The sequence below is a fragment of the Nocardioides sp. LML1-1-1.1 genome, assembly GCF_040676175.1.
Classification (GTDB): domain Bacteria; phylum Actinomycetota; class Actinomycetes; order Propionibacteriales; family Nocardioidaceae; genus Nocardioides.
This window is the reverse complement of the sequence record NZ_JBEGHK010000002.1, coordinates 554,407-664,710: the sequence shown is the minus strand read 5'-3', so window position 1 is coordinate 664,710 and position 110,304 is coordinate 554,407. Positions and strand designations below refer to the sequence as shown.

Annotated in this window: 116 protein-coding genes, 1 tRNA gene and 1 riboswitch (2 of these 118 cut by a window edge); of the genes, 80 read left to right on the top strand and 37 right to left on the bottom strand. The window is 71.8% G+C overall.

Features of this window, described 5'->3' with window-relative positions:
• Positions 1–616, top strand: the 3' portion of a protein-coding gene (gene hemQ / locus MRBLML1_RS10000) for a hydrogen peroxide-dependent heme synthase (protein ID WP_364515023.1). The gene continues 110 nt to the left of window position 1, outside the view; only the last 616 of its 726 coding nucleotides appear in the window; its start codon lies off the left edge, out of view; the stop codon is at positions 614–616.
• Here the strand turns inward: hemQ and MRBLML1_RS09995 are convergent.
• Positions 565–1,278 carry a DUF998 domain-containing protein gene (locus tag MRBLML1_RS09995; RefSeq protein WP_364515021.1) on the bottom strand — a complete coding sequence of 238 codons (714 nt, stop codon included), beginning with the start codon at positions 1,276–1,278 and terminating at the stop codon, positions 565–567. The genes hemQ and MRBLML1_RS09995 overlap by 52 nt on opposite strands.
• Positions 1,275–4,550, bottom strand: a complete 3,276-nt coding sequence (lysX, locus tag MRBLML1_RS09990; protein ID WP_364515018.1) for a bifunctional lysylphosphatidylglycerol synthetase/lysine--tRNA ligase LysX — start codon at positions 4,548–4,550, stop codon at positions 1,275–1,277. The genes MRBLML1_RS09995 and lysX overlap by 4 nt, the downstream gene beginning before the upstream one ends.
• Positions 4,551–4,747: 197 nt before the next feature.
• Here lysX and MRBLML1_RS09985 point away from each other — a divergent pair, with 197 nt between their 5' ends.
• From MRBLML1_RS09985 to msrB, 3 genes are all read left to right on the top strand, one after another.
• Entirely contained in the window at positions 4,748–5,197 is a 450-nt protein-coding gene (locus MRBLML1_RS09985; RefSeq protein ID WP_364515015.1) for a cysteine dioxygenase, read from the top strand.
• A 23-nt stretch (positions 5,198–5,220) separates the two neighbouring features.
• On the top strand, positions 5,221–5,631 hold the full coding sequence (locus MRBLML1_RS09980; protein WP_364515013.1) for a rhodanese-like domain-containing protein: 411 nt from the start codon (positions 5,221–5,223) through the stop codon (positions 5,629–5,631).
• A 90-nt stretch (positions 5,632–5,721) separates the two neighbouring features.
• Positions 5,722–6,123: a peptide-methionine (R)-S-oxide reductase MsrB gene (gene msrB, locus MRBLML1_RS09975; RefSeq protein WP_364515010.1), complete on the top strand. Its 402-nt coding sequence runs from the start codon at positions 5,722–5,724 to the stop codon at positions 6,121–6,123.
• 3 nt (positions 6,124–6,126) lie between these two features.
• On the opposite strand, the gene MRBLML1_RS09970 is transcribed toward msrB, so the two are convergent.
• Both MRBLML1_RS09970 and MRBLML1_RS09965 read right to left on the bottom strand, forming a co-directional pair.
• A complete protein-coding gene (locus MRBLML1_RS09970) occupies positions 6,127–7,698 on the bottom strand; it encodes an acyl-CoA carboxylase subunit beta (RefSeq protein WP_364515008.1) in 1,572 nt (523 codons plus the stop codon).
• Positions 7,695–8,276 carry a TetR/AcrR family transcriptional regulator gene (locus MRBLML1_RS09965; RefSeq protein ID WP_364515005.1) on the bottom strand — a complete coding sequence of 194 codons (582 nt, stop codon included), beginning with the start codon at positions 8,274–8,276 and terminating at the stop codon, positions 7,695–7,697. The genes MRBLML1_RS09970 and MRBLML1_RS09965 overlap by 4 nt, the downstream gene beginning before the upstream one ends.
• A 71-nt stretch (positions 8,277–8,347) precedes the next feature.
• On the opposite strand from MRBLML1_RS09965, the gene MRBLML1_RS09960 reads away from it, so the two are divergent.
• Entirely contained in the window at positions 8,348–9,436 is a 1,089-nt protein-coding gene (locus tag MRBLML1_RS09960) for a DNA polymerase domain-containing protein (RefSeq protein ID WP_364515003.1), read from the top strand.
• Between the two features lie 9 nt (positions 9,437–9,445).
• Here the strand turns inward: MRBLML1_RS09960 and MRBLML1_RS09955 are convergent, their stop codons facing one another.
• From MRBLML1_RS09955 to MRBLML1_RS09945, 3 genes are read right to left on the bottom strand one after another with little or no spacing between them, the layout of a single operon-like run.
• Positions 9,446–9,706 (bottom strand): hypothetical protein, encoded by a 261-nt coding sequence (locus tag MRBLML1_RS09955; RefSeq protein WP_364515001.1) that lies wholly within the window; start codon positions 9,704–9,706, stop codon positions 9,446–9,448.
• 37 nt (positions 9,707–9,743) lie between these two features.
• Positions 9,744–10,319: a hypothetical protein gene (locus MRBLML1_RS09950; protein ID WP_364514999.1), complete on the bottom strand. Its 576-nt coding sequence runs from the start codon at positions 10,317–10,319 to the stop codon at positions 9,744–9,746.
• Positions 10,320–10,357: 38 nt separating this feature from the next.
• Positions 10,358–11,464: an ATP-dependent DNA ligase gene (locus MRBLML1_RS09945; protein WP_364514997.1), complete on the bottom strand. Its 1,107-nt coding sequence runs from the start codon at positions 11,462–11,464 to the stop codon at positions 10,358–10,360.
• A gap of 412 nt (positions 11,465–11,876) precedes the next feature.
• On the opposite strand from MRBLML1_RS09945, the gene MRBLML1_RS09940 reads away from it, so the two are divergent.
• The 3 genes from MRBLML1_RS09940 to MRBLML1_RS09930 all read left to right on the top strand — a co-directional run bounded on the left by MRBLML1_RS09940 (position 11,877) and on the right by MRBLML1_RS09930 (position 19,497).
• A complete protein-coding gene (locus MRBLML1_RS09940) occupies positions 11,877–15,254 on the top strand; it encodes a DNRLRE domain-containing protein (RefSeq protein ID WP_364514994.1) in 3,378 nt (1,125 codons plus the stop codon).
• A gap of 154 nt (positions 15,255–15,408) precedes the next feature.
• The gene (locus MRBLML1_RS09935; RefSeq protein ID WP_364514991.1) at positions 15,409–16,491 is read left to right on the top strand and encodes a hypothetical protein; all 1,083 of its coding nucleotides are present in this window, start codon (positions 15,409–15,411) and stop codon (positions 16,489–16,491) included.
• Between the two features lie 2,001 nt (positions 16,492–18,492).
• Complete coding sequence (locus tag MRBLML1_RS09930; protein ID WP_364515631.1) at positions 18,493–19,497, top strand: Ig-like domain-containing protein; 1,005 nt, start codon at positions 18,493–18,495, stop codon at positions 19,495–19,497.
• A gap of 72 nt (positions 19,498–19,569) precedes the next feature.
• On the opposite strand, the gene MRBLML1_RS09925 is transcribed toward MRBLML1_RS09930, so the two are convergent.
• Positions 19,570–19,642: transfer RNA gene (locus MRBLML1_RS09925), tRNA-Thr, on the bottom strand.
• 44 nt (positions 19,643–19,686) lie between these two features.
• On the bottom strand, positions 19,687–20,550 hold the full coding sequence (gene pdxY, locus MRBLML1_RS09920) for a pyridoxal kinase PdxY (protein ID WP_364514988.1): 864 nt from the start codon (positions 20,548–20,550) through the stop codon (positions 19,687–19,689).
• Positions 20,551–20,671: 121 nt separating this feature from the next.
• Here pdxY and MRBLML1_RS09915 point away from each other — a divergent pair, with 121 nt between their 5' ends.
• Together MRBLML1_RS09915 and MRBLML1_RS09910 are read left to right on the top strand one after the other, a co-directional pair.
• Positions 20,672–22,330, top strand: coding sequence for a GMC family oxidoreductase (locus MRBLML1_RS09915; RefSeq protein ID WP_364514986.1), 1,659 nt, complete (start codon positions 20,672–20,674; stop codon positions 22,328–22,330).
• Complete coding sequence (locus MRBLML1_RS09910) at positions 22,324–23,883, top strand: succinic semialdehyde dehydrogenase (protein WP_364514984.1); 1,560 nt, start codon at positions 22,324–22,326, stop codon at positions 23,881–23,883. Before MRBLML1_RS09915 ends, MRBLML1_RS09910 begins: the two co-directional genes overlap by 7 nt.
• A gap of 39 nt (positions 23,884–23,922) precedes the next feature.
• Here MRBLML1_RS09910 and MRBLML1_RS09905 read toward each other — a convergent pair whose 3' ends face one another.
• Entirely contained in the window at positions 23,923–24,357 is a 435-nt protein-coding gene (locus tag MRBLML1_RS09905) for an Hsp20/alpha crystallin family protein (protein ID WP_364514982.1), read from the bottom strand.
• Between the two features lie 82 nt (positions 24,358–24,439).
• On the opposite strand from MRBLML1_RS09905, the gene MRBLML1_RS09900 reads away from it, so the two are divergent.
• Positions 24,440–24,709, top strand: a complete 270-nt coding sequence (locus MRBLML1_RS09900) for a MerR family transcriptional regulator (RefSeq protein WP_364514979.1) — start codon at positions 24,440–24,442, stop codon at positions 24,707–24,709.
• 215 nt (positions 24,710–24,924) lie between these two features.
• On the opposite strand, the gene MRBLML1_RS09895 is transcribed toward MRBLML1_RS09900, so the two are convergent.
• The 6 genes from MRBLML1_RS09895 to MRBLML1_RS09870 form a co-directional block, all read right to left on the bottom strand.
• The gene (locus MRBLML1_RS09895) at positions 24,925–25,713 is read right to left on the bottom strand and encodes a dioxygenase (RefSeq protein WP_364514976.1); all 789 of its coding nucleotides are present in this window, start codon (positions 25,711–25,713) and stop codon (positions 24,925–24,927) included.
• Positions 25,714–25,756: 43 nt separating this feature from the next.
• A complete protein-coding gene (locus tag MRBLML1_RS09890) occupies positions 25,757–26,455 on the bottom strand; it encodes a uracil-DNA glycosylase (RefSeq protein ID WP_364514973.1) in 699 nt (232 codons plus the stop codon).
• A 314-nt stretch (positions 26,456–26,769) separates the two neighbouring features.
• Entirely contained in the window at positions 26,770–28,209 is a 1,440-nt protein-coding gene (locus MRBLML1_RS09885) for a pyridoxal phosphate-dependent decarboxylase family protein (protein ID WP_364514970.1), read from the bottom strand.
• Entirely contained in the window at positions 28,196–29,515 is a 1,320-nt protein-coding gene (locus MRBLML1_RS09880; protein WP_364514968.1) for an MFS transporter, read from the bottom strand. The genes MRBLML1_RS09885 and MRBLML1_RS09880 overlap by 14 nt, the downstream gene beginning before the upstream one ends.
• Positions 29,512–30,696: an alpha/beta fold hydrolase gene (locus MRBLML1_RS09875; protein WP_364514965.1), complete on the bottom strand. Its 1,185-nt coding sequence runs from the start codon at positions 30,694–30,696 to the stop codon at positions 29,512–29,514. The genes MRBLML1_RS09880 and MRBLML1_RS09875 overlap by 4 nt, the downstream gene beginning before the upstream one ends.
• A gap of 58 nt (positions 30,697–30,754) precedes the next feature.
• Positions 30,755–32,185: an alpha,alpha-trehalose-phosphate synthase (UDP-forming) gene (locus MRBLML1_RS09870; RefSeq protein ID WP_364514962.1), complete on the bottom strand. Its 1,431-nt coding sequence runs from the start codon at positions 32,183–32,185 to the stop codon at positions 30,755–30,757.
• A gap of 101 nt (positions 32,186–32,286) precedes the next feature.
• Here MRBLML1_RS09870 and MRBLML1_RS09865 point away from each other — a divergent pair, with 101 nt between their 5' ends.
• Together MRBLML1_RS09865 and MRBLML1_RS09860 are read left to right on the top strand one after the other, a co-directional pair.
• Positions 32,287–33,630: a sensor histidine kinase gene (locus MRBLML1_RS09865; RefSeq protein WP_364514960.1), complete on the top strand. Its 1,344-nt coding sequence runs from the start codon at positions 32,287–32,289 to the stop codon at positions 33,628–33,630.
• Positions 33,627–34,289 (top strand): response regulator transcription factor, encoded by a 663-nt coding sequence (locus tag MRBLML1_RS09860; protein ID WP_364514957.1) that lies wholly within the window; start codon positions 33,627–33,629, stop codon positions 34,287–34,289. Before MRBLML1_RS09865 ends, MRBLML1_RS09860 begins: the two co-directional genes overlap by 4 nt.
• On the opposite strand, the gene MRBLML1_RS09855 is transcribed toward MRBLML1_RS09860, so the two are convergent.
• Positions 34,268–35,281 carry a Gfo/Idh/MocA family protein gene (locus MRBLML1_RS09855; RefSeq protein WP_364514954.1) on the bottom strand — a complete coding sequence of 338 codons (1,014 nt, stop codon included), beginning with the start codon at positions 35,279–35,281 and terminating at the stop codon, positions 34,268–34,270. The genes MRBLML1_RS09860 and MRBLML1_RS09855 overlap by 22 nt on opposite strands.
• 105 nt (positions 35,282–35,386) lie before the next feature.
• Here MRBLML1_RS09855 and MRBLML1_RS09850 point away from each other — a divergent pair, with 105 nt between their 5' ends.
• The 5 genes from MRBLML1_RS09850 (at position 35,387) to MRBLML1_RS09830 (ending at position 39,139) form a co-directional block, all read left to right on the top strand.
• Complete coding sequence (locus tag MRBLML1_RS09850; protein WP_364514951.1) at positions 35,387–35,683, top strand: DUF3263 domain-containing protein; 297 nt, start codon at positions 35,387–35,389, stop codon at positions 35,681–35,683.
• A gap of 22 nt (positions 35,684–35,705) precedes the next feature.
• Positions 35,706–36,257, top strand: coding sequence for a LytR C-terminal domain-containing protein (locus tag MRBLML1_RS09845; RefSeq protein ID WP_364514948.1), 552 nt, complete (start codon positions 35,706–35,708; stop codon positions 36,255–36,257).
• Positions 36,258–36,452: 195 nt separating this feature from the next.
• Positions 36,453–37,295 (top strand): trehalose-phosphatase, encoded by an 843-nt coding sequence (otsB, locus tag MRBLML1_RS09840; RefSeq protein ID WP_364514946.1) that lies wholly within the window; start codon positions 36,453–36,455, stop codon positions 37,293–37,295.
• Positions 37,296–37,383: 88 nt separating this feature from the next.
• A riboswitch (SAM riboswitch) is annotated at positions 37,384–37,528 on the top strand.
• Between the two features lie 10 nt (positions 37,529–37,538).
• Positions 37,539–38,822, top strand: coding sequence for a threonine synthase (gene thrC / locus MRBLML1_RS09835; RefSeq protein ID WP_364514943.1), 1,284 nt, complete (start codon positions 37,539–37,541; stop codon positions 38,820–38,822).
• A 38-nt stretch (positions 38,823–38,860) separates the two neighbouring features.
• On the top strand, positions 38,861–39,139 hold the full coding sequence (locus MRBLML1_RS09830) for a MoaD/ThiS family protein (RefSeq protein ID WP_364514940.1): 279 nt from the start codon (positions 38,861–38,863) through the stop codon (positions 39,137–39,139).
• Positions 39,140–39,216: 77 nt separating this feature from the next.
• Here MRBLML1_RS09830 and MRBLML1_RS09825 read toward each other — a convergent pair whose 3' ends face one another.
• Both MRBLML1_RS09825 and MRBLML1_RS09820 read right to left on the bottom strand, forming a co-directional pair.
• Positions 39,217–40,410 (bottom strand): hypothetical protein, encoded by a 1,194-nt coding sequence (locus tag MRBLML1_RS09825; RefSeq protein ID WP_364514938.1) that lies wholly within the window; start codon positions 40,408–40,410, stop codon positions 39,217–39,219.
• 63 nt (positions 40,411–40,473) lie between these two features.
• Positions 40,474–42,072 carry an AMP-binding protein gene (locus MRBLML1_RS09820; RefSeq protein ID WP_364514935.1) on the bottom strand — a complete coding sequence of 533 codons (1,599 nt, stop codon included), beginning with the start codon at positions 42,070–42,072 and terminating at the stop codon, positions 40,474–40,476.
• A 49-nt stretch (positions 42,073–42,121) separates the two neighbouring features.
• Here MRBLML1_RS09820 and MRBLML1_RS09815 point away from each other — a divergent pair, with 49 nt between their 5' ends.
• From MRBLML1_RS09815 to MRBLML1_RS09765, 11 genes are all read left to right on the top strand, one after another.
• A complete protein-coding gene (locus tag MRBLML1_RS09815) occupies positions 42,122–42,592 on the top strand; it encodes an OsmC family protein (protein WP_364514932.1) in 471 nt (156 codons plus the stop codon).
• 58 nt (positions 42,593–42,650) lie between these two features.
• The gene (locus tag MRBLML1_RS09810) at positions 42,651–43,475 is read left to right on the top strand and encodes an SGNH/GDSL hydrolase family protein (RefSeq protein WP_364514929.1); all 825 of its coding nucleotides are present in this window, start codon (positions 42,651–42,653) and stop codon (positions 43,473–43,475) included.
• Positions 43,476–43,522: 47 nt separating this feature from the next.
• On the top strand, positions 43,523–45,196 hold the full coding sequence (locus tag MRBLML1_RS09805) for an alkaline phosphatase D family protein (protein WP_364514926.1): 1,674 nt from the start codon (positions 43,523–43,525) through the stop codon (positions 45,194–45,196).
• A gap of 21 nt (positions 45,197–45,217) precedes the next feature.
• Positions 45,218–46,075 (top strand): ATP-grasp domain-containing protein, encoded by an 858-nt coding sequence (locus tag MRBLML1_RS09800; RefSeq protein ID WP_364514923.1) that lies wholly within the window; start codon positions 45,218–45,220, stop codon positions 46,073–46,075.
• Between the two features lie 106 nt (positions 46,076–46,181).
• Positions 46,182–47,810, top strand: coding sequence for a chaperonin GroEL (gene groL / locus MRBLML1_RS09795; protein ID WP_364514921.1), 1,629 nt, complete (start codon positions 46,182–46,184; stop codon positions 47,808–47,810).
• 92 nt (positions 47,811–47,902) lie between these two features.
• Positions 47,903–48,292 carry a RidA family protein gene (locus MRBLML1_RS09790; RefSeq protein WP_364514918.1) on the top strand — a complete coding sequence of 130 codons (390 nt, stop codon included), beginning with the start codon at positions 47,903–47,905 and terminating at the stop codon, positions 48,290–48,292.
• Positions 48,289–48,837, top strand: a complete 549-nt coding sequence (locus MRBLML1_RS09785; RefSeq protein WP_364514916.1) for a nucleotidyltransferase family protein — start codon at positions 48,289–48,291, stop codon at positions 48,835–48,837. Before MRBLML1_RS09790 ends, MRBLML1_RS09785 begins: the two co-directional genes overlap by 4 nt.
• 53 nt (positions 48,838–48,890) lie before the next feature.
• Complete coding sequence (locus MRBLML1_RS09780) at positions 48,891–49,769, top strand: AAA family ATPase (RefSeq protein WP_364514913.1); 879 nt, start codon at positions 48,891–48,893, stop codon at positions 49,767–49,769.
• Positions 49,766–50,869: a vWA domain-containing protein gene (locus MRBLML1_RS09775; RefSeq protein WP_364514910.1), complete on the top strand. Its 1,104-nt coding sequence runs from the start codon at positions 49,766–49,768 to the stop codon at positions 50,867–50,869. The genes MRBLML1_RS09780 and MRBLML1_RS09775 overlap by 4 nt, the downstream gene beginning before the upstream one ends.
• The gene (locus MRBLML1_RS09770; RefSeq protein WP_364514907.1) at positions 50,862–51,980 is read left to right on the top strand and encodes an XdhC/CoxI family protein; all 1,119 of its coding nucleotides are present in this window, start codon (positions 50,862–50,864) and stop codon (positions 51,978–51,980) included. Before MRBLML1_RS09775 ends, MRBLML1_RS09770 begins: the two co-directional genes overlap by 8 nt.
• Before the next feature lie 33 nt (positions 51,981–52,013).
• On the top strand, positions 52,014–53,252 hold the full coding sequence (locus MRBLML1_RS09765) for a transcriptional regulator (protein WP_364514904.1): 1,239 nt from the start codon (positions 52,014–52,016) through the stop codon (positions 53,250–53,252).
• Positions 53,253–53,318: 66 nt separating this feature from the next.
• Here MRBLML1_RS09765 and MRBLML1_RS09760 read toward each other — a convergent pair whose 3' ends face one another.
• Positions 53,319–54,440 carry a hypothetical protein gene (locus MRBLML1_RS09760; RefSeq protein ID WP_364514901.1) on the bottom strand — a complete coding sequence of 374 codons (1,122 nt, stop codon included), beginning with the start codon at positions 54,438–54,440 and terminating at the stop codon, positions 53,319–53,321.
• Positions 54,441–54,546: 106 nt separating this feature from the next.
• On the opposite strand from MRBLML1_RS09760, the gene MRBLML1_RS09755 reads away from it, so the two are divergent.
• The 4 genes from MRBLML1_RS09755 to MRBLML1_RS09740 are packed head-to-tail and all read left to right on the top strand — an operon-like array spanning position 54,547 to position 59,072.
• Entirely contained in the window at positions 54,547–55,056 is a 510-nt protein-coding gene (locus MRBLML1_RS09755) for a (2Fe-2S)-binding protein (RefSeq protein WP_364514898.1), read from the top strand.
• A complete protein-coding gene (locus MRBLML1_RS09750; protein ID WP_364514895.1) occupies positions 55,053–57,497 on the top strand; it encodes a xanthine dehydrogenase family protein molybdopterin-binding subunit in 2,445 nt (814 codons plus the stop codon). Before MRBLML1_RS09755 ends, MRBLML1_RS09750 begins: the two co-directional genes overlap by 4 nt.
• Entirely contained in the window at positions 57,494–58,351 is an 858-nt protein-coding gene (locus MRBLML1_RS09745) for an FAD binding domain-containing protein (protein ID WP_364514892.1), read from the top strand. The genes MRBLML1_RS09750 and MRBLML1_RS09745 overlap by 4 nt, the downstream gene beginning before the upstream one ends.
• A 4-nt stretch (positions 58,352–58,355) precedes the next feature.
• Positions 58,356–59,072 carry an SRPBCC family protein gene (locus MRBLML1_RS09740; RefSeq protein ID WP_364514889.1) on the top strand — a complete coding sequence of 239 codons (717 nt, stop codon included), beginning with the start codon at positions 58,356–58,358 and terminating at the stop codon, positions 59,070–59,072.
• A 1-nt stretch (position 59,073) separates the two neighbouring features.
• Here the strand turns inward: MRBLML1_RS09740 and MRBLML1_RS09735 are convergent, their stop codons facing one another.
• Genes MRBLML1_RS09735 through MRBLML1_RS09705 form a run of 7 tightly spaced genes read right to left on the bottom strand, consistent with a single transcriptional unit; the run spans position 59,074 to position 65,016 of the window.
• Positions 59,074–59,793 carry a hypothetical protein gene (locus MRBLML1_RS09735; RefSeq protein ID WP_364514887.1) on the bottom strand — a complete coding sequence of 240 codons (720 nt, stop codon included), beginning with the start codon at positions 59,791–59,793 and terminating at the stop codon, positions 59,074–59,076.
• Entirely contained in the window at positions 59,790–60,710 is a 921-nt protein-coding gene (locus MRBLML1_RS09730; RefSeq protein ID WP_364514885.1) for a vWA domain-containing protein, read from the bottom strand. Before MRBLML1_RS09730 ends, MRBLML1_RS09735 begins: the two co-directional genes overlap by 4 nt.
• Positions 60,707–61,756, bottom strand: a complete 1,050-nt coding sequence (locus MRBLML1_RS09725) for a VWA domain-containing protein (protein WP_364514882.1) — start codon at positions 61,754–61,756, stop codon at positions 60,707–60,709. Before MRBLML1_RS09725 ends, MRBLML1_RS09730 begins: the two co-directional genes overlap by 4 nt.
• On the bottom strand, positions 61,747–62,241 hold the full coding sequence (locus MRBLML1_RS09720; protein ID WP_364514879.1) for a hypothetical protein: 495 nt from the start codon (positions 62,239–62,241) through the stop codon (positions 61,747–61,749). The genes MRBLML1_RS09725 and MRBLML1_RS09720 overlap by 10 nt, the downstream gene beginning before the upstream one ends.
• Positions 62,222–63,115: a DUF58 domain-containing protein gene (locus tag MRBLML1_RS09715; protein ID WP_364514876.1), complete on the bottom strand. Its 894-nt coding sequence runs from the start codon at positions 63,113–63,115 to the stop codon at positions 62,222–62,224. The genes MRBLML1_RS09720 and MRBLML1_RS09715 overlap by 20 nt, the downstream gene beginning before the upstream one ends.
• Before the next feature lie 11 nt (positions 63,116–63,126).
• Positions 63,127–64,152, bottom strand: coding sequence for an AAA family ATPase (locus MRBLML1_RS09710; RefSeq protein WP_364514873.1), 1,026 nt, complete (start codon positions 64,150–64,152; stop codon positions 63,127–63,129).
• Between the two features lie 54 nt (positions 64,153–64,206).
• A complete protein-coding gene (locus MRBLML1_RS09705; RefSeq protein ID WP_364514871.1) occupies positions 64,207–65,016 on the bottom strand; it encodes an RDD family protein in 810 nt (269 codons plus the stop codon).
• 37 nt (positions 65,017–65,053) lie between these two features.
• Here MRBLML1_RS09705 and MRBLML1_RS09700 point away from each other — a divergent pair, with 37 nt between their 5' ends.
• Positions 65,054–66,058 (top strand): stage II sporulation protein M, encoded by a 1,005-nt coding sequence (locus tag MRBLML1_RS09700; RefSeq protein ID WP_364514869.1) that lies wholly within the window; start codon positions 65,054–65,056, stop codon positions 66,056–66,058.
• Between the two features lie 119 nt (positions 66,059–66,177).
• Here MRBLML1_RS09700 and MRBLML1_RS09695 read toward each other — a convergent pair whose 3' ends face one another.
• From MRBLML1_RS09695 to MRBLML1_RS09675, 5 genes are read right to left on the bottom strand one after another with little or no spacing between them, the layout of a single operon-like run.
• Positions 66,178–67,503, bottom strand: a complete 1,326-nt coding sequence (locus tag MRBLML1_RS09695) for a DUF58 domain-containing protein (protein ID WP_364514866.1) — start codon at positions 67,501–67,503, stop codon at positions 66,178–66,180.
• 5 nt (positions 67,504–67,508) lie between these two features.
• Complete coding sequence (locus tag MRBLML1_RS09690; RefSeq protein WP_364514864.1) at positions 67,509–68,489, bottom strand: AAA family ATPase; 981 nt, start codon at positions 68,487–68,489, stop codon at positions 67,509–67,511.
• On the bottom strand, positions 68,486–69,631 hold the full coding sequence (locus tag MRBLML1_RS09685; RefSeq protein WP_364514861.1) for a DUF4350 domain-containing protein: 1,146 nt from the start codon (positions 69,629–69,631) through the stop codon (positions 68,486–68,488). Before MRBLML1_RS09685 ends, MRBLML1_RS09690 begins: the two co-directional genes overlap by 4 nt.
• Entirely contained in the window at positions 69,628–70,269 is a 642-nt protein-coding gene (locus MRBLML1_RS09680) for a DUF4129 domain-containing protein (RefSeq protein ID WP_364514859.1), read from the bottom strand. The genes MRBLML1_RS09685 and MRBLML1_RS09680 overlap by 4 nt, the downstream gene beginning before the upstream one ends.
• Positions 70,266–71,396 (bottom strand): glycerophosphoryl diester phosphodiesterase membrane domain-containing protein, encoded by a 1,131-nt coding sequence (locus tag MRBLML1_RS09675; RefSeq protein WP_364514856.1) that lies wholly within the window; start codon positions 71,394–71,396, stop codon positions 70,266–70,268. Before MRBLML1_RS09675 ends, MRBLML1_RS09680 begins: the two co-directional genes overlap by 4 nt.
• A 414-nt stretch (positions 71,397–71,810) precedes the next feature.
• Here MRBLML1_RS09675 and rpsJ point away from each other — a divergent pair, with 414 nt between their 5' ends.
• The 35 genes from rpsJ to rplQ all read left to right on the top strand — a co-directional run bounded on the left by rpsJ (position 71,811) and on the right by rplQ (position 94,629).
• The gene (rpsJ, locus tag MRBLML1_RS09670) at positions 71,811–72,119 is read left to right on the top strand and encodes a 30S ribosomal protein S10 (protein WP_007078637.1); all 309 of its coding nucleotides are present in this window, start codon (positions 71,811–71,813) and stop codon (positions 72,117–72,119) included.
• 11 nt (positions 72,120–72,130) lie between these two features.
• Positions 72,131–72,781, top strand: a complete 651-nt coding sequence (gene rplC / locus MRBLML1_RS09665) for a 50S ribosomal protein L3 (RefSeq protein WP_364514852.1) — start codon at positions 72,131–72,133, stop codon at positions 72,779–72,781.
• 7 nt (positions 72,782–72,788) lie between these two features.
• Entirely contained in the window at positions 72,789–73,649 is an 861-nt protein-coding gene (rplD, locus tag MRBLML1_RS09660) for a 50S ribosomal protein L4 (RefSeq protein WP_414691235.1), read from the top strand.
• A 2-nt stretch (positions 73,650–73,651) separates the two neighbouring features.
• The gene (rplW, locus tag MRBLML1_RS09655; RefSeq protein ID WP_364514849.1) at positions 73,652–73,957 is read left to right on the top strand and encodes a 50S ribosomal protein L23; all 306 of its coding nucleotides are present in this window, start codon (positions 73,652–73,654) and stop codon (positions 73,955–73,957) included.
• A gap of 25 nt (positions 73,958–73,982) precedes the next feature.
• Positions 73,983–74,819, top strand: coding sequence for a 50S ribosomal protein L2 (rplB, locus tag MRBLML1_RS09650; protein WP_364514846.1), 837 nt, complete (start codon positions 73,983–73,985; stop codon positions 74,817–74,819).
• 12 nt (positions 74,820–74,831) lie between these two features.
• Positions 74,832–75,113 carry a 30S ribosomal protein S19 gene (gene rpsS, locus MRBLML1_RS09645; protein ID WP_056750322.1) on the top strand — a complete coding sequence of 94 codons (282 nt, stop codon included), beginning with the start codon at positions 74,832–74,834 and terminating at the stop codon, positions 75,111–75,113.
• Positions 75,110–75,529 (top strand): 50S ribosomal protein L22, encoded by a 420-nt coding sequence (gene rplV / locus MRBLML1_RS09640; protein ID WP_364514843.1) that lies wholly within the window; start codon positions 75,110–75,112, stop codon positions 75,527–75,529. Before rpsS ends, rplV begins: the two co-directional genes overlap by 4 nt.
• Positions 75,529–76,362, top strand: a complete 834-nt coding sequence (gene rpsC / locus MRBLML1_RS09635) for a 30S ribosomal protein S3 (RefSeq protein WP_364514840.1) — start codon at positions 75,529–75,531, stop codon at positions 76,360–76,362. Before rplV ends, rpsC begins: the two co-directional genes overlap by 1 nt.
• Positions 76,363–76,365: 3 nt before the next feature.
• Entirely contained in the window at positions 76,366–76,785 is a 420-nt protein-coding gene (gene rplP, locus MRBLML1_RS09630) for a 50S ribosomal protein L16 (protein WP_038681126.1), read from the top strand.
• Positions 76,785–77,021, top strand: coding sequence for a 50S ribosomal protein L29 (gene rpmC / locus MRBLML1_RS09625; RefSeq protein WP_364514835.1), 237 nt, complete (start codon positions 76,785–76,787; stop codon positions 77,019–77,021). Before rplP ends, rpmC begins: the two co-directional genes overlap by 1 nt.
• Complete coding sequence (gene rpsQ / locus MRBLML1_RS09620) at positions 77,021–77,308, top strand: 30S ribosomal protein S17 (protein ID WP_364514832.1); 288 nt, start codon at positions 77,021–77,023, stop codon at positions 77,306–77,308. The genes rpmC and rpsQ overlap by 1 nt, the downstream gene beginning before the upstream one ends.
• Before the next feature lie 65 nt (positions 77,309–77,373).
• Positions 77,374–77,742, top strand: a complete 369-nt coding sequence (gene rplN, locus MRBLML1_RS09615; RefSeq protein ID WP_011757324.1) for a 50S ribosomal protein L14 — start codon at positions 77,374–77,376, stop codon at positions 77,740–77,742.
• Positions 77,742–78,137, top strand: coding sequence for a 50S ribosomal protein L24 (gene rplX, locus MRBLML1_RS09610; RefSeq protein ID WP_364514828.1), 396 nt, complete (start codon positions 77,742–77,744; stop codon positions 78,135–78,137). Before rplN ends, rplX begins: the two co-directional genes overlap by 1 nt.
• Positions 78,137–78,706: a 50S ribosomal protein L5 gene (rplE, locus tag MRBLML1_RS09605; protein WP_364514825.1), complete on the top strand. Its 570-nt coding sequence runs from the start codon at positions 78,137–78,139 to the stop codon at positions 78,704–78,706. The genes rplX and rplE overlap by 1 nt, the downstream gene beginning before the upstream one ends.
• A gap of 1 nt (position 78,707) precedes the next feature.
• Positions 78,708–78,893: a type Z 30S ribosomal protein S14 gene (locus tag MRBLML1_RS09600; RefSeq protein ID WP_011757321.1), complete on the top strand. Its 186-nt coding sequence runs from the start codon at positions 78,708–78,710 to the stop codon at positions 78,891–78,893.
• Positions 78,894–78,959: 66 nt separating this feature from the next.
• Complete coding sequence (gene rpsH, locus MRBLML1_RS09595) at positions 78,960–79,364, top strand: 30S ribosomal protein S8 (RefSeq protein WP_056894487.1); 405 nt, start codon at positions 78,960–78,962, stop codon at positions 79,362–79,364.
• A 22-nt stretch (positions 79,365–79,386) separates the two neighbouring features.
• Positions 79,387–79,926: a 50S ribosomal protein L6 gene (gene rplF / locus MRBLML1_RS09590; protein WP_364514820.1), complete on the top strand. Its 540-nt coding sequence runs from the start codon at positions 79,387–79,389 to the stop codon at positions 79,924–79,926.
• A 2-nt stretch (positions 79,927–79,928) separates the two neighbouring features.
• A complete protein-coding gene (gene rplR / locus MRBLML1_RS09585; RefSeq protein WP_364514817.1) occupies positions 79,929–80,312 on the top strand; it encodes a 50S ribosomal protein L18 in 384 nt (127 codons plus the stop codon).
• A gap of 25 nt (positions 80,313–80,337) precedes the next feature.
• Complete coding sequence (gene rpsE / locus MRBLML1_RS09580) at positions 80,338–80,982, top strand: 30S ribosomal protein S5 (RefSeq protein ID WP_364514814.1); 645 nt, start codon at positions 80,338–80,340, stop codon at positions 80,980–80,982.
• On the top strand, positions 80,982–81,170 hold the full coding sequence (gene rpmD / locus MRBLML1_RS09575; RefSeq protein ID WP_056894483.1) for a 50S ribosomal protein L30: 189 nt from the start codon (positions 80,982–80,984) through the stop codon (positions 81,168–81,170). Before rpsE ends, rpmD begins: the two co-directional genes overlap by 1 nt.
• Before the next feature lie 2 nt (positions 81,171–81,172).
• Positions 81,173–81,613 carry a 50S ribosomal protein L15 gene (rplO, locus tag MRBLML1_RS09570; protein ID WP_364514810.1) on the top strand — a complete coding sequence of 147 codons (441 nt, stop codon included), beginning with the start codon at positions 81,173–81,175 and terminating at the stop codon, positions 81,611–81,613.
• A 160-nt stretch (positions 81,614–81,773) separates the two neighbouring features.
• A complete protein-coding gene (secY, locus tag MRBLML1_RS09565) occupies positions 81,774–83,084 on the top strand; it encodes a preprotein translocase subunit SecY (RefSeq protein WP_364514807.1) in 1,311 nt (436 codons plus the stop codon).
• Positions 83,081–83,656: an adenylate kinase gene (locus MRBLML1_RS09560; protein WP_364514804.1), complete on the top strand. Its 576-nt coding sequence runs from the start codon at positions 83,081–83,083 to the stop codon at positions 83,654–83,656. The genes secY and MRBLML1_RS09560 overlap by 4 nt, the downstream gene beginning before the upstream one ends.
• 12 nt (positions 83,657–83,668) lie before the next feature.
• A complete protein-coding gene (gene map, locus MRBLML1_RS09555) occupies positions 83,669–84,508 on the top strand; it encodes a type I methionyl aminopeptidase (protein ID WP_364514802.1) in 840 nt (279 codons plus the stop codon).
• Positions 84,509–84,518: 10 nt separating this feature from the next.
• Entirely contained in the window at positions 84,519–85,646 is a 1,128-nt protein-coding gene (locus tag MRBLML1_RS09550; protein WP_364514799.1) for an isochorismate synthase, read from the top strand.
• Between the two features lie 223 nt (positions 85,647–85,869).
• Positions 85,870–86,919 carry a TerC family protein gene (locus tag MRBLML1_RS09545; protein WP_364514797.1) on the top strand — a complete coding sequence of 350 codons (1,050 nt, stop codon included), beginning with the start codon at positions 85,870–85,872 and terminating at the stop codon, positions 86,917–86,919.
• Between the two features lie 84 nt (positions 86,920–87,003).
• Positions 87,004–89,454: an FHA domain-containing protein gene (locus MRBLML1_RS09540; protein WP_364514794.1), complete on the top strand. Its 2,451-nt coding sequence runs from the start codon at positions 87,004–87,006 to the stop codon at positions 89,452–89,454.
• A gap of 40 nt (positions 89,455–89,494) precedes the next feature.
• Positions 89,495–90,544 carry an LLM class flavin-dependent oxidoreductase gene (locus MRBLML1_RS09535; RefSeq protein ID WP_364514791.1) on the top strand — a complete coding sequence of 350 codons (1,050 nt, stop codon included), beginning with the start codon at positions 89,495–89,497 and terminating at the stop codon, positions 90,542–90,544.
• A gap of 163 nt (positions 90,545–90,707) precedes the next feature.
• Positions 90,708–90,929, top strand: a complete 222-nt coding sequence (gene infA / locus MRBLML1_RS09530) for a translation initiation factor IF-1 (protein WP_028656368.1) — start codon at positions 90,708–90,710, stop codon at positions 90,927–90,929.
• A 42-nt stretch (positions 90,930–90,971) separates the two neighbouring features.
• Positions 90,972–91,085: a 50S ribosomal protein L36 gene (gene rpmJ / locus MRBLML1_RS09525; protein ID WP_008361054.1), complete on the top strand. Its 114-nt coding sequence runs from the start codon at positions 90,972–90,974 to the stop codon at positions 91,083–91,085.
• Between the two features lie 189 nt (positions 91,086–91,274).
• A complete protein-coding gene (gene rpsM / locus MRBLML1_RS09520) occupies positions 91,275–91,649 on the top strand; it encodes a 30S ribosomal protein S13 (RefSeq protein WP_139621500.1) in 375 nt (124 codons plus the stop codon).
• A gap of 58 nt (positions 91,650–91,707) precedes the next feature.
• The gene (gene rpsK, locus MRBLML1_RS09515) at positions 91,708–92,109 is read left to right on the top strand and encodes a 30S ribosomal protein S11 (RefSeq protein ID WP_056750442.1); all 402 of its coding nucleotides are present in this window, start codon (positions 91,708–91,710) and stop codon (positions 92,107–92,109) included.
• A gap of 31 nt (positions 92,110–92,140) precedes the next feature.
• Positions 92,141–92,749, top strand: a complete 609-nt coding sequence (rpsD, locus tag MRBLML1_RS09510) for a 30S ribosomal protein S4 (protein WP_364514784.1) — start codon at positions 92,141–92,143, stop codon at positions 92,747–92,749.
• 134 nt (positions 92,750–92,883) lie between these two features.
• Positions 92,884–93,906, top strand: coding sequence for a DNA-directed RNA polymerase subunit alpha (locus MRBLML1_RS09505; protein ID WP_364514782.1), 1,023 nt, complete (start codon positions 92,884–92,886; stop codon positions 93,904–93,906).
• 144 nt (positions 93,907–94,050) lie between these two features.
• Positions 94,051–94,629, top strand: a complete 579-nt coding sequence (rplQ, locus tag MRBLML1_RS09500) for a 50S ribosomal protein L17 (protein ID WP_364514780.1) — start codon at positions 94,051–94,053, stop codon at positions 94,627–94,629.
• A gap of 93 nt (positions 94,630–94,722) precedes the next feature.
• On the opposite strand, the gene MRBLML1_RS09495 is transcribed toward rplQ, so the two are convergent.
• Entirely contained in the window at positions 94,723–95,304 is a 582-nt protein-coding gene (locus MRBLML1_RS09495; protein ID WP_364514778.1) for a hypothetical protein, read from the bottom strand.
• A gap of 59 nt (positions 95,305–95,363) precedes the next feature.
• Here MRBLML1_RS09495 and MRBLML1_RS09490 point away from each other — a divergent pair, with 59 nt between their 5' ends.
• The 3 genes from MRBLML1_RS09490 (at position 95,364) to MRBLML1_RS09480 (ending at position 97,698) form a co-directional block, all read left to right on the top strand.
• The gene (locus MRBLML1_RS09490) at positions 95,364–96,380 is read left to right on the top strand and encodes a 4-hydroxy-3-methylbut-2-enyl diphosphate reductase (RefSeq protein ID WP_364514775.1); all 1,017 of its coding nucleotides are present in this window, start codon (positions 95,364–95,366) and stop codon (positions 96,378–96,380) included.
• An 8-nt stretch (positions 96,381–96,388) separates the two neighbouring features.
• Positions 96,389–97,009: an L-threonylcarbamoyladenylate synthase gene (locus tag MRBLML1_RS09485; RefSeq protein ID WP_364514772.1), complete on the top strand. Its 621-nt coding sequence runs from the start codon at positions 96,389–96,391 to the stop codon at positions 97,007–97,009.
• An 86-nt stretch (positions 97,010–97,095) separates the two neighbouring features.
• Entirely contained in the window at positions 97,096–97,698 is a 603-nt protein-coding gene (locus MRBLML1_RS09480) for a hypothetical protein (RefSeq protein WP_364514768.1), read from the top strand.
• Positions 97,699–97,704: 6 nt separating this feature from the next.
• On the opposite strand, the gene MRBLML1_RS09475 is transcribed toward MRBLML1_RS09480, so the two are convergent.
• Together MRBLML1_RS09475 and MRBLML1_RS09470 are read right to left on the bottom strand one after the other, a co-directional pair.
• The gene (locus tag MRBLML1_RS09475; RefSeq protein ID WP_364514765.1) at positions 97,705–98,124 is read right to left on the bottom strand and encodes a DUF6542 domain-containing protein; all 420 of its coding nucleotides are present in this window, start codon (positions 98,122–98,124) and stop codon (positions 97,705–97,707) included.
• Between the two features lie 40 nt (positions 98,125–98,164).
• Positions 98,165–99,241 (bottom strand): ABC transporter ATP-binding protein, encoded by a 1,077-nt coding sequence (locus tag MRBLML1_RS09470; RefSeq protein ID WP_364514763.1) that lies wholly within the window; start codon positions 99,239–99,241, stop codon positions 98,165–98,167.
• 91 nt (positions 99,242–99,332) lie between these two features.
• Between MRBLML1_RS09470 and MRBLML1_RS09465 the strand changes: the two genes are divergently transcribed.
• The 8 genes from MRBLML1_RS09465 to MRBLML1_RS09430 all read left to right on the top strand — a co-directional run bounded on the left by MRBLML1_RS09465 (position 99,333) and on the right by MRBLML1_RS09430 (position 107,780).
• Positions 99,333–100,457 carry an ROK family transcriptional regulator gene (locus MRBLML1_RS09465; RefSeq protein WP_364514760.1) on the top strand — a complete coding sequence of 375 codons (1,125 nt, stop codon included), beginning with the start codon at positions 99,333–99,335 and terminating at the stop codon, positions 100,455–100,457.
• A 41-nt stretch (positions 100,458–100,498) separates the two neighbouring features.
• Positions 100,499–101,776: an extracellular solute-binding protein gene (locus MRBLML1_RS09460; RefSeq protein ID WP_364514757.1), complete on the top strand. Its 1,278-nt coding sequence runs from the start codon at positions 100,499–100,501 to the stop codon at positions 101,774–101,776.
• Positions 101,777–101,852: 76 nt separating this feature from the next.
• A complete protein-coding gene (locus MRBLML1_RS09455; RefSeq protein WP_364514754.1) occupies positions 101,853–102,752 on the top strand; it encodes a carbohydrate ABC transporter permease in 900 nt (299 codons plus the stop codon).
• Between the two features lie 5 nt (positions 102,753–102,757).
• The gene (locus tag MRBLML1_RS09450) at positions 102,758–103,600 is read left to right on the top strand and encodes a carbohydrate ABC transporter permease (RefSeq protein WP_364514751.1); all 843 of its coding nucleotides are present in this window, start codon (positions 102,758–102,760) and stop codon (positions 103,598–103,600) included.
• The gene (locus tag MRBLML1_RS09445; RefSeq protein WP_364514748.1) at positions 103,597–105,003 is read left to right on the top strand and encodes a glycoside hydrolase family 3 protein; all 1,407 of its coding nucleotides are present in this window, start codon (positions 103,597–103,599) and stop codon (positions 105,001–105,003) included. The genes MRBLML1_RS09450 and MRBLML1_RS09445 overlap by 4 nt, the downstream gene beginning before the upstream one ends.
• Positions 105,000–105,905, top strand: a complete 906-nt coding sequence (locus MRBLML1_RS09440; protein WP_364514745.1) for an ROK family protein — start codon at positions 105,000–105,002, stop codon at positions 105,903–105,905. Before MRBLML1_RS09445 ends, MRBLML1_RS09440 begins: the two co-directional genes overlap by 4 nt.
• Positions 105,898–106,995 (top strand): N-acetylglucosamine-6-phosphate deacetylase, encoded by a 1,098-nt coding sequence (gene nagA / locus MRBLML1_RS09435; RefSeq protein ID WP_364514742.1) that lies wholly within the window; start codon positions 105,898–105,900, stop codon positions 106,993–106,995. The genes MRBLML1_RS09440 and nagA overlap by 8 nt, the downstream gene beginning before the upstream one ends.
• Complete coding sequence (locus MRBLML1_RS09430) at positions 106,995–107,780, top strand: glucosamine-6-phosphate deaminase (RefSeq protein ID WP_364514740.1); 786 nt, start codon at positions 106,995–106,997, stop codon at positions 107,778–107,780. The genes nagA and MRBLML1_RS09430 overlap by 1 nt, the downstream gene beginning before the upstream one ends.
• Before the next feature lie 10 nt (positions 107,781–107,790).
• Here the strand turns inward: MRBLML1_RS09430 and MRBLML1_RS09425 are convergent, their stop codons facing one another.
• Entirely contained in the window at positions 107,791–110,025 is a 2,235-nt protein-coding gene (locus tag MRBLML1_RS09425) for a bifunctional diguanylate cyclase/phosphodiesterase (protein WP_364514737.1), read from the bottom strand.
• A 98-nt stretch (positions 110,026–110,123) separates the two neighbouring features.
• On the bottom strand, positions 110,124–110,304 hold the 3' portion of the coding sequence (locus MRBLML1_RS09420; protein ID WP_364514734.1) for a hypothetical protein. 41 nt of this gene lie beyond the right edge of the window; only the last 181 of its 222 coding nucleotides appear in the window; the start codon falls outside the window, past its right edge; it ends in the stop codon at positions 110,124–110,126.

Sequence of the window (110,304 nt, the reverse complement as noted above, 5' to 3'; positions counted from 1 at the left end):
CGCCGACGAGGTGGTCCGCAAGGCCGAGCTCGCCGAGCTGGAGACGCTCGCCGCCGAGCTCGCCGAGCAGGACGTCGTGATCCGGGGCGTCTACGACGTCGCCGGGCTCCGCGCCGACGCGGACCTGATGATCTGGTGGCACGCCGCGACGAGCGACCAGCTGCAGGACGCCTACCACCGGCTGCGTCGCACCGCCTTCGGTGCGCGGCTCGCGCCGGTCTGGTCGCAGATGGCGCTGCACCGCCCCGCGGAGTTCAACCGCAGCCACCTGCCGGCGTTCCTCGCCGACGAGCGGGCGCACTCCTACGTCGCGGTCTACCCGTTCATCCGCTCCTACGAGTGGTACCTCCTCGAGGACGCCGAGCGCCGTCGCCTGCTCGCCGAGCACGGCCAGATGGCCCGCGACTACCCCGACGTGCGGGCCAACACCGTCCCCAGCTTCGCGCTCGGCGACTACGAGTGGATCCTCGCGTTCGAGGCCGACGACCTGACCCGGATCGTGGACCTGATGCGCCACCTGCGCGGCTCGGAGACCCGCCGCCACGTGCGCGAGGAGGTGCCGTTCTACACCGGGCGGCGGGTGTCGCTCGACGAGCTGGTGTCCCGGCTGCCCTGACCGGTCCGGCGCAGCAGCAGCAGCCAGGTCGGCGCCGCGGCCAGCCACAGCGCCGTCAGCGACACGCTCAGCCGCTGCACCAGGCCGAGCCCGACCGCGTCGCCGTGCAGCAGCAGGGTGGCGGTGAGGACCGCGTCCAGCGCGCCGCAGAGCGCCGCGACCACGCCGACGGTGAGCAGCGCCCGGCGCCACCGCACCGCGGCCCCGAGGCGGCGCAGCGCCAGGGAGCAGGTCAGCAGCGCGACCAGGAAGGCCACCGTCTCGACGAAGCTGGCGACGCCGTGCGGCTCGGTCACCTTGGCCCACCACGAGCCGGTGCCGGGCTCGGGCAGCTCCGCGCCGAAGGTGTACGACGCGGACAGCGGCGCCGCGGTCTCGAAGACCGCGCAGGCGGCCAGCAGCACGAGCGGCGCCCACACCCGGGCGTCGCTGCGCGCGAGGGCCCACGCCAGGGCCGCTCCCAGGCCGAACATGACCGCCGCGACGAGGTCGGAGACCCGGAACACCTCGGCGTAGGGCTGCCCGGCGGCCGAGAGCTCGCTGATGAAGCTGGTGGCGAGGTCGGCGCGCACCGGCAGCACGAGCTGGAGCACCCAATCGGCGTACCCCATCCCGCCGAGGACGAGCAGGACCACCGCGACCCAGCGCAGGTGGCGGCTCACTCGGCACACTCCGAGGTGCCGGGGCGGACCATCGGGAAGGCGATCGTGGAGCGGATCGGGTCGCCGGACAGCAGCATGAGCAGCCGGTCGACGCCCATCCCGAAGCCGCCGGTGGGCGGCATGCCGAGCTCGAGCGCCTGGAGGAACTGCTCGTCGACGACCATCGCCTCCGGGTCGCCGCCGGCGGCCAGCAGCGACTGCTGCTCCAGCCGGCGACGCTGCTCGACCGGGTCGGTCAGCTCGCTGTAGGCCGTCGCGAGCTCCATCCCGAAGGCGACCAGGTCCCACCGCTCGGCCAGGGCGGGGACGTCCTCGCGGGCCCGGGTGAGCGGGCAGACCGAGGTGGGGAAGTCGACGTAGAAGGTGGGCGCGACGGTGGCCGGCTCGACCAGCTCCTCGTAGAGCTCCAGGACCAGCTGGTCGGCGCTCAGCTCGGCGCCGGCGATCCCGTGGGCGTCGGCGATCTCGCGCAGCACCTCGCGCGGGGTGTCCCAGGCGAGAGGTACGCCGACGGCGGCCGCCACCGCGTCGTGGACCGGGACGACGGTCCACTCCCCGCCGATCGCGACCCGCTCCTCGGTGCCGTCCTCGGCCCGTCGTACGAGCGTGGGCTCGCCGTGGACGGCGGTGGCGGCGTCGACGACGAGCGCCTGGCACAGGTGCCGCATCGTGGTGTAGTCGCCGAACGCGGCGTACCCCTCCAGCGCGGTGAACTCCGGGTTGTGGGTGCGGTCGACGCCCTCGTTGCGGAAGACCCGGCCCAGCTCGTAGACCCGCTCGACGCCGCCGACGCAGAGCCGCTTGAGGTAGAGCTCGGGGGCGATCCGCAGCGAGAGCGGGAGGTCGTAGGCGTTGCTGTGGGTCGTGAAGGGCCGCGCGTTGGCGCCGCCGTGGACGGTGTGCAGCACCGGCGTCTCGACCTCGAGGAAGCCCTGGCGGTGCAGCGACTCGCGCAGCACGCGCAGCACGGTGGCCCGCCGGCGCAGGTGGTCGCGCGCAGGGTCGCTCATCGCGAGGTCGAGCTCGCGCTGGCGCACCCGCAGCTCGGGCGCGAGCGGGCCGTTGACCCGGCCGGGGAGCGGGTGCAGGCACTTGGCGAGCATCCGCCACGAGGTCGCCACCACCGAGCGCTCGCCCGTGCGGCTGTGGCCGACGGTGCCGGCGACCTCGACCAGGTCGCCGAGGTCGCACAGTGCGACGAAGTCGTCGAGGTCCGCGCCCAGGTCGTCGTCCTGCAGCAGGCACTGGACGGTGCCGTCCCAGTCGCGGAGGTCGGCGAACACGACGCCGCCGTGGTCGCGGATCGCGACCAGTCGTCCGGCGACGGTGACCGGCGCGCCGTCGGCCGCGGCGAGCGCGGCGCTGGTGCGCACCGGCGTCGCCCCGCCGCCCGGGTACGGCGCATGGCCGGCCTCGGCGAGCGCGCTCATCCGCTCCATCCGGATCCGCACCTGCTCGGGCCGCCGGCGACCGCGGGCGGCCTGCTCCTGGTGTGCGCGCACCGCGGCCACGATCTCCTCGGCGCGCTCCTCGGGCAGGTGCTCGGGGTGCAGCGGGCGGCGGGTGCGGATCCACTCGGGGATGTCGAGGTAGCCCTCGGCGATGCCGGCGGCGACCCCGATCCGGGGGACCATCCGGGCGTCGTCGTAGCACAGGTAGCGGGGGAACCAGATCGGCTCGAACTTCACGTTCGAGCGGTAGAGCGCCTCCAGCTGCCACCAGCGCGAGAGCACCAGCAGGACCCGGCGCCAGCCGCGCAGCACGGGCCCGGCGCCGATCCGGCCGCCCTCCTCGAAGACGGAGCGGAGCACCGCGAAGTTGAGCGAGATCCGCGAGATCCGGTGCTCCGCGCCGCGCTCGGCCAGCATGCTGACGATCAGCTCGATCACGCCGTTGGGCGCTGCCGGGTCGCGGCGCATCAGGTCCAGGGAGATGCCGGAGCGGCCCCACGGCACGAAGGACAGCAGGGCCAGCACGTCGCCGTCGGGACCGATCGCCTCGGCGAGCAGGCAGTCGGCGTCGGCGGGGTCGCCGAGCCGGCCCAGGGCCATGGAGAAGCCGCGCTCGGGCTCGTCGCCGCGCCACTGCTCGGCCAGGTGCTGGACCTGGGCCATGTCCGCGGCGCTGATCTGGCCGTGCCGGCGGATCCGGACGGTGATGCCCTGTCGCTGGGTGCGGCGCACGGCCCGCTGGATCGGGCGCAGCCGGGGCCGGCGGCGGTGGAAGTCGACCACGTCGATGATCGCCTCGTCGCCGAGCTGGAGCGCGCTGAGCCCGGCGCGCTCGTAGGTGTGCGCGCCGCGCTCGCTGGCACCGAGCACCGCCTGGGACCAGCCGTGCTCGTCGGCGTACGCCTGCCAGTTGGCGATCGCGCCGGCCCAGGAGCCGGGCTCGCCGATCGGGTCGCCGCTGGCCAGGCAGACGCCGGCCTCGACCCGGAACAGCAGCACCGCCCGCCCGTTGTCGGAGAACACGGCGGTCTTGTCGCGACGGGTGGCGAAGTAGCCGAGGGAGTCGTGGCGGCCGTGCTCCTCCAGCAGCGCGCGCACCGCGCGCTCCTCCGGCGCGGACAGCGCCGAGCGCAGGGCCTGGGACTGGAAGACGACTGCGAAGGAGCCGAGCAGCGAGACCGCGCCCAGGAAGCCGATCAGGTCGGTGACCCAGTCGTCGGGGCGCCCGTCGAAGGCGCGCGGGCCGATCACGCCACCCGTGGCGCGGTTGACCGACCACAGCAGCCGCTCGTTGACGGGCAGCGTGCCGTGGAAGACCTGCAGCAGGCCGAAGCCGATAGCGATGCTCACCAGCAGGCAGGGGAGCAGGATGGCGAGCGCCTTGAGCACCGAGCGGGAGCGGACCCGGGTGGTGAACCCGCCGCGGGCGAGCACCACGACCCCCAGCAGGACGACGGCGACGAGGATCGCCGCCTGGCTGCGCGGGCGGGTGGTCAGCTCGCCGGCCGCGTCGGCGAGGTTGATCAGCAAGACGATGACCAGGATCCGCCACCCGGCCCGCTTGCGGGCGCTGAGCGCCGCGGCGAGCAGGCCCAGGAAGGTGGCGTAGGCGAGGTTCGGCAGGATCAGCAGCACGTTCTCGCCGATGCCGATGAACAGCGGCGCCAGCTCGTGGCGCAGCGGTCGGATCACGGCGATGAGCGCGCACAGGGCAGCCCAGCAGCCGACGACGGTGGCCGCGACGGAGGGGACCCGGCGCTCCAGGACCTCGATCGCGCGCCGTACGCCGCCGCTCACCGGGGGGCCCGAGGGGTTCGACACCCGGGAACCCTAACCGGGCAACACTCGGCACATCGGGATTGAACGTTTGCAATCTCTATCGACTTAGTGCACTATGGGTCTCGTGACTCCTCCCGTTCCCGGCTCCCGCGGCGTCCTGCGCTCCGGTGAGCTCTGTCGTCCCTGCTGTTGATCCCCGCCCCGCCGATCCAGCCCGACCGACATCTCGAGGAATCCCGATGACCCAGCTCGCCGTCCTGCCCCTGCTCGAGGCCGTGCGCAACCACGCCACCGACCCCGACCTCCTCCACCTCCTCGACCCCGCTCCCGAGGAGCGCTCGTGGATCCGCCTGCTCCGCACCGACGACTACGAGCTCTGGCTGATCTCGTGGCCCGCCGGTGCCGCCACCGACTGGCACGACCACGGCTCGTCGTCCGGCGCCTTCACGGTGCTGCGCGGCACGCTCACCGAGCACCGCTTCGACGGCGGGCTGAAGCTCACCGACCTCGGCGTCGGCGACGGCAAGGCATTCGGCGCGGGCTACGCCCACGACGTCCGCAACCCCACCGACGAGCCGGCGCTCTCCCTGCACGCCTACTCGCCGCGGCTGTCCACCATGACCCGGTTCCGCTTCCGCGGCGACCGCCTCGAGGCGCTCGGTGTCGAGCGTGCGGGGGAGGAGTGGTGAGCGCGCTCGCTACTGTCGTCCCCATGGCCCGCCCCCGGTACGACGGCGTGGACGCCCTCCTCGACGACGCCCGCTCCCGCCTCGAGCGGATCTCGGCCCGCGCCGCCTTCCAGGAGCTGGTCGGCGAGGACGCGGTGGTCGTCGACATCCGGCCCGCCGCCCAGCGCGCCGCCGAGGGCGAGGTCGCCCCCTGGTTGCCGCTGCTCGTCATCGAGCGCAACGTGCTGGAGTGGCGCTTCGACCCGCGCAGCGAGGCCCGGGTCCCGGAGGCGTCGTACGACCGCCGGGTGATCGTGCTGTGCCAGGAGGGCTACACCTCCTCGCTGGCCGCCGACGCGCTGCAGAGCATCGGCATCTCCCGCGCCACCGACGTGGTGGGCGGGTTCGCCGCCTGGCGCGCCGCCGGCCTGCCGGTCGCCGACGGCGCCGCCTGATCCCGAGGTGACACGAACGGCAGCTGCGCCGGGGGTTCGCGGCTGTCGTTCGTGTCACTGCGATGTGGGTGGCTGAGTAGGCTCGGAGACATGGCATACGAGGTCGAGAAGACGGACGAGGAGTGGCGCGCCGAGCTCACTCCCGAGGAGTACCAGGTGCTCCGCCAGGCCGGCACCGAGCGGGCCTTCACCGGGGAGTACACCGACACCGAGACCACCGGCGTCTACCGCTGCAAGGCTTGTCAGGCCAAGCTCTTCGAGTCCGACACCAAGTTCCACTCCGGCTGCGGGTGGCCCAGCTTCTACCAGCCGATCTCGGACACCATCGAGTACCTCGAGGACGACTCGCACGGGATGAAGCGGACCGAGGTGCGCTGCGCCAGCTGCGGCTCGCACCTGGGCCACGTGTTCCCCGACGGCTACGGCACGCCGACCGGTGACCGCTACTGCATCAACTCGGTCAGCCTGACGCTGGAGCCCAAGCAGGCCTGAGCCTCAGGCGGGCGTGATCGAGCGCCGCTTGCCCGGCACTCGCGGCGCCCGCCGTGGCTGGGTCCGGCCGAAGCACTCGACCAGCAGCCGCCGGGTCTCGGACGGCAGCACGACGTCGTCGACGCCGAAGCCGTCGGCGGCCAGCACCGGGTCGATGTTGGCGCGGAACAGCTCGATCAGCTCGGCCCGCTTGGCGGCGGGGTCCTCGGCGTCCTCGTACTCCGCCCGGAACGCGATGTCGACCGCGCTCTCCACCGGGATCGCGCAGATCTCGGCGGTCGGCCAGGCCAGCGACAGGTCGGCGTCGATGCTGCGCCCGCCGCCCATCACGACGTACGCCGCCCCGTAGGCCTTGCGCGTCACGACCACCGCGCGCGGCACGCTCGCGTTGCCGAGCTCGTAGCCGATCCGGGCGCTGCGGCGCACCAACCGGCTCTCCTCGGCCGCGACCCCGACGAGGAAGCCGGGCAGGTCGATGAGCACGACCAGGGGCAGCCCGAAGGCGTCGCAGGTCGCGATGAAGACCCCGGCCTTCTCGCAGGCCGGGCCGTCGAGGGCACCGCCGAGGTGCTGCGGCTGGTTGGCGACGATGCCGACCGGACGGCCGCCGAGGCGGGCGAAGGTGCACACCACGTTCGGCGCCCACGCGGCCTTCACCTCGAAGACCGACTCGTCGTCGCAGAGCGCCTCGATCACCTCGCGCACGTCGTAGGCCACCCGCATGTTCGCGGGCACCAGGTGGTCGATCCGCACCGCGTCGGACCCGGGGAGGGCGGTGCGTTCGCCGAGGTTCTGCGCGCCGTCCTGCCAGGAGGGGAGGTAGGACAGGTAGAGCCGGACCGCGTCGAGCGCCTCGTGCTCGTCGTCGACGGCGAGGTCGACGACCCCGCGCCGGGCGCACGCGTCGGCGCCGCCGAGCTCCTCGTTGGTGGAGTCCTCGCCGGTGCCGTTCTTGACCAGGAAGTCCGAGGACAGGCCCATCGTGGCCTGCCCGCGGACGATGGTGACGAAGTCGCAGCAGGACGCGATGTTCGCGGGCGCGCCGAAGCCCGGGCCCAGCATGGCCGCGACCAGCGGCACGTAGCCGGACAGGTCGCCGAGCTTGAGCAGGAAGCCGGAGCCGGGCGCGGCCAGCCGCGAGTCCAGCGCCTCCTGCATGCGGTGCCCGCCGCCGTCCATCAGCATCACCAGCGGGATGCGGTCGTGCAGCGCGCGCTCGGCGAGCCGCTCGACCTTGGCCATCCCGACGGCGCCGTTGCTGCCGCCCAGCACCGTGAAGTCGTACGCCGCCAGCGCGACCGGCCGCCCGTCGACGTACCCGATGCCGGTGACGACGCCGTCCGCCGGCGCCACCAGCGTAGCGGCGCCGTTGTTGGAGGGCCCGGGGCCGGCGAGGCCGCCGATCTCGAAGAACTCGGTGGTGAGGATCGCGATCCGCTCGCGCGCGGTGAGCTTGCCGCGGGCGTGCTGCTTGGCGACCTTCTCCGCGCGGGCGTCGTCGAGCAGCGCCGCCTTGGCGGCGCGGACGTGCTCGACGAGGGCGTCCTCGGTGCTGGGGATGGCGTCGGTGGTCATCGGGCTCCTTCGAGAGAGGCGAGCAGGAACGGGCGGGTGGCGCGCCACTCGGCGTCGATGTCGGCGTCGGGCCACAGCAGCCGGCGCATGGCGAGCCCACGCATCGTGGCGGCGACGTACCGGCCGGCGACGAGGCCTCCGGGGCTGGCCAGCTCGGGCGCGATGGTCGCCGCCAGCGCGACGCCCTCGCGGTCGATGCGCTCCTCGACGACGAGCAGGTGGGCGCGCAGGTCGGGGTTGGTGCGGGCCTCGACCCACAGCTCCAGCGCGGCGACGAAGGTCGGGCCGGCGTAGAACTGCCAGACCACGTCGAGCGCGGCCGCGGTGCCGCGGCGCGGCTGACGCGCCAGGTCGGCGCGGGCATCGGCGATCCGGCGGGCGGCGAGCTCGTCGACGGCGGCGGCGACCAGGGCCGCCTTGGTGCCGAAGTGGTGGAGGTGGGTGCCGACCGAGCGGCCCGCGAGCCGGCAGATCTCGGCGACGGCGAGCCGGCCGTAGCCGACCTCGTCGAGCAGGGTCAGGGTCGCCTCGACCAGGGCCTGGCGGCTCGCGGCGCTGCGTTCGTCCTGGGTGGGCACGGTGCGACCGTAGCCCACTTCCGTTACGGCCGTACTGTTTCTCGCGGTGCGGGACCGGCTACGGTGACCGGGTGAGCAAGACCCCCGCGGCGATGGTCCAGGCCGGTGAGCGCGAGGTCCGGGTGTCCAGCCCCGACCGGGTGATCTACGAGGCCACCGAGCGCACCCCGGAGGTCACCAAGCTCATGGTCGCGCAGTACGTCGCGGCGGTCGGCCCCGGCCTGATGCGGGCCCTCGGCGAGCGGCCCACCGCGCTGGAGCGCTGGCCCTCGGGTGTCCGCGAGGGCTTCCGGCTCGCCACCGGGCCGCGCGACAACGACGCCGAGGGCTTCTACCAGAAGCGGGTCCCGAAGGGCGCTCCCGAGTACCTGGAGTCCGTCGCCATCACCTTCCCCTCCGGTCGCACCGCCGAGGAGGTCTGCCCGACCGAGATCGCGGTCCCGGTCTGGTGCGCGCAGATGGGGACGCTGACCTTCCACCCCTGGCCGGTACGACGCCCCGACGTCGACCACCCCGACGAGCTCCGCCTCGACTTCGACCCGCAGCCCGGCACGACGTTCACCGACGCGGTCCGGGTGGCCGGCGTCGCGCGTGAGCTGCTGGAGGAGCTCGGCCTGACGGGCTACCCGAAGACCTCGGGCAACCGCGGGGTCCACGTCTACGTGCGGATCGAGCCGCGGTGGGAGTTCACCGACGTCCGGCACGCCGCGATCGCGTTCGGCCGCGAGCTGGCGGTGCGCGACGAGCAGGTCACCACGGCGTGGTGGAAGGAGGAGCGCGGCGAGCGCATCTTCATCGACTACAACCAGAACAACCGCGACCGGACCATCGCCTCGGCGTACTCCCTCCGGCCGCAGCCGGGTGCTCCCGTCTCCACCCCGCTGACCTGGGCGGAGCTGGCCGAGGTCCGCGACCCGAGGGACTTCAACCTGTTCACCGTCCCGGACCGGGTCGCCGACGGCGACCCGTGGGCGGGCATCGACGACGAGCCGTTCTCGCTCCAGCCGCTGCTGGACCTGTGGGACCGCCAGGTCGCGGAGGGGGCGGGCGAGCTGAACTTCCCGCCGGACTACCCCAAGATGCCGGGCGAGCCGCCGCGGGTGCAGCCCAGCAAGAAGGTCGCCGAGCACTGGGACGACCAGGGCAACCGGATCGAGTAGGGGCCGGGGCTACAGGCCCTTCACGACGGCGACCTCGCACAGCCGCGCGAGGTCGCTGCGCACCCGTGGGTCGAGGCCCGGTACGACGTCGGCGAGCAGCAGGTGCGCGCCGCAGCGCGCCGCCTGGCCGGGGTGCCCGAGGTCGAGGTCCGGCACCATCGCGACGACGCTCTCGCACAGGTCGATCGCGCGGTCCCGCTCGGCCGGGGACAGCCGCGTGCCGGCGAGCGCCTCGAAGAGGCGGACGTCGAGGGTGTGCAGGGCCGACATGACCGCTCAACGAGCGGTCGGCGCCGGCTGTTACGGCTCAGACGCCGGTGACGCCCTCGCCGCCGCCGGCCGACTGCTCCTCGAGCGACTCGTGCTCCAGCAGGTGCAGCACGGGGACGCCGAGCTTGCGCCGGGCCCGCGAGGTCCAGTCGACGTGGAAGAACTCCGCCACCAGGTGCGGGCGGGTCAGGATGATGGCCTCGCGGCCGTCCACCTCGGTCACCTTGCGCGAGAGCGCGTCGACCGGCGGGTCGGTGACGACCGCGCTGCTGCCGACGTGCGCGCCGCTCGCGGTGAGCGCCTCGGCGGTGGCGTCGATGTCGCGCTGGGCCTGCTCGCGGTACTCCTCGCGCAGGCTGTCGATCTCGTCCGGCGAGGGCGTGACCGGCGGCGCGATCAGGTCGGCCCCACCGATCACCCCGAGCGAGGCCTCGACAGCCGCGGCGGCATCGGCCATCGGCAGCAGGACGTGGTAGATCACCTCGATCGTCGGGTCGTCGTCGAGCTCGACGTGCAGGGCTCGGACCTGGGCGGCATCGGCGGGGGTCAGCGCCTGCTCGACGAGGAGGACGACGTCGTACGGCTCCTCGCGAGGAGCGGGGTCGGTGCTCATGGCACCATCCTGCCCCTCCCGTCCTCACCGGTCGAGGCTCACCCCCCGAGGACGTCCGCCAGGTCGTACTTCACGGGCTGCTCCAGCTGGTCGTAGCCGCACGAGGTGGCGTCGCGGTCCTCGCGCCAGCGCTTGAAGTGCGCGGTGTGCCGGAACCGGCGGCCCTCCATCGCGTCGTACTTGACCTCGATGACGCGCTCGGGACGCAGTGGGGTGAACGAGAGGTCCTTGCCCTGGCTCCACCGGCTCTGCGTGCCCGGCTGGCGTCCGGGGTTGGCGACGAGGAACTCCTGCCACCGGCCCCACGGGTGCTCCTCGATCGGTACGACGAGCGCCTGCAGCTCGGTCCACAGCTCGGCCCGCCGGGCGGCGGTGAACGACGCGCTGACGCCGACGTGCTGGAGCTCGCCGCCGTCGTACAGGCCGAGCAGGAGGCTGCCGATCAGCGGCTTCTCCGGCGTGCTCGTCTTGTGCTCGCGGTAGCCCGCCAGCACCACGTCGGCCGTGCGCTCGTGCTTGATCTTCAACATGGTGCGGGCGTTCTCGGCGTACGGCGCGCTCAGCGGCTTCGCCACCACCCCGTCCAGGCCGGCGCCCTCGAACTGGTGGAACCACTCCTCGGCGACCGCCGGCTCGGTGCTGGTCCGGGTCAGGTGGCAGCGACCTTCGTCGGCGGACAGGCCGGCGAGCGCCTCCTCCAGGGCCGCGCGCCGCTCGCTGAACGGCCGGTCGACGTACGACTCCTCGCCCAGGGCGAGGAGGTCGAAGGCCACGAAGTCCGCCGGCGTCTGCTCGGACAGCATCTCGATCCGCGAGGCCGCCGGGTGGATCCGCTCCTGCAGCACCTCGAACTGCAGCCGGCCCTTGCCGTCGCTGCCGTCCTGCGCCACGAAGATCTCGCCGTCCAGCACGCACCGCGGCGGCAGCTCCGCGCGGGCCGCCTCGACGAGCTCGGGAAAGTAGCGGGTCAGCGGCTTGGTGTTGCGGCTCGCCAGCTCCACCTCGTCGCCGTCCTTGAACAGGATGCAGCGGAAGCCGTCCCACTTGGGTTCTATTTGTACGTCGGGGAACATTGCGAGCGCCTTCTCGAGCGAGACGGGCTTGGCCAGCATGGGCTGGATCGGCGGCATCACGGGGAGGTCCACGCTTTCACCCTAGAAGAGTGGCGGCCACGCCATCGACAGACAGACCGCTGCCTACGCCTTCGGCACCATCGAGATCTCCAACCAGACGACTGACTTCGATCCACCTCAATGTGGCACGTCGACTGTCAGATCCGTGCCGGTGATGTCTGACAGTCCCTGACGGAGACCGCCTTCAATAGCGTTCCGCCATCGTTCCGAAGGCACGGCACGCCCTGGGCCAGCGGCAGACGCCCACTGCGATTCGCTGCCGCTCGCCCGGACCGGGCTGTCCGATCCCGCATCTGGTAACAGTTGGACGAACCTTCTTGAATCGCCGGACAACTAAGGCTGGGGATGAGAGGGTCGCGTCCTCTTTACTGTCCCGGGTGACCCATGTGGCTTGCTCGGGTGTGGACCTGGGAGGGACGGGCAAGTGAAGGTTCGGCGGCAGGTAGTTGGTGCGGCGGCGTTGGTGCTCGTTGCGACGGGCGGCGGTGTTGCGGCAACACCGTGGGCGGGGGCTGACGAGGGTGCGTCGCCGGTCGCGGACGGATCCTCTGATGATCCGATCGAGACCACAGCGGACAGCATCACGTATCAGAATCCCGACGGTAGCCTGACCACCGAGCTCGAGGCCGGGCCGGTCCGCTACCTCGACGATGGCACTTGGCGAGACATCGATACGACGCTCGTTCATCGCGATGGCGCCTGGGTGCCGAAGGCGTCGCCGCTTGATCTACAGTTCTCCGACGGTGGCAGCGAACCCTTCGCCTCTCTCGAGCGTGATGGCGGCGATTCCGTAGCGCTGGGCTGGCCGCGTGACCTGCCTGAGCCGATAGTGGACGGCGCGACCCTTACCTACAAGGACGCCCTTCCGGCTGGCGATCTGGTGGTCACCGCATTGGCGACGGGGTTCAGCCACTCGGTCGTTCTTAACGAGGCGCCGGCACCGGGGCAGACATTCGAGGTGCCGATTCCTTTGGATCTCGACGGCACCAAGGTCCAGGAAACCGCGTCGGGTGGGCTCCGTGTTAGCAATCCCGACGACAAGGCGCTGACGGCGCCCCGACCGGTGATGTGGGATGCAGAGCAAGATGCTGCTGGCATGCCTGCTGAGGTCCGTCCGATCGACGTCGCGATCGAGGACGGGGTCGCACAGCGCGGCTCGGATGCTGTTTTGGTCTTGCGGCCCGATGCGGCGATCCTGAGCGATCCGTCGACGACGTATCCGGTCACCATCGATCCGACTTTCACGATCCCGTCTCCGGCGGCCGACACCTTTGTGCAGAACGCCGGGAGTTACACGAGCGGTGGAACCGTCGACGGTTGGTCCACATTGCGTGTTGGAACCCAGGACTCCGGCGACCATGTTGCTCGGACTTTCGTGCGGTTCAACGCAATCTCACAGTCTGCTCTGTCGGCGTGGGTTATCGACGACGCGGATCTGCAACTACGAGCAGTGCGGTCACTCTCATGCACCAACGGCTCCACAATCGTCCACCGAGTGACGGAATCATGGTCACCCTCGACGATCGCGTGGTCTGATCTCCCCACGGTCGCCTCGAGTTCTGCCCCACCTCAGTACTACCTACCGCATGGCGGTCCAGCGGGATCGAGTTGCGCGGCCCATGGCTGGGCGACTTGGGACGTGAAGTCGATGGTTCAGGCGTGGCAGGCCGGCGCAGGCCAATACGGGTTCCAGCTCTCGGCCGCCACGCCGAGCGCGAACGGAAGCTACCGCGAGTTCCGTTCGTCGGAACTTAGCCCCACGGACACGACCTACCACCCCAAACTGGTCATCACCTATCGGCTGCGTCCGGGCACCCCTTCGGGTTTGAGCATCTCGCCCTCACGGGGCAGTGTGACGGCAACTGGTATGCCGACGTTGCGCGCGACTCTTACTGACGGCGACTCCAGTCAGATCACTGGCGCGTTCCGCATCTTCGACGACGATGGCCAACCCCTAGGCACCCTCACATCAGCGCCTGTTGCGAGCGGCGGGTCAGCCACTGTTGAGGTGCCGGAGGACCTGCTGACGGCGAACCAAGCGTACTCTTTCGACGTTCAAGCAAGCGACGGGTCGCTGACGTCGTCAATCTCGTCCCCGACGAACTTTATGGTCAAACCGGCTCTCACTGCCATCCCTGCGCCCGCGTGCAACCTTCCGTGCATCCCGGTCTCTGATCAGGTGCTGCTCGACGAATTGCTCCCCGGCGGGTCGTCACGCAGCGTCGCGGTGCGGATTCCGGACGTGCGCCAGGGCAGCGTCGACCGCATCCAGACGACCGCTTCGTTCACTGAAGCGATCGCGACCGGCTCGGTCAGTATCGCAGACGCTGACTTCGCTGCCACCGAACCGGCGTCCTTTCAGTATGGCGAAGAATCAGTCACGGGCACAGCCGAGATCTATCCCTCGTACGACAACGACGCCATCACCGTCACCAACAAGGGCGCATCCCCGGTGCGCGTCAGGTTAGTCCTCAACGCTTGGATCCCAGTCGACACATCTAACGACGCTGCTCTTGACGAGGCGGAGGCGTTCGTTGACGATGACGCCGCGAACGCAGCGATCGAAGAGGATCCGTCCACGTACGAGGATGTGCAATCGACCACCAAGATGGTCACTACTCCATCACGTGAGTCCTTCGTTCAGGTCGACGACTCCGCCGAAGCAAGTCAAGCGCCTGCGCCCGTCCAGTCAACCTATCCTTGCCCCCAAGATGACGACCCGGATGCCCTGTGTCGCGTGGAGACGTCGAGAGTGCCGATGAATACAGACGACGTCAGCGACGCGAAGGCCAACCTGTCCGATCCGCCAACCTCCCCTGTCACCGGCCGCGTCGATCTGACAGCCGCCCGAGCGATCGGGCCGTCGTGCTTCGAGAAGAGTGCAGCCACCCTTAGATGGGCCTCGCGGTCTCGGCGGACGCTGTGCTCGTCACAGAAGGGCGTCTTGACGTTCACGAGAAGGATAAAAGGCGTCTGGGTTGTCACGGGCATGGGCTACTACGTAGAGCAGCGCCTCGTTATTACAAACTGGGAGAATCCCAAGATTACCATGTATACCCGATGGCTCCGATTGAAGCAGTCATGGGGTGAAGCGGAAAAATTCCTTTTCACCCATTCTGAGTCGTGTATTTCAGGGTGTACTAGTGAGAGCTATTCGGAAACTTGGGACGAACCGACGAACTTGCTTACTGCTGCGTCGCCGAAGACGCGGTGGTACTCGCGGCAGGTCACCGCATGGGTCACGGCTGACCGAGTCGTCCGTCCGACGTTTGTCTGGAAGGACATCGGCTGCTCACTAGAGCTGTGCCAGAAAGCGCCTATCGGCGAATACAAAATCAGCGGTCTCGTCCGGTGCGACAAGATGTGGTATCTGCGAATCGCCAACCCCGGATGCGTGAATCCATACTACATCCCCACCTTCTACATGAAACTCAGCAGCAATGCCCCCGAGACGGCGCGTCATATCGCAAAGGCGCAGGCAAAGTTGGCCACTCACCCCGGAAGGCGCAATGCCGACGGGACGGGAAATGTGCTCGTCCGCAAGGTCTGGGACACCCGGATTAAGGAAGAAAATCTCAATCGACGTGAAGCGAGACGTCAATGCGCCGCGATGCAGAAATCCGGATCTTGCGACGAATACGCGTTCGCCTCAACCTACCAGGGTTGCCATTGGATGAGATGCGATGTCGACCGCATCGATCTCGACGACAATGTCGCCGGCGGGCGCCAACTGAATAGCCTGCTTTACCGTCCGTCCCGCGTGCTCGACGGCGACGCCTATTGGGTGAAGATCGTGCCGTGATGCCAGCACTTCGTGCCAGGGAGGTGCAGCAGATGAGGCCAAAGGGCTCTGCGCGGCAATCGTTCGAAGCCGCCGCCGTCCGAATCGCCCACCAGCGACAACGTCCACCTGGCGTGACGGCTAATGCTTACCCAGATGCACGATCGCGGGTCACGTGAGCGGCGACATTAACGGTGCGGCCAGTCCGGCACATTGGCTGAGCTCACTACCCGCGCTGGTCGGTGGCGGTAGCGTTTCCTTTGTTCGGTCCAGCGCCAACGAAAGTGTGTATCGCGCCTTTGGCGCCGGCACGTGGGAAAGCGACACGGCGCGGGACGGTCAGGACGAGGATCGCGTCGCAGTTCTCCGCACGCACGGCGACGGTGCGATTGCGGTCGAGCCCGAAGGCGGATACCAGGGGATCCGGCCGGAGGTCCTGTTCGACCTCGCCCGGCTGTCCGCGAACGGACGAAGTGCCAGCGTTCATTGGAACGTCAACGGTGCAGTCTTGCTTGCCTGGGCCGAGCGACGTACGCACTCCATGGTCGACCTGAGCGGATGGGACAGCGGCGACGTCTCGCTGCTGCCGGGACCGCTGCGACGATGGGCCCGCGGTCACAACGCTGCACTCATCAACGATCCCGTCGGCTCCGCGCTCGAAATGGCCTCGAGGTTCACTGAAGTGACCCTCTCGCGCGTCGACGAGCAGCACGCTGCGGCCGATCAGGCGTACCGACCGTTAGAACCTCGACCCCCAACCGCTGGCATTGACACGCTTGACTCCACTCCACTTCGTTCACGCGACGAAGAGTTAGCGGAGGCAATCGGTCACCTCCCTACGCCCGATCAGAGGGGGTTAGCAGAATGGGTGACTACGCAGCTACTTGCCTTAGCCCGGCTGGACAACGACGACGCCTTTCGTGGTGTCTCGACCCAGTTCGGTAAGTCGCGCCATCCTGCCCTAACGCCCACAGCTCGGCAGCGAATAGGAAGGATGAAGGCCGAGCTCGACGCGGAGACCCGACGGCGCAACCGCTCAGGCCGAGGCTCATCCTCACTGCTAGACCGCCTCAGCCAGGAGCACTGGACCGGCTACGCCGTCCAATACGCCTGCCATCCGGACGCGGCGACTGCCGCGTGGCGAGTGGTCTACGCGTCCATCTTCGCGATCGCCAACGCACAGTTGCTCGACAACCATAGTGCTGAGCCCAGCCGCCTAGCGGCCGCGATTAGGGATCGAGTCGGCAACGTCGCGTAGCAAGCCAAACAGGCCTCGAAATGAGCCGGTCGCACCGGCTCAGACCTCGCGAACTATGCATGTCCAAACTCTACGCTGACCTGAGCGCCGCACTCAGTTCTCGGACGGCTCGCGAGTGGGCGGGTTCGACCGGACGCGAAATCAGCTCGGACGGAGTCGGGGAGAGAAGCGCGACGCCCCGCTGGCCCCGCCCGTCAATCCATCGTCGTATGAAGAGGTCGATTGGGACTGCACGTCATCGAACGAGGTAACGCCTGCTCGCACTCGAATCCATCGAGGATTACCAATGCATCGGCGCGCTGCCGTGACCACCAATGCAGTGCCATCGATCCGAAAGGACTTGCGAGCGCAATGGATCCGCTCACCCGTTTCGATCCTGTCAATGGATAGTGATTTGTCGCTGTTGAATGAGGTGTAGGTCAACAGGAAGGAAGCGCGAGGAGTCTTTACGGTTGCCATTGCGATCCACTTATCTGTTGGAATCGAATTCATCCGCAGGCGGATCACCACCTTGGTGCGCGTATGGCTGATAGACGCCCGAAGAACGTCCCCCTTGGTCCTGGTAGACCCGGTGGGGTTGCCCTGCCCGCTAAAGGTCACGACGTCACCTACGGCGTCGTTGTGGGACCAATTCTGGGCCGAGGATGACCCAGGCAAACTCAAAGCTAATGTGAAGGTCAGGGCTACGGCCGCCGTGCACCGAGTCAGGCTAGGCATGTAAGTGACCATACCCCCAGTGGTCCGGGGACGGGGCCTGATTGGATGACTTGCGCTCTCGGGTTCACCTGCGGTGCCGTCGTCCTCACGCAAGAGACGCGCGAACATCCGCTCTGGGCCGCGTCTGACGACTGAGCACATCCCAAGACGGCGGCTGGTCGACACTAGCTGGTGCGACGCACGAGGCAACACAGTTCAACGCCTTGATGTCACAGGCTGGCTCCGCGTCCAAGACGCGCCCGCAGCCGACAAGTTGCGCGTCGCCGCAGAGGCGTCGTCGTTCGTTGTTTACAACACCTGGGGTGGGGTGGACAAGGTCGGTACTCCGGTGGTTGACGAGTACGGCCCGGCGCGCACCGCGACCTTTGGGGGCCGGCACCCTTGGTTACTTCCGCCCTCACACGTCCTATACCTACTACGACGACCCCAGCGTCGATGCCGGGCTTGTCGCTGGCCGACCAGGGGAACGCCTACTGGCGTCGTGGTTCAGCAAATCCGCAGTGCAGCGACCGTCGACCGCGGCACCGACTTCGACGCCAGTATCACTCAATACGGCTATGGTCCCGTTGCGAGTGGTGACACCAGTGGCTGGGAGCAGAGCTCGCCCACGCGAACCTCTACTAAGGTCGTCGACGCCAGCACTTGGTCCACCGAAATCACTCGCTTCGACGCGGCCGGCGCCCTCAACGACCCGACTTGCTGATGGGGCGGCCGACAGCAGTGGTGCAGGATCTGACGCCAGATCGACCGTAACGACCTATTACACAGCGACTGGCGACGGTGACTGTGGCGGCAAACCTGCTTGGACAGGGCAGATCTGCAAGCAAGGACCCGCGGCCCAACCCGGGGGCGCCAGCGTGCCGAGTACTTACTACGCCAGCTACACCGACGAACACCAAGTAGATTCAATAGCGCAGCTCTCGGGCGGATCGGTCGTGCACTCAACCACCGCAACGTACGACCAAGTCAGCCGTGTCCAGGCGACAGTGGAAATCCCTTCGGGTCCAGGGGTGGACGGCGATACGGTCACCACAAACTACGAATACGACGCAATCACCGGCCTGCCGAGCGGCAGTGCAGTCAGGACCGAAACCATCGTCGCGAGCCACGGCGACCAGACCCAAGTGGAGAAGGTCAAGCGAATCACCGCTCGCAAAGCGACCGTCGATTTGGTAAGGGCCGGAGCCAAGGGCCAGTTCATGGTGGAGCCCACCAAGAACGGGTGGGTCGCCGTGGCAGGAACGGGGTGCGGAAAACCACGCCGCGGCGAGCGCCAGCACCACCATCGCGGTCGGCAAGGCCGCGACCACCCTGGACGTCGCCGTCAAGCCGCACGAGCTGACCGCGACGGTCGCAGTCACCGCGCCCGGTGCCGGTGACCCCGCCGGCGATGTCACCTTCTACGTCGACGGCGACCCGGTCGGCACCGCGCCGCTGACGGGCGGCACGGCGACGTTGAGCCACACCGTGCCCGGCGACGCCGACCACACCGTGTCCGCGGTCTACGGCGGCAACGGCGACCTCACCGGCTCCTCGGACTCCACCGCACGGCTCAACCCGACCATCAAGGCCACCGTGCGCAGCGCCTCGCCGCGCTCTGCCGCCGGTTGGTACCGCAGTCCGGTCACGGTGACCTTTACCTGCGCCCCTCACGGCGCGCCGCTGGCCGCCCCGTGCCCGGCGCCGGTCCGGATCGCCACCGACGGCGCAGGCCGGTCCGTGACCCGCACGATCATGGCGAGCGACGGCGGCATGGCCACCGTCGTGGTCTCCGGACTCAACCTGGACCAGCGCGCACCGTCGGTGCGGGTGACGGGTATCCGCAGCGGCGCGACGTACGCCGGCCGCGCGCCGGCCGCGCGCTGCGTCGCCTCGGACGGCCTGTCCGGCGTGGCGAGCTGCCGGATCACCCGGCGCACGGTCGGTGAGCGGGTCACCTACACCGCCACCGCGACCGACCGCGCCGGCAACCGGGCCAGCGTGCGGGGGACCTACCGGCTGCCGCGGATCTACCTCGTCGGCGCGCCGTTCCGCAACGGTGCGTGGCAGGTGCGTGCCGGCGAGGCCTACACGCTGGTCGTCAACGGAAGCCGCGTCCGTCCGTACTACGTCGACGCCGCACCGGTGCCGCGCAAGCCGCACGGTCGTGACCACGACCTGCGCCGCGTCGGCAAGCAGCGCTGGGCGATCACCGTCACCATGCAGCCGGGGATGGGTCACGACCGGCTGTGGAACCTCGGCGTGATGATCGGCAAGAAGCTGAAGGTGGTGCGGGTCCACACCCGCTGACCGGGTCGGCAGGAACGACCGCCCGTCACTGCGTGCAGTGGCGGGCGGTCGTGTGCTCCGCGGAGAGGACCGAGCCGCGTGTCGGAGTCGAACCGACGACATTCGCTTTACAAGAGCGACGCTCTGCCAGCTGAGCTAACGCGGCGCGCGCCCGTCACCGAGCGCGCGCCCATCGTAGTCAGCGCGCTCTCAGCGCAGGCGACGCACCTCGAACCGCTCGTCCGGTACGGCGATCGCCTCCTGTGCCGCGATGAGCCGCAGCTCGCGCTCGCCCGACTCCAGCGTGGCCTTCAGGACGTCGTAGACGGAGGCGACGGTGCGGCCCAGCGCGACGGCGGGAGAGCGGGTGTCGTGGAGGTGGGCGGTGAAGAGCGCTGCGGTGATGTCGCCGGAGCCGTTGGCCTTCATGGGCAGCCGGGGGGTCTGCACGATCCAGGCGCCGTCGGCGGTGACGGCGACCATCTCGATGACGTCAGCCGGGGCGTCGTCGCGCTCGACGGAGGTGACCAGGACGGTGGCGGGGCCCATCGCGCGCACCTCGTCGGCGGCGGCGAGCACGTCCGCGATCGGGGAGGGGCCGCCGAGGGCGTCGTGACCGGTGATGAAGCCGAGCTCGAACTGGTTGGGGGTGAGGATGTCGGCGACGGGGACGACCTCGCTGCGGATGATCGGCGGGATCTCCGGGTTGACGAAGCAGCCCGACTTGGCGTTGCCCATCACCGGGTCGCAGGTGTACGTCGCCGCGGGGTTCGCGGCCTTCACCTTGCGCACGGCCTCCACGATCACGGCGGCGACCGCGGGGGAGCCCTGGTAGCCCGAGAGCACCGCGTCGCAGGTCGGGAGCACGCCGCGCTCCTCGATCCCGGTGATCACCTCGGCGACGTCGGCGGGGTCGAGCAGGGGGCCGCGCCAGGCGCCGTAGCCGGTGTGGTTGGAGAAGTGCACCGTGAACACCGGCCACACCTCGTGACCGAGACGCTGGAGCGGGAAGACGGCGGCCGAGTTGCCGACGTGGCCGTAGGCGACCGAGGACTGGATGGACAGGATCCGCACGGAGCCATCCTCTCACCGACGAAACACGAAACCCTTTCGTGACGAAACTAGAACGCGTTACAGTAAGCCCGCCGGGCCGCCGTACGACCCCGGTCACTCGATCGAAGGATGGGAAGCGCGCATGGCGAAGCGTCCGGGCTACAGCAACGAAGCCGACTACGTGGTGGTGGGATCCGGCAGCTCGGGGGCGATCGTCGCCGGCCGGCTCGCCCAGTCCGGTGCGAGCGTGATCCTGCTCGAGGCGGGCAAGTCCGACGACAAGGGCATGCACCGCTACTTCACCAAGAAGCCCGGCATGATCGGCCCGATGCACTCCGAGCCCAAGCTCGAGCGGCTCTTCGACTGGGGCTACCGCTCGGTCCCGCAGCCGGGGCTCGACGGCCGGCGGATGCCGGCCCCGCGCGGCAAGGTGGGCGGCGGGTCCTCCTCGGTCAACGGCATGGTCTACGTGCGCGGCAACCGGACCAACTACGACTCCTGGGCGGCCGAGGGCAACACCGGCTGGAGCGCCGACGACGTCAACGCGGCGTTCAAGCGCTTCGAGGACTTCGAGGACGGCGAGAACGCCTACCGCGGCGCCGGCGGCCCGATCCGGATCTCCCGCAACGACAAGCCGCAGGAGGCCACCCTCCAGTTCATCCAGGCCACCGCCGACACCCTCGGCGTGAAGATCCTCGACGACTACAACGCCGCGGAGCAGGAGGGCATCGCGCGGATGCAGCAGAACGCCGCCGACGGCGTGCGCTACTCCTCCACCCGCGGCTACGTGCACAACCTGGCCCCGCGCACGCTGGAGTTCCAGACCGAGGTGCACGCCGCCAGGATCGTCATCGAGAACGGCCGCGCCACCGGCGTCGAGGTGATCGACCAGGGCAAGCGCGCCGGCGGCACCCGGCGGTTCATCAAGGCTGGCAAGGAGGTCATCGTCTCGGCCGGCTTCGCCAACAGCCCGCAGCTGCTCATGCTGTCCGGCATCGGCCATGCCGACCACCTGGCGTCGGTCGGCATCGACTGCGTCGCCGACCTCCCGGTGGGCGACAACCTGCACGACCACCTGTTCCACCCGATGTCCTTCCACGTCCCGAGCGTCACCTTCCGGGGCAACCCGTGGACCTTCTTCAAGGGCATGGCCCGCGACCTGACCTTCGGCGGCTCCTTCCTCGACCACTCGGTCTTCGAGTCCGTGGGCTTCGTCCGCACCTCGCGGGCGACCGACGCGCCCGACCTCCAGCTGCACGCCCTGCCGTGGACCTACCCCAGCCCCAACCAGGACGAGCCGATCCGGCACATGCCCGACCCGCGTCCGGGGCTGACGGTGTTCTCGACGCTGATCTACCCCAAGAGCCGCGGCACGCTGCGCCTGGCGTCGGCCGACCCGACCGCCGCGCCGCTCATCGACTACGGCTTCTTCACCGACCCGAACGACGTCGAGGTGCTCGCCGAGGGCACCGAGATGATCCGCGAGATCATGGGCTCGGCCGCGTTCGGCGGGGGCGTGAAGGCGGAGATCCACCCCGGCCCCGGCATCCCGAACGGTCCCGAGCTGCGCCACGCCCTGCGCGAGCGCTCGACCTCGGTCTACCACGGCGTCGGCACCTGCCGGATGGGCGTGGACGAGCGTGCCGTCGTCAGCCCGGACCTCAAGGTCCGCGGCATCGAGGGCCTGCGCGTCGCGGACGCCTCGATCATGCCGAGCATCACCGGCGGCAACACCAACGCACCGTGCTACATGATCGGCGAGAAGGCGGCGGAGATCATCCTGGGCGGCGTCCAGTGGTGACCACGCGGCCGGCCTCGGTCACCGACGAGCTGCTGGAGCGCCTGGTCGCCCGCGTGCCCGGGCGCACCGGCGCGACCTGGAAGCTGACCGAGGTCTACACCGGCGAGGTCCTCGTCGAGCTGCCGCAGTCGACCCCGCAGGACATCGAGCAGGCCTTCGCCGAGGCCCGTGCCGCCCAGGCGCTGTGGGCGCAGTGGCCGGTCGCCAAGCGGCTGGAGGTCTTCGAGCGCGCGCACACGCTGCTCATCGACAACGCCCACACCACCGCGGACCTGATCCAGGTCGAGAGCGGCAAGAACCGGCGGATGGCGATCGAGGAGACCTGCGACCCGCCGATGGTGATGTCGTACTACCTCAAGCGCGCCAAGAAGCTGCTCGCCCCCGCCAAGCACGGCGGCCCGATCCCGTTCCTGTCCAGCTCGACGGAGGTCCGGGTCCCCAAGGGCGTCGTCGGGATCATCGCGCCCTGGAACTTCCCCTTCGCGACCGGCCTCTCCGACGCGATCCCGGCGTTGATCGCCGGCAACGCGGTCGTGGTCAAGCCCGACAACAAGACCGCGCTGTCGCCCCTCTTCGGCATCTCGCTGCTGGAGGAGGCGGGCCTGCCCAAGGGCCTGTTCCAGGTCGTGTGCGGCGAGGGTCCGGACGTCGGGCCGACGCTGATCGACAACGCCGACTACGTCATGTTCACCGGCTCCACCGCCACCGGACGGGTGATCGGCGAGCGGGCCGGGCGCAACCTGATCGGCTGCTGCCTGGAGCTCGGCGGCAAGAACCCGATGATCGTCCTCGACGACGTGGACGCCGAGGAGTGGGTCGAGGGTGCGATGTTCGGCGTCTTCGGCAACACCGGCCAGATCTGCATGCACATCGAGCGGATCTACCTCCCCGAGAGCCGGTACGACGAGCTCAGGTCCGCCTTCGTGGAGCGCGCCGAGCGGCTGACCATCGGGGCGGCGTACGACTTCGGGCCGGAGCTGGGCTCGCTCGTCAGCGTCGAGCACCGCGACCGGGTGGCCTCCCACGTGGAGGACGCCGTCGCGAAGGGCGCGACGGTGCTCACCGGCGGCCGGGCGCGGCCCGACATCGGCCCGGCGTTCTTCGAGCCGACGGTGCTGGAGGGCGTCACCAAGGACATGCTCGCCGGAGCGACCGAGACCTTCGGGCCCGTGGTCGGGCTCTACCCGTACCGCACGGTCGACGAGGCGGTGGCGCTGGCCAACGACACCGACTACGGCCTCAACGCCTCGGTGTGGAGCGCCGACGTCGCGCGTGCCGAGGCGGTCGCGGAGCGGATCGAGTCGGGCAACGTGAACATCAACGACTCGCTCGCGACGGCGTACGCCTCGAAGGCCTCGCCCTCGGGCGGGGTCAAGCAGTCGGGCGTGGGTGCGCGGCACGGCGACCAGGGCCTGCTGAAGTACACCGACGCCAAGAACGTCGCGGTGCTGAAGAAGCAGGTGATGGGCGCGCGTCCGGGCCAGGACTACGACGCCTACGTCAAGCAGATGCTGTCGTCGCTGAAGCTGATGCGGAGGCTCCGCGTCCGCTGAGCGTGTCGGCGGACGCGGAGCCTGCCGGGCCGGCGGGCCTCAGGCCTCGATGGCCTCGGCCCGGTCGGCGCCGCCGACCTCGATCTTGCGCGGCTTGGCGCGCTCGGCGACCGGGATGACCAGCCGCAGCACGCCGTTGTCGTAGGCCGCGTCGATCCGCTCCAGGTCGAGGTTGTCGCCGAGGACCAGCTGGCGCGAGAACTGGCCGTGGGTGCGCTCGGAGGCGAGCCGCTGCCAGTCGCCGTTCTGCGGCAGGCGCTCGGCGCGGATCGTGAGCACGTTGCGCTCGACGTCGATGTCGATGCTCTCGCGGCTGACGCCGGGCAGGTCGAGCTCCAGCACGAACTCCTCGCCCTGGCGCCAGGCGTCCATGGGCATGGCGGCCGGACGGTTGGTCGTGCCCATGCCGGCCCCGAGGAGCTGGGCGGTCAGCCGGTCGAAGTCGCGGAACGGGTCGGTGGTGCGCAGCAACATGACGTGTCTCCCTTCGGATGCGCCGGCGGGGTGCCGGGCGGTTCAGTGGATCTGCAACACCTGTTATAGGTAATCTGATTCCGTGAATCAAGAGGAGCGGACCCGCGGCGTCTTCGCGATCTCGGTCGCGGCGGACCTGACGTCCCTCGCGATCCAGAACATCCGGGTCTACGAGCGGCGCGGACTGGTCGCGCCGGCGCGCAGCGAGGGCGGGACCCGGCTCTACAGCCGTGCCGACATCGAGGTCCTGCACCGCATCCGCGAGCTGCTCGCCGAGGGGCTCAACCTCGCCGGGATCGCCCGGGTGCTGGAGCTGGAGGCGGAGGTCGCGCGGCTCCGGCGCCGCCCTTAGCACATTCCTAGGCGTTATCAGGTGTGAACACAGAAAGACGGGGCATCGTCTACCTCAACCCCCAAGGGAGGAGGTCCCCATGATCCTCGACACCGTGCTCTTCGCACTGAGCGCCGTGGGTCTCCTGAGCGCGGCCCTGGCCGGCTGCTTCGTGGTGGCGGTGGCCCTGATGGGCCGGCACCACGTGGCCGACGTGTGGGTCGCCCCGCGGAGCGTCAGGCGACCTGCCATGACCGCTTCGACAGGCCCATCCAGAATCCCTCGATGACCTGCTGACCCGGCGTGCCCGGGTCGCTCGCCGCGCCGAGCGTGACGAACAACGGGCTGTAGTGCTCCACCGTCGGGTGGGCGAACGGCATCCCCGGTGCCTTGTCCCGGAACGACGCCAGCTCGTCGACGTCCCCGCGCGCCATCGCCTCGCCGGCCCAGGCGTCGAAGTCGGTGGACCAGCCCGGCGCCTCGGCGTCGATCTGCCACGAGGTGAGGAACGGCAGCCCGTGGGTGAGGAAGCCGGAGCCGACGACCAGCACGCCCTCGTCGCGCAGCGGCCGGAGCCGGCGGCCGAGCTCCATCAGCCGGCCCGGGTCGTGGGTCGGCAGGGACATCTGCAGGACCGGGACGTCCGCGTCCGGGTACATGATCTTCAACGGCACCCACGCGCCGTGGTCGAGGCCGCGCGAGACGTGCTGGTGGACCGGCTCGGTGCGCGGCATCATCGCCGCGACCCGGGCCGCGAGCGCGGTGGCGTCGGGCGTCGCGTAGGTCATCTCGTAGTACTTGGGGGCGAAGCCGCCGAAGTCGTAGACGAGGGGGGCGCCGCTCGCGGTGAGCGAGAGCGGGGCGGACTCCCAGTGCGCGCTGACGATGAGGATCGCCGTCGGCCGCGGCAGGTCGCGCGCCCAGCCGGCGAGCTGGCCGGACCAGACCGGGTCGTCGAGGAGCGGCGGGGCGCCGTGGCCGAGGTAGAGGGCCGGCATCCGTCCGGTGCTGCTGTCTGCGCTCATGTCCACCTCAACTAGTTGAGGTTTCAACTTTATTCCGGATCGGTCAGTCCGGCAAGGCCCAGTCGATCGGTGCCGCGCCGCGCTCGGCGAGCAGCTGGTTGACCCGGCTGAACGGGCGGGACCCGAAGAACCCACGCGAGGCCGACAACGGGGAGGGGTGCGGGGACTCGACCGCGGGGATCGGCCCGAGGTGCTTCTTCAGCGAGCGCGCGGCGTTGCCCCACAAGATCGCGACCACCGGCGCGCCCGCCTCCGCCCGTCGTACGACGGCCTGGATCGCGGCTGCCGTGACGTGCTCCCAGCCCTGGTTCTTGTGCGAGTCCGAGGCGCCCGGGCGCACGGTCAGCACCCGGTTGAGCAGCATCACGCCCTGGTCGGTCCAGGCGCCGAGGTCCCCGTGGGCGGGCGGCGCGACGCCGACGTCGTTCGCGAGCTCCTGGTAGATGTTGCGCAGGCTGGCCGGCAGCGGCCGCACGTCGCGCTCCACCGCGAAGCACAGGCCGATCGGGTGCCCGGGCGTGGGATAGGGGTCCTGCCCGACGATCAGCACCCGGACGTCGGCGAGCGGGCGCTGGAAGGCGCGGAAGACCTGCTCGCCGGCGGGCTGGTAGCCGCGGCCGGCGGCGACCTCCTCGCGCAGGAACCGGCCGAGCGCGGCGACCCGGTCCTCGACGGGAGCGAGGGCCTCGGCCCAGTCGGCGGCCATCAGGCCCTGGTCGACGAGACCGGCGAGAGCTCCCACGGCACGACCCTACGGCGCACCACGGCGCCTGGTCCCCCCAGACCCACCCTCCGCGGGTCGGCCGTGGTTGCTGCTCGTCCTGCCGGCGCCACCGTCCCGCGGCGCCCCTCTCCCTCCCAGGGGCGCCACGCGGTGGTGCTAGCTCCGACGCGGATCTCGAGCCTTCTGGTCCTCCAGGGGCACACCCACAAGGGGTGCCGCCCGGTGGGGCTCCCTCCAGCGGCCTCCGAGGTCCGCGTCGGTGATGGAGAATCTACGGCGGCGCGCGTCCTGGGGAATCGGGAACGCGGCCGAGGTCCGCTAGTCCTTTGGTACTAGAGGTTTCCGGCGATCGGCGCCGGAGCGGGTCGCGCCAGGCGGTCCAGGAAGGCGACGAGGACGGCCTCGCGCAGCCGCGGCGGGGCGACGTCGAGCAGGGCGTTCACCGGCGCCATCCGCTCGGGCAGGCCGAGCTCGCCGCCGTCACCGGCGAGGCCGCCAGCGGCCAGCAGCAGGTCGAACTCCGCGTCGCCCAACGTGGCCGGGTCGAGGGTCCGCAGCAGGTCGGCGACAGCGGGGTCCACCGGCACCGGGCCGGCCGCCCGGGCCGCGGCGACGGACTCCGCCAGCGCGGTGAGGAAGGCCGTCGGGTCGGTGGTGGCGCTGACCGCCAGGTGCAGCGACGGCGGCTGGCCGTCGTAGGACAGCTGGGGCTGGACGAGCCAGTCCCGCACCGCCATCTCGTCGCAGACCGTGAACACGTCGAGGCCCTCCTCCGCGGTGGCCGCGACCAGCGTCGAGTCGGGGGAGGCGACCAGGGTGAGCCCGTCGAGGGCGTCGATGCCGGATGCGATCGCGTCGGTGGCGGCGAGCGCCTTGCGGGTGAGGTCGAGGTAGCCGTCGTGCCCGATCGCCTGGACCGTCGCCCAGGCGCCGGCGACCGGGCCGCCGGAGCGGGTGGACTGGAGCGTGGCGTTGAGCATCGTGTAGCCGGGCCAGCCGGCGTGCGCGAAGTACTGCGGACGGCGCAGCTCCGGCGTGCGGTGCAGCAGCAGCGAGGCGCCCTTGGGGGCGTAGGCGTACTTGTGCAGGTCGGTGGAGATCGAGGTGACGCCCTCCACCGCGAAGGTCCACGGCGCGACGCCGCGACCCAGGCGGGCGGCGTACGGCAGCACCCAGCCACCGATGCAGGCGTCCACGTGGCAGCGCACCCCGCGTGCCGCGGCCGCCGCCGCGATCGCCGGGACCGGGTCCACCACCCCGTGCGCGTACGACGGCGCGCTGGCCACCACCAGCACGGTGGTCTCGTCGATCGCCGCCGCCATCGCCGCGGCGTCCGCGCGGTGGTCGGGACCGGCGGGGACCACGACGACGCGGACCCCGAAGTAGTGGCCGGCCTTGGGGAAGGCCGCGTGCACGGTGTCGGCCACCACGATGCTCGGGTCCGTGACGTCGGGCCGGGCATCGCGCGCGCCCTGCACGGCGAGCAGGCAGGACTCCGTGCCGCCGGAGGTGAGCGTGCCGACCATCGTGTCCGGGCCGTCGACGAGGCCGCGGGCGAAGCCGACGAGGTCGTTCTCCATCGCCAGCAGGCTCGGGAAGGCCGTCGGGTCGAGGCCGTTGCTGCCGGCGAAGGCGGCGACCGCCTCGCGGGCGAGCGCGTCGACCTCGGCCAGGCCGCCGTCGTAGACGTAGGCGAGGGTCCGGCCGCCGTGCACCGGCAGGTCGTCGGCCTGCAGCGCGCTCAACCGGGCGCGGATCTCATCGGGCGTCACGATCGACCTCCGTCTCGTCCAGGGTGTAGCCGCGCAGCCACCACAGGCTGAGCAGCACCAGCACGGCGGGCAGCAGCGAGAAGCCGAGCGTGATCGCGGTGACCGCCGAGTCCGGCTGGAGCACGTCACCGGAGTCGCTCGAACGGTAGCCGCCGAGGGCCAGCACCACCGCGAACAGGCCCGGCCCGAGCGCGAGGCCGAGCGTCTCGCCCGCCGTCCAGACGCCGGTGTAGACGCCCACCCGGGACGAGCCGGTACGACGCGCGTCCACCGCCGCCGCGTCCGGCAGCATCGCGAGCGGGAACACCTGGACGCCGGCGTACCCGACGCCGACGAGCGCGACCGCGGCGAACACCACGGCGCCGGGCGCGTGCCCGGCGAGCACCGCCAGTGCGGCGCCGAGGGCGAGCACGAGCGAGGCGGCGACGTAGCCCCGCTTCTTGCCGATCCGCCGTCCCGCCGCCGCCCACGCGGGCGTCAGCAGCAGGGCTGGGCCGACGAAGCAGACGAAGAGGATCGTGGCCGCGCCGTCGCGCTCGAGGACGTCGCCGGCGAGGTAGTCGACGCCCGCGAGCATGCAGCCGGTGGCCAGGGCCTGCACCACGAAGGTCACCAGCAGCAGGCGGAAGTCGCGGGCGCCGGCGACCAGCCGGAGCTGGTCGCGCAGGGACCCGGCGCCCGGCGCGACGTCGCCGACCGGGGCGCCGCGGGTGCCGCGGTAGGCGAGCAGCGCGCCGGCCAGGATGAGGACGGCCATCGCCAGCCCCATCACCCGGTAGCCGTCGCGCCCGCCGATCGCGTCGCGGATCGCGGGCGCGCTGGCACCGGCCAGCAGGATCGTGAACGCCAGGATCGCCACCCGCCAGGTCATCAGCCGGGTGCGCTCGGCGTAGGCGTCGGTGATCTCGGCCGGCATCGCCACGTAGGGCACCTGGAAGAAGGCGTACGCCGTCGCGCAGGCCAGGAAGGCCACCAGCACCCACGCCGCGTTCGCCGCCTGCGAGCCCAGGTCCGGCGCCGCGAAGAGCAGCGCGAAGCAGGCAGCGAGCGCGACGCCGGCGCGCAGCAGCCACGGCCGGCGCGGTCCGCGCGGGTCCACCGAGCGGTCGCTGATCCGGCCCGCGACCGGGTTGAGCACCACGTCCCACGCCTTCGGGAGGAAGACGATCGCGCCGGCCGCCAGGGCGGGGACCGCGAGGGTGTCGGTGAGGTAGGGCAGCAGCATCAGCCCCGGCACGGTGCCGAACGCGCCGGTGGCGACCGACCCGGCGCCGTACCCGGCCCGGGTGGCGGGGCTCAGGCTCACTTCGCCAGGGAGCGTGAGGCGGCCGACGACGTACGCCGCTTGCGGTTGGTGCCGATCGGCACGGCCGGCTTGTTGTCGGTGGACCACTCGGTGATCCACTCGTCCATCGCGATCCAGGTGGTGGTCCGGGCAGCGCGGCCGGTGAGCATGCCGAGGTGGCCACCGGGCACGACCTCGAAGCGGACCTCCTCGGCCTTCTCCAGCAGGGGTACGACGGCCCGCACCGACGGCACGGGCGCGATCCCGTCGGTGGCGCCGCCGAAGACCAGCACCGGCACGGTGATGTCGGCCAGGTCGATGGTCCGGTCGTCGAGCTCGAAGGTGCCGGTGGCGAGCTGGTTGCCCTTGGCGAAGCGGTGGTAGAGCTGCCCGAAGGTGCGGCCGGGGTAGGCGATCATGTTGGCGGTGAAGTGGTCGACGGCCTCGATCTGGGCCAGGAACTCGCGGTCGTCGACATGGGTCGCGAGCGCGATCGGCTTGGTGACCAGCTTCTGGAAGGCGCTGAGCTGGAAGGCCCACTTCACCAGCGGCTTCGGCGCCCCGCCGAGCACCTGGTAGCCCTTGGTGATCGGGCCCTTGCCGTTGAACAGGTTGAGCAGCGGCCGGAAGGGCGCGAGCAGCGGCACCAGCGAGATGTCGATGGGGGAGCCGACGACGGTGAGCGAGGCGACGGGCAGGTCGCCCGAGCGCTTGTCGGCGAGCGAGAGCAGGGAGAAGATCCCGCCGAGGCTCCAGCCGATCACGTGCACCGGCCGGCCGCCGGCGTGCTCGGAGACCTCCCGGATCGCGGTCGGGACGACCTCGTCGATCCAGTGCTCCATGCCGAGGTTGCGGTCGCGGAAGGAGACCTCGCCGTACTCCACGAGGTAGGTCGGGCGCCCCTCGGTCACGAAGTGCTCCACCAGGGAGCAGCCGCGGCGCAGGTCGTAGCAGCTCGACGGCGCCGCGAGCGGGGTCACCAGCAGGACCGGGTCGCCCTTCTCCTGCACGTGACCGGAGGGCCGGTAGTGGTAGACCTCGCGCAGCACGCCGTCGTCGATGAGGGTGCGCGGCATCGGGCGCAGGTCGGCGATGCCGCCGTAGAGCAGCTTCTGCGCGACGTTGCTCGCCGCGGCGACGACCTGGTCGGGCCCCGGCAGCAGCCCCGCCCCAGGGATCGAGCGCACGGGCACCAGTTCCATGGCCGCACTCTACGGCGCGGCGGGTGTGCTCGTCGGCCTCGTCCGGAGGGGGAGCAGGTCAGGAACGCTCGGCCGGACGCAGCGACTTGCGGTGGCCCTGGGCGGAGTCGTCCTCCAGCTCGGTCATGAAGCTGTCGGCCCACGCCTTCACGTCGTGCTGGGCGATCTGCTTGCGCATCGCCTTCATCCGCCGCGTCAGCTCCTTCGGCTCGGCCTGGTAGGCCTCCAGGAGCGCGGCCTTCATCCCGTTCATGTCGTAGGGATTGACCAACCAGGCCTGGCGCAGCTCGTCGGCCGCCCCGGCGAACTCCGAGAGCACCAGGGCGCCGTCGTCCTCGGTGCGGCAGGCGACGTACTCCTTGGCGACGAGGTTCATCCCGTCCCGGTACGGCGTCACGACCATCACGTCGGCGGCGCGGTAGAGGGCGGCCATCTCCTCGCGGGGGTACGACGTGTGCAGGTAGCTGATCGCGGGACGGCCGATCCGGCCGAGGTCGCCGTTGAGCCGCCCGACGAGCCGCTCGATGTCGTCGCGCAGGTTGCGGTAGTGCTCGACCCGTTCCCGGGAGGGCACCGCGACCTGGACGAAGACGGCGTCGTCGACGGTCAGCCGGCCGTCGCTGATCAGCTCGCCGAAGGCGCGCAGCCGGGCATAGATGCCCTTGGTGTAGTCGAGCCGGTCGATGCCGAGGAAGATCTTCTTCGGGTTGCCCAGGGCCTCGCGGATCGCGGCGGCGCGCTCGGCGACGGCCTCGGAGCCGGCGAGCTCCTCGAAGCCGGCGGCGTCGATGGAGATCGGGAAGGCGGCGGCGCGCACGGTGCGCCCGTCGGGCAGGTAGACCAGGTCGCGGTGGGTCTTGTGGCCGACCCGCTGGCGGACCAGGCGGATGAAGTTCTGCGCGGCGCCGGGCAGCTGGAAGCCGACCAGGTCGGCACCGAGCAGGCCCTCGAGGATCTGGCGGCGCCACGGCAGCTGCTGGAAGAGCTCGGCCGGCGGGAACGGGATGTGCAGGTAGAACCCGATCCGCAGGTCCGGGCGCAGCTCGCGCAGCATCTGCGGGACCAGCTGCAGCTGGTAGTCGTGCACCCACACGGTCGCGCCCTTGGCGGCCAGGCCGGCGGCCTTCTCCGCGAAGCGGCGGTTGACCTTGACGTAGGTGTCCCACCACTCGCGGTGGAACTCCGGCTTCGCGACGACGTCGTGGTAGAGCGGCCACAGGGTGCCGTTGGAGAAGCCCTCGTAGTGCTCCTCGATCTCCTCCGCGCTCATCGACAGCGGCACCAGCGAGAGCCCGTCGTCCTTGAACGCCCGCAGCCGCTGCTCGGTGCCACCGGGCCAGCCGACCCACACCCCGTCGTGGGCGCGCATCACCGGCTCGATCGCGGAGACGAGGCCGCCGGGGGAGCGGCGCCAGGACGTCTTCCCGTCCGGCCCGGTCACGCGGTCGACGGGCAGGCGGTTGGCGACGATCACCAGGTCGTGGGCCACGTCGTCACCCTATCGGTGGGGGTGGTGGTCGGGCTGACCCGACAACAGGTGTCCTGCTGGCAGGATTCCGGGTACGACGCCCGGCGACCAGGCTGGTCGTCATGACCGAGAGCCTGACCGAGACCCTGGTGATGAGCCCGAGCCTGCCGCCCGAGACCGACCCGGACGTCGCCGACGCCCCCGGGGCGCGGCCGGCGCGGCGCGGCCTGGTGGCCCGCACCCTGCACGACTCGGGCTACGCGCTGACCGCCTTCCCGCTGGCACTGGTTGCTCACGTCGTCGTCATTACCCTGCTCGCGCTCGGCGCAGCCCTGTCGATCGTGATCGGCGGGATCGTGGTGGTCGTGCTCGCGGCCCTGGTGGCCCGTGGGTTCGCGGTGCTGGAGCGGATCCGGCTGCGGAGCCTGCGCGGGCACGAGGTGCCGGCGCCGGCGTACCTGCGGGCCGAGGACGGGGACCGGTACTGGCGGCGCACGCTGACCGCGCTGCGCGACCCGCAGTCGTGGCTCGACGTGGTGTGGTCGCTGGTCGGCCTGCTCACCGGCACGGTCGCGTTCTCGATCGCGGTGGTCTGGTGGGGTGCGGTGCTGACCGGGGCGTCGTACTGGTTCTGGGAGCGCTTCCTGCCGCGCGACAGCGACCGCCAGGGGCTCGCCGACCTGATCGGCCTGGGCGAGGGCCGTGGCGCCGACATCGCCCTCAACACCGCCATCGGTGCCGTCGCGCTGCTGACCCTGCCGTTCGCGATGCGGCTCGCCGCGACCCTGCACGCCAGCCTGGCGTCGGTCCTGCTGACCAGCCGCGCCGAGCTGCAGGGCCGGGTGGCCCGGGTCGAGCAGAGCCGTGAGTCCGCGCACCGTGCGGAGGCGGAGTCGCTGCGCCGTCTGGAGCGTGACATCCACGACGGCCCGCAGCAGCGGCTGATCCGGCTCGGCATGGACCTCGGCCGCGCACGCATCCAGCTCGCGCAGGACCCCGACCACGCCGCGCGGACCCTGGACGCCGCGGTCGCGCAGACCCGCGCCGCCGTCGAGGAGCTGCGCGCCCTGTCCCGCGGGATCGCCCCGCCGCTGCTGGTCGACCGCGGCCTCGCCGCCGCGGTGGCCGAGATGGCGGACGGGCAGCCGGTGCCCGTGCGGGTCGTGGCCGACGTACCCCGGGGGCTGCCGCTGGCGGTCGAGACGGCGGCCTACTTCGTGGTCGCCGAGGCGCTCACCAACGTGGTCAAGCACAGCGGCGCCACCCGGGCCGATGTCACCCTGGTCGTCGTGGACGGCGCGCTGCAGGTGACGATCGACGACGACGGCCGCGGCGGTGCGTCCGCGCGGCCCGGGCACGGGCTGTCCGGCCTCCAGGAGCGGCTCGACGGCGTCGACGGCCGGCTCCTGCTCGCCTCGCCCGAGGGCGGCCCGACGCGGCTGCGCGCGGAGGTGCCGCTGCGTTGAGGATCGTGGTGGCCGACGACTCGGTGCTGCTCCGTGAGGGCCTCCAGCTGCTGCTGGCGGAGGCCGGGCACGAGGTGGTCGCCGCCGTCGGCGACGGTCCGGCGCTGGTGGAGGCGGTGCTGGAGCACCGTCCGGACCTGGCCCTGGTCGACGTACGGATGCCGCCCAGCCACACCGACGAGGGCCTGCGCGCGGCGGTCGCGGTCCGCTCGCGGTGGCCGGCGGCGCGGGTGCTGGTGCTGTCGCAGTACGTCGTGGCGTCGTACGCCGACGAGCTGCTCGCCACCGGCGAGGGCGGGGTGGGCTACCTCCTCAAGGACCGGGTGAGCGAGGTCGCGGAGTTCCTCGACGCGCTGGAGACGGTGCGCGGCGGCGGGACCGTGCTCGACCCGATGGTCGTGCGGCACCTGATGGGCCGGCGGCACGACCCGCTCCAGGAGCTGACCCCGCGCGAGCGCGAGGTGCTGGCGCTGATGGCCGAGGGCCGCTCCAACGCGGCGGTCGCCGACGCGCTGGTGGTCTCGCTGGCGGGCGTGGAGAAGCACACCCAGCGGATCTTCGCCAAGCTCGGGCTCTCGCCCGACGACGACCAGTCGCACCGGCGGGTGCTGGCGGTCGTGCGCTACCTCAGCGCAGGTCAGGCCGGGTCGTCCGGGTAGCGGATGCCCGTGCTCGCCCGGAGCGCGTCCATCTGCCGCAGCAGGGTGAGGGTCTGCTCGTGCGGCACCAGCGGGCTCTCCCGCAGCCCCGCGGCCAGGCAGCCCTGCACCTCGAGGACCTCGTTGCCGTAGCCGCGGCCGACCACCGGCTCGGCGCCGGTGAGGGTGATCGCGTCCTCGGGCCGCCCGGCCGGGGTGAAGACCGCGGCGGTGGGGTGGTGGAAGTCGCCCTGCAGCTCGATCCGGCCCTGGTCGGTGGCGATGGCGGCGCCGCGGGAGGACCACGACGTCATCGAGGCGTTCAGGGTGGCGAGCGCGCCGCCGGGGTAGCGCCCGGCGATCGCGATGTCCAGGTCGATCCCGCTCGGCGCCAGGCTCGCCGTCGCGGCCAGCTCCTCGGCCTCGCCGAGCATCAGGTGGGCGAAGGTCAGCGGGTAGATCCCCATGTCCAGCAGCGCCCCGCCGCCCAGCTCGGGGGCGAACATCCGGTCCGCCGGGCCGGCGTCCACCCGGAAGCCCAGCTCGGCGGCCACGTGCCGGGGCCGGCCGAAGCGCCCGCTCGCGAGCTCCGCGCGCAGCTCCCGGACCACCGGGTGGCAGGCCATCCACATCGCCTCCATCAGGAAGCGGTCGTGCTCGTGGGCCAGCCGGACCATCTCCTCGGCGTCCGCGGCCCGCAGCGTCAGAGCCTTCTCGCACAGCACGTGCTTGCCGGCGGCGAAGGCCGCGCGGACGTTGTCGAGGTGCAGCGCGTGCGGCGTGGCGACGTAGACGACGTCGACGTCGGGATCGGCCAGCAGGTCGTCGTAGCTGCCGTGCGCCCGGGTCTGCGGCGTGCCGTGCTCGGCGACGAAGGCCTCCGCGCCCGCGGTGGAACGGGAGCCGACCGCCGCCAGCCGTGCACCCGGCACCAGCGCCAGGTCCGCCGCGAAGGAGCGGGCGATCTTGCCGGTCGCCAGGATTCCCCAGCCGAAGGAGTCGGTGTCCGCCATGGCCCCGACCCTACGGGCGGCACGCGGGGGCGACGCGAATGACATCCGTGTGATTCGCGGGTTACAGTGGCGTCGTACACCTGTCGAGAGCGTCGAGGAGACCTCATGAGCGCCGAGCGCAGCCACCAGGACGCCACCCCGGCCGTTCCGGGTGACCTCAGCGAGCGGGACCGCGCGATCCTCGAGTTCGAGCGCCAGTGGTGGAAGTACGCCGGCGCCAAGGAGACCGCGGTGCGCGAGCAGTTCGACATGAGCGCCACCCGCTACTACCAGGTGCTCAACGCCCTCATCGACCGTCCTGACGCCCTCGCGCACGACCCGCTGCTCGTGCGGCGCCTGCGCCGGCTGCGCTCCCAGCGTCAGCGCCAGCGCTCCGCGCGGCGCCTCGGCTTCGAGATCTGACCCACGCCACAGAGAGGCGGCCATGACCTTCCCCACCTGGCCTGCTCGCCCCGCCCGTCCCCGCGACCAGCGCGGTGCCGTGCTGCCCTCGCCCGTCGTCCTGCTGAGCGTGGTGGCGGTCGTGCTGGCCGTCATCGCCTTCGTCGCGACCCGCGACGACAAGCCGGCCGAGCGCGACATCTCCGCCACGACGGCCGCGAGCACCCCGACCCCGACCGACGACGCCTCCTCGGGCAGCCCCTCCGAGTCGCCCACGCAGAAGGCGTCGGAGAAGCCCAAGCCGAAGCCGGTCGACCGCGCCAAGCAGCCCGTCGTGGTCTTCAACAACACCGCGATCAAGGGCCTCGCCGGCCGGGTCTCGGAGACGGTCAAGGAGGCCGGCTGGCCGGTCGCCGCCGCCGACAACTGGTACGGCACGGTCCCCGCGACGACGGTCTATTACCCGCAGGGCAAGAAGGCCGCCGCCCAGCTGCTCGCGCTCGACCTGGGCATCGCCCGGATCAAGCCCGCCGACACCGGCTCCGACATGTCGGACAAGAACCTGACGCTGATCCTGACGGGCGAGCTGGACTGAGCTGTCTGGGCCGAGCGCGTCGCTCCTTCGTCGCGCCGCGCTGCCGGCCTCGCCGTTGGCTTGCGTAGGTCCTGCCTCCGCCTGGCGGCAAGACTGCCGGCGCGGGCTGCTGCGACCGGGTGGCGCGAGGGTCACAGGGTTGAGTTTTCACCCGGCGGACACCGTCGTCATGTGAAGACGTGGTGGGATGGGGCAGTGAGGTTTCCGACGGCCGAGGGCGAGCAGCGGTACGACGCCGTGGTCGGTGTCGCCGCGCGGACGGTCGTCGGGCTCGACTTCGACGGCACGCTCGCCCCGATCGTGGACGACCCGGCGAGGGCGCACATCCACCCCGATGCCGCCGCCGCGCTGGTGGACCTGGCCTCGGAGGTCGCGGCGATCGCGGTGATCACCGGCCGCCCGGCCCGGCAGGCGCTGGACCTCGGTGGGCTGGAGGAGGTCGGTGACGCGCTGCAGGCGGCCGGCAAGGAGCTGTTCGTGTTCGGGCAGTACGGCAACGAGCGGTGGAGCTCGGGCCGGCGCCGGATCCTGGGAGCGCGTCCGCCGCGGGGGTTGGCGACGTTCGAGCGCGACCTGCCGCGCACGCTGCGCCAGGCCGGCGCCGACGAGGCGTTCGTGGAGGACAAGGGCCTCGCGGTCGCGGTGCACACCCGCCGGCTGCCCGATCCCGAGGCCGCCTTCGAGCGGCTGCTGCCGCCGATGCGCGAGCTCGCCCACCGGCACGGGCTCGTGCTGGAGCCGGGGCGCGCGGTGATCGAGGCCCGCTCGGCGGGCTCGCACAAGGGCCTGGTCGTCGACCGGCTGGCCGCGGTGCTCGACGCGCAGGGCTTCGTCTTCGCCGGTGACGACCTCGGCGACGTGGAGGCCTTCGAGGCGGTCGAGGAGCTCGGCAAGCAGGGCATCGCGCCGCTGCGGGTGTGCTCGGCCTCCGACGAGCAGAGCGCGCTGGTGGAGCTCTCCGACGTGGTGGTCCGGGGCCCGGAGGGCGTCATCGAGCTGCTCGGGCGGCTGGCGTCCGACGCTCGGGCGCGTCGCTGACCGTCGTACTGTCTCGCATCCCGGACAGCGGTCTCGCGATCCGGGATCTCGATTCGTGGTGGGTGACCTGTCACCCGTAATCTGGTCCTGCTCATCCAGAGGGACTGAGGGAACGGCCCGAAGAAGTCCCGGCAACCGCCGCGAACTCCCGGACGCACCAGCACGCTGGCGCGGACGTCGCGGAAAACGGTGCCAAATCCGACCCGGCGAAAGTCGCACGGGACAGATGAGAAGGAGGAATCCATGAGCGCCGTTGTGACCGAGCGGGACACCGCCACCAGCACCACCACGAGCCTGCGCCCCGGCGCCTTCGGGCACGCCACCGCGCTGTCCTGTCGCGAGTGCGGCCACCGGGTCGACCTCGGCCCGTTCTACGCGTGCCCGGAGTGCTTCGGCCCGCTGGAGATCGCCTACGACTTCCCGCAGGTGACCCGCGAGGAGATCGAGGCCGGCCCGCGCAACATCTGGCGCTACAAGGCGCTGCTGCCCGTCCCGACGGACATCGAGTCCAGCCCCAACACCGAGCCCGGCTTCACCCGGCTGCTCGACGCCAAGAACCTCGCCGCCGAGCTCGGCGTCGCGAAGATCTGGGTCAAGGACGACTCGACCAACCCGACCAACTCCTTCAAGGACCGGGTCGTCGCCTGTGCGCTCAGCGCCGCGCGCGAGCTCGGCGCCACGACCTTCGCCTGCCCCTCCACCGGCAACCTCGCCAACGCGGTCGCGGCCGCCGGCGCCCGGGCCGGCATCAAGACCGTGGTGTTCATCCCGAGCAACCTCGAGCAGCCCAAGCAGGTCAACTCCGCGATCTTCACCGAGAACCTGGTCGCCGTCGACGGCAACTACGACGACGTCAACAAGCTCGCCTCCGAGATCGCCGGCGAGGAGGAGGGCTGGGCGTTCGTCAACGTCAACGTGCGGCCCTACTACGCCGAGGGCTCGAAGACCCTGGGCTACGAGATCGCCGAGCAGCTCGGCTGGCGGCTGCCCGACCAGGTCGTCATCCCGGTCGCCTCCGGCTCGCAGCTGACCAAGGTCGACAAGGCCTTCCAGGAGCTGATCAAGCTCGGCCTCGTCGAGGACAAGGCCTACAAGATCTTCGGTGCCCAGGCCGAGGGCTGCGGCCCGGTCGCCACCGCCTGGAAGGCCGGCACGGACGCGATCCGCCCGGTCAAGCCCGACACGATCGCCAAGAGCCTGGCGATCGGCAACCCGGCGGACGGCATCTACGTGCTGGACATCGCCCGTCGTACCGGTGGTGCGGTCGAGGAGGTCACCGACGAGGAGATCCGCGCCGGCATCGTCCTGCTCGCGCGCACCGAGGGCATCTTCACCGAGACCGCCGGCGGTACGACGCTCGCCGTCACCAAGAAGCTCGTCGAGACCGGCCAGCTGGACCCCACGCTCGAGACGGTCGTCATCAACACCGGCCACGGCCTGAAGACCCTCGACGCGGTCTCCGGCCAGGTCGGCGCCGCCGCGACCATCGCCCCGACCTACGCGGCCTTCAAGGCCACGGGTCTCTGAAGCACCCCTCCCGCACTCGCAGAACCGAAGGAACTCCCATGGCAGTCAGCGTCCGGATCCCGACCATCCTCCGCACCTACACCGGCGGTGACTCCGAGGTGAGCGCCACCGGCGCGAACCTCGCGGAGATCCTCGACGACCTCGACGCGCGCTTCGCGGGGATCAAGGGCCGGATCGTCGACGAGGACGGCAAGCTGCGCCGCTTCGTCAACGTCTACGTCAACAACGACGACGTCCGCTTCGAGCAGGACCTCGCCACCCCGACGCCCGACGGCGCCGAGGTGTCGGTGATCCCGGCCGTCGCGGGCGGCTGCTGAGGCGGTCTCGCTCGTCGTACCGGACATATCTGTCGTGGTCCAGGCCGAATCACGACCGAGATGTCCGGTACGACGGATCAGGTGAGGTCGCGCCAGACCCACTTGTCGATCCGGACGCCGATGGAGTCGACCCGGCCCGTCCGGTACGTCGAGTCGTTGGTCGACCACACCACGCGGAAGCGCACGGTGCCGTCCGCGCGGAGCAGGTAGCGGGGGATCACGAAGAGCCGGTAGCCCGGCCCGCCGCCGTCGTAGGCGGAGACGAGCCGGGGCCGCCCCGTCCGCGTCAGCACCTCCAGGGCGGCGTCGGCGTCGTGCCAGCGCCCCCGGACGACGAGCGCGGGCCGCGTGCCCGGGATGCGCCCGGCGGGGATGCGGACCTGGTGCGCCGTGCGGACGAGCGACGTCTTGCGCCAGTCGTTGCCGGTGCGGCGGTAGCGCAGGCTGCCGTTCACCACGCTGAACCGGGCGTGGCGGCGGGTGAGCGTCGCGGTCCGGGTGGTGCCGGCGCGCTGGGTGACGATCTGCCGGGCGCTCACGCGGTAGCCGCGGGAGACGCCGAACGGCTGCGACAGGGGACCGCTCTTGGTCATCCCGTCGTCGCTGACGGTGAGGCGCACCCGGTAGACCCCCGGCGCGACCACGTCGTAGTCGTGGTCCTTCCCGTTCCAGCGCAGGACCGGGTCCCGGGGGTCGACGTTCCAGGGCCCGTAGGAGACTCCGCCCGGACCGACGACCTCCCACCGGACGACGCCCCGCGTGATCGTCGCCGCGTCCAGACCGTGCCGGAAGGCGATCTCGTGCGCGACACCATCGTTGTAGTCGTTGGGGAAGATCACGGTGGCGCTCCGCGTCATCGAGGCGAGCGGGCGCGCCGTGCTGACATGGATCTCGGTGGCGCCCGTCAGCGGCGCCTGGTCGGCGGCGGTGGCCGTCACGCTGAATCGGTAGGTGCCGGCGGCGAGCGGCGCACCGGTGGTCAGCGAGCTCACCGTGATCTCCGCGGGATGGCCCACGCGGGCGGCCTGGAGCTGCTCGTCGGTGACATCGCCCTCCGCGACCGTCTTGCCCAGTCCGGAGAGGACCCAGTGGGCGGCGTCGGCGTTGGTGCTCACGAAGACGGTGGCGGACTCCCAGTAGCCGTCACCGTTCTCGCTCAGCAGGGGCTCGCTGCTGACGTGGAGCCGGAGCGGTGTGGCCGAAGCCGGCCGGGCACCGAGCAACGTCAGCCCCAGCGCCGCGGCGCAGAGCAGGATCAGGAAGCGACGCACGAGTCCCCCGGGAGAGCGAAGGGCGCGGACTCCCGCCACGCCGGTCAGCGGATCTTATGTTGCCTAGACCTGCCCTGTCGACAGGAGGGTGGCCGCGAGCGCGGCGCTGGCCGGGTAGTCGACCTTGCTGACCGGTGTGCGCGGCACCTCGTCGACGAAGAGCACCGTCTTGGGGACCTTGTAGTTGGAGATCAGCGCCCGGCAGTGCTCGCGGACGCCCTCCTCGTCGAGCGCCGAGCCGTCGCGGCGCTGGACGAGGGCGGTGACCTGCTGGCCCCAGCGCTCGTGCGGCGTACCGACCACGACGGCGTCGAAGACCTCGTCGTGGCGCAGCAGCACCGCCTCGACCTCCTCGGGGTGCACCTTCTCGCCGCCGGTGTTGATGCACACCGAGCCGCGGCCGAGCACGGTGACCGAGCCGTCCTCCTCACGCCGGGCGAAGTCGCCGGGGATCGCCCAGCGCACGCCGTCGATCTCCTTGAAGGTGGCCGCGGACTTCACCGGGTCCTTGTAGTAGCCGAGCGGCACCGGGCCGCAGCGCCCGAGCATCCCGTCGACCCCGACCGGGCAGGGCTTCAGGTCCGGGCCGAACACCTCGACCTGGTCGTTGACGGTGAACCGGGGCGCCCCGGTGGCGCCCTCGGACCCGTCGTCGATGCGGGAGCCGGCGGCGCCGGACTCCGAGGCGCCGTAGGAGTCCAGGATGAAGCGGCCGGGCAGGGCCCGCCGGATCTCCTCCCGTACGCCGTCGGAGAGCGGTGCCGCGCCGTTGGACACCGCCGCGAGGCTGCTCAGGTCCCACCGGTCCGGCTCGGCGAGGATCGCCTCGGCGACCGGGCGGCCCATCGCGTCGCCCAGGAAGGTCAGCGAGACCACGCGAGCCTGCTCGACGAGGTCGAGCACGCCCTCGGCGCTGAACGTGGGCTCGGTGTACAGCGCGACGGTCTGCCCGGCGACGTGCCCGTTGCCGAGGATCCACTGGCTGCCGCCGTGCATCATCGGCCCGCAGGCGAGCAGCACCATCGGCGTCTCGACGGCGACCGCCTCCTCGACGAGCTGCTCGACGGAGTCGAGCGGGGCGCCGTAGCGGGCGGCGTTGAGGGCGGCGCGGATCAGGTCCTCGTTGCGCCAGACCACGCCCTTGGGGTTGCCGGTGGTGCCGCCGGTGTAGAGCACGTAGTGGTCGTCGGCGCTGCGCCCGTTGACCGGGCGCTCGGGGGAGGCGGCGGCGAGCGCGGCGTCGTAGTCCTCGCCGAGGACGACCATCTCCCGCAGGCTCGGTACGTCGAGCGCGCGCACCGCGTCGACGTACTCGGGGGCGATCACGGCGGCGACGCAGTCGGCGTTGTCGTAGAGGTAGGCCAGCTCGTCGTGCAGGTACTTGTAGTTGATGTTGATCGGCACCGCCCGCGCCTTGAGGCAGCCGTAGAGCGCGTCGACCCACTCGATCCGGTTGGTCGCGTGCACCGCCACGTGCTCCCCGGGCCGGATGCCGAGCCCCGCCAGGTGGTTGGCCAGGCGGGTCGAGCGGTCGTCGACCTCGGCGAAGGTCCAGGCCCGGTCGCGGGTGAAGACCGCGATCCGGTCGGGCACGGCGTCGGCCATCGCCTCGAGCACGTCGGCGAGGTTGATCGGGCGCACGGCTGCTGTGGTGGGGGTCACACCGGACAGACTGCCAAACTAGAACGCGTTCTCGCTACAGAATGGACGAGTGACCGATCACCACTACGCGCTCGACCTCGTCTGGCAGGGCAACCGCGGCAGCGGTACGACGGGCTACCGCGACTACGGCCGCGACGTCCTGCTCACGGCCGCCGGCAAGCCCGACCTCGCCGGCTCCGCCGACCCCACCTTCCGCGGCGACGCCAGCCGCTGGAACCCCGAGGAGCTGCTGCTCGCCGCGCTCGCGCAGTGCCACCTGCTGTCCTACCTGCACAGTGCCGTCACCCACGGCATCGTCGTCACGGCGTACGACGACAGCCCGGTCGGCACCATGGCCCAGGCCGGCCAGGGCGGGCACTTCACCGAGGTGGTGCTGCGGCCCCGGGTGACCGTCGCCGACCCCGCGCACGTCCAGCTCGCCCGCGAGATCCACCACGAGGCCAGCGAGAACTGCTTCATCGCGGCCTCGGTCAACTTCCCGGTGCGGCACGAGCCGGTGATCGAGGTCGCGGGCTCCTGACACCGACCCGCCACCACAGCGCCACCGTCCGTTCAGGGGGCTCTGGTTCAAAGCAACCATGAGCCGCACCCGCCGGACCCTGGTCGCCCTCGGCGTCGCCCTCGCCGGCGTCGGGGTCACCACGGGCGGCGGGCGCGAGCTGCTGCGCCGGCAGGCGGCGATCGCCCGGGCCCGGATCGGCAAGCCGCTGGGGGAGGACGCGATCCCGGCGGACAAGACGTGGAAGAAGAAGTACGCCGGCGTACCGCTCGACCTGCTGGTGCTGGGTGACTCGATCGCCGCCGGGCTGGGCGCCGAGCGGCCCAAGGACACCCTCGGCGCGCGGGTCGCGCGCGGGCTGGCGGGCGCGCTGCACCGCCCGGTCCGGCTGCGCACGGGCGCGGTGGTGGGCTCGGAGACCTCCGCGCTGGCGGGCCAGCTGGACGGGTTGCCGGCGGGCTACCGCGCGGACGTCGCGATCATCGTGGTCGGCGGCAACGACGTCACGCACCGGGTCCCGGTCGGCACCTCCGCGGCGCAGCTGGAGGAGGCGGTGGTCCGGCTGCGCGAGCAGGGGACCGAGGTCGTCGTCGGCACCTGTCCCGACCTGGGCGCCCTGCGCCCGGTCCCACAGCCGCTGCGCTCGCTGGGCTCGCGGATGTCGCGCCAGCTCGCCGGCGCCCAGGCCGAGGTGGCGGTGCGCAACGGCGCCCACGCGGTGTCGCTGGCCCGGGTGGTGGGGCCCTTCTTCATCACCAACCCCGACGAGATGTTCAGCCTCGACCGCTTCCACCCCAGCGCCCTGGGCTACAAGCGCACCGCGAAGGCGCTGCTGCCCTCGGTCCTGCTCGCGCTCGGCCACGCCGAGGACGTGCCCTTCGGCCACCACGCCCCCGCTCCCTGACCCCCTCGCTCCACCTCGCTGCTCCACCTCTCTCGGAAGGCTCCACCATGCCCCTCGCTCCTGCTTCGATCGGCCGCCGGGGATTCCTCGGCGGCGCCGGCGCCACCGCGGTCCTGCTCGGCACCGGCGCCCTCGACGCCGGTCTGTCCTCGGCGCGCGCGGACGCGCCGTCGTACCCCTTCGGGCTGGGGGTCGCCTCCGGCGACCCGCTGCCGCACTCGGTCGTGCTGTGGACCCGGCTCGCCATCGACCCGCTCGCGCCGGACGGCTCCGGCGGGATGGCGCCGCGGGCGGTGCCGGTGCGCTGGGAGGTCGCCGAGGACGAGCGCTTCCGCCGCGTCGTCCGGCGCGGTACGGCGACCGCGACCCCCGAGCTCGGCCACTCCGTGCACCCCGAGGTCTGGGGACTGCGCCCGGGACGCACCTACTGGTTCCGCTTCCGCGCCGGCCAGCACGTGAGCCCGGTGGGCCGCACCCGCACCGCGCCGTCGCACGCCGCCCACCTGCGCGAGCTGAGCTTCGCCTTCGCCAGCTGTGCCCGGTGGGACCAGGGCTTCTACACCGCCTACGGCCACCTCGCCGACGAGGACCTCGACCTCGTCGTCCACCTGGGCGACTACCTCTACGAGTACGGCATCAACGCCACCGGTGGTGCCCGCCAGCAGCCGATGGCCGAGGCCTTCCGCGGCGAGACGACGGACCTGGCGCGCTACCGGTTGCAGTACGGGCTCTACAAGTCCGACCCGCACCTGATGGCCGCGCACGCCGCGCACCCGTTCGTGGTGACCCCCGACGACCACGAGGTCGAGAACAACTGGGCGAGCGACACCCCCGAGGAGTCCAGCCAGAGCAAGGGCCCGCTGTGGCTGCCGCGTCGTACGGCGGCCTTCCAGGCCTACTACGAGAACCTGCCCTTCCGCGCCGCCTCGGTGCCGCAGGGCGCGGACATGCGGATCTACCGCCGCCTGGCCTACGGCGACCTGGTGGACTTCAACGTCATCGACACCCGGCAGTTCCGCGACGACCAGCCCTACGGCGACGGCAGCCACGTGCCCGGCCCGGAGTCGACGGACCCGGCCCGCACGATGATGGGTGCGGCGCAGGAGAAGTGGCTGCTCGACAACCTGGCCCGCAACCGGCCGCGCTGGCAGGTGATCGCCAACCAGGCGCCGATGGCCGAGACCGACCAGGACCCGGGGCCGGGCAAGCTGCTGTTCATGGACCCCTGGGACGGCTACGTCGCCAACCGGGAGCGGATCCTCGGCGGCGCCCAGGACCGCGGCGTCGACAACCTGGTGGTGATCACCGGGGACCGGCACCAGAACTACGCCAGCGACCTGCACCGCGACTACGCCCGCCCGGACACCCCGGTCGTGGGCAGCGAGTTCGTCGGCACCTCGATCACCAGCGGCGGGGACGGCGCCGACATGACCACCGCCGGGCAGAACCTGCTCGCGGCCAACCCGCACCTGCGCTTCTTCAACTCCCAGCGCGGCTACGTGCGCTGCCGGGTGACCCGCAAGGAGTGGTCTTCCGACTTCCGGGTGGTCCCGTACGTCACCCGCCCGGACGCGCCCGTCTCGACCCGGGCGACGTACGTCGTCGAGGCGGGTGTGCCGGGCGTCCAGCTCGACGTCGCGGGCAAGGTCGTCGGCCGTGCCCACAGCGCGCAGGCGCCGTCCGAGGCCGACCAGGACACCCGGCGGCGGGCGGCCGGCTGATGCCCTCCTAGTCTCGGGATCGTGACCACCGTGCTGCTCGCGACCTTCGACCTGATGCCCGACGGTGAGCCGGGCGGCGACCTGCTCGTCGCGGCCTTCGCCGAGCGCGGGGTGGAGGCGCGGTGGGCACGCTGGGACGACCCGTCGGTGGACTGGGCGGCGGCCGACCTGGTCGCGGCCCGGTCCACCTGGGACTACCACCGCCGGCTGCGCCCCTTCCTCGAGTGGGCGGCCCGGGTCGAGGAGACGACCCCGCTGCTCAACGGGGCCGAGGTGTTCGGCTGGAACGCCGACAAGATCTACCTCGCCGAGCTCGCCGACGTCGTCCCGATGGTCCCGACGGCACCGCTCGACGACACCGAGCTCGCCGTCGGCCTGCGGGCGGGCCTGGAGCGCTGGGGGAGCGTGGTCGTCAAGCCGCGCACCGGCGCCGGTGGCAACGGCGTGGTCGTCGTGGAGAGCCTCGCCGACCCGCGGCTCGAGGGCCTGGCGCCGGGCCCGTGGATCGTCCAGCCGGTGGTGGAGTCGGTGCGCACGGTCGGGGAGTCCTCGGTCTACGTGCTCGGCGGCGCGGCGGTGAGCCAGGTCGACAAGCTGCCGGCGGGTGGCGAGGTCCGTGTCCACGAGCTCTACGGCGGCAGCACCCGCCCCGTCCCGCTCGACCCGATCCGGGCCGGGGTCGCGGTGGAGGCGGTGCGCGCGGTGGAGCGCCGTACCGGCGCCGACCTCGCGTACGCGCGGATCGACCTGATGGCCTGGCGCGACGCCTGGGTGGTCAGCGAGCTGGAGCTGATCGAGCCGGGGCTCTACCTCGACGTGGAGCCGGCGAACGCCGCGCACTTCGCCGAGGCCGTCGTACGACGGCTGAGCCGGGGCTGAGAAGAGCACCCCTCTCCTTGCACTCGCCATGGTCGAGTGCTAAACATGATGCTGGCACTCTCGCCTTGAGAGTGATAACGGACATCGCGAAGGAATCGCAGGAGTTATGTCGAAGCTGATTGCTTTCAACGAGGAGGCCCGGCGCGGCCTCGAGCGTGGCATGAACACGCTCGCCGACGCCGTCAAGGTCACCCTTGGCCCCAAGGGCCGCAACGTCGTCCTGGAGAAGAAGTGGGGCGCCCCCACGATCACCAACGACGGTGTCTCCATCGCCAAGGAGATCGAGCTCGAGGACCCCTACGAGAAGATCGGCGCCGAGCTGGTCAAGGAGGTCGCCAAGAAGACCGACGACGTCGCCGGTGACGGTACGACGACCGCGACGGTCCTCGCCCAGGCGCTCGTCAAGGAGGGCCTGCGCAACGTGGCCGCCGGCGCGAACCCGATGGGTCTCAAGCGCGGCATCGAGGCGGCCGTGAGCGCCGTCTCCGAGCAGCTGCTCGGCCTGGCCAAGGACGTCGAGACCCGCGAGCAGATCGCCGCCACCGCCACCATCTCCGCCGGCGGCGACGCCACCGTCGGTGACGCCATCGCCGAGGCGATGGACAAGGTCGGCAAGGAGGGCGTCATCACGGTCGAGGAGTCGAACACGTTCGGCATCGACCTGGAGCTCACCGAGGGCATGCGGTTCGACAAGGGCTACATCTCGGCCTACTTCGTCACCGACCCCGAGCGCATGGAGACCGTCCTCGAGGACGCCTACGTGCTGATCGCCAACTCCAAGATCAGCAACGTCAAGGACCTGCTGCCGCTGCTGGAGAAGGTCATGCAGTCGGGCAAGCCGCTCGTCATCCTCGCCGAGGACGTCGACGGCGAGGCGCTGTCGACCCTGGTCGTCAACAAGATCCGCGGCACCTTCAAGTCGGTCGCCGTCAAGGCCCCCGGCTTCGGCGACCGCCGCAAGGCCATGCTGCAGGACATCGCGATCCTGACCGGTGGCCAGGTCATCTCCGAGGAGGTCGGTCTCAAGCTGGAGTCGGCCGGCATCGAGCTGCTCGGCCAGGCCCGCAAGGTCGTCATCACCAAGGACGAGACCACCATCGTCGAGGGTGCCGGCGACCAGGCCCAGATCGAGGGCCGGGTCAACCAGATCCGTGCCGAGATCGAGAACAGCGACTCCGACTACGACCGCGAGAAGCTCCAGGAGCGCCTCGCCAAGCTGGCCGGCGGCGTGGCCGTCATCAAGGTCGGCGCGGCCACCGAGGTCGAGCTCAAGGAGCGCAAGCACCGCATCGAGGACGCCGTCCGCAACGCGAAGGCCGCCGTCGAGGAGGGCATCCTGCCCGGTGGTGGTGTCGCGCTGGTCCAGGCCGCTGCCGCCGCGTTCGAGAAGCTCGAGCTCGAGGGCGACGAGGCCACCGGTGCCGCGATCGTCAAGGCGTCGGTCTCCGCGCCGCTGAAGCAGATCGCCGTCAACGCCGGCCTCGAGGGCGGCGTCGTGGCGGAGAAGGTCGCCAACCTTCCCGCCGGCCAGGGCCTCAACGCCGCGACCGGTGAGTACGTCGACCTGCTCGCCGCCGGCATCATCGACCCGGCCAAGGTGACCCGCTCGGCGCTGCAGAACGCCGCGTCGATCGCCGCGCTGTTCCTCACCACCGAGGCCGTCGTGGCCGACAAGCCGGAGAAGGCCGCCCCCGCGGGCGACCCGACCGGCGGCATGGGCGGCATGGACTTCTGAGTCCACCGCTCACGAAGCACCCCACCTCAGGGCCACCGCGCAAGCGGTGGCCCTGAGGCCATTTCCGACCGGCGCCGCGTCAGGATGGACCCATGCCCGTCGAGCTGCTCCGCGTGCCCACCCTCGCCCCCACCGTGCCCTACGCCTACGCCGCCCGTGTGGACGACCTCGTCCTCACCGCGGGTGCCTGCCCGCTCGACGCGGCCGGGGAGGTGGCGCACCCGGGGGACGTCTCCGGCCAGGCGCGGGTCGTGATGGCCAACCTGGCGGCCACCCTGGAGGCATCCGGGTGCTCCCTGGCCGACGTCGCGAAGTCCACCGTCTACGTCGCCTCGGCGGACCGGGCCGACCTGGTCGCGGCGTGGGAGGTCGTGCGCGCGGCGTTCGGAGAGCACGACGCCCCGAGCACGCTGCTCGGTGTCACCGTGCTCGGCTACCCCGGCCAGCTGGTCGAGGTCGAGGCGATCGCGGCGCGTCGGTGAGCGTCACCGGGCTCCTGCTCGCCGCAGGCGCGGGCTCCCGGATGGGGATGCCCAAGGCGCTGGTGCACGACGAGCACGGCTCCTGGCTGGTCCGCGCGGTCCGGGTCCTGCGCGAGGGCGGCTGCCCGCGAGTGGTGGTCGTGCTCGGCGCGGGTGCCGACGAGGCGGAGCCGCTGGTGTCCGGCCTGTCCGGCGTGCGGGTGGTCCGCTGCGAGGACTGGGCGAGCGGGATGGGCGCCTCGCTCGCCACCGGTCTCGCCGCGACCGACGGCGAGGCCGCGCTGGTGCACCTCGTCGACCTGCCCGACGTCACCTCGGCGGTGGTGGCCCGGGTCCTGGCGACCGGAGCCGGGACCGCGACGCTCGCCCGGGCGTCGTACGACGGGCGGCCGGGGCATCCCGTGCTGCTCGGCCGGGACCACTGGGCCGGGGTCGCGGACAGTGCCACCGGGGACCGCGGGGCGCGGGACTACCTCGCCCGGCACGCCACCGCGCTGGTCGAGTGCGGCGACCTGGCGCAGGGTCACGACGTCGACACCCGGTGATTCGGCAACTGTTGCCAACCTCGGGCCAACGGCCGCGGCCTAGCCTGGGTGTCATGGACACCCGCGTCGCCGACCTCGCCCGCCGGCTGGGGGAGACCGGGTACCTCTGCGACGACGACCTCGCGACGGTCCTCTTCCTCTCCCTTCAGATGGGCCGCCCGCTGCTGCTGGAGGGCGAGCCCGGCACCGGCAAGACCGCGTTGGCCGAGGCGGTCTCGGTGGCGCTGGAGCGGCCGTTGATCCGGTTGCAGTGCTACGAGGGGATCGACGCGACGCAGGCCCTCTACGACTGGGACTTCCCGCGCCAGATCCTGCACCTGCGGGCGTTGGAGGCGCTGTCCGGCGGCGACCGCGGCGACCTGGCCGAGGCCGAGAAGAGCCTGTACGACGAGCGCTTCCTGCTCGCCCGGCCGGTGCTCGCCGCGCTGCAGCAGTCCCCGGTGGTGCTGCTGATCGACGAGGTCGACCGCGCGGACGACGAGTTCGAGGCGTTCCTGCTGGAGGTGCTGTCCACCTTCCAGGTGACGATCCCCGAGCTCGGCACCATCCAGGCCAGCACCCCGCCGACCGTCGTCCTCACCTCCAACCGCACGCGTGAGCTGCACGACGCGCTCAAGCGGCGCTGCCTCTACCACTGGATCGACCACCCCGGCCTGGACCGCGAGGTCGCTGTGGTGCGTTCGCGCGCCCCCGAGGTCAGCGAGGCGCTCGCCCGCCAGGTGGTGGGCGTCGTCCAGCAGCTGCGCGCCGGCAACGACCTGCTCAAGCCGCCGGGAGTGGCGGAGACCCTGGACTGGGCGCGCGCCCTGCACCACCTCGGCACCGTCGAGCTCGACGTGGAGACCGCGGCGCGCACGCTCGGTGCGCTGGTGAAGTACCGCGACGACGCCGAGCGGGTGCGCGCCGCCCTCGACCGGATGCTGGACCGATGAGCGTGCACGCCGCCGACGAGATCCTGCTCGGTTTCGCCACGGCACTCCGCGCCGCCGGGGTCGGGGTGACCCCCGATCGCGCGCAGGCCTACCTCGACGCCGTCTGCCTGGTCGGGTTCGGCGACCGCGCGGCCACCCGCACCGCCGGGCGGGCCACGCTGTGCGCGACGCGCGACGACCTGGAGCGGCACGACCGGGTGTTCGAGGAGTGGTTCAGCCGCGACCTCGCGGCCCCGGTCCGGCGCCAGCGCGTCGAGCAGCCCCGCCCCGCGGCCAGCCTGCTCCCCGACGAGGCCGGCAGCGGTGCGGGCGAGGCGGAGGAGGACCCGGTCCGCGCGGCGGCCAGCGCCGCGGAGGTGCTGCGCCATCGCGATGTCGCCGCGCTCGACCCGGCCGAGCGGGCCCGGCTCGCGGGGATGTTCGCCGGGCTCCCGGTCCGGCTGCCGACCCGGACCGCCGCGCGTCGTACGCCGCACCGGCGGGGGGAGGTCGACGCCTCCCGCACCCTGCGCGCCAGCCTGCGCCGGATGGGGGAGCCGGCCCGGATCCATCGCCGCCACCGCACCACGCGCAACCGGCGGGTGGTGCTGCTCGTCGATGTCTCCGGCTCGATGAGCGGTTACGCCGACGCGCTGCTCCGCCTAGCGCACCGGATCACCGCGGCGGGCGGCGACGTGGAGACCTTCACCCTCGGCACCCGGCTGACCCGGGTCACCCGCCCGCTGCGGCTGCGCGACGCGGAGCGGGCGATCGCGGCGGCGGGCGAGGCCGTGCCGGACTGGTCGGGCGGGACCCGGCTCGGCGAGACCCTGCGCGCCTTCCTCGACCGCCACGGCCAGCGCGGGATGGCCCGCGGTGCCGTCGTGGTCGTGCTCAGCGACGGCTGGGAGCGCGGCGACACCACCCTGCTCGGCGAGCAGGTCGCGCGGCTGCACCGGCTCGCGCACCGGGTGGTCTGGGTCAACCCGCACCGCGGCAAGGACGGCTACGCCCCGGTCCAGCAGGGGATCGTCGCGGTGCTGCCGCACGTCGACGCCTTCCTCGCGGGCCACTCGCTGGCGACCTTCGCCGAGCTCACGGAGGTGCTCGCCGATGCGTGAGGTGCTGCCCCAGCTGCTCGCCTGGTGGGAGGCCGGCGAGAGCGTCGGCATGGGCACGGTCGTCGCGACCTTCCGCTCCGCGCCGCGCCCACCGGGCGCATCGATGCTCGTCGGCCCGGACGCCTCCGCGGTCGGCTCGGTCTCCGGCGGCTGCGTCGAGGGCGCCGTCTACGACCTCGCGCAGGCGGTCGTCTCGACCGGCACGCCCACCCTCCAGCGCTACGGCGTCTCCGACGACGACGCCTTCGCGGTCGGGCTGACCTGCGGCGGCATCCTCGACGTGTACGTCGAGAACGTCAGCAAGCAGACCTTCCCCGAGCTCGGCGAGATCGCCGCCGACATCGACGCGGGCCGCCCGGTCGCGGTCGCGACCGTCGTGGACCACCCCGACCCCGCCTACGTCGGCCGCCGGGTCGTGATCCGCCCCGACGTCCCCGCGAGCGCCAGCCTCGGCAGCGAGCGGATCGACGACGCGGTGCGCGACGACGCGCTCGGACTGCTCGCGGCGGGCCACCACGGCACGCTCTCCTACGGTCCCGACGGCGAGCGCCGCGGCGAGGGGATGCGGGTGTTCGTGTGGGCCTTCGCCCCCGCCGCGCGGCTGCTGGTCTTCGGCGCGATCGACTTCGCCGCCGCGGTCGCCCGGGTCGGCGGCTTCCTCGGCTACCGGGTCACCGTGTGCGACGCCCGCCCGGTCTTCGCCACGACGAGCCGGTTCCCCGGCGCCGACGAGGTCGTCGTCGACTGGCCGCACCGCTACCTCACCGCCGAGGCGGAGGCCGGCCGGGTCGACCGCCGCACGGTGATCTGCGTGCTGACGCACGACCCGAAGTTCGACGTACCGCTGCTGGAGGTGGCGCTGCGCCTGCCCGAGGTCGGCTACGTCGGCGCGATGGGCTCGCGTCGCACCCACGACGACCGGCTGGCCCGCCTGCGGGAGGCGGGGGTGACCGAGGAGGAGCTGGCCCGGCTGCGCAGCCCGATCGGCCTCGACCTCGGCGCGCGGACGCCGGAGGAGACCGCGATCAGCATCGCCGCCGAGATCGTCGCCGGCCGGTGGGGCGGCTCGGGCGAACCGTTGGCCGCGCGGGAGGGCCGCATCCACGCGTGACGGCCGTCACACCCTCGGGAGTAGGGTGCGGACATGGGTGAGCTCGCCGAGCGCCGCCGCGCCGCGCTGTCCGCATGGACGACCTTCGTCGAGGAGGGCGACCGCGCAGCCTCGCTGGTGCGCCCCGAGATCCTCGACAGCTGGACCCGCTCCGGCGCCTCGCTGAGCCACGACGTGGTGGAGGCGCCGCTGGCCGACGAGTCCGAGACCCGGTCGTACTGGAAGGGCTCGGCCCTCCAGGTCGCGGTCGAGCGGGTCGAGGAGGAGCTGCGTCGTACGGCCGAGGACGGGGACCTCGTGCTCGCCGTCACCGACCCCGACACCCGCGTGCTGTGGACCTACGGCGGCCGGGTGATGCGGCGCAAGGCCGAGACCGTCAACTTCGTGCCCGGCGGGCGGTGGGACGACGCCTCGGTCGGCACCAACGCGCTCGACCTCGCCAACCGGCTGGACCGGCCCTCGATGGTGTTCAGCGCCGAGCACTACGCGCCGTTCGTGCACAGCTGGGTGTGCTGGGCCGCGCCGCTGCACGACCCGGTCAGCGGCGCCAAGCTCGGGGTCCTCGACATCTCCACCACCTGGGAGCGCACGCACCCGATCGGCCTCGCCACGGCGCGGGTGCTGGCCCGCCTGGTCGAGCAGGCGCTGCCGCGCACCGCCGAGCACGCCCCGCCCGTCACCGCGGAGGACCTCGTCGAGCCCGGCCTCGTGCTCAGCCTGCTCGGCACCGCCGAGGCCCGCGTCGACGGCCAGCGCCTCCTGCTCAACCGCCGCCAGACCGAGATCCTCGCCCTGCTCGCGCTGCACCCCGACGGGCTCTCCCTCGACCAGCTGCACGCGCTGCTCTACGGCGACCACGCCGTCACCTTCTCCACCCTCAAGGCCGAGGTCTCCCACCTGCGCCACGCCCTCGCCGGCCAGCTCGCCTCGCGGCCCTACCGCCTGCTCATGCCGATCGCCACCGACGTCGACCACGTCATCGGCCTGCTGCGCCGGGGCGAGGTCGCGGCCGCCGTCGACGCCTACGGCGGCGACCTGCTCCCCGGCACCGAGAGCCCGGCGCTCGTCGAGATGGGGGAGTACGTCGCCGTCGCCGTCCGCGAGGCCCTGCTCGCCGACCCGCAGCCGGACGCCGTCCTGCGCTACGTCGAGCTCGCCCCCTACGACACCGCGGTCGTGGAGGCCTGCCTGCTCCGGCTGGGCCGGGAGGGGCGGGTCGGGCACCCCGCCGTACCGCTGCTGAAGGCGCGGCTGGCCGTCGCGGACGACTGAGGCTGCCGGCTCCCGCCCAGTGACACGAACGGCAGGTTCCAGTGCTCTCGAGCGCTGCCGCAGGTGTCACTCAGCGTTCAGCACGAAGCCGGGATGCTCCTCGTCGAGCAGCCAGTCCTGGGTGATCTCGATGCCGGTCAGTCGCTCGAGCAGGGTCCACGACGCCGGGCCGGTGTCGTGCTCCAGGTCGAGCCCCTTCTCCTGGGGCAGGGGAGCGGTGTTCCTGTAGTCCTGGCCGAGGAACGGGTCGAAGTCGCGCACGACCTCGCCCTTGCGCACGACGAGGATGCGATCGTCTCCCTCCACCGTGTTCCCGTACGTCGCAGCAAGACCCTTGACCCGGCTCAGCGCTGCGACCTGCTGGTCGGAGACGCCGGACCAGGTGAAGAGGACGACGCCGTCGCCGTGGTCGGCCACCACCACGCGGTCGAAGTCGTCGGGCTCCGGTGCGCCCCGCAGCGGGTGGAGCACTCGGATCGCCTGCTCGGCGGTGATGCCCGGCACGACCACGACTTGGTAGCCCGAGGAGAACGCGCCGTCGCCGTCGACCCAGGCGTAGGGACGGCCGGGGTCCTTGGGCTCGCCGCCGGGCCGGGTGAAGGGGAGCCGGGCGTTGAGGGCGTGGAGCGTGTCCGCGTCGAGGCGCCAGCCGTCGGACTCGGACATCGTGTAGTCGGGCTGGCCCGACGACACCGTCACCGAGATCGAGGCCCGGCCCTCGCAGGGGCCGATGGGGTCGTAGTACTCGTCCTCCTCCTCGTCGCTCCGGCTGACGAGGAGGGACGTCTCGACCTCGGTCGAGCGACCGGGGCGGACCGAGGTGGCGTTGCCGACCATGTACCCATCGGTCCTCGACCCGGAGCAGTGGAGCCCCAGCATCGGCAGCGCGAGCGGCTTGCCGGCCCGGTTCTCCACGCGCATCGTCACGTCCAGCCAGGGCCCGTCCTTGTCGCCGCCGACTCCCTTGGCTCGCACCGTCACCCGCAGGCCGCCGACGTCGATCGGCTCACCGAGGGCGCGCAGGGCGCTGCCGGACGCACTGCCGGACGGGCTGCCGGATGCGCTCGGCGTCGCCTCGCCGGACCTGTTGCCGTCGTACGCGCTCGCCGTCGTCGGGTCGTTCGTCTCGCCGCATCCTGTGAGCACGCCCAGCGTGAGCGCGAGCAGCAGGACCCACCGAGACGTCATGGGGCGAGACGGTAGTCGCCGGAGCCGGTCGGCGGGCGACAACCACCGACCAACCTTCCCTGCCTAGCGTGAGCCAGGTCACAGCCACCTCGTCCCAGGGAGTGTCATGGCCCGGATCAGCCTCACCGTCGACGGACAGCGGGTGTCCGACGACGTCGAACCCCGGATGCTGCTGGTGCAGTACCTCCGCGAGAAGCTCGGCAAGACCGGCACCGTCGTCGGCTGCGACACCAGCAGCTGCGGGGCGTGCACGGTCCACCTCGACGGCCGCAGCGTGAAGTCGTGCAACGTACTGGCGATCCAGGCCGACGGCGGCGAGGTCACCACGATCGAGGGACTGGCCGGCGAGGGTGGTGCGCTGCACCCGGTCCAGGAGGCGTTCCGCGAGTGCCACGGCCTGCAGTGCGGGTTCTGCACCCCGGGGATGATCATGCAGACCGTCGACCTGCTCGCGGAGAACCCGAGCCCGTCGGAGGAGGCCATCCGGCTCGGCCTCGAGGGCAACCTGTGCCGCTGCACCGGCTACCACAACATCGTCCGGGCGGTGCAGCACGCCGCCGGGGTCTCGACAGGTTCGACCAACGGGGGCTCGAGCACCGAGGGGGCGTCGGCATGACCGCGACCCAGGAGCCCACGACCGCCGCCGAGATCGGCCGCGACCGCCGGCGCAAGGAGGACCAGCGCCTGATCACCGGGCGCACCCGCTGGACCGACAACATCACCCTCCCGGGGATGCTGCACCTGGCGATGGTGCGCAGCCCGTTCCCGCACGCCCGGATCACCTCGATCAGCACGGAGGAGGCCGAGAACGCGCCCAACGTGGTCGCCGTCCTCACCGGCGCCGACCTCGGCGAGGGCCAGGGCGCCTGCATCAACGCGTGGCCGATCGTCGAGGACCAGGTCACCCCGGCCCACCTGCCGATGCCGACGGACCGGGTCGCCTTCGCGGGCGAGACCGTCGCAGTGGTGGTCGCCCGCAGCGCGGCCGAGGCGCGCGACGCCGCCGAGCTCGTCGAGGTCGACTACGACGAGCTGCCGGCCGCGCTCGACCTCAAGGAGGCGGCGGAGGACACCGTCCTTGCCCACCCCGACCTCGGCACCAACGTCAGCGCGGTGTGGAAGTTCGACTCCGCGGAGGCCGGCACCGGCGGCGACGTCGAGGCCGCGATCACGGAGGCACGCAGCAGCGGCATCGTGATCGAGCGGGAGTACCGCCAGCAGCGGCTGATCCCGGCCTTCATGGAGCCGCGCAGCGTGGTCGTCGACCCGACGGGGGAGCAGATCACGATGTGGTCGGCGACCCAGGTGCCGCACATCCTGCGCTTCGCGCTGGCGGCCACGACCGGCGTACCCGAGTCGAAGATCCGGGTGATCGCCCCCGACGTCGGCGGCGGCTTCGGCGGCAAGCTGCAGCAGACGCCGGAGGAGATGATCGCCTTCGCGGTGGCCCGCCGGCTGGGCAAGCCGGTGAAGTTCACCGAGACCCGCAGCGAGTCCCTGCTCACCGCCCACCACGGCCGCGACCAGTGGCAGCGGCTCACCCTCGCCGCGACCAAGGACGGCACGGTCACCGGCCTCAAGGTGGACCTGATCGCCGACCTCGGGGCCTACGTCGCGATCGTCGGTGGCGGCGTGCCGGTGCTCGGGGCGTTCATGTTCAACGCGATCTACAAGTTCCCGGCGTACCAGTTCCAGACCACCAACATCCTCACCAACAAGGCCTGGACCGACGCCTACCGCGGCGCCGGCCGGCCGGAGGCGACCTTCGCGATCGAGCGGCTGATGGACGAGCTGGCGGTCGAGGTCGGTGTCGACCCGCTGGCGATCCGGGAGAAGAACTGGATCACCCACGAGGAGTTCCCGTTCACCACGGTCGCCGGGCTGGAGTACGACTCCGGCAACTACGAGGCCGCCACGGCGCGGGCCAAGGAGATGTTCGGGTACGACGAGCTGCGCGCCGAGCAGGCCGAGCGCCGCGCCCGCGGCGACAAGGTCCAGCTCGGGCTGGGTGTCTCCACCTTCACCGAGATGTGCGGGCTGGCGCCGAGCCGGGTGCTCGGGTCCCTCAACTACGGCGCCGGCGGGTGGGAGCACGCCGAGGTCCGGATGCTCGCGACCGGCAAGGTCGAGGTCGTCACCGGGGCCTCGGCCCACGGGCAGGGGCACGAGACGGCGTTCAGCCAGATCGTGGCCGACCGGCTCGGCGTCGCGTTCGAGGACGTCGAGGTGCTGCACGGCGACACCCAGATCTCCCACAAGGGCCTGGACACCTACGGGTCCCGCAGTCTGGTCGTCGGCGGGGAGGCCCTGGTGCGGGCCGTCGACAAGGTCATCGAGAAGGCCAAGCCGATCGCGGCCCACCTGCTCGAGGCCTCCGCCGACGACCTCGAGTTCTCCGCCGGCCGGTTCGCGGTCAAGGGGACCGACCAGGGGATGGCGATCGGTGAGATCGCGACCGCCGTCTTCGCCGCCCACAACCTGCCCGACGGGGTGGAGCCCTCGCTGGACTCCGAGGCGACGTACGACCCGGTGAACTTCAACTACCCCCACGGCACCCACCTGTGCGCCGTCGAGGTGGACACCGAGACCGGGCAGGTGAAGCTGCGCAAGTACGTCTGCTGCGACGACATCGGTGTCGTCATCAACCCGCTCATCGTCGCCGGGCAGGTGCACGGCGGGCTCGTGCAGGGCATCGCGCAGGCGTTGTGGGAGGAGGCGGTCTACGACGAGAACGGCACCCTGGTGACCGGCTCGTTCGTGGACTACCTGCTGCCGACCGCGGCCGACACGATCAGCTTCGAGATCGACCACACCACCTCGCCCGCCACGACCAACTCGCTGGGCACCAAGGGCGTCGGCGAGGCCGGCACCATCGCCTCGACCCCGGCCGTCGTGAACGCGGTCGTCGACGCCGTCCGCCACCTCGGGGTCGACGACATCACCATGCCCTGCACGCCCGAGCGGGTCTGGCGGGCGATCAACGAGGGCACCTCCGGCGGCGCGACCACGGAGGCCGCCATGCCCCACTTCGACGAGACGGAAGGAGGGGACCGGTGATCCCCGCAGCCTTCGAGTACGTCGCCCCGGCCTCGGTCGAGGAGGCCCTGGCCGCGCTCGCCGAGCACGGCGACGACGCCAAGATCATCGCCGGTGGGCAGAGCCTGCTCCCGGTGCTCCGGATGCGCCTCAACGCGCCCGAGTGGGTGATCGACCTGGGCCGGATCGAGAGCCTGCGCGGCGTGCGGGACGGCGGCGACCACCTCGTCATCGGCGCGATGACCACGCACCACGACGTCGGCCAGGACCCGCTCGTGCACGAGCACGCCCTGCTGATCAGCAAGGCGATCACCCACCTGGCCGACGCGCAGGTGCGGCACCGCGGCACCTTCGGCGGGGCGCTCGCCCATGCCGACCCGGCCGGCGACCTGGGGGCGCCGGTCCGGGCGCTGGGCGCGACCTTCGTCGTCCAGGGGCCCGGTGGCACCCGGGAGGTGCCGGCGGAGGAGTTCTTCGTCGACCTCTTCGAGACGGCGATCTCCGACGACGAGATCCTGCTGGAGGTGCACGTGCCGAAGCACGGCGGCTGGGGGGCGTCGTACGAGAAGTTCGTGCGGATCGCCCACCAGTGGCCGATCGTGGCGGTCGCCGCGAGCGTGCGGATGGAGGGCGACACGATCGCCGAGGCGCGGGTCGGGCTGACCAACATGGGCTCGACGCCGCTGCGCGCGCACTCCGTGGAGGAGGCGCTCGCCGGCCGGCCGGCGACGGAGGAGGCGGTGGCCGGTGCGGCCGCCCTCGTCTCCGACGGCACCAACCCGCCGAGCGACCTCAACGGCGACGCCGACTACCGCCGCCACCTCGCGACCGTGCTCACCCGTCGTGCCGTGCTCGCGGCGGCCGGCCGGAGCTGAGCCCGTGGACCTGACCCACTCCTTCACCGTCCCGCTCGGCATCGAGGCGACCTGGGAGCACTTCCAGGACATCGGTGCGCTCGCCGAGTGCTTCCCCGGCGCGCAGGTCACCGCCGTCGGCGAGGACGCCGCGGGCAACCCGACCTTCGAGGGCACCTGCAAGGTCAAGCTCGGCCCGATCGCCCTGGTGTACGCCGGGGCCGGCGCGTTCGTCGAGAACGACCCCGCCGTCCACCGCTTCGTCGTCGACGCCAAGGGCCGCGACAAGCGGGGCAACGGCACCGCCGGCGCGAAGGTGACGGTCACCATGACGGCCGCCGGCGAGGCGACGTCGGTGGAGGTGGTCACGGACCTCGCCATCACCGGCAAGCCGGCGCAGTTCGGGCGCGGGGTGATGCAGGACGTCTCGGACAAGCTGCTCGGCCAGTTCGTCACCTGCCTGGAGCAGCGGCTGGCGGCACAGGCGCCGACTCCGGGGGACGCGTCGTCACCAGCGGATTCGTCGCCGGACGACCCGATCAGTGACGACAAGGCTGGTGACGACGCGCGCCCGGAGCCCCCGAGAGCGGCACCGCCGCCTCCGGCACCCCCGGCGGACGACGCGCTCGACCTCGGCTCGGCGGTGCTGCCGGTCCTGCTCAAGTCCTACGGCAAGCAGGTGGCGCTCGTGCTGGGTGTCCTGGCCGGGGTGGTCCTGCTGCGGCGACGGCGCCGCCGCTGACTCACCAGGTCTCGGGGTTGGTGTAGTCGTCGCCGCCGAGCAGGTCCTGGTCCTCGCCCCGCTGCTGGGAGCCGCGGTCGTTGTTGCGCTCGAGCCGCTCCTTGCGCGGGTCGTCGCCGTCCGGCTCCTGGTCGGGCTGCTGGTCCGGCGGCGGCTGCTGCGGGGGCTGGTCCTGGGGGTCCTGCTGCTGTTGCTGCTGCTCGGACTGCGCCATCTTCTCCCGCAGCCGCTTCTCCACCCCGCCGGCGTCCTCGCGCTGCTCCTGGCCGCGGGCGGCATCGGTCGGGCACTTGCCGGCCTCCAGCACGTCGATCCCCTGCTGCCACGCCTCCTTCGCGCCCTCGGGGTCGTTCGCCGCCTGCTGCCGGTCGCCGACCGCCTCGTGCGCGAGCGAGAGGTCGATCCGCACGGTGCACTCCTCCTGCCGGGGTACGACGCGCAGCGCGGCCTCGTAGGCCGCGATCGCCTCCTCCAGCGAGCCCTCCGCGTGCAGCGCGGTGCCGTGGTCGAAGGGCGCGATCCAGCGCTCGAACCAGTTCAGCGAGCGGGTGTCGAAGAACTCCGCGGCCGCGCCGTCGTAGTCGCCGCGCTCGAAGGCGTCCCGGCCGCCGGCGTTGTGGTGGAGCATCAGCCCGACCTTGACGGTGAGGGCCACCACCAGCAGGGCCGGCAGCAGGCCGCCGACCATGAGGGCGAGACGGAGCCGGGCGCGGGGGTTCACCGGGCACCTCCCTTGCGGGGCAGCAGGACGTCGGGCGTGCGCCACAGCGCCCGCCAGCCCTCGCGCAGCTCCAGCAGGAGGAGCCCGAGCAGGAGGAGGCCGAAGACCCAGGTGAGGTCGTGCTTGGCGGGCGGGCCGTCGCCGCGCTCCCCGTCGACGTAGGAGGCGTCGAAGGAGTCGACCACCTCGTCCAGCCCGCCGCTGCGGGTGCGGTGCAGGAAGTCGACGTCGAGGTCGCCGGCGATCTCGCGCAGGCGGTCGAGGTCGGCACGGGAGACCGCGCTCTCGCCGCTGTCGGGATCCTCGACGTAGCCCGCGTCGAGGGACAGGTCGTCGGCGGCCGGCATCTTCGCCCCGTCCTCGGTGCCGTAGCCGAGGACCGCGCCGCCCACGACGTGCTCGGCCACGTCGCCGAAGTCGGAGTCCGAGCCGCCGGAGGTGGTGTCCTCGCCGTCGCCGACGTAGACGACGACCCGGCGGCGCTCGGGACGCTGCTCCTGCGCGCGCTCCAGGACCTGGACGATCTCCGCGACCGGGCGGTCCGCGCGGGACCCGTCGCCCTGCCGGGGCCGCTCCAGGTCGAGGGTCTCGACGGCGGAGCGGAAAGCTGCGACGTCGGTGGTGAACGGCAGCACCAGCCGGGCCTCCGCGCCGAAGCCGAGCATCGCGAACCGCGCCCCCGGCAGCTCGTCGGCGAGCGCGGACAGGTCGTTGCGCACGCCCTCGATCCGCGGCTTGGAGCCGGCGTAGTCGAGCGCCGCCATCGACCGGGTGCGGTCGACGACGACGAGCACGTCGACGTCGTTGAGCTGGGTGGAGACGTCGGCCTGGCCCACGCCGGGGCGCAGCAGGACGATCACGAAGGTGAGCGCGATCGCCACCCTTCGTACGACGACCAGCGTGCTCCGGCGGCTCATCGACCCGCCTCCTGCCGGCCGCGCACGGCGAGCACGCCCTGGACCAGCCAGACCGCGGCGAGCCCGGTGAGGCCGACGGCGGTGAGGACCGTGCCGAGGTGCGGCCGGTCCCAGACCTGGACCACCGGCGGCCGGTCGAGCTTCTTCGCCTCCAGCGCGCCGATCGCGTCGACGACCTTGCCGGCGCTGCCGTCGGCGCCGAGGACGGCGAAGGTCCCGCCGGTGCTGGTCACCGCGTCCCGGAACTGCTGGGCGGCACGCGGCCGGTCCGCCGTGGCCGGGGCGGCGATGCCGTGCACGACCACGCGGTCCTGGCGAGCCAGGTCGGCGGCGCTGGGCAGGTCGTAGATCCCGGTGCCGATGGGCTCGTTGTCGGAGGCCAGCACGATGGCCCGGCTGCGGTCCTGGTCCTTGTGGTCGAAGCGCTGCACGCACGACGCCAGGCCGTCGCCCAGCTGGGACTGGACGTCCCAGTCGATGACGGTGCCGGCGGTGTAGATGGCGTAGTCGTCGGTGAGCACGCCGCCGGAGGCGAAGGCGTCCTCGGCCTCGCCCAGCCGCTCCAGGATGAAGTCGTAGTCGTCGGTCAGCGGGAAGATCGTGATCGCCACCCCGCTCCAGATGGTCAGCCCGACCCGCTCGCCGCGCAGCCCGCCGACGATGGTGCGGAACTCGCGGACCACCGCGGCGTCCACCTCCGCCATCGAGCCGGACGCGTCGAGGCAGAGCACGATGTCGCGGCTGCGGTCGTTGGCGGTGAGGGTCTGCCGCTCCTGGACCCGTCCGCCGAGCACGATCGCGCCCGAGCACGCGACGAGCGCGGCCAGGCTCAGGCAGGCGCCGATCGCGACCTGGCGGCGGACCAGGGCGCGGTAGCGGGGCAGGGCGCGCAGCCGGGCCGCGTGCGCGACCAGGGCGCCGCCCGAGGCGGCCCGCGCGCGGGTCAGCGCCCACAGCATCAGCAGCGCCAGCACGCCCAGCGCCAGCAGCAGCACCAGCCACGGCCAGTGGAATCCGGTGGCGCCGCCGTTCCAGGTCAGGTCCACGAGCCCACCAGCCTCCGCGAGGCCGCGAGCGCCTCGTCGAACCGGTCGGCGGTGTCGCTCTCCGGCGCGAACTCCGGCGGGTACATCAACGCGATCGCCGCCACCAGCTCCGCCGGCGCGCGGTGCTGCAGGTCGGTCAGCGTCATCGTGCGCGCCGGCAGCGTGGTCACCGCGGCGACGTAGGAGCGGACCAGGTCGCTGAGCTGCTGGTGGCCCTCGCGCGGGCTGGTCTCGCCGCGGTGGACCCGCTCGGCCAGGGCATCGATCCGGGCCAGGTGCGCCTGCCGGACGTCCGGTACGTCGACCACCGCCGCCTTCACGACCGGCGGCTTCGGCGTGCGGGTGAACCACCACGCGGCCAGGTAGTAGAGCACCACCACGACGAGGAGCGCGACCGCGATCCACAGCCAGCGGTCGGCGTAGCCCACCGGGCCGGTGAACTCCTCGGGCATGCCCGGGACCGGCTCACCCGCGGCGGCGAGCATGACGCTGCCTCTCCAGGAGCCGGAACACCGCGGTGATCGCGGAGTCGGTGTCGCGCACCCGCTCGTGCACCACCCCGAGCTGGTCGAGCCGGCGACGCATCCGCTGCTCCTCCTCGCCGACCAGCGCGGCCAGCTCGGCGCGCAGCTGCCGGTCGTTGCGCAGCCAGCCGGGCACCTCGGCGGCGGAGTCGACGTCGACCAGGTCGCGGTCGGCCACCTCCGGCCGGGTCGGGTCGAGGTCGCCGATGCCGAGCAGCAGCACCTCGTGCTGGACCGTCAGCCGGCGCAGCAGGTCGGCGCTCTCCTCGGAGATGAAGGTGTCGTCGCACACCACGACGAGCAAGGTGCGCCGGCGGACCGTGCGCACCACGTGGCGCAGCAGCGCGGTGAGGTCGGCCGGGGCGCCGCCGGGGGTGGTCGCGTCGTGGATCGTCGCGAGCAGCCGCTCCAGGTGCAGCTCACCGCCGCGGGGGCGCTCGCCGTGCTGGGCGGCCGCGTCGCCGTGGACCAGGCTCACCAGGTCGCCGTGCTGCACGGCGAGCAGGCCCACCAGCCCGCTGACGAGGACCGCCAGCTCGCGCTTGGAGACGGCCGCGTCGTTGAGCGCGGCCATGCTGCGCCCGGTCGAGACGCAGAGCAGGACGGTGTGCTTGCGCTCGGCGACGTACCTCTTGACGAGGAGCTGGCGGCTGCGGGCCGAGGCCTTCCAGTCGATGTCCTTCACGTCGTCGCCGCGGACGTACTCCCGCAGGTCGTTGAAGTCGATGCCGCGCCCGACGTGGACGGCGGCGTACTCGCCCTCGAGCAGCCCGCGCACCTTGCGGTGGGCATGGATCGACAGGCGGGCCTTGATCCGGGGGAGGTGGGCGGGCATCGGGAGTCCCGTCAGGGCGTGGGGACGGCGCGGAAGACGGCGTCGATCACCGTCTCGGGGCGGACCCGGTCGGCGAGCGCCTCGAAGCTGAGGTGGATCCGGTGCCGCAGCACGCTGTGCCGCAGCTCGCGCACGTCCTCGGGGATGACGTAGTGCCGGCCCTGCACGACCGCCATCGCGCGGGCGGCCTGGAAGAAGGCGATCGAGCCGCGCGGGCTGGCGCCGATCTCGACGTACCCGCCGAGCTCGGGGCCGAGCAGCTCGGTGGCGTGGCGGGTGGCACGGACCAGGGCGACGACGTAGCGGCGGATTGCCGGGTCGACGTACACCCGCCGGACGATGCCCTGCAGCTGGACCACGTCGGCGGTGCTGGCGACCGCGGACACCTCGGCCATGTGCTGGCCGAGGGTGCCGTCGTCGATCCGCTCCAGCACCATCAGCTCGTCGTCCTCGGTGGGGTAGTCGACGACCTCCTTGAGCAGGAAGCGGTCCATCTGGGCATGGGGGAGGACGTAGGTGCCCTCCTCCTCGATGGGGTTCTGCGTGGCGAGCACCATGAACGGGTCGGGCAGCGGGTGGACCGTCCCGGCGATCGAGGTCTGCCGCTCCTGCATCGCCTCCAGCAGCGCGGACTGGGTCTTGGCGCTGGCGCGGTTGATCTCGTCGAGGAGGACGAAGTTCGCGTGCACCGGGCCGAGCTGGGTCTCGAACTCGTGCCGGCGCGGGTCGTAGACCTGGGTGCCGATGATGTCGCTGGGCAGCAGGTCGGGCGTGCACTGGATCCGCGCGAAGCGGGCGTCGACCGCCTGCGCCAGCGTCGAGGAGGCCAGCGTCTTCGCCAGGCCGGGCACGCTCTCCAGCAGCACGTGCCCCTCGGCCAGCAGGGTGACCAGCAGCGCCGTCCGGACCCGGTGCTGGCCCACGACCCGGGTGGAGAAGGCCGCCGAGATCCGCTCGATGCGCTCGCGCGCGGCAGCCAGCTCGTCCTCGGTCAGCGGGACCGTCGAGTCGACGGGCGCGCGGCGCAGCTCGGTCATGCGGGCCAACCTACCCAGCGGGCGGGTGGGCTATCCCTGCGTCCGGCACCCGGCTCAGCGGTCGAGCAGACGGGTGCGCAGCGCGTCGTCGCGCCGCAGCCGCTCCAGGTCCCGGCGGCGCCGCTCGGCGACGATCGCCACCAGCACCATCTCGGGGGGAGCGCCGGCCGGGGGAGCCGGCGCCACGTGGGGCAGCACGTCACCCAGCAGCTGGCGCGCCACCAGGTCCCGCGCTACCGGGTCCAGCGTGGGCAGCCGTGCGAGGAACTGCCGGACCGCGAGCGCGGTCCCCGTCGGCAGCGCGGCCAGGTCGGTGCGCCGCGCCCACCCCGCCAGCGGGCCGGGCACCTCCGGCGGCATCGGGAGCCGCAGCGTGACCCGGGCGCGGACGACGTACGTGCCGGCGGCGTAGTCACCGAGCCGCTTGCCCTTGCTGCTCAGCAGGATCGAGAAGAACGCCGGCGCCCCGCTGAACGCGTAGATCTCCACGACCCCGATCAGCGAGCGGACCAGCGCGTGGTGGAAGGAGATCGGCCCGCCGTCGTCGCGCACCGTGCGCAGGCCGAGCGCGAGCTTGCCGAGCGAGCGACCGCGCGAGAGCGTCTCGACCGTGGTCGGGATCGCCACGAACGCCAGGATCGACGCCAGCACGACCGCCGCCCCGACCGCGGCTTCGTCGCCGATGAGCAGGCCGGAGACGACGAACAGGATGTAGAGCACGATCATCGTCACGATCGTCACGATCACGTCGATCAGCCCGCTCGCCAGACGCAGTCCGAACGACGCCGCGGGCAGGTCGAGCGCGACGCCCTCGCCGGTGACGAGGTCGTCGGCCGTGACGGTGGCGAAGTCGGGCGTGGACATCGGGGACAGCCTAGAGGCACGACGTAGGGTGAGCCGCGTGCCGCGCATCGACCTCGACGCCTACGTGGCGGCCCACGCGCACTCGTGGGCCCGCCTCGAGCAGCTGGTGCGCCAGCGGCGTCGTACCGGGGTGGAGGCGGACGAGCTCGTCGACCGCTACCAGCAGGTCGCGACCCACCTCTCGGTGGTGCGGACCTCGGCGCCCGACGCCGAGCTCGTCGCCTACCTCTCCTCGCTGCTCGGCCGGGCCCGGATCTCGATGCTCTCGGCGCGGGTCCCGAGCTGGCGGGGCGTCGCGCACTTCTTCACCGACCGCTTCCCGGCCGCGCTCTACCGCCTGCGCTGGTGGTGGCTGGGCTGCCTGGCCGGCAACGTCGTCGTCACCGGCGTGATGATGTGGTGGCTCTCCACCCACCCGGAGGTCGAGCAGAACCTGCTCGACCCGCAGGCGGTCGACCAGCTCGTCAACAGCGACTTCGAGAGCTACTACAGCGAGAACGCCGCCAGCGCCTTCGCCACCCACGTCTGGCTCAACAACACCTGGGTCTCCGGGCTGTGCATCGCCCTCGGCATCCTCGGCCTGCCGGTGCTCTGGCTGCTCTTCAACAACATCGCCAACCTCGCCATCATCGGCTCGATCATGATGCGCCACGACCGCGGTGAGGTCTTCTGGGGCCTCATCCTCCCGCACGGTCTCCTGGAGCTGACCTGCGTCTTCGTCGCCGGCGGGGTCGGGCTGCGGCTGTTCTGGTCCTGGATCGAGCCCGGGTCCCTGACCCGCGCCTCCTCGCTCGCCCAGGCCGGCCGGACCGCGGCCACCGTCGCCCTCGGGCTCGGCGTGGTGCTGGCGATCAGCGGCGTGATCGAGGCCTTCGTGACGCCGTCACCGCTGCCCACCTGGGCGCGGATCGCGATCGGGATCCTGGCCGAGGTGACCTTCCTGGCCTATGTCTTCGTGCTCGGCCGCAACGCCGTCGCCCGGGGCGCGACCGGCGACATCGGCGCGGAGCTTCTCGAGGATCGCGTCGCAACCCAGGCTTGAGCCTGATCGCGCGAGCGCGTCGCCGACGGCCTTGCCGCCAGGCGGAGGCCGGACCTACGCCACGCGACCGCGTGCGCGGCAGCGCGGCGCGACGAAGGAGCGACGGGCTCGCGCCATCATCACAGCAGGCCTTGGGCCTTGAGGTGGAGGTAGTGGTCCGCCAGCGCGGGCGGCAGCTGGGCGGCGTCCGCGTCGACAACGTCCACGCCCAGCTTCGCCAGCACCTCCCGCATCCGGGTACGACGGTCGAGCTCGTGCTCGGCCGCGGCGGCGTCGTAGACGGTGTCGGCGGTCGGGCGCGGCGCGCTGCCGGCGTCGGCGAGGCGGCCCAGCTCGGGGTCGCGGACCGAGGCGAGCACCACCCGGTGGTGGCGCGTCAGCGCGGGGAGCACGGGGAGCAGGCCGTCGGCGATCGCAGAGGGCTCGAGCGCGGTGAGCAGCACGACGAGCGCGCGCTGGCGGCCGAAGCCCTGGACGGCGCCGGCGAGGGCGTCCCAGTCGGCCTCGACGAGGGTCGGGTCGAGGTCGGCCATCTGCTCCTGCAGGCGGGCGGCGACGTCGCGCACGCCGTGGATCCGCTGGCGGGCGCGGACCCGGCGGTCGCCGGCGAGGAAGTCGATCCGGTCGCCGGCCCGCGCGGCCAGCGAGCCGAGCAGGAGCGCGGCGTCCATGGCGGGGTCGAGCCGCGGCATGCCGTCGGTGGCGTCCTCGTCGGGGGTCCGGGCGACCCGCCCGGCCGAGGTGCGGGAGGTGTCGAGGACCAGTACGACGCGGCGGTCGCGCTCGGGCTGCCAGGTGCGGACCACGACGTGCGGGGTGCGGGCCGAGGCGCGCCAGTCGATGGAGCGGACGTCGTCACCGCGGACGTACTCCCGCAGGGAGTCGAACTCGGTGCCCTGCCCGCGCACCCGGACCGCGGCGCGTCCGTCGAGGTCGCGCAGCCGCGCCAACCGGGACGGCAGGTGCTTGCGGGACTCGAAGGGCGGCAGCGCGCGGACCGTGCCGGGGACGTCGTAGGTGCGCTGGCGGGCGGCGAAGCCGAGCGGGCCCCAGGTGCGCACGGTCGCCCCGGCGGCGCGCAGGTCGCCGCGGCGGCGGGGGAGGAGCGGCGTGGCCAGCACCCGGGCCTCCTCGGCGCGCAGCCGGAGCCGGTGGCGGTTGTCGCTGGCGCCGGCCGAGGGCTGCCAGGCGTCACGGACCTGCAGGGTCACGCCGCGGGTGGCCTCCACCCGCAGCCCGGTGGTGGCCGGGTCGCCGAGGCGGACCGTGCCCGGCTCGCGACGGGTGATCCGGACGGTGCCGGGGGCGGGCGCGAGCGCCAGGTCGATGCCGACCAGGACCGCCACCCCGAGCAGCCACAGCAGCACCGTGCTGGCCTCGGGGCGCAGCACGACGCCCACGAGACCCAGCAGGAGCAGCAGCGGTACCCGCCCGGAGATCGCCACGAGGACTACCGCGGGACCGGGACCGAGGCGATGGCCGACTGCAGCACCTGCGCCACGTCCACGCCCTCCAGCTCCGCCTCGGGCCGCAGGCCCAGCCGGTGCACCAGGGCGGCCTGGGCCAGCGCCTTGACGTCGTCGGGCGTCACGAAGTCGCGCCCCGAGAGCCACGCCCACGCGCGGGCGGCGCGCAGCAGTGCGGTGGCGCCACGCGGGCTGACGCCCAGCGACAGGCTCGGCGACTGACGCGTGGCGCGCGCGACGTCGACGATGTACGCCGCGACCTCGGGCGCCACCTGCACCCGCTTCACCGCCGCCTGGCCGGCCTCGATGTCGGCGCCGGTCGCGACCGCGGAGACTCCCGCCGCGGCCACGTCGCGCGGGTCGAAGCCCGCCGCGTGCCGGGACAGGATGGTCACCTCGTCCTCGCGCGGCGGCACCGGCAGCACCACCTTGAGCAGGAAGCGGTCGAGCTGGGCCTCGGGCAGCGGGTAGGTGCCCTCGAACTCGACCGGGTTCTGCGTCGCCGCGACCAGGAACGGCCGGGGGAGCGGCCGGGTCACGCCGTCGGCGGAGACCTGGCCCTCCTCCATCGCCTCCAGGAGCGCGGACTGCGTCTTCGGGGGCGTCCGGTTGATCTCGTCGGCCAGGAGCAGGTTGGTGAAGATCGGGCCCTCGCGGAAGGACAGCTGGCCGGCGCTGGAGTCGATCACCATCGAGCCGGTGATGTCGCCCGGCATCAGGTCGGGCGTGAACTGCACCCGCCGGGTCTCCACCGACAGGCTGGAGGCCAGGGTGCGCACCAGCAGCGTCTTCGCGGTGCCGGGCACGCCCTCCATCAGCACGTGGCCGCCGCACAGCAGCGCGACGAGCAGGCCGGACACGGCGGCGTCCTGGCCGACCACGGCCTTCGCCACCTCCTGGCGTACGGCGAGCAGCCGCTCGCGCAGCGCGGCGTCGTCCGGTGCGGGTGGGGTTGTCTGGGTCATCCTCGTCGTACCTCTCTCCTGAGACGGGCGAGCTCCTGGGCGAGCCGGACCAGGTCCTGGTCGGTCGCCGGCGGGTGGGTGTCGTCGAGCAGCGGGCCGACCTGCTCGACGGGCGCGCCGAGGTGGCGCGCGGTGGCCTCGACGACCTCGGGGGTGGCGGCGCGACGGTCGAGGCCGAGCCGCCCGGCGAGGTCGGTGCGCGCGGCCCGGCGCAGCGCCCGCGCCGCGTGCACCCGGTCGCCGCTCTTGCGGTACATCCGGCCCCGGCTGCGCGCGGTCTCCACCGCCCGGACCACCACCGGCAGCGGCTCGGTCGACAGCGGCCCGAGCCGCCGGGCCCGCCAGAACGCCAGGGCGACCAGGGCGAGCAGCGTGAGCCACAGGCCGGGCTTGATCCAGCGGGGCAGCAGCGAGGACAGGCTGACCGCCTCGTCGGCGGTGGCGTCGGCCGGGTCCGGCACGTACCAGACCAGCCGCTTGCCGGCGCCCGCCAGCCGCAGCGCCACGGCGGCGTTGTCGCCGCGCAGCACCTGGTCGTTGGTCAGTGCCTGGCCGGCGCCGAAGAGCACGACGTCGGCGGTGGCCGACTCCGCCAGCACCGAGCCGCCGCTGTCGGCGAAGCAGGTCGCGCCGTCGAGGGTGTCGTCGGTGGCGCTGAAGACGGTGACCTGGTCGGCCTCGAGGCGCAGGCCGTCGAGGTCGATGCCCGCCGGACCCTTGCCGCGCTCGCAGGAGGCGACGACCTCGTCGGGGAACACGGTGGTCGCGCGCAGGTTGCTGTCCACCTGCCGCACCAGGGCGTACGACGGCTCGACCAGCACCAGCCGGCCGGGCCGCGCGTGCCGGCGCAGCCGGTCGAGCGTCTTGGGGGAGAGGGCGTCGGTCCGGGTGACCAGCACGGTCGTGCCGGCATCGACCTCCGCCTCCTCCAGCGCGTCGGCCGAGCGGACGACGTCCACACCGACGCCCTGGTCGTCGAGCACCTCGGCCAGCGCCTGGGCGCCGTCGGGACCGGGGTTGCGGGGGTCGAGCGGGTCGGGGTACTTCTCGTTGCCGGCGGTCGCCCACACCGACACCGCGAGCGCGGCCACCAGGGCGAGGCCGATCACCAGCCAGGTCCGGCTGGGGCGGGTCCGGCTCATCGGCGGGCCGCCCGTCCGGCCAGGAGGTCGTCGAGCGCCAGCAGCTCACGGGCCTGCTCGGGCGTGGCCACGCGCTCGCCGTACAGGGTCTGGTCGAAGAGGTCCGCACCGCGGTGGATCGCGGTGGTGTGCGGGAGGAAGGCGGCCGCGAGCGCGCGGGCGAGCTCGTGGGCGGTCGCCTGCGGCACGTCCTCGATCCGCGCCCGCTCGACCTGGCGCACGGCCGCGGCGCGGAAGGCGTCGACGAGGGCCGAGGAGGCGTCACCCGCCGCCAGCGCCGCCTCGGCCCGGGCACGCAGCTCGTCGGCGCTGATCACCTCGTCGGTCAGCGCCGCGACCCCGGGCCGCTCCGCCCGGGCGGTACGACGGGCCCGGGAGACCACCAGCGCCAGCGCCACCACCAGCCCGAGCACCACGACGACCAGCACCAGCGTGCCCAGCGGCCCCGAGCCGGACGCGCCCTCGACCGTCTTGTCGATCATCCGGCCCAGCCAGTCCATGATCCGGCCGAGCAGGTCGTCCTGGTAGTACTTCGGGTCGGTCAGCTCGCTCCGCATCATCCGGCGCGCCTCGTCGCCGCTGGGGTCCAGCGGTGGGTCGAGACGTCCGAGGAGCGGGACGACGGCCGAGAGCGTCATTCGCTGATGATCCCCGCCTCACGCAGCAGCTCGACGTCGTAGGCCTCCTTGCGCATGCGCAGGTCGAGGTACTGCATCGACGCGACGGCGCCGGTGAAGGGCGCGGTGAAGGCGTTCTGGACGACCGAGACCACCGCCTGGGTGAGCACCAGCGCGAGCAGGGCGTACTCGGGGGTGAACACGGTCGCGAGCTGGCCCACCAGGGAGAACGGGAAGCCCAGCATGCTGCCGGCGACGTTGGCGATGACGACGGTCAGCAGGGCGATGCCGAAGGTGCGCCAGAAGGCACGGCGGGTCAGCACCCAGCCGCGGCCGATCGCGCCGAAGACGCCGGCGCTCTCGATCATCAGTGCCGGCACGGCGAGGTAGTAGACCCGCACCCACATCCAGCAGGTCAGGGCGAGGTACGCCGGCACGCTCACCAGGCCCCACACGACCACCGGCCACGGTCCGTCCGCGAGCGCCACCACGAGCACCCACAGCAGGACGTAGACGACCAGCACCACCACGAAGGCGACGTAGAGGAAGGTGACCAACCCGATCAACCGCCAGCGGTTGCCCCGGGTGGCCGCCCACGCCTCGCCGAGGCTGAGGCGGCGCCCCACCGCGGCGGCGCGGGTCACGTGCACGATCATCCCGGTCACCAGGGTGATGCCGATCTGGGCCAGGACCAGCGAGAGCAGCAGCGAGCCGTAGGCGGCGAGGAACGCCAGCACCTCCGAGGTGCTCGCGCTGGTCTCGATCTCGCCGGACTCGTCGAGGGCCAGCCCGACGGTGAAGCTGAGGACCGCGGTCACGAGCAGGGGGAGCACCATCGCGGCGGCGGTCACCAGCACGGCGGCCCCGACGGTGGCCTTCGGGTTGAACCGGATGATCCGGAAGGCGCCGTCGTACATGTCGCCGAGGCCGAGCGGGCGCAGCGCGAAGGCGCCGGGCTTGTGGGCCGCGCCGAGCGCGAGCCCGGGCCGGGGGCCACCCGCTGCCCCCGGGTACGGCGCCCAGCCGGCCGGCGGCGGCGTCGTACCGGGCGCGGGGTAGGCGGGGTGGGCGGGCTGGGCGGGCGGGCCGGCCGCCGGCTCCTCCGGCGTCGGCGCACCCGGAGGCGGGTACAGCGGCCCCTCGCTCATCGGTTCCCCCTGGTCGGTCGCGCTCGGTCGGTCGCGGGTGCGCACATCCTTGCATCCGGGGCCGAGCCCTCCCGGATTTGGCGGGCCGCCCGATCTCTGCGAAGATCGTCCGGTTGCCCCGAGAAGGTTCGTCGGGGTGCGCCACACCTTGACTACTGAATCGTGTCTCCCACGCGGAGCAGGCACACCGGATCTCCGGGGCGCCCGCCAGCCGCGGTGAGCGTGCCGGTGGTCGACGTTGGTCGCACCGCGCCGAGACCCGATGCAGCCGAGAACAACAGCTCCACTTCCCCTGTGGGAGACGTGTGTGCCTGGAACCAGGTGCGACACGCCCGACCTCGGGGGTCGGGGAGCTGGCCCAGAGAACGAGCCAACACGGCACGGTCGTACGACGAGTAAGGACGAGAGAGACCTATGGCGGGACAGAAGATCCGCATCAGGCTCAAGGCCTATGACCACGAGGTGATCGACACCTCGGCGCGCAAGATCGTGGACACGGTCACCCGCACGGGTGCGAAGGTCGCCGGCCCGGTGCCGCTGCCGACCGAGAAGAACGTCTTCTGTGTCATCCGCTCGCCGCACAAGTACAAGGACTCGCGCGAGCACTTCGAGATGCGCACCCACAAGCGACTCATCGACATCATCGACCCCACGCCGAAGACCGTCGACAGCCTCATGCGCCTCGACCTGCCGGCCGGTGTCGACATCGAGATCAAGCTCTGAGGTTTGCCGACATGACTATTGAGCGCAACGTGAAGGGCCTGCTGGGCACCAAGCTCGGCATGACCCAGCTGTGGGACGAGAACAACCGCGTCGTCCCGGTGACCGTGGTCGCCGCTGGCACCAATGTCGTCACCCAGGTCCGCCAGCCCGAGCCGGACGGCTACAACGCCATCCAGATCGGCTTCGGCGAGATCGAGGGCCGCAAGGTCAACAAGCCGCAGGCGGGCCACTTCGCCAAGGCCGGCACGACGCCGCGCCGCCACGTGGTCGAGATCCGCACCGCGGACGCCTCCGAGTACACCGTGGGCCAGGAGCTGGCCGTCGACACGTTCGAGGCCGGTCAGGCCATCGACGTGACCGGCACCAGCAAGGGCAAGGGCTTCGCCGGTGTCATGAAGCGTCACGGCTTCGCCGGTGTGAGCGCCTCGCACGGTGCCCACCGCAACCACCGCAAGCCCGGCTCGATCGGCGCCTGCGCCACCCCGGGCCGCGTCTTCAAGGGTCTGCGGATGGCCGGCCGGATGGGTTCCGACACCGTCACCACGCAGAACGTCACCGTCCACGCCGTCGACGTCGAGAAGGGCCTGGTCCTGATCAAGGGCGCCGTTCCCGGCCCCAAGGGCGGCCTCGTCGTCCTGCGCACGGCTGCGAAGAAGGGCTGATTCCGCCATGGCCAAGACTGTTTCCGTTGAGTTCCCCGCCGCGATCTTCGACGTGGAGGTCAGCATCCCGCTGATCCACCAGGTCGTCGTCGCGCAGCAGGCGGCCGCTCGCCAGGGCACGCACGCGACCAAGCGTCGCGGCGAGGTCCGCGGTGGCGGCAAGAAGCCCTACAAGCAGAAGGGCACCGGTCGCGCCCGCCAGGGCTCGACCCGCGCGCCGCAGTTCGCCGGCGGTGGCATCGTCCACGGCCCGCAGCCGCGTGACTACTCGCAGCGCACCCCCAAGAAGATGAAGGCCGCCGCCCTGCGCGGTGCCCTCACCGACCGGGCGCGCAACGAGCGGGTCCACGTCGTCGAGGGCCTGGTCTCCGGTGACAAGCCGTCGACCAAGGCCGCGCTGGCCTCGCTCTTCGAGCTGACCACCCGCCGCAAGTTCCTCGTCGTGCTCGAGCGCGCCGACAGCCTCACCTGGCTCTCGCTGCGCAACGCGCCCGAGGTGCACATCGTGGCCGTCGACCAGCTCAACACCTACGACGTGCTCGCGAGCGACGACGTGGTGTTCAGCAAGGCCGCGTTCGACGCGCTCGTCGCGGGCGGCGCCACCGAGGCCACCGAGGCCACCGAGGCCCCGGCCCCGGCTGCCCTCGCCGACGTGCCGGCGGCCGCCGAGCTGCCCCAGGGCGCGAAGGCACCGCTGAAGAGCGGTGGCGCGCCGAAGGGCTACGAGGTCAAGGGCAACGCCGACTCCGGCCTCTACCACGAGCCCGACGGCCAGTGGTACGACGCCACGGTCGCCGAGTTCTACTTCAAGTCCGCCGAGGACGCCGAGGCCGCTGGCTTCAAGCGTGCCGGCTCGAAGGAGGCCTGAGCATGAGCACCCTGCACAAGGACCACCGCGACATCCTGATCGCGCCGGTCGTGTCGGAGAAGAGCTACAGCCTTCTCGACAACAACAAGTACACGTTCCTGGTGCGCCCCGACGCCAACAAGACCGAGATCAAGATCGCGGTCGAGAAGGTCTTCGGCGTGAAGGTCACCTCGGTCAACACCCTCAACCGGCCCGGCAAGGTCCGCCGCACCCGCAACGGGCTCGGCAAGCGCAAGGACACCAAGCGCGCGATCGTCAGCCTGGCCGAGGGTCACCGCATCGACATCTTCGGAGGTCCGGTCTCCTGACCGGGCTAGGTAGAGGAATCTGACTATGGCTATCCGCAAGTACAAGCCGACCACCCCGGGCCGTCGTGGCTCCTCGGTGGCCGACTTCGCCGAGATCACCCGCACCACGCCGGAGAAGTCGCTGACCCGTCCGCTCCCGAAGAAGGGCGGCCGCAACAACCAGGGCCGGATCACCACCCGGCACCAGGGTGGCGGTCACAAGCGGGCTTACCGGATCATCGACTTCCGTCGCTACGACAAGGACGGCGTGCCGGCCAAGGTCGCGCACATCGAGTACGACCCCAACCGCACCGCGCGCATCGCGCTGCTGCACTACGCCGACGGCGAGAAGCGCTACATCGTGGCGCCGAAGGACCTGAAGCAGGGCACGCGGGTGGAGTCGGGCGTCGGCGCCGACATCAAGCCGGGCAACAACCTGCCGCTGCGCAACATCCCCGTCGGTACGACGATCCACTGCGTCGAGCTCCGCCCCGGCGGTGGCGCCAAGCTGGCCCGCTCGGCCGGCAACAGCGCCCAGCTGGTCGCCCGTGAGGGAAGCCGCGCCACGCTGCGCCTGCCCTCCGGCGAGATGCGCTACGTCGACGTGCGCTGCCGCGCCACCGTCGGCGAGGTGGGCAACGCCGAGCAGTCCAACATCAACTGGGGCAAGGCCGGCCGCATGCGCTGGAAGGGCAAGCGCCCGACCGTCCGTGGTGTCGTCATGAACCCGGTCGACCACCCGCACGGTGGTGGAGAGGGCAAGACCTCCGGTGGACGCCACCCGGTCTCGCCGTGGGGCAAGCCCGAGGGCCGTACGCGCAAGCGCAAGGCCAGCGACTCCCAGATCATCCGTCGCCGCAAGTCCGGCAAGAACAAGCGCTGAAGGAACTGAGAGATGCCTCGCAGCCTGAAGAAGGGCCCCTTCATCGACGGCCACCTTCTCAAGAAGGTGGACGCCGAGAACGACAAGGGCACCCACAACGTCATCAAGACCTGGTCGCGCCGGTCGATGATCATCCCCTCGATGATCGGTCACACCATCGCCGTCCACGACGGGCGCAAGCACGTCCCGGTCTTCATCTCCGACTCCATGGTCGGCCACAAGCTCGGTGAGTTCGCCCCCACGCGCACCTACCGCGGCCACGTCAAGGAAGACCGGAAGGGACGCCGTCGATGAGCACCACTGAGCGTCACCGCACCAGCGCGCGCCGCGAGTCGCTCCTGGGCGACCAGCCCGGCGCCTTCGCCAGCGCCCGCTTCGTGCGGATCACCCCGATGAAGGCGCGCCGCGTCGTCGACTTGGTCCGTGGCCTGCCCGCGGACGAGGCGCTGACGCTGCTGCAGTTCGCGCCGCAGTCGGCCTCCGAGACCGTCGCGAAGGTGCTCGCCAGCGCCGTCGCGAACGCCGAGAGCACCGAGGGCCTGCCCACCGGTGACCTCGTCGTGTCGGTCGCGCGGGTCGACGAGGGCCCGACGATGAAGCGCTGGCGTCCGCGTGCGCAGGGCCGGGCCACCCGGATCAACAAGCGCACCAGCCACATCACCATCGCGGTCCAGCCGGCCGACGTCGTCGCGAAGAAGGGCAAGAAGTAATGGGTCAGAAGATCAACCCGAACGGCTTCCGCCTCGGCATCTCGACCGACCACAAGTCGCGTTGGTACGCCGACAAGCTGTACAAGTCCTACGTCGGTGAGGACGTCGCGATCCGCAAGCTGCTCAGCAAGGGCATGGAGCGCGCCGGCATCGCCAAGGTGGAGATCGAGCGCACCCGGGACCGGGTCCGCGTCGACATCCACACCGCGCGTCCGGGCATCGTCATCGGTCGCCGTGGCGCCGAGGCCGACCGGATCCGTGGCGAGCTCGAGAAGCTCACCGGCAAGCAGGTCCAGCTGAACATCCTCGAGGTCAAGAACCCCGAGATCGACGCTCAGCTCGTCGCGCAGGGTGTGGCCGAGCAGCTGTCCGGCCGTGTCCAGTTCCGCCGCGCGATGCGCAAGGCCATGCAGACCTCGATGCGTTCCGGTGCCAAGGGCATCCGGATCCAGTGCTCGGGCCGCCTCAACGGCGCCGAGATGTCGCGCACCGAGTTCTACCGCGAGGGCCGCGTCCCGCTGCACACGCTGCGTGCCGACATCGACTACGGCTTCTACGAGGCCCGCACGACCTTCGGCCGCATCGGCGTGAAGGTCTGGATCTACAAGGGCGAGGTCGCCGGCTCCCGTGCCGAGCGCCAGGCCCAGGCCGCTGCCCGCGCCGGTGTCCCCGGCCGCGGTGGCCGCCCCAGCCGTGGTGGCGACCGTCCGACCCGTGGGTCGCGCGGCGACCGCCCGAACCGCTCGGACCGCAACGCCGAGGCTGCTGCTCCCGCCGTGGAGAGCAACCCCGAGGCCGTCGCGGCGGAGCCGACCACCGGATCGGAGTCCTGACCCATGTTGATGCCGCGTCGCGTCAAGCACCGCAAGCAGCACCACCCGAAGCGTCGGGGTGCTGCCAAGGGCGGTACGTCGCTCGCGTTCGGTGACTTCGGGATCCAGGCGGTCGAGGGTCACTACGTGACCAACCGTCAGATCGAGTCCGCTCGTATCGCGATGACCCGTCACATCAAGCGTGGCGGAAAGGTCTGGATCAACATCTACCCGGACCGCCCGCTGACCAAGAAGCCCGCCGAGACCCGCATGGGTTCCGGTAAGGGCTCCCCGGAGTGGTGGGTCGCCAACGTCAAGCCCGGCCGCGTCATGTTCGAGCTGTCGGGTGTGCCGGAGGACGTGGCCCGCGAGGCCATGCGCCGTGCGATCCACAAGCTCCCCATGAAGTGCCGTTTCATCACGCGAGAGGCGGGTGAGTTCTGATGGCGAACGTCATCCACGCCCACGAGCTGGACGAGCTCAACGACGTCGACCTCGAGGCCAAGCTGCGCGAGGCCAAGGAGGAGCTGTTCAACCTGCGCTTCCAGGCGGCCACCGGCCAGCTGGAGAGCCACGGTCGGCTCCGCACGGTCAAGAAGGACATCGCCCGGATCTACACCGTGGTGCGCGAGCGCGAGCTCGGCATTCGCACGGCTCCGGGTGCCGAGGAGGAGAACTGATGAGCACTGAGTCCAACAGCTCGGGCACCGACGTCCAGCGCAACGCGCGCAAGACCCGCGAGGGTCTCGTGGTCAGCGACAAGATGGACAAGACCGTGGTCGTGTCCGTCGAGGACCGCGTCAAGCACGCGCTCTACGGCAAGGTCCTGCGCCGCAACACGCGGCTCAAGGCCCACGACGAGCAGAACGACTGCGGCGTCGGCGACCGTGTCCTCATCATGGAGACCCGCCCGCTGTCGGCCACCAAGCGCTGGCGCGTGGTGGAGATCCTCGAGCGCGCGAAGTAAATCCGTTCGGCCAGGCTCACCGCCCGTGAGGCGATGAGAACCGGCACGACAACCAGGAGAAATCGATGATTCAGCAGGAGTCGCGACTCAAGGTCGCCGACAACACCGGTGCCAAGGAGATCCTTTGCATCCGCGTGCTCGGCGGCTCCGGTCGCCGCTACGCGGGGATCGGCGACGTCATCGTCGCCACCGTCAAGGACGCCATCCCCGGCGGCAACGTGAAGAAGGGTGACGTCGTCAAGGCGGTCGTCGTGCGCACCGTCAAGGAGCGCCGTCGTCCCGACGGTTCCTACATCCGCTTCGACGAGAACGCCGCCGTGATCCTCAAGAACGACGGCGAGCCTCGTGGCACGCGCATCTTCGGCCCCGTGGGCCGCGAGCTGCGCGAGAAGAAGTTCATGAAGATCATCTCGCTCGCCCCGGAGGTGCTGTGATGGCTGCCCGCAAGAAGTCCGAGCAGGACCGCCAGAAGCCCAACCTGCACGTCAAGAAGGGCGACACCGTCAAGGTCATCGCCGGCAAGGACAAGGGTGCCGAGGGCAAGATCATCAAGGTCCTCCGCGAGGAGCACCGGGTGATCGTCGAGGGCGTCAACCGGATCAAGAAGCACACCAAGGTCGTGGACCAGGGTGGGCGCGCCGGCAACACCGGCGGCATCATCACCACCGAGGCGCCGATCCACGTGTCCAACGTGATGCTGGTCGAGGGTGACGGCGTCACCCGCGTCGGCCACAAGCGGGTCGAGGTCACCAAGCGCCGTCGTGACGGCTCCGAGTACTCCTCGACGCGCAGCGTCCGCATCTCCCGCAAGACCGGGAAGGAAATCTGATGACCGAGAGCACCATCGAGAAGGTCACGCCCCGGCTCAAGACCAAGTACCGCGAGGACATCCTCCCGGCGCTGAAGTCCGAGTTCGAGATCGCCAACGTCATGCAGGTCCCCGGCCTCGTGAAGATCGTGGTCAACATGGGCGTCGGCGAGGCCGCTCGCGACTCCAAGCTGATCGAGGGCGCGATCCGCGACCTCACCGCGATCACCGGCCAGAAGCCGGCCGTCACCAAGGCCCGCAAGTCCATCGCGCAGTTCAAGCTGCGCGAGGGCATGCCGATCGGCACGCACGTCACGCTGCGCGGCGACCGGATGTGGGAGTTCCTGGACCGCCTGCTGTCCCTCGCCCTGCCGCGCATCCGCGACTTCCGCGGCCTGTCGCCGAAGCAGTTCGACGGCCGCGGCAACTACACCTTCGGCCTGACCGAGCAGGTCATGTTCCACGAGATCGACCAGGACAAGGTCGACCGCCAGCGGGGCATGGACATCACCATCGTCACCACGGCGACCAACGACGAGCAGGGGCGCGCGCTGCTGAAGCAGCTCGGCTTCCCGTTCAAGGAGAACTGACATGGCGAAGACCGCGCTGAAGGTCAAGGCTGCTCGCAAGCCGAAGTTCGCGGTGCGGGGCTACACCCGCTGCCAGCGCTGCGGCCGCCCGAAGGCCGTCTACCGCAAGTTCGGCCTGTGCCGCATCTGCCTGCGCGAGATGGCGCACCGGGGCGAGCTGCCCGGCGTGACCAAGTCGAGCTGGTAACACCCAACCGTTGCAGGTCCGCGCGCCGGTGAGCGAGCGGAAACCACAGCAGAAAGAACACACATCATGACGATGACTGACCCGATCGCAGACATGCTCACGCGTCTGCGCAACGCCAACCAGGCGTACCACGACGCGGTGACCATGCCGTACAGCAAGCTCAAGGAGGGTGTGGCCGAGATCCTCAAGCAGGAGGGCTACATCACCTCCTACGGGGTCGCGGACAACGAGAACGGCGTCGGCAAGCTGCTGACCGTCACCCTCAAGTACGGCCGCAACCGCGAGCGTTCCATCGCCGGCGTTCGCCGGATCAGCAAGCCGGGCCTCCGCGTGTACGCCAAGCACACCGGTCTCCCGAAGGTGCTCGGCGGCCTCGGCGTCGCGATCATCTCGACCAGCCAGGGTCTGCTGACCGACCGCCAGGCCAACCAGAAGGGCGTGGGTGGGGAAGTCCTCGCCTACGTCTGGTGACAAGGGAAGGAGAGAGAAGAACATGTCGCGCATCGGCAAGCTCCCCGTCCCGGTCCCCGCGGGCGTCGACGTCCAGGTGGACGGCCCCGTCGTCACGGTGAAGGGCCCCAAGGGCACCCTGAGCCACACCGTGGTCGCTCCGATCACGGTCGAGAAGGGCGAGGGCGTCCTGGACGTCAAGCGTCCCGACGACGAGCGCCTCTCGAAGGCCTACCACGGCCTTTCGCGCACCCTGATCAACAACATGGTCGTGGGTGTGACCGAGGGCTACGAGAAGAAGCTCGAGATCGTGGGCGTGGGTTACCGCGTCCTGTCCAAGGGCCCGACCCAGCTGGAGTTCCAGCTCGGTTACTCCCACCCGATCATCTTCGACGCCCCCGAGGGCATCACCTTCACGGTGGAGGGCCCCACCAAGCTGGGCGTCGTCGGGATCGACAAGCAGCTGGTCGGCGAGGTCGCCGCCAACATCCGCAAGCTTCGCAAGCCCGAGCCCTACAAGGGCAAGGGTGTGCGGTACTCCGGCGAGCACGTCCGCCGCAAGGTCGGAAAGGCTGGTAAGTGACCATGGCGATCACCCTCAAGCACCAGCGGAACCTCTCGGCTCGCGCCAGCTCCAAGCTGCGCCGCCAGATCCGCGGTCGCAAGAAGATCTCCGGTACCGCCGCGCGTCCGCGCCTGGTGGTCACCCGGTCGACGAAGCACATCACCGCCCAGGTCGTCGACGACCTGGTCGGCAAGACCCTGGTGTCGGCCTCGACCCTCGAGGGCGACCTGCGCGCCTTCGACGGCGACAAGACCGCCAAGGCCAAGAAGGTCGGCGAGCTGGTCGCCGCCCGCGCCAAGGAGCAGGGCGTGGAGTCGGTCGTCTTCGACCGGTCCGGCAACAAGTATCACGGTCGCATCGCGGCCCTGGCAGATGGCGCCCGCGAGGGCGGCCTGACCTTCTGACCGCGAACAGGACTGAGGAGAAATCATGAGCGGACCCCAGCGCGGACAGCGTTCGGGCGGCGACCGTGGTGGCCGTGGCGGTCGCGACGGCGGCCGTGGCGGCGCCGAGAAGAGCCAGTACGTCGAGCGCGTCGTTGCCATCAACCGCGTCGCCAAGGTCGTGAAGGGTGGTCGTCGCTTCAGCTTCACCGCCCTTGTGATCGTCGGTGACGGTGACGGTCTGGTCGGCGTCGGCTACGGCAAGGCCAAGGAAGTTCCCGCGGCGATCGCCAAGGGTGTCGAGGAGGCGAAGAAGAACTTCTTCCGCGTCCCCCGCATCCAGGGCACGATCCCGCACCCGGTCCAGGGCGAGAAGGCCGCCGGCGTGGTGTTCCTGCGCCCGGCCGCTCCCGGTACCGGTGTCATCGCCGGTGGTCCGGTGCGCGCCGTCCTGGAGTGCGCCGGCATCCACGACGTCCTCAGCAAGTCGCTGGGCTCGTCGAACCAGATCAACATCGTGCACGCGACCGTCGAGGCCCTCCGCATGCTGGAGATGCCCGAGACGGTGGCCGCGCGTCGTGGTCTGCCGGTCGAGCACGTCGCCCCGGCGGCGCTGCTGAAGGCCAAGGCCGAGGGCGAGGCCGCTGCGGCCTCCGCCAAGTCGGCGTCGCCCGAGGCGGTGAACGCCTGATGGCTCAGCTCAAGGTCCAGCAGACCAAGTCGAAGATCGGCACGAAGGCCAACCAGCGCGAGACGCTGCGCACCCTTGGCCTCAAGCGGATCGGCGATGTCGTTATCAAGGAGGACCGTCCCGAGATCCGGGGCATGGTCCACACCGTCCGTCACCTGGTGACGGTCGAGGTTGTCGGAGGCGAGTGACGATGACGCTCAAGCTGCACCACCTGCGCCCGGCCCCGGGCGCCAAGACCGCCAAGACCCGTGTGGGTCGTGGTGAGGGCTCCAAGGGCAAGACCGCCGGTCGTGGTACGAAGGGCACCAAGGCCCGCTACCAGGTCCCGGTCGCGTTCGAGGGTGGCCAGATGCCGCTGCACATGCGGCTCCCGAAGCTCAAGGGCTTCAAGAACCCCTTCAAGGTGACCTTCCAGGTCGTCAACCTCGACCGGATCAGCGCGCTGTTCCCCGAGGGCGGCGACGTCACCCCGGAGTCGCTGGTCGCCAAGGGCGCCGTCCGCAAGGGCGAGCCCGTCAAGGTGCTCGGCCAGGGTGAGCTGACGGTCAAGGTGGCGGTGAGCGCGCAGGCGTTCTCCACCTCGGCCAAGGAGAAGATCGAGAGCGCCGGCGGGACCGTCACGGTCCTGTGAGTGCGCTGCAGGGGGCGCGTCGGACCTGGACCCCGTCCAGGGCTCGCCGCGCCCCTTGCGCGTCTCCGCAGGCTCCCCGGCGTACGCCGTCGGGAGGCTGTGACCTCCCTGTTAGGCTTCCCGCTGGCCACAAGGCCAGTGATGAGAGAAGAGGAACCGAGTGCTCAGCGCGTTCGTGAACGCCTTCCGGACCCCGGACCTGCGGCGCAAGCTGCTCTTCGTCCTGGGGATCATCGTGATCTTCCGGGCCGGCTCCCAGATCCCCGCACCTGGCGTGCACGTCTCCAACGTCGAGACCTGCCTCAACATCGCCAAGGAAGGCGAGAACGCCGGGCTCTACAGCCTGGTCAACCTCTTCTCCGGCGGTGCGCTGCTGCAGCTCACCATCTTCGCGCTGGGCATCATGCCCTACATCACGGCGAGCATCATCCTGCAGCTGCTGGTGGTCGTGATCCCGCGCCTGGAGGCCCTCAAGAAGGAGGGCCAGGCCGGTCAGACGAAGATCACGCAGTACACCCGCTACCTCACGCTCGGCCTCGCCGTGCTCCAGGCGACCGGCATCGTGGCCCTGGCCCGCTCCGGCAACCTGCTGCAGGGCTGTGACAAGCAGCTGCTGCACCACGACGACACCAAGACCTTCCTGGTCATGGTCGTGACCATGACCGCGGGCACCGCGGTGATCATGTGGCTCGGTGAGCTGATCACCGAGCGCGGCGTCGGCAACGGCATGTCGATCCTCATCTTCACCCAGGTCGTGGCGACCTTCCCGATCTCGCTGTGGCAGGTCAAGATCACCCAGGGCTGGTGGACCTTCGGTGTCGTGATCGTCATCGGCATGGCGCTGATCGCCGCGGTCATCTTCATCGAGCAGGCCCAGCGCCGGATCCCGGTGCAGTACGCCCGCCGGATGGTCGGGCGCAAGATGTTCGGCGGCAGCTCGACCTACATCCCGCTCAAGGTCAACCAGGCCGGCATCATCCCGGTCATCTTCGCCTCCTCGCTGCTCTACCTGCCGGCGATGGCGGTCCAGTTCAACCAGAACGCCGAGAACCCCAACCAGATCATCCGGTGGCTCAACGAGTACCTCGTCGACCAGAGCCACCCGATCCACATGGCGGCGTACTTCCTGCTGATCATCTTCTTCACCTACTTCTACGTGTCGATCACCTTCAACCCTCAAGAGGTGGCCGACAACATGAAGAAGTACGGCGGCTTCATCCCCGGGATCCGGGCGGGCAAGCCGACCCAGGACTACCTGTCCTACGTCCTGTCCCGCATCACGCTGCCGGGCGCTCTCTACCTGGGTCTGATCTCGCTCGTTCCGCTGATCGCGTTCGTGTTGATCGATGCCAACCAGAACTTCCCGTTCGGCGGTACGTCCATCCTGATCATGGTCGGCGTCGCACTCGACACGGTGAAGCAGATCGAGAGCCAGCTCCAGCAGCGCAACTATGAAGGATTCCTGCGTTGAGGCTTCTCATCATGGGCCCCCCGGGCGCCGGCAAGGGCACCCAGGCGGCTGCGGTCGCCGCCCACTTCGGGGTGCCGGCCATCTCCACCGGTGACATCTTCCGGGCCAACGTCGGCCAGGGCACCCCGCTCGGCATCGAGGCCAAGCGCTACATGGACGCCGGCGAGTACGTCCCCGACGAGGTCACCAACAACATGGTGCGCAGCCGGATCGCCGAGTCCGACGCGGGCCAGGGCTTCCTGCTCGACGGCTACCCGCGCACGCTCGCGCAGGTCACCGAGCTGGACGCCATGATCGAGGAGACCGGCCACAAGCTCGACGCCGTGCTCGTGCTCACCGTCGACCAGGAGGCCCTGCTGGGCCGTCTGCTCAAGCGGGCCGAGATCGAGGGCCGCCCCGACGACACCGAGGACGTCATCCGGCGCCGCCTCGAGGTGTACGCCGAGGAGACCGAGCCCCTCATCTCCGTCTACGACGGCCGTGGGCTCGTGGTCGCGGTCGACGGGATGGGCGAGATCGCCGACGTCCAGCAGCGCATCTTCGACGCGCTCGACACCGTCGCGCAGAGCTGACGCGCGGCGCGCGTGCTGTTCAGCTCCCGGATCGAGGTCAAGGACGCCGACCAGGTCCGCTCCATGCGGGTGGCCGGCCTCGTGGTCGGCCGCACGCTGGAGCGGCTCCGCGCCGCGGTGCGCCCCGGCGTCAGCACGGCTGACCTGGACGCCCTGGCCGAGCAGAGCATCCGCGAGCAGGGCGGCGTCCCCTCCTTCCTCGGCTACGGCGAGCCGCCGTTCCCGGCGAGCATCTGCGCCTCGGTCAACGACGAGGTCGTCCACGGCATCCCCGGCGCCCGGGTGCTCGCCGAGGGTGACGTCATCTCGATCGACTGCGGCGCGATCGTCCCGGACGCGAGCGGCCAGGGCTGGCACGGCGACGCGGCGATCACGGTCGCGGTCGGCGACGTGCCGGACGACGTCGCCGCGCTGATGCAGGTCACCGAGGACGCGCTGTGGCGCGGCCTCGCGGCGGCGCGCGTCGGCGGCCGGGTCGGCGACATCTCGCACGCGGTCGAGACCTTCGTCCGTGGTGCGGGCGCCTACGGCATCGTCGACGGCTACACCGGCCACGGCATCGGCACCTCGATGCACATGGAGCCCGACGTCCCCAACGCCGGCCGGGCCGGCCGCGGCCCGCGGCTGCACCGCGGGATGGCCCTGGCCGTGGAGCCGATGATCACCCTCGGCTCCGAGGACACGGTGCTCGCCGACGACGAGTGGACCGTGCTCACGGCCGACCGCACCTGGGCGGCGCACTTCGAGCACACCTTCGCGCTGACCGAGGCCGGCGTGTGGGTGCTCACCGCCGAGGACGGCGGCCGCGAGCGGCTGGCGGCGCTCGGCGTACCGTGCGGGGCCGAGGACTAGGCTGAGAGCCATGGCGCGGCAACCGATCACCCCGGCCGCACTGGCCGCGCGGCCGCTGCTGTTCGCCTCCGGCGAGCAGGCCTACGTCGCCGCCCAGGTCATCGACACGCTGCAGACCCCCGACGGTGCCGACCCGGCGTGGGCCGACGAGGTCGTGGCGGCGCTGGAGCCGGGGGAGCGGGCCCTGTGCGCGCTCTCCTTCGCCGCCGGCGCCCCGGGCCTGGCGCACCGGGTGACCGGCTCGGAGCACGCCCTCCAGCGCCCGGAGCACGACGCGGACGTGGAGCGGACCTACCGGGTCACCGAGTTCCCCACCCCCGACGAGTACGCCGGCATGGTGGAGGCCGCACTCGCGAAGATCGCCGACGGCTCGCTCCACAAGGTCGTGCTCGGCCGCTGCCTGGACGTGCTGAGCGAGCCGCCCCTGGTGCCCGCGGAGATCATCGACCGGCTGCTGACCACGCGACCGGGCCGCTACGTGTTCAGCGTCCCGCTCGTCCCCGGGCCGGGGGAGGGCCCGATCCTGGTCGGTGCGAGCCCCGAGCTGCTGGTGCGCCGCGAGGGCCTGGAGATCTCCTGCACGCCGCTGGCCGGCTCCGTGCCGCGCTCGGCGGACCCGGCGGAGGACGCCCGCCGCGCGGCCGGCCTGCAGCAGTCCGGCAAGGACCTGGCCGAGCACGCCTTCGTCGTCGAGGCGATCGTGCACGCGCTCAAGGAGGTGTGCGAGGAGATCGAGTACCCCGCCACCCCCGAGCTGCTCTCCACCGACACGGTCTGGCACCTCGCCACCCCGATCTCGGCCCGGCTCGCCGCCGGGGCCGACGGCCCGAGCGCGCTGCGCCTGGCCCAGCTGCTGCACCCGACCCCCGCGGTCGGTGGCGTGCCGACGGCGGCCGCCAACGCGGTCATCGCCGACCTCGAGGGCGACCTGCGCGACTGGTTCGCCGGCTGCGTGGGTTGGGTCGACGCGGCGGGCGACGGCGAGTTCGCGATCACGATCCGGGCCGCGGTGATGGACGGTCCGCGGCTGCGGCTGTTCGCCGGCGCCGGGATCGTGGCCGGGTCCGACCCCGCCTCCGAGGTGCGCGAGACCGGGGCCAAGCTGGCGACCATGGCCCGGGTGACCGGACTGCCGTGAGGCCGGCCGGCAGCGTCGTACCGGGCGGGTCGATTGGCCCGCCGCTGGCGGCGCGTGCAAGGATGACGCCCACCAGGGGGGAGTATTCCTTCGCCGCGGGCTCGTCATCACGACCGGACATCGCTGTCCGGTCCGGTCCCGCAGGTCGCCCGGACGGGCGGCGGAAGAGACCTCGGGCTGTTATCCGACCGCTCAGCACCCACCTTGGAAGAGGTTCGTGTCCATGGACGTGACCACCCTCGAATGGACCATCACGATCGGCGCCACGCTGGCCGTGCTGCTCTTCGACGTCGTCGTGATCGCACGCGACCCGCACGAGCCGACGATGAAGGAGTGCGCGATCGCGCTCGCCTTCTACATCGGCGCCGCGGTCGCGTTCGGCGCCTTCATCTGGATCCACCACGGCCATGACTACGGCATCGAGTTCTACACCGGCTGGTTGACCGAGTACTCCCTCTCGATCGACAACCTGTTCGTCTTCATCATCTTGATGTCGGCGCTCAAGGTGCCCCGCAAGTACCAGCAGGAGGCGCTGCTCGTCGGCATCGTGCTGGCGCTCGTCTTCCGCGGCATCTTCATCGCCCTCGGCTACGCGCTCATCCAGAACTTCAGCTGGATCTTCTACATCTTCGGCGCCTTCCTGGTCTACACCGCCGTCAAGCTGGTGCAGTCCTACGGCAGCCACGACGACGAGCACCCCGAGGAGAACGGCGTCGTCACCTTCGCCCGCAAGCACATGCGGGTCGGCGAGACCTACCACGGCCTCAAGCTCTGGTACCACGAGAACGGCGTGCGCTTCGCGTCGCCGATCGTCATCGTGATCATCGCCCTCGGTGTCACCGACATCCTGTTCGCGCTCGACTCGATCCCGGCGATCTTCGGCATCACCCAGGAGCCGTACCTGGTCTTCACGGCCAACGTGTTCGCGCTGATGGGCCTGCGCCAGCTCTACTTCCTGCTCGGTGGCCTGCTGCAGAAGCTCGTCTACCTCTCGCTCGGCCTGGCCTTCATCCTCGCCTTCATCGGCGTCAAGCTGGTCCTGCACGCGCTGCACGAGAACGAGCTGCCGTTCATCAACGGCGGCGAGCACCTCAAGGTCTGGGACATGCCGTCGCTGTTCAGCCTCGGCGTCATCATCCTGACCCTGGTCATCACCGCGGTCGCCAGCCTCTGGAAGTCCGGCCGCGAGGGCGACGACCACGTCCCGGACCACGCCACGGCGGCCCGGGAGCCCGGTGACGTCGACGACACGCAGGGTCCCGACTGGCGCTGACGCCGCTGTCCGCGGGTTTGCGGAGCGGCTGATCGGTTAGGGTCTCTGACCGTCAGCCTGCTCCGCACCCCCGAAGGATCGCCCGTGGACCGACTCCAGGTGCAGTGGTCGGGAACGACCCGGATCTTCGACGGGCCGCAGGTCGTGGTCGGGCGCGAGCTCGACTGCGACGTACCGGTCTCCGACGGGCGGGCCTCCCGGCACCACCTCACCCTGCTGCGCGAGGGCGGTGCCTGGGTGGCGGTCGACTCCAGCAGCAACGGCACCTACGTCGCCGGCCAGCGGATCACGCGCACGCCGCTCCCGGCCGGCCCGCTCAGCCTGCACCTCGGCGGCCCGGACGGCGAGCCGGTCGTGGTGACGGTCCTGGCGAGCCAGCCGGCGCCGCCGGCCGCGCCGCAGCGGCCCGTGCCGCCGGCCTCCTCGCGCCCGGTGCCGACGCCGACACCCGCGCCCGCCCCGGCGACCCCGCAGCAGCAACCGCTCGGCGGTGAGTTCTGGAAGAACCTGCCGCCGCCGCAGCTGCCGTCGCAGGACGCGCCGGCGGACGCGTGGCGCCCGGTCGGCGTCCTGCCGCCGGGGCAGCTGCCGCACGGCCACTCCGTCGTCCTGCCCCAGCAGCTCCAGGCCGGCCGCTCGCTGTCGATCGGGCGCGAGCACACCAACGACATCGTGCTCGACGACCCGCTCGTCAGCCGCCACCACGCCCGCCTCGACCCGCCGACCGCACAGGTGCTCGCGGTGCTGCACGACCTCGGCTCGTTCAACGGCACCTTCGTCAACGGCCACCGGGTGCAGGGCGCGGTCCAGCTGCCGGTCGGCGCCGAGGTGATCTTCGGCAACCAGACCTTCCGGTGGGACGGCCAGCAGCTCGTCGCCTCGGCGACCGCCCACGAGTTCACCCTGTACGCCGACGGCCTCACCCAGGTCGTCGGCGGCGGCAAGCGGCTGATCGAGAACATCTCCTTCAAGCTGGAGCCGAAGAGCCTCACCGCCGTCATCGGTCCCTCGGGCGCCGGCAAGTCCACCCTGCTCGGCGCGCTGACCGGCCTCAAGCCCGCGAGCCACGGCCGGGTGATCTGGCAGGGCCACGACCTCTACCAGCACTACGACCAGCTCCGCTTCCAGATCGGCCTGGTGCCGCAGCAGGACATCCTGCACCCGCAGCTGAAGGTCAAGCAGGGCCTGCGCTTCGCCGCCCAGCTCCGGCTGCCGCCCGACACCACGGCGCAGGAGTGGGACGCCCGGGTCAACCACGTGGCGAACCAGCTCCAGCTCGTGCAGCGGATGGACAACCGGATCGGCACCCAGCTCTCCGGCGGCCAGCGCAAGCGGGTCTCGATCGCCACCGAGCTGCTCACCGCGCCACCGCTGCTCTTCCTCGACGAGCCCACCTCCGGCCTCGACCCGGGCCTCGACCTGGAGGTGATGCGCCAGCTGCGCAGCCTCGCCGACGACGGCCGCGTGGTCATGGTGGTCACCCACTCGGTGCTCGCCCTCGACGTGTGCGACAACGTGCTGGTCCTCGCCCCTGGCGGCCGGATCGCCTACTTCGGGCCGCCCGACGGCGTCCTCGCCCACTTCGGCAAGACCAACTACCCCGAGGTCTTCGACCTGCTCGACGACGCCGACCTGTGGCAGCGGATCCCGGCCTCGCGGCACGCCGTGGACACCTCGCAGCTCGCCCGGCAGGGGTACGCCGCCGTGCCGGCCCCGCCGCGCCAGTCCACCGCGCGCCAGCTCTCCACGCTGGTCAAGCGCAACCTGGCCGTCGTCTTCGCCGACCGGCTCCTGCTGGGGATGCTGGTGCTGCTGCCCCTCATCCTGGGTGGGCTCAGCCGCGTCGTGCCGGGCAGCGACGGGATCTCCATCGCCGAGGCCGGCGGCAAGATCGGCGAGGCGCAGCAACGGGTGACCGTGCTCATCGTCGCCGCCTGCCTGATGGGCACGGCGCTGGCGATCCGCGAGCTGGTGGGGGAGAGACCCATCTTCCAGCGGGAGTACGCCGTCGGGCTGTCCCCAGGCGTCTACTTCACCAGCAAGGTGCTGGTCCTCGGCACCGCCGCCTTCGTGCAGGGCCTGGTCGTCACCTTCCTCGCCACGGTCGGGCTGCCCGGCGCCGACGGCGGCGCGGGCACCTTCCGGGTGGCGATCGCGATCGCCCTGCTGTCGTGGACGATGGTGGTGATCGGGCTCGCCCTGTCGGCGCTGGTGACCAGCTCGGAGCAGACCATGCCGGCGCTGGTCGGCCTGGTCATGCTGCAGCTCGTCCTCTCCGGCGCGCTCTTCCAGATCGCGGGCCGGGTCGGCCTGGAGCAGATCGCCTGGCTCTCGCCGTCGCGCTGGGGCTATGCCGCCTCCGCCTCCGCGATCCAGCTCGCCGACGGCTTCTCCGGCACCGACAAGGAGGACTGGATCGCCGAGAGCGGCGCCGCGCACTACCTGATGGACCTGATGGTGCTCGGGCTGCTCGGGGTGGTCGCCTACGGCGTCGGGCTGCTGCTGGTGCGGCGCAGCGCCACCGCCGACAGCTGACGCCGGGAATGCGGGAGGCCGGCGCGGCCTTGGGTCTTCGATGACCGCGCTCGCCCTCTCCGTCCTGGACCTCGTCCCCGTCCGCAGCGACCAGACCACCGGCGACGCCATCGCCGCGTCCGTCGGCCTGGCGCGTGCCGCCGACCGGCTCGGCTACCGCCGCTACTGGGTCGCCGAGCACCACAACATGCCGGCCGTGGCCGCGACCAACCCGCCGGTGCTGATCGGCATGCTCGCCGGTGCCACCGAGCGGATCCGGGTCGGCTCCGGCGGGGTGATGCTGCCCAACCACGCCCCGCTGGTGGTGGCCGAGCAGTTCGCGCTCCTGGAGGCGGCGTACCCGGGCCGGATCGACCTGGGCATCGGCCGCGCCCCGGGCAGCGACCCGGTCACGAGCTGGGCGCTGCGGCACGGCGGCGGGGGAGTGGAGGAGGACGCGGTCGCCCGCTTCCCCGAGTACGTCGACAACGTGCTCGCCATGATGGAGCCGGCCGGTGTCGGCCTGGCCCTGCGCGGCGGCCAGCACGTCCTGCGCGCCACCCCGTCGGCGACGTCTGTGCCGGCGGTGTGGCTGCTGGGCTCCTCGGACTACTCCGCGCGGCTCGCCGCGGCCAAGGGCCTGCCCTACGTCTTCGCCCACCACTTCTCCGGTGCCGGGACCGCCGAGGCGCTCGAGCTCTACCGCTCCACCTTCCAGCCCTCCCCGGAGGCGGACGCCCCGCGGACCTTCCTCACCGTCAACGCCTCCGTGGCCGACACCGCCGAGGAGGCGCACCGCCAGGCGTTGCCGCAGCTGCTGCAGATGCTCGCCCTGCGCACCGGCCAGCCGCTGGTCGCCCAGCGCACGGTCGAGGACGCCGAGACCATCGTCGCCGCCGGGCTGACCGAGGCCCAGGAGGGCCTGATCGACGCCATGCGCGCGAAGTGGGTCATCGGCGACGCGAGCACGGCCCGCGAGCAGCTCGCGGCCCTCGCCGCGTCGTACGGCGTGGACGAGGTGATGGTCCACCCCGTCGGCGGCGCGCTCGGCGGCACCGACCCGCGCACCGCCCCCGCACGGGTGCGCACCCTGGAGCTGCTGGCCGGCTGAGCCCGGCGATCGCCGATTGGGAGTTCCTTGCGGGCTGCCCATAGACTGGCGTGTCGGTCCAACGTGGGTTGCGTGTGTGGTGCACCAACGTACGAGGTCCACTCGCTCCGCGAGAGGTTCCCGGGCCGGACGGTAGACATCATCCCCGAGCAGATTGTGAGACATGGCGAAGAAAGAAGGCGTCATCGAGATGGAGGGCTCCGTCGTGGAGGCCCTTCCGAACGCCATGTTCCGCGTGGAGCTGAGCAACGGCCACAAGGTCCTTGCCCACATCAGCGGCAAGATGCGCCAGCACTACATCCGGATCCTCCCCGAGGACCGCGTGGTGGTGGAGCTCTCGCCGTACGACCTCTCTCGCGGACGGATCGTCTACCGCTACAAGTGAGGCCCATCGGCTCACTTCCGCCACTAGCAAGAAAGGGCTGACATGAAGGTCAACCCGAGCGTGAAGAAGATCTGTGACAAGTGCAAGGTGATCCGTCGCCACGGCCGCGTCATGGTGATCTGCGAGAACCCTCGCCACAAGCAGCGCCAGGGCTGAGTCCTGACGCCGGCCCCCGGGCCGCACAACTGAACACCTCATCAACGTGATCGCTTAGGTCTCGACAAGCTCGACCAACGAGTGGGACCGAACCACCTCCGGAGCGGATGGCCGGAGCTGGGCAGCACAGGAACAACGCCCGGACGCATCACGACCAGACCACCGTGATCCATCGAAAGGAAGCCATCCATGGCTCGCCTCGTCGGAGTCGACCTGCCGCGCGACAAGCGCATCGAGGTCGCTCTCACCTACATCTACGGCATCGGCCGTACCCGCGCCCAGCAGCTGCTGAAGGCCACCGGCGTCAGCCCGGACCTTCGCGTCCACGAGCTGGGTGACGAGGAGCTGGTCAAGCTCCGTGACGAGATCGAAGCGAACTTCAAGATCGAGGGTGACCTCCGTCGCGAGGTCCAGGCCGACATCCGTCGCAAGATCGAGATCGGCAGCTACCAGGGTCGCCGTCACCGCATGGGCCTTCCGGTCCGCGGTCAGCGCACCAAGACCAACGCGCGCACCCGCAAGGGCCCGAAGCGCACGGTTGCCGGCAAGAAGAAGGCCAAGTGATCGATCGCCTCGGCGATCTCACTGAGCCTCACGACCAGTTCCTGTAAGGAGATAGCGAATGCCTCCCAAGGCTCGCGCGGGCGCCAAGAAGGTGCGCCGCAAGGAGAAGAAGAACGTCGCTCAGGGCGAGGCCCACATCAAGAGCACGTTCAACAACACGATCGTCACGATCACCGACCCGACCGGTGCGGTGATCTCGTGGGCCTCTGCCGGCACCGTCGGCTTCAAGGGCTCCCGCAAGTCCACCCCGTACGCCGCTCAGATGGCCGCCGAGGCCGCGGGCCGTCGGGCGATGGATCACGGCATGAAGAAGATCGACGTCTTCGTCAAGGGCCCGGGCTCGGGCCGCGAGACGGCGATCCGCTCGCTGGGTGCGATCGGCCTCGAGGTCGGCACCATCCAGGACGTGACCCCCGCCCCGCACAACGGCTGCCGCCCGCCGAAGCGCCGCCGCGTCTGACGCGCACGACAAGACTTAGAGGAGAACCGACATGGCCCGTTACACCGGACCCCTGACCAAGAAGTCGCGCCGTCTCGGCGTCGACCTCGTGGGCGGCGACGCCGCCTTCGAGAAGCGCCCCTACCCGCCGGGCCAGCACGGCCGCGCGCGGATCAAGGAGAGCGAGTACCGCAACCAGCTCCAGGAGAAGCAGAAGGCGCGCTACACCTACGGCGTCCTGGAGAAGCAGTTCCACAAGTACTACGTGGAGGCCGCCCGTCGCCAGGGCAAGACCGGCGACAACCTGGTCCAGCTGCTCGAGTGCCGCCTCGACAACGTGGTCTACCGTGCCGGCTTCGCCCGCACCCGCCGCCACGCCCGCCAGCTGGTGACCCACGGTCACTTCTTGGTCAACGGCAAGAAGGTCGACATCCCGTCCTTCCAGGTCACCCAGTACGACATCATCGACGTGCGCGAGAAGTCGCTCGAGATGACGCCGTTCATCGTGGCCCGCGAGACGCACGGCGAGCGGATCGTCCCGGCCTGGCTCGAGGCGCTCCCGACCCGCATGCGGATCCTGGTGCACTCGGTGCCCGTGCGCGAGCAGATCGACCTGCCCATCCAGGAGCAGCTCATCGTGGAGTACTACTCCAAGAAGTGATCGCAGCCCCGTCCCGGCCGCCCTCCACGAGAGGATGCCGGGGCGGGCACGCGGCACCCCCGCAGTCCCTCTTCTCCTGTTCGCAACAGCTCTGGGTCCTCATATAGCGGTCGACCCGGAAAGGAAAGAAACCAGTGCTCATCGCACAGCGCCCCAGCCTCTCGGAGGAGAGCGTCGACCAGTTCCGGTCGCGCTTCGTCATCGAGCCGCTCGAGCCCGGCTTCGGCTACACGCTCGGCAACTCGCTGCGTCGTACGCTCCTCTCCTCGATCCCCGGTGCCTCGGTCACGAGCATCAAGATCGATGGCGTCCTCCACGAGTTCTCCACGATCGACGGTGTCAAGGAAGACGTCACCGAGATCATCCTCAACCTCAAGGGCCTCGTCGTCTCCTCCGAGCACGACGAGCCGGTCACCATGTACCTGCGCAAGTCGGGTGCCGGTGACGTCACCGCGGCGGACATCGCGCCGCCGGCCGGTGTCGAGGTGCACAACCCCGACCTGAAGATCGCCACCCTCTCCGACAACGGCAAGCTCGAGCTCGAGCTCGTCGTCGAGCGCGGCCGCGGCTACGTCTCCGCCGTGCAGAACAAGGGTGCCGACAACGAGATCGGCCGGATCCCGGTCGACTCCATCTACAGCCCCGTGCTGAAGGTGACCTACAAGGTCGAGGCCACCCGTGTCGAGCAGCGCACCGACTTCGACAAGCTCGTCATCGACGTCGAGACCAAGCCGTCCATCCTGCCCCGCGACGCGATCGCGTCGGCCGGAAAGACGCTGGTCGAGCTCTTCGGCCTGGCCCGTGAGCTCAACGTCGAGGCCGAGGGCATCGACATCGGCCCCTCGCCCGTCGACGAGCAGCTCGCCGCCGACCTCGCCCTCCCGGTCGAGGACCTGCAGCTGACCGTCCGGTCCTACAACTGCCTCAAGCGCGAGGGCATCCACACCGTGGGTGAGCTCATCAGCCGCTCGGAGCAGGACCTGCTGGACATCCGCAACTTCGGTGCGAAGTCCATCGACGAGGTCAAGGCCAAGCTGCACGAGATGGGTCTGTCCCTCAAGGACAGCGCCCCGGGCTTCGACCCGTCGGCCGCCCTCGCCAACTACAGCGACGACGAGGACGACGACGAGAGCTTCGTCGAGGACGAGCAGTTCTAGTCGGTCCGAGCGTGTCTCCGGCGAGTGGGGCGGCAGCAAGCTGCAGCTCGCTCGCCTCCCGACACGCTGCCGGACTTTGATCCGTCCCCACCTGGGACACACCTACCCCGGTACCTGACACGGCCGGGGAGAAACGAGAGAGCAATGCCCAAGCCCAAGAAGGGCCCCCGCCTCGGCGGTGGCGCCGCGCACCAGCGCCTCATCCTGTCGAACCTGGCCACCGCGCTCTTCGAGCACGGCCGGATCACGACGACCGAGGCCAAGGCGCGCACCCTGCGTCCGTACGCCGAGAAGCTGATCACCAAGGCGAAGAAGGCCCACGCTGGCGAGAACCCGCTGCACCAGCGCCGCGAGGTCCTCAAGGTCATCCGGGACAAGGGTGTCGTGCACACCCTCTTCACCGAGATCGCGCCGACCTTCTCCGAGCGCCCGGGCGGCTACACCCGGATCACCAAGATCGGTCCGCGCCAGGGCGACAACGCCCCCATGGCCGTCATCGAGCTGGTGACCGAGGAGTTCACGCCGTCCGCGCCGAAGGCCGAGAAGGCTGCTCCGGCGGCTGAGGTCAGCAAGCCGGCCGAGGACGCCCCGGCCGAGGTCGAGGCGCCCGTCGAGACCGAGGAGACCGAGGTCGTCGACACGTCCTCGACCGACGTCGAGACCGCCGAGGCCGAGACCGAGGCGGAGGCTCCCGCCGAGGAGTCCGACGAGGACAAGGCCTGAGCGACAGCTCTCATCGACGGCCCGTCACCCGCGAGGGTGGCGGGCCGTCGTGCATCTGCGGTGAGTGACACGCACGGCAGTCCGGGCGCGGGTTCAGGATGCCGGGGGTGTCACCGGTGCCGGCCGCCCCGCCGCCCACCGGCACGCGAGGCCGCCGAGGAGCACCGGCAGCAGCTCCCAGGCCCACCACAGCACGCCGGGCAGCACCGGCGGCCCGCCGTCCGGCCCCGGGTAGGCCGCCTCCCAGACCGGTGTCGCCACCGCGCGGTTGAGCACCATCTGCACCATCACCGTCGCCGGTACGGCGAGCAACCCCACCTGCCAGCGGCCGCCGAGCCGGGCCGCGCCCCACGCGGCCACCAGGGGGAGACCCACCAGGAGCGCGTCGAGGCGCAGCAGCGGCGACTCCACCTCGACCCACGAGTCGCCCGCGGCGACCTCGATCGCGAGGTCGCTCACGGCGATCATCGGTAGCGAGAGCAGCGCCAGGCCCGCGGCGAGCAGCCGCCGGTCGGCGTCGCGGGCGACGGCGGTGACCACGGCGACGTACAGCAGCTGGGGGAGCAGCAGCACGAACCGGGTGCCCGGCTCGGGCGGGCCGCCGTTCTGGCTCCAGCACCACAGCGTGGCCGCGAGGTCCGCGGCGAGCACGCCGAGCAGCAGCAGGAGAGGCACCCGCGCAGGGTGCCACACGCGGACTCGGCCGCAGCGGCGCCGGTCCGTAGACTGGAGCCATGACGATCGACCTGGGTACGCCGCGCCTGCTCGAGGACAGCGAGCGTGAGGTGCTGCTCGCCGCCCCCCGCGGCTACTGCGCCGGGGTCGACCGTGCGGTCGTGACGGTGGAGCAGGCGCTGGACCTCTACGGCGCGCCGGTCTACGTCCGCAAGCAGATCGTCCACAACAAGCACGTGGTGGCCAACCTGGAGTCGCGCGGCGCGATCTTCGTCGAGGAGCTCACCGAGGTCCCGCCGGGCGCGACCGTCGTCTTCTCCGCGCACGGGGTGTCCCCGGCCGTCGTCAACGAGGCCGCGGAGCGCGAGCTCAAGACCATCGACGCCACCTGCCCGCTGGTCACCAAGGTGCACCGCGAGGCCGTCCGCTTCGCCGCCGACGGCTACACCATCCTGCTGATCGGGCACGCCGGTCACGAGGAGGTCGAGGGCACCGCGGGCGAGGCGCCCGAGCAGACCGTCCTCGTCGAGCACCCCGACGACGTCGCGCGGCTGGAGTTCCCGCCGGACGCCAAGCTCGCCTGGCTCTCGCAGACGACGCTGAGCGTCGACGAGACGATGGAGACCGTACGCCGCCTGCGGGCCAAGTTCCCCCAGCTGGAGGACCCGCCGAGCGACGACATCTGCTACGCCACCCAGAACCGCCAGGTCGCGGTCAAGGAGATCGGTGCGGCGGCGGACCTGGTGATCGTCGTCGGCAGCGCCAACTCCTCCAACTCGGTGCGCCTGGTCGAGGTCGCCCTGGAGGCGGGCGCCAAGGCGTCCTACCGCATCGACGACGTGTCCGAGCTCGACGAGTCGTGGCTCGACGGCGCCGCGACCGTCAGCGTCACCTCGGGCGCCTCGGTCCCCGACCACCTGGTCACCGAGGTGCTGGCCTACCTCGCCGAGCGTGGCTACCCGGACGCGCGGGCCGTCCAGACGGCCGAGGAGACCCTCGCGTTCTCGCTGCCCAAGGAGCTGCACCGCGACCTGAAGGCCGCCGGTCGCAGCACCAAGACCGCGGTCCGGCTCTAGGGGCAGTGGTGGCCCGCTACCTCGACGTCCACCCGGACAACCCGCAGCCCCGGCTGCTCCAGCAGATCGTCACCGCGCTGCGCGACGACGACGCGCTGATCGCCTACCCGACCGACTCCGGCTACGCGCTGGGCTGCCGGGTCGGCAACCGCGACGGCCGGGACCGGATCCTGAAGATCCGCGGCCTCGACGACAAGCACCACTTCACCCTGGTCTGCCGCGACTTCTCCCAGCTCGGCCAGCTGGTGCACGTCGACAACGCGGCCTTCCGCGCGATCCGGGCGGCGACGCCCGGGCCCTACACGTTCATCCTGCCCGGCATGCCGGAGGTGCCGCGGCGGCTGCTGCACCCGAAGAAGAAGACCGTCGGTGTGCGCATCCCCGACCACACCTTCGTCCAGGCGCTGCTCGCCGAGCTCGGCGAGCCGCTGCTGACCTCCACCCTGATCCTCCCGGGCGAGACCGAGCCGCGCACGATGGGCTGGGAGATCAAGGAGGACCTCGACCACGAGGTCGACATCGTCGTCGAGGCGGGGGAGACGCCCGCCGAGCCGACGACGGTGGTCGACTGGTCCGAGGGAGTGCCGGAGGTGCTGCGCCGCGGCGCGGGGGACCCGGACCGCTTCTAGGTCGTTCTCCGGACGCCCGTCCGGTTCTCGGTCAAGAGATCGGCGTCGCCCTGGGCCGTCGGCCGCGGCGGTGTGAGTCTGCCGGCATGACCCCCACCCTGCCCCGGGCACTCGCCGCCGCCGCGCTCGCGGCCGCCGTCGTCGCCACCGCCGTCCCCGCCTCCGCGACCAACCCGTACAAGCCGGGCGGAGGTCCGTCGCTGCGCCTCGTCGCGGACAGCCCCGGCGTGACGTTCTCCACCGTCAGCATCAGCACCACCTGTACGACGTTCACGCTCGCCGGCGTCGTGGAGAACCCCGGTACGGCGCGCGCCCACTCCGTCCGCGCGGGCTACCTGAGCACGTTGACCTCCGGCGGGTGCGGCACCACGACGATCACCCCCACGGGGTCCTGGAACGTGGTGGTGCCCGGAGACCCCACCGGCACGGTGTGGCCGATGAGGTTGACCAACGCGGCCGCGCAGGCGGCGTCGCCGGGGTGCACCTTCAGCATCTCCGGCACGGTCGTCGGGACGTTCGACACCGCGACGCAGAAGTTCACCGCGACCTCGTCCACCCTGACGACCAGCAACGTGACGGGCGTGATGTGCCCGATCATCGACGTCCTCCCGGGCGACGACGTCGCGGTCGCCGGCACCTGGACCAACAGCCCGCCGACCGGGTCCGGCCCGCTCACCCTGGGCCACTGACGGCGCTCAGCGGGGGTGCGTCGCCACCCACTGCCGTCGTACGGCGAGCAGGCCCAGGCACGCGGCGTACCCCAGCGCCAGGCCGATCGCGTGCCCGGACAGCCCCGAGACGGTGGCCTGCACGGCGCCGTCGTCGGCGCGGGCGACCGCCTCGGGACGGCTGATCGCGAGCAGCAGCACGACCCCGAACATGGCCAGCGGCGGGAAGACGCCGACCGGGAAGAAGTCGCTGGGCCGGACGGCGAGCGCGAGCCCGACGCTGAGGGTCACGAAGACCAGGTCGAAGAACAGCCCGAGCCGGCCGGACAGCAGCAGGTCCAGCACGGCGGCGGTGACCAGCAGCGCGGACGCGAGCCGCAGCACCGCCGGGGCGCGGCGGTTGCCGGCCTCCCAGAGGGTGGCGGGCCGGGCCTGCACGGTGCTCACACGTCCACGCTAGGTCGTCACCGGCCCGGTCCCGGGGATTTCAGCCCAGGCGGCGCCCGGTCGTGCTGTCGAAGACGTGGGCCCCGCCCGCCGGGACGGCGAGGTGCAGCAGGTCGTCGGGGGCCACCTGTCCCCGCGTGGGCACCCGGACGGCGACCGCCGCCTCGCGCCCGCCGAGGTCGGCCGTGCCGTGCGCGAAGCCCTCGGAGCCGAGCTCCTCGACGAGGTGCACCCGCATCGGGAGGCCCGCGCCGGGACCGACGAGCCGCCACGCCTCGGGGCGTACGCCGACGGTGACCTCGCGGGTCAGCGCGGCGGCGGTCGCGGCGTCCAGCGGCACCTCGTGGCCGCCGAGGTGGAGCCGGGAGCCGTCGACGCGACCGGGCAGCAGGTTCATCTGAGGGGAGCCGATGAAGCCGGCGACGAAGAGGTTGGCGGGCCGGTCGTAGAGGGCGAGCGGGCTGTCGACCTGCTGGATCTCGCCGCGGTCCATCACCGCGACCCGGTCGCCCATCGTCATCGCCTCGACCTGGTCGTGGGTGACGTAGACCGTGGTGACGCCGAGGCTGCGCTGGAGCCGGGCGATGTCGCTGCGGGTCTGCACCCGCATCTTGGCGTCGAGGTTCGACAGCGGCTCGTCCATGCAGAAGACCTGCGGCTCGCGCACGATCGCCCGGCCCATCGCCACCCGCTGCCGCTGGCCGCCGGACAGTGCCCGCGGCTTGCGGTCGAGCAGGTCGGTGAGACCGAGCAGGCCGGCGGCCTCCTCGACCCGGCGCTCGCGCTCCTCGCGCGCGGTGCCGGCGATCTTGAGCGCGAAGCCGAGGTTGTCGCGCACGCTCTTGTGCGGGTAGAGCGCATAGCTCTGGAAGACCATCGCGATGTCGCGGTCCTTGGGGGCGAGCCGGGTGACGTCGCGCTCGCCGATCAGGATCCGGCCGGCGTCGACCTCCTCCAGGCCCGCGAGCATGCGCAGCGTGGTCGTCTTGCCGCAGCCGGACGGCCCGACCAGCACGAGCAGCTCGCCGTCCTCGACGACGAGGTCGATGCCGGGGACGGCGGGGGACTCGGCGCCGTCGTACCACCGCTGGGCGGCCTCGAAGGTGATGCGGGCCATCGCTGCTCCTGCCGGGTCGTGGTCACCGAAGTGTGACCTGGGTCGCACGGAATGCTTGCACCTTATATGTAAGTATGGTGAACTAACAAACATGTCCTGGCGCAGTCCCACCTCGCAGGCCCCCCGTGACCGGATCAAGCTCCGGCGGGCCGACTCCCGCCGTCACCACCGCGCGATGCTCCTGCAGGAGCTCTTCGCCGACGGCCCGGCGAGCCGCGCCGACCTGGCCCGCAGCTCCGGCCTGACCCGGGTCACCGTCTCGGACCTGGTCGCCGAGCTGATCGGCGAGGGACTGCTGGAGGAGCTCGGCGCCCCGGTCGAGACCCGCGTCGGCAAGCCGCCCACGCTGGTCGGCCTCGTGCCCGACGCCAAGCACGTCGTCGCCATCGACCTCTCCGTCGACGACCAGGTCGTCGGCGCCGTGCTCACCCTCGCCGGCGAGGTCGTGCTGCGCGACGCCCGGCCCCTCGACGGACGTCGCGGCGCCGAGGCCGCCGCGCTCGTGGAGGAGCTCACCGCCGACCTCGCCGCGCGCAGCAGCCGGCCGCTGCTCGGCGTCGCCGTCGCGACCCCCGGCGTGGTCAGCCCCGAGGGCGTGGTGCTCGACGCGCCCAACCTGGGCTGGCACGACGTACCGCTCGCGGAGACGCTGGGTGCCACCCTGGACCTGCCGGTCTACGTCGCCAACGACGCCAACACCGCGGTGATGGGGGAGTACACCTTCGGCGGGGGTGGCGAGGGCGGGCTCCTGCTGCTCCGGCTCAGCACCGGCGTCGGCGCCGGGATGGTGCTCGGCGGCGCGGTGCTGCACGGCCACGGCGGTGCCGCCGGCGAGATCGGCCACGTCCAGGTCGATGCCGACGGCGAGACCTGCGGCTGCGGGCGGCCCGGCTGCCTGGAGACCTTCGTCGCCGTGCCGCGGCTGCGGCGGCGGGTCGCCGACGGCGACGCCGACACCGTGCTCCGCGACGCGGGCGACCGGCTGGGCCAGGCGCTCGCGCCGGTCGTCGCCACCCTCAACCTCGCCGAGGTCGTGCTGAGCGGACCGGCCGACCTCGTGGGCCCCCTGGCGTCGTACGCCGAGGCGGCCGTCCGGGACCGGGTCATGCCGGTCTCCTCCGCCGGCTTCGTCGTCCGGGTCTCGACCCTCGGCGACGACGGCGTCCTCGTCGGCGCGACCGGTGTCGTGCTCTCGGGCGAGCTGGGCGTCTCCTGACCCCCCGTTTCACCACCAAGAAAGATCGAAGGGAACTAGCTGTGCGAATCAAGAAGACCCTGGCGGTCGCGGCCACGACCGCGCTCCTGGCCGCAACCGCCGCGTGCGGCTCGGAGAACGACGGCGACAGCAAGGGCGACGGGCCGGCGAAGGCCGACCTCGTCGTCTGGCTCAACGGCACCGACACCCCGCAGCCGGCCCGGGACTGGCTGAAGAAGACCTTCGAGGAGCAGAACCCGGGCTCCACGCTCACCATCGAGCAGCAGGAGTGGGAGGGCCTCGTCGAGCGGCTCACCACCGCGCTGACCTCGGCGGACCAGACCCCCGACGTCGTCGAGGTCGGCAACACCCAGGCCCCGACCTTCACCACCGTCGGTGCGTTCAGCGACCTCAGCGACGACCTCGACGACCTCGGCGGCGACGACCTGCTGCCCGGCTTCGTCGACGGCGCGACGGTCGACGGCAAGACCTTCGCGGTGCCCTACTACGCCGGCTCGACGTACGTGTTCTACCGCAAGGACCTCTTCGAGCAGGCCGGCATCACCGCCGTGCCCACCTCGATGGAGGAGTTCGTCACGGCCGCCACGACCCTGAAGCAGAAGAGCGGCAAGGCCGACTTCTCCGGCTACTGGCTGCCGGGCAAGGACTGGCGCGACGGTGCTGCGCTGCTGTGGGACGCCGGTGGCGACTTCGCCGCGCCCGACGGCGACGGCTGGAAGGGCACGCTCTCGACCCCGGAGTCACTTGCCGGCCTCACCGCCTTCCAGGACCTGTACGACGCCGCGTCCGGCGCCCCCGCCGACGCCAACGAGTCCGACCCGGTCACCCCGTTCTGCGCCGGCAAGATCGGCATGATGTCCCGCCCGGGCTGGGTCTACGGCATGCTCACCGACCCCAAGAGCGGCTGCCCGAAGCTCGCCGAGAAGGTCGGCGTGTTCGCCCTGCCCGGCTCGGACGACGGTCCCGCTCCGGTGCTGCTGGGCGGCTCCGACATCGCCATCTCCGCGAAGTCGCCCAACCAGGCGCTCTCCCGCAAGGTGCTCGACCTGATGCTCAGCGAGGACTACCAGACCATCCTCGCCGAGGCCGGGCTGACGCCCGCCAAGGAGTCGCTGGCCACCAAGCTCGGTGACGACCAGTTCGCGAAGGCCACCGTGGAGGCGGCGTCGAACGCGAAGCTGACGCCGGCCGCGGCCGCGTGGGCGACGGTGGAGGGCAAGTTCGTCCTGGAGGACCTCTACAGCGAGATCGCCCAGGGTGGCGACGTGAAGAAGCTCGCCGCCGAGGCCGACGACAAGATCACCGCCGAGCTGAATTGACCGACAGGTCGACCTGACGACGACGCCCGGCCGGGGCACCGAGACCGGCCGGGCGTCGTACCGGAGAGGAGAAGACGTGGCACGCGGTTCCGCACGCCGCTCGTCGCTGCCGTTCGGCCTGGTGCTGCCGGCGATCGTGGCGCTCGGCCTGGCGCTCGGCTACCCGCTGGTGCGCCAGGTGGTGCTCTCGCTGCAGGAGTTCGGCCTGGCCCAGCAATTCGGCCAGGCGCCGGAGTGGATCGGTCTCGGCAACTACCGCGACCTGCTCGGCAACGGCGAGCTGTGGCCGGTCGTGGCGCGCACCGTCGCCTTCTGCCTCGTCAACGCCGGCCTCACCTTCGGCATCGGGCTCGGCCTGGCGCTGCTGATGACCCGGATGAGCAAGGTGGTCCGGATCCTCACCCAGTGCGGGCTCCTGCTGGCCTGGGCGATGCCGGTGGTCGCGGCGATGACCGTGTGGCAGTTCCTCTTCGACACCGAGTACGGCGTGGTCAACTGGCTCCTCACCGCGCTCGGTGGTGACTTCGAGGGCCACAGCTGGCTGATCGACCCGTGGTCCTTCTTCCTCGTGGCGACCCTCGTGGTGGTCTGGATGAGCGTGCCGTTCGTCGCCTTCACCCTGTACGCCGCGCTCACCCAGGTCCCCGAGGACGTCGTCGAGGCCGCGCAGATCGACGGCGCGAGCGCCCGGCAGCGGTTCGTCCACGTGGTGCTGCCGTCGATCCGCTCCGTGCTGCTGGTCGTCGTGCTGCTCCAGGTGATCTGGGACCTGCGGGTGTTCACCCAGATCTACACGCTGCAGAAGGCCGGCGGGATCAGCAAGGACACCAACCTGCTGGGCACCTACATCTACACGCTCGGCATCAAGGGCGGTGACTTCGGCATGGCCGCCGCGGCCGCGATGTTCATGCTCGTGCTGACGATCGTGCTGACCGCGCCGTACGTCCGGATGATGCTCAAGCAGGAGGAGGACTGAGGCGCATGGCTCGCAAGACATCCTTCCCGGCGCGGATCGGCGCCGACGTGGTCGGCGTGCTCGTCTTCCTCGCCTGCGTCTTCCCGGTCTACTGGATGGTCAGCCGCTCGTTCCTGCCGCGCAACCGGATCAAGGGCGAGCACCCCGAGGTGGTGCCGACCCACGGGACCCTCGACAACTACCGCCGCGTCTTCGCCGACGGCTCCTTCACCGACGCGCTCGTCACCAGCCTGACGGTCACCCTGCTCACGGTCACCGTGGCGCTGCTGTTCGCCTTCCTGGCGGCCGTGGCGGTGAGCCGGTTCCGGTTCCGCGGGCGTCGTACCTTCATCCTGGCGCTGCTCGTGATCCAGATGATCCCGGCGGAGGCGCTGTTCATCAGCCAGTACAAGATGCTCGACGGGATGAGCCTGCTCAACTCCGTCGTCGGCCTCACCCTCGTCTACGTCGCCAGCGTGCTGCCGTTCACCGTGTGGACGCTGCGCGGGTTCGTCGCCGGGGTGCCGAGGGAGCTGGAGGAGGCCGCGATGATGGACGGCTGCTCGCGCACCCAGGCGTTCTTCAAGGTGACCCTGCCGCTGCTGGCGCCGGGGCTGGTGGCGACCGGGGTGTTCGGCTTCATCCAGGCGTGGAACGAGTTCACCCTCGCGGTCGTGGTGATGACCGACCCGTCGAAGGAGACCCTGCCGGTCTGGCTGGTGGCCTTCACCGACTCCCGCAGCCGCGGTGTCGACTGGGGCGCGATCATGGCGTCCTCGACCCTGATCACCATCCCGGTGATCCTGTTCTTCCTCGTCGTCCAGCGCCGGATGGTCTCCGGCATCACCGCGGGCGCGGTGAAGGGATGAGCGGGCTGATCGCGGAGCTGGCGCTGCGGGTGCAGCTGGGCTCGTTCGCCGGTACGACGCTGCCGGCCGACTGGGCGGCGCTGCTCGACGAGGGCCTCGGCGGGATCTGCCTGTTCGGGTCGAACCTGCCGGGCGACCCGGCCGCGGTGCGGGCCCTGGTGGGCGAGATCCGCGCGCGGCGGCCCGCGGCGCTGGTGGCCACCGACGAGGAGGGCGGGGACGTGACCCGCCTGCACCGCGACGACGCGAGCCCGGTGCCGGGGCCTGCGGTGCTGGGCGCCTACGACGACCTCGACCTCACCACGGCCGTGGGGCGCGCGGTCGGTGCCGAGCTGGCGTCGTACGGCATCGACCTGGACCTCGGCCCGGTCGCCGACGTCAACAGCAACCCGGCCAACCCGGTGATCGGCACGCGCAGCTTCGGCGCCGCGCCGGACCTGGTGGCCCGCCACGTGGCGGCCTGGGTCGCCGGGCTCCAGGAGGCGGGCGTGGCGGCCTGCGTGAAGCACTTCCCGGGCCACGGCGACACCGCCCAGGACAGCCACCTGACGCTGCCCGTGCTCGACGCGGACCTCGCCACCCTGCGGGCGCGCGAGCTGGTGCCGTTCGCGGCGGCCGTCGAGGCCGGGGCCGCGGCGGTGATGACCTCGCACCTGATGGTGCCGGCCCTCGACACCGAGCGCCCGGCGACGCTGAGCGCCCCGGTGCTCGGGTTGCTCCGCACCGACCTCGCCTACGACGGCGTCGTCGTCAGCGACGCGCTCGACATGGCCGGTGCGTCCGGCGCGCGCTCGATCCCCGAGGCCGCGGTCGAGGCGCTCGTCGCGGGCGTCGACCTGCTCTGCACCGGGCCGGACAAGGACGCCGCGCTGGTGCGCGCGATCCAGGGCGCGATCCTCCAGGCCGTCCGCGAGGAGCGACTGCCGCTGGCGCGCCTGGTCGACGCCGCGGACCGGGTCGCGGACCTGCGCCGACCGCCGGCGGTCGACCCGCACGTCACGCCCGACGAGGAGCGCTACGTCGCCGCGGCCCGTGCGGCCGTCGTCCGTGAGTGCGCACTGCCGGACCTGCGCGGTGCGCGGGTGGTGAGCGTGGCGACCGAGGCGAACATCGCGGTCGGGGTGGGGCGGTGGGGGATCGACCCGGACGTCACAGTGCACGAGGGCGAGGCGCTGCCCGACGGGCCGCTCGTCGTCCAGGTGCGTGACGGGCACCGTCGTCCCGGCGTCGCGGCGATGCTCGCGGCGGCGTCCGGTCCCGTGGTCGTCGTCGAGTGGGGCTGGCCCGGCCCGCGGACCGGGTGGGAGGGCACACCGCACGCGCGGCTGTGCACCCGCGGCAACGGGCGACCGTCCATCGCCGCGGTGGAGGAGATCTTGCGAGAGGCGGGTTGGCAGCGGTGAGCGGGTTGCTCGTGGGGCTGGACATCGGCGCCACCAAGATCCTCGGCGTGGTCGCGCGACCGGACGGCGAGGTGCTCGCGCAGGTGCGCACGGGCAGCCCGGCCGGTGGCGCCGAGGTGGTCGCCACGGCGGCCGCCGTCGTCGCCCGGCTGCGCGCGGACTCCGGGCACGACCTCGACGGCGTCGTCGGCGTCGGCATCCCCGGCCTGGTCGACACCGACCACGGCACGGTGCGCCACGCCGTGAACCTCGGGGTCGACGACGGCTTCCCGTTCAGCGAGCGGCTCGGTACGGCGACCGGGTTGCGTGTCGTGCTCGACAACGACGCGAACGCGGCGGCCCTCGGCGCGGCCACCCTCCTCGGCGAGGACGACGTGGCCTACCTCAGCATCGGCACCGGGCTGGCCGTGGCCACGATCCTCGGCGGCGTGCTGCGCCGCGGTGCCCGCAACGCCGCCGGCGAGATCGGCCACATCCCGGTCGACCCGGCAGGCCTGGCCTGCGAGTGCGGCCAGGTGGGCTGCCTGGAGACGGTCGCGTCCGGCTCGGCGCTGGCGGCGCTGTGGCCCTCCGCCGGCGCACCACCCGCGCAGGCACTGTTCGACGCGGCCGCGTCCGGGGACGCGGAGGCCGCCCGGGTGCGGGACGCGTTCGCGGCGCACCTCGCCGACGCGGTCCGGCTCGTCGCGCTGACCGTCGACCCCGAGGTCGTCGTGCTCGGCGGCGGTGTCGCGAACGTCGGCGAGCGGCTGCGGGTCGCCGTCGCGCACGCGCTCGCGGAGCAGGCCACCGGGTCGCCGTTCCTGGCGTCCCTGGACCTGGCCGGCCGGGTCCGGCTGGTGCCCCGCGACGTACCGGTCGCCGCGCTCGGTGCCGCACTGCTGGGGAGGCGTGATGGCTGACCTGCTGGTCACCGGCGGCTCGTGCGAGGTCGCGATCGTGGACGGCCGGATCGCCGCGGCTCCCGGGGCCGGCGACCGCTTCGACGCCACCGGTCTGCACGTCCTGCCCGGCTTCCTCGACCTCCAGGTCAACGGCGCCGCCGGCATCGACCTGACCCGGGAGCCGGAGCGGCTCTGGGAGGTCGCCGCCGTGCTGCCGCGGTTCGGGGTGACGGCCTTCCTGCCGACGGTCATCACCTCCGCGCCCGCCCAGCGCGAGCGGGCGCTGGCGACCCTTGCCGCCGGTCCCCCCGAGGGCTGGACCGGTGCGGTGCCGATCGGTCTCCACCTCGAGGGGCCGCTCATCGCGCCCGCCCGCAAGGGCGCCCACCCGGAGTCCTGGCTGCGCCCGCCCGTGCCGGAGATCGCCGACGGCTGGTCGCGGGACGCCGGCGTCGCGATGGTCACCCTCGCGCCCGAGCTGCCCGGTGCGCTCGACCTCGTGGACACCCTCGTCGCCCGCGGCGTGGTCGTGGCGGTCGGGCACACCGAGGCCACCGCCGTGCAGGTGCGGACCGCCGCCGACCGGGGCGCCCGTGCGCTCACCCACCTCGGCAACGCGATGCCGCCGCTGGGCGGCCGGTCGCCCGGCCCGGTCGGTGCCGCGCTCGCGGACGGCCGTCTCGTCGCCGGTGTCATCGCCGACGGCCACCACCTCGACGACACCACCCTCGCGGCGTACGCCGCCGCGCTCGGTGACCGCCTGCTGCTCGTCACCGACACCACGGCGGCGCTCGGGATGCCCGACGGCCCCGCTCGGCTGGGCGAGCAGGAGGTCGAGGTCCGCGACGGCACGGTCCGCCTCGCCGACGGCACGCTCGCCGGCTCCGCCGCCGACCTCGCCCAGTGCCTGCGGGTCCTGCGCCGCGCGACCGGCCGGTCCCTGGCCGACGCCGTGGCCGCCTGCACGAGCGTCCCCGCCGCCCTGCTGGGCGACCCCGACCGCGGCCGCCTCAGCCCGGGCAGCCGTGGTGACCTCACCCTCGTCGACGACGACCTGCGGGTCGTCGCCACCGTCGTCGGCGGCCGGCTGCTGCACGGAGGAACGTGATGGAGATCGTCCCGCTGGAGTCCGCCGAGCAGGTCGCCGTGCTTGCGGCCGACGTGATCGAGACGGTGGTCCGCCGCCGCCCCGGCGCCGTGCTCGGGCTCGCGACCGGCTCGACGCCGCTGCCCACCTACCGGGAGCTGGTACGCCGCCACGAGGCCGGCCTCGCCCCGTCGTACGACGGCGTGCGGTGCTTCACCCTCGACGAGTACGTCGGTCTCCCGGCCGGGCACCCGGAGAGCTATCGCGCGACCATCGCCCGCGAGCTGACGGACGCGCTCGGCATCGGCGCGGACCGGGTGCACGGCCCGGACCCCACGCCGGACGGGTTGCCGATGGCGGGGGAGCGCTACGAGGCCGCGCTGGAGGCGGCGGGCGGCGTCGACGTGCAGGTCCTCGGCATCGGTGGCGACGCGCACCTGGCGTTCAACGAGCCCGGCTCCTCGCTCGGCTCACGGACCCGGATGAAGACGCTCACCGAGCAGACCCGGCGCGACAACGCCCGGTTCTTCGACTCGGTCGACGACGTGCCGCGCCACGTGCTGACCCAGGGCCTCGGCACGATCCTGCGCGCACGGCACCTGCTGCTGCTCGCGACCGGGCCGGGCAAGGCAGCCGCGCTCGCCGCCGCCGTCGAGGGGCCGCTCACCGCGTCCTGCCCGGCGTCCGTGCTGCAGCTGCACCCGCACGTCACGGTGCTCGCCGACGCCTCCGCCGCGGGGGCGCTGGCGCGCCGGGCACACTACCGCGAGGTCTACGACGCGAAGCCGGAGTGGCAGGGCCTCTGAGCCGTCACGCTCACGCCGGCGCGAACCGGCTGCCCTGCCGCAGCCGTGCCAACAGCTCGTCGGGCCGCATCGGGCGGCAGATCACCCATCCCTGGATCCACTCGATGCCGAGCTCCTCGACGAAGTCCCACTGCTGCTCGTCCTCGATGCCCTCGGCGACCATCGGGAAGCCGAGGTCGCGCAGCAGGTACGACACGTGCGCCAGCAGCCGTCGTTCCGCCGGCCGGTCGCCGACCACCAGGCTGCGGTCGAGCTTCACCAGGTCCCAGGACCAGTGGTTGAGCAGGGCGTACGTCGAGTAGCCCGCCCCGAAGTCGTCGATCGCCAGCGAGATGCCGGCCTCGCGCAGCCAACGCGCGATCTCGTCGATCTCGTCGGTCCAGGCGTCGAAGGCGCGCTCGGAGACCTCCAGCGCGAGCGAGACGTGGTGCTCGGCGACGAGGTCGACGAGGGTCTGCAGCAGCGGGCTGTCGCGGCGCAGCTGGCTGAACTCGACGTTGACCGTCAGCAGGTGCTGGCGGCCGAGCAGGGCGTCGATGCGTCGTACGGCGTCGATGGCCTGGCGTGCGACGGTCTCGGTCATCTCGTCGAGCAGGTCGGCTCGCTCGGCGGAGTCGACGACCACCAGCGGGGAGAGCCGGCCGAAGACCTCGTCCTCGCTGCGCAGCAGCGCCTCGACGCCCTCGAGCTCGCCGGTGCCGGTCGCCACGAGCGGGTGCAGCACGACCTCGAACCCACGCTCGTCGAGCAGCCGCTGGATCACCTCGGCCTGCTGCTCGGTCTTCGGGCGCCGGCGCCCGCTCTTGGCCTGCCGCATCCGGGCCTCGGCGCGGCGGATGACCGAGTCGATGCTCTCCAACCGGCTGTGCGAGGTGGCCACGCCGAGCGAGGCGGTGACCTGGAGGATCTGGTCACCGACCGCCATCGGCTCCTCGACGATCGCGTGCAGGCTGCGCTCCAGGCGTCGTGCCGCCTCGTCGTCGGGGAGGCTCGCCAGCACGACGAACTCGTCGCTGCCGAAGCGACACGTCTCCACCCCCGCCGGCATCCGGGTGCGCAGCCGCTCGCCGAGCTCGCGCAGCACCAGGTCGGAGTCCAGGTGGCCGATCCGCGCGGTGAGGCCGGTGAACCCGTCGAGGTCGAGGAACACGACCACCATCCGCTGCTTCTCGCTGCGGTCCAGCCCGCGCGGCTCGACCTTGAGCCGGAACTGGGCGTAGGTCTGCAACCCGGTCAGGTCGTCGGTCGTCGCCTGGCGCAGCAGCTGGGACTGCTGCACGGCCTGGGTGCGCGCGGTGCTCGCCAGGCCGGCCAACGAGCGCAGCAGCCGCGCCTCGCTGCGGTTGAACGGGAGGTCGCCGCGGGTGCGCTCCACGACGAGGTGTGTGCCGCCCTCCAGCGGGACGCTGAGCACGCCGGGCCCGGTGGCCGGCTCGGCGAGGATGCGGACGTCGCGGGCCCGCACCGCCGCCCGCACGAAGCGCACCAGCAGCGCGTCGATCTGCGGACCCGGCCAGGGCATCGCCTGGCCCGCCGCGGACAGTGCCTCGACCCCGCGCACGTTGGCCTGCAGCCGCGCCATCAGGATCTGCGCCGTGACGAAGGCCGCCAGGCAGCCCGCGCCCAGCAGCCCGGTCACCACCTCGGGGGTGTCGTTGTAGGCCGTGCGCAGCATCACCACGACGACGCAGGCCAGGAAGAGCCCGCCTACCACGAGCAGCACGTCCGATCGTCGTACGCCGTCGAGGAGCCGGGCCGGCGCGCCGCCCGAGCGCAGCAGCTCCAGCACGACCACGGTCACCGAGAAGGTCACGGTCGCGACGAGCACCCGGTCCAGCGGCCACAGCCCCACGTCCACCCGGTGCGCGACGGCGACCATCACCGCACCCGCCAGCACCTCGACACTGCCGCGCCCGACGCCGCGCCGGGCGCCGAAGAAGGCGACGTGGCTGGCCAGCACCACGATCGCCCAGCAGGGCAGGAAGAGCTGGGGCTCACGCAGGTCGTAGGCGAACAGGATCGCCGGTGCCGTGCTCGCCCGGAGCGTCCCCGACGCCGACTCCACCACCATCCCGAACCGGATGAGCACCGGCACGCACACCAGCGCCACCAGGCTGAAGGGGTTCCACTGCGGCGCCTCGAGGTCGTGCACCCACAGGCTGCCGACGACGACCGCGAGCGCCCCCGCCAGGAGCGCGAGGTCGAGCCCGAGCAGGTGCTCGGCCCGGTGCGCGCGGCGGCTCACCACCACCCCGCGTCGAGGGCCTGTCGCGTACGGCACGTCCGCGCACTACCCCTGCGTGCGTCCGAGCAGACGCAGGTCCCGACGGCCATCGGCCCAGGCTATCGGCCCGGGGCGTCGTACCGCGCGGCTTTGAGGGCCTGGCGGAGGTAGGTGGCGCGCCAGGCGGCCATGACCAGCGACAGGCAGCTGCCGGCGACCAGGAAGGCCCGGTTGCCGGCGTCGTCCTCCGCGGGCAGCAGGGCCGCGAAGATCGCGGCGAGGACGACGAAGAAGGCGACG

What these genes read in the sequence shown, in the direction of transcription:
- MRBLML1_RS09985 (WP_364515015.1), top strand. Translation starts at nt 4,748, where the DNA reads ATGACCCAGCTCGCCGTCCTGCCCCTGCTCGAGGCCGTGCGCAACCAC.
- MRBLML1_RS09980 (WP_364515013.1), top strand. Translation starts at nt 5,221, where the DNA reads ATGGCCCGCCCCCGGTACGACGGCGTGGACGCCCTCCTCGACGACGCC.
- msrB (WP_364515010.1), top strand. Translation starts at nt 5,722, where the DNA reads ATGGCATACGAGGTCGAGAAGACGGACGAGGAGTGGCGCGCCGAGCTC.
- MRBLML1_RS09970 (WP_364515008.1), bottom strand. Translation starts at nt 7,698, where the DNA reads ATGACCACCGACGCCATCCCCAGCACCGAGGACGCCCTCGTCGAGCAC.
- MRBLML1_RS09955 (WP_364515001.1), bottom strand. Translation starts at nt 9,706, where the DNA reads ATGTCGGCCCTGCACACCCTCGACGTCCGCCTCTTCGAGGCGCTCGCC.
- MRBLML1_RS09950 (WP_364514999.1), bottom strand. Translation starts at nt 10,319, where the DNA reads ATGAGCACCGACCCCGCTCCTCGCGAGGAGCCGTACGACGTCGTCCTC.
- MRBLML1_RS09915 (WP_364514986.1), top strand. Translation starts at nt 20,672, where the DNA reads ATGGCGAAGCGTCCGGGCTACAGCAACGAAGCCGACTACGTGGTGGTG.
- MRBLML1_RS09905 (WP_364514982.1), bottom strand. Translation starts at nt 24,357, where the DNA reads ATGTTGCTGCGCACCACCGACCCGTTCCGCGACTTCGACCGGCTGACC.
- MRBLML1_RS09895 (WP_364514976.1), bottom strand. Translation starts at nt 25,713, where the DNA reads ATGAGCGCAGACAGCAGCACCGGACGGATGCCGGCCCTCTACCTCGGC.
- MRBLML1_RS09875 (WP_364514965.1), bottom strand. Translation starts at nt 30,696, where the DNA reads ATGGAACTGGTGCCCGTGCGCTCGATCCCTGGGGCGGGGCTGCTGCCG.
- MRBLML1_RS09865 (WP_364514960.1), top strand. Translation starts at nt 32,287, where the DNA reads ATGACCGAGAGCCTGACCGAGACCCTGGTGATGAGCCCGAGCCTGCCG.
- MRBLML1_RS09855 (WP_364514954.1), bottom strand. Translation starts at nt 35,281, where the DNA reads ATGGCGGACACCGACTCCTTCGGCTGGGGAATCCTGGCGACCGGCAAG.
- MRBLML1_RS09850 (WP_364514951.1), top strand. Translation starts at nt 35,387, where the DNA reads ATGAGCGCCGAGCGCAGCCACCAGGACGCCACCCCGGCCGTTCCGGGT.
- MRBLML1_RS09845 (WP_364514948.1), top strand. Translation starts at nt 35,706, where the DNA reads ATGACCTTCCCCACCTGGCCTGCTCGCCCCGCCCGTCCCCGCGACCAG.
- thrC (WP_364514943.1), top strand. Translation starts at nt 37,539, where the DNA reads ATGAGCGCCGTTGTGACCGAGCGGGACACCGCCACCAGCACCACCACG.
- MRBLML1_RS09830 (WP_364514940.1), top strand. Translation starts at nt 38,861, where the DNA reads ATGGCAGTCAGCGTCCGGATCCCGACCATCCTCCGCACCTACACCGGC.
- MRBLML1_RS09810 (WP_364514929.1), top strand. Translation starts at nt 42,651, where the DNA reads ATGAGCCGCACCCGCCGGACCCTGGTCGCCCTCGGCGTCGCCCTCGCC.
- MRBLML1_RS09805 (WP_364514926.1), top strand. Translation starts at nt 43,523, where the DNA reads ATGCCCCTCGCTCCTGCTTCGATCGGCCGCCGGGGATTCCTCGGCGGC.
- groL (WP_364514921.1), top strand. Translation starts at nt 46,182, where the DNA reads ATGTCGAAGCTGATTGCTTTCAACGAGGAGGCCCGGCGCGGCCTCGAG.
- MRBLML1_RS09790 (WP_364514918.1), top strand. Translation starts at nt 47,903, where the DNA reads ATGCCCGTCGAGCTGCTCCGCGTGCCCACCCTCGCCCCCACCGTGCCC.
- MRBLML1_RS09780 (WP_364514913.1), top strand. Translation starts at nt 48,891, where the DNA reads ATGGACACCCGCGTCGCCGACCTCGCCCGCCGGCTGGGGGAGACCGGG.
- MRBLML1_RS09775 (WP_364514910.1), top strand. Translation starts at nt 49,766, where the DNA reads ATGAGCGTGCACGCCGCCGACGAGATCCTGCTCGGTTTCGCCACGGCA.
- MRBLML1_RS09770 (WP_364514907.1), top strand. Translation starts at nt 50,862, where the DNA reads ATGCGTGAGGTGCTGCCCCAGCTGCTCGCCTGGTGGGAGGCCGGCGAG.
- MRBLML1_RS09765 (WP_364514904.1), top strand. Translation starts at nt 52,014, where the DNA reads ATGGGTGAGCTCGCCGAGCGCCGCCGCGCCGCGCTGTCCGCATGGACG.
- MRBLML1_RS09760 (WP_364514901.1), bottom strand. Translation starts at nt 54,440, where the DNA reads ATGACGTCTCGGTGGGTCCTGCTGCTCGCGCTCACGCTGGGCGTGCTC.
- MRBLML1_RS09755 (WP_364514898.1), top strand. Translation starts at nt 54,547, where the DNA reads ATGGCCCGGATCAGCCTCACCGTCGACGGACAGCGGGTGTCCGACGAC.
- MRBLML1_RS09750 (WP_364514895.1), top strand. Translation starts at nt 55,053, where the DNA reads ATGACCGCGACCCAGGAGCCCACGACCGCCGCCGAGATCGGCCGCGAC.
- MRBLML1_RS09730 (WP_364514885.1), bottom strand. Translation starts at nt 60,710, where the DNA reads ATGAGCCGCCGGAGCACGCTGGTCGTCGTACGAAGGGTGGCGATCGCG.
- MRBLML1_RS09720 (WP_364514879.1), bottom strand. Translation starts at nt 62,241, where the DNA reads ATGCTCGCCGCCGCGGGTGAGCCGGTCCCGGGCATGCCCGAGGAGTTC.
- MRBLML1_RS09715 (WP_364514876.1), bottom strand. Translation starts at nt 63,115, where the DNA reads ATGCCCGCCCACCTCCCCCGGATCAAGGCCCGCCTGTCGATCCATGCC.
- MRBLML1_RS09710 (WP_364514873.1), bottom strand. Translation starts at nt 64,152, where the DNA reads ATGACCGAGCTGCGCCGCGCGCCCGTCGACTCGACGGTCCCGCTGACC.
- MRBLML1_RS09705 (WP_364514871.1), bottom strand. Translation starts at nt 65,016, where the DNA reads ATGTCCACGCCCGACTTCGCCACCGTCACGGCCGACGACCTCGTCACC.
- MRBLML1_RS09690 (WP_364514864.1), bottom strand. Translation starts at nt 68,489, where the DNA reads ATGACCCAGACAACCCCACCCGCACCGGACGACGCCGCGCTGCGCGAG.
- MRBLML1_RS09685 (WP_364514861.1), bottom strand. Translation starts at nt 69,631, where the DNA reads ATGAGCCGGACCCGCCCCAGCCGGACCTGGCTGGTGATCGGCCTCGCC.
- MRBLML1_RS09680 (WP_364514859.1), bottom strand. Translation starts at nt 70,269, where the DNA reads ATGACGCTCTCGGCCGTCGTCCCGCTCCTCGGACGTCTCGACCCACCG.
- MRBLML1_RS09675 (WP_364514856.1), bottom strand. Translation starts at nt 71,396, where the DNA reads ATGAGCGAGGGGCCGCTGTACCCGCCTCCGGGTGCGCCGACGCCGGAG.
- rpsJ (WP_007078637.1), top strand. Translation starts at nt 71,811, where the DNA reads ATGGCGGGACAGAAGATCCGCATCAGGCTCAAGGCCTATGACCACGAG.
- rplC (WP_364514852.1), top strand. Translation starts at nt 72,131, where the DNA reads ATGACTATTGAGCGCAACGTGAAGGGCCTGCTGGGCACCAAGCTCGGC.
- rplD (WP_414691235.1), top strand. Translation starts at nt 72,789, where the DNA reads ATGGCCAAGACTGTTTCCGTTGAGTTCCCCGCCGCGATCTTCGACGTG.
- rplW (WP_364514849.1), top strand. Translation starts at nt 73,652, where the DNA reads ATGAGCACCCTGCACAAGGACCACCGCGACATCCTGATCGCGCCGGTC.
- rplB (WP_364514846.1), top strand. Translation starts at nt 73,983, where the DNA reads ATGGCTATCCGCAAGTACAAGCCGACCACCCCGGGCCGTCGTGGCTCC.
- rpsS (WP_056750322.1), top strand. Translation starts at nt 74,832, where the DNA reads ATGCCTCGCAGCCTGAAGAAGGGCCCCTTCATCGACGGCCACCTTCTC.
- rplV (WP_364514843.1), top strand. Translation starts at nt 75,110, where the DNA reads ATGAGCACCACTGAGCGTCACCGCACCAGCGCGCGCCGCGAGTCGCTC.
- rpsC (WP_364514840.1), top strand. Translation starts at nt 75,529, where the DNA reads ATGGGTCAGAAGATCAACCCGAACGGCTTCCGCCTCGGCATCTCGACC.
- rplP (WP_038681126.1), top strand. Translation starts at nt 76,366, where the DNA reads ATGTTGATGCCGCGTCGCGTCAAGCACCGCAAGCAGCACCACCCGAAG.
- rpmC (WP_364514835.1), top strand. Translation starts at nt 76,785, where the DNA reads ATGGCGAACGTCATCCACGCCCACGAGCTGGACGAGCTCAACGACGTC.
- rpsQ (WP_364514832.1), top strand. Translation starts at nt 77,021, where the DNA reads ATGAGCACTGAGTCCAACAGCTCGGGCACCGACGTCCAGCGCAACGCG.
- rplN (WP_011757324.1), top strand. Translation starts at nt 77,374, where the DNA reads ATGATTCAGCAGGAGTCGCGACTCAAGGTCGCCGACAACACCGGTGCC.
- rplX (WP_364514828.1), top strand. Translation starts at nt 77,742, where the DNA reads ATGGCTGCCCGCAAGAAGTCCGAGCAGGACCGCCAGAAGCCCAACCTG.
- rplE (WP_364514825.1), top strand. Translation starts at nt 78,137, where the DNA reads ATGACCGAGAGCACCATCGAGAAGGTCACGCCCCGGCTCAAGACCAAG.
- MRBLML1_RS09600 (WP_011757321.1), top strand. Translation starts at nt 78,708, where the DNA reads ATGGCGAAGACCGCGCTGAAGGTCAAGGCTGCTCGCAAGCCGAAGTTC.
- rpsH (WP_056894487.1), top strand. Translation starts at nt 78,960, where the DNA reads ATGACGATGACTGACCCGATCGCAGACATGCTCACGCGTCTGCGCAAC.
- rplF (WP_364514820.1), top strand. Translation starts at nt 79,387, where the DNA reads ATGTCGCGCATCGGCAAGCTCCCCGTCCCGGTCCCCGCGGGCGTCGAC.
- rplR (WP_364514817.1), top strand. Translation starts at nt 79,929, where the DNA reads ATGGCGATCACCCTCAAGCACCAGCGGAACCTCTCGGCTCGCGCCAGC.
- rpsE (WP_364514814.1), top strand. Translation starts at nt 80,338, where the DNA reads ATGAGCGGACCCCAGCGCGGACAGCGTTCGGGCGGCGACCGTGGTGGC.
- rpmD (WP_056894483.1), top strand. Translation starts at nt 80,982, where the DNA reads ATGGCTCAGCTCAAGGTCCAGCAGACCAAGTCGAAGATCGGCACGAAG.
- rplO (WP_364514810.1), top strand. Translation starts at nt 81,173, where the DNA reads ATGACGCTCAAGCTGCACCACCTGCGCCCGGCCCCGGGCGCCAAGACC.
- MRBLML1_RS09550 (WP_364514799.1), top strand. Translation starts at nt 84,519, where the DNA reads ATGGCGCGGCAACCGATCACCCCGGCCGCACTGGCCGCGCGGCCGCTG.
- MRBLML1_RS09545 (WP_364514797.1), top strand. Translation starts at nt 85,870, where the DNA reads ATGGACGTGACCACCCTCGAATGGACCATCACGATCGGCGCCACGCTG.
- MRBLML1_RS09535 (WP_364514791.1), top strand. Translation starts at nt 89,495, where the DNA reads ATGACCGCGCTCGCCCTCTCCGTCCTGGACCTCGTCCCCGTCCGCAGC.
- infA (WP_028656368.1), top strand. Translation starts at nt 90,708, where the DNA reads ATGGCGAAGAAAGAAGGCGTCATCGAGATGGAGGGCTCCGTCGTGGAG.
- rpmJ (WP_008361054.1), top strand. Translation starts at nt 90,972, where the DNA reads ATGAAGGTCAACCCGAGCGTGAAGAAGATCTGTGACAAGTGCAAGGTG.
- rpsM (WP_139621500.1), top strand. Translation starts at nt 91,275, where the DNA reads ATGGCTCGCCTCGTCGGAGTCGACCTGCCGCGCGACAAGCGCATCGAG.
- rpsK (WP_056750442.1), top strand. Translation starts at nt 91,708, where the DNA reads ATGCCTCCCAAGGCTCGCGCGGGCGCCAAGAAGGTGCGCCGCAAGGAG.
- rpsD (WP_364514784.1), top strand. Translation starts at nt 92,141, where the DNA reads ATGGCCCGTTACACCGGACCCCTGACCAAGAAGTCGCGCCGTCTCGGC.
- rplQ (WP_364514780.1), top strand. Translation starts at nt 94,051, where the DNA reads ATGCCCAAGCCCAAGAAGGGCCCCCGCCTCGGCGGTGGCGCCGCGCAC.
- MRBLML1_RS09490 (WP_364514775.1), top strand. Translation starts at nt 95,364, where the DNA reads ATGACGATCGACCTGGGTACGCCGCGCCTGCTCGAGGACAGCGAGCGT.
- MRBLML1_RS09480 (WP_364514768.1), top strand. Translation starts at nt 97,096, where the DNA reads ATGACCCCCACCCTGCCCCGGGCACTCGCCGCCGCCGCGCTCGCGGCC.
- MRBLML1_RS09470 (WP_364514763.1), bottom strand. Translation starts at nt 99,241, where the DNA reads ATGGCCCGCATCACCTTCGAGGCCGCCCAGCGGTGGTACGACGGCGCC.
- MRBLML1_RS09465 (WP_364514760.1), top strand. Translation starts at nt 99,333, where the DNA reads ATGTCCTGGCGCAGTCCCACCTCGCAGGCCCCCCGTGACCGGATCAAG.
- MRBLML1_RS09450 (WP_364514751.1), top strand. Translation starts at nt 102,758, where the DNA reads ATGGCTCGCAAGACATCCTTCCCGGCGCGGATCGGCGCCGACGTGGTC.
- MRBLML1_RS09445 (WP_364514748.1), top strand. Translation starts at nt 103,597, where the DNA reads ATGAGCGGGCTGATCGCGGAGCTGGCGCTGCGGGTGCAGCTGGGCTCG.
- nagA (WP_364514742.1), top strand. Translation starts at nt 105,898, where the DNA reads ATGGCTGACCTGCTGGTCACCGGCGGCTCGTGCGAGGTCGCGATCGTG.
- MRBLML1_RS09430 (WP_364514740.1), top strand. Translation starts at nt 106,995, where the DNA reads ATGGAGATCGTCCCGCTGGAGTCCGCCGAGCAGGTCGCCGTGCTTGCG.